The following is a 115,343-nucleotide window of genomic DNA, read 5'->3' as shown; positions in this document are numbered from 1 at the left end:
CCGCGGGCCGAAGCCCTGGCCGGGGCAGCAGGTGCCGACGGGCTCGGGGCGGTCGTCCCAGCGCGCGCACAGGGCCGCGGGATCTTCGATGTTGGGCAGCGGCTGGCCCTCGGCGGCGCGCTCGTCGGCGTAGTAGCCGCGGCCGCCGGGGTTGTCGGGGAAGGCGACGGCGAGGCCGTCCCACTCGAAGCTGCCGCCGAAGCTGCGCTCGAGGGTCAGCGGCATGACGCGGAACGGCTCGGGCGCGCTCGGGACCAGGCCGCGCGGGCCTCGCTTCCACACGCGATCGCCGAACACGGTCAGGCGGCTGCGGAAGGCGGCGCCGACCCGCAGGTCGAGGTCGACGCGCGGGACGGGCCGGGCCGAGCGGGCGGCGCCGAACACCAGCAGGTCGATCCCGCCGCGGTAGAACAGCTCGTCGCCCGGCAGCGGGCCCTGCGGGCTGTCCCATGGGGCAGGTGAAATCTCCCACGCCTGCTCGCGGGCGACGCGGAGGCGGTCGCCGACGATGTCGTAGGTGATCCGCACCGCGACGGAGCCGAACAGCCGGCGCTCGTCGATGCCGCCGCGGAACAGGCGGGCGTGGTACGGCGAGCGGTTGTCGAGCTTCACGGGCGCCTCTAGCAGTTGACGAGCACGCGCTCGCCGTCGATCCGGACGTCGTCGTTGGCCTCGACCCGGACGTCGCCGAGCTCGGCGGTGATCGTCTGCACGCGCGCGGTGCTGCGGAGGTCGCCGGCGGCGATGAGCTCGAGGTCGCCGCCGGTCGACAGCGACAGCGCCTCCTCGGAGCGCAGGGTCAGCTTCTTGGCGTCGAGCACCAGCTCACCGGCGGCCTTGAGGGTCAGGCCGGCGCCCTCGAAGCGCAGCACCGGGCCGGTCTCGCGGACCTCGATCGCCAGCACGACCTTGCCGTCGCGGCCGAACAGCTCGAGGGTGTCGACGGCCGGGTCGCGGCGCAGCTCGACGCGGTGCTGACCGACGAGTTCGAGGGCGGTGGCCGGCGCGTCGTGTTCCTCGGGCATGCGGTGATGCTTCCACAGAAACGACTGCGGGGGCGGCGGCGCAGCGAGGGCCGCACGCGCGCGCGGGCGCTCGTCAGCGCGCGCACTCGAAGTGGGTGACCTGGCCGCGCACGACCGCGACGCGGTGGACGATCGGCGCGGCGGGCTCGTCGGGGTTGAAGACGCGCACCTCGTGCTCGCCGGGCGCGAGGGTGAGCACCATCTCCGAGCCGGGCATGCAGCTGCCGCCGCCGACGTCGCAGCGCTGGGTGCAGCGCAGGGCGAGCGAGCCCTGAGTACGCGAGGTGAGGATGGAGGCGCTCAGGCCGACGAGGATCAGGACGCCGACGACGAGGGCGAGGGTGGGGGCGCTGGCGCCACGTCGCGGCTGCGCGTCGACCGGCGCGGCGGCGCGCGCGGGGCCGCTGGGGCGCACGATCCACGGGCCGAAGAGGAAGCAGAGGACGGCGGCGCCGATCAGCCACCAGCTGGGCCCGGTGGCGACCGTGACGCTGTCGCCAGAGCCCTGCAGGAAGGCGTGCAGGGCGTCGTAGTCGGCGCGCGCAGAGGCCTCGTCGGTGACGCCGAGCGCGAGCTCGCGGCCGCTGGCGTCGATCAGCACGGTGACGCCGCGTGTGCCGGCCCGGCCCGCGTGGGTGTCGAAGCGGTGATCGACGATCGCGTCGAGCGGAATCTCCCGGGTGCGCTCGAAGCCGAGGAGCCCGGCGGCATAACTGCAACTGCCGCGCGCGCGCTCGCAGCGGAGCTCGTTGCGGTCGAGGCCGGCGAGCAGCAAAAACCCGCCGACGAACACGACGACGAGGATGCCGAGGATCTGCTGGCCGCGCGGGGAGAGAGCCATGCGGGCGATGGTACGCGAGCCGCCGGCGCAGGCGAAGCAGGCGCGCGAGCGAGCGGAGCGGGCGGGTGAGGGGATGAGCTGGCCCGATGGACAGGTCACCGGCCTCGCTTCACGGCTTCAGGGCGCGCGGGGCGAGACGAACGGCGCGGGCGACGACGCAGACCCAGCTGCTGCTCGGGCGATCTCGGCGCCGACCGACTAGGACGCTCCGAGGACCACGGCTCAGGCCGGTGGGCGCGTACAGGCGAATCGGGCTGGTTTTTCGGACAGGCTGTCCGAAGGGGCAGGCCCGAGCGACCTGCCCCTCGGGACAGGCTCTAGCGCCGGGCGATGACGCCGGCGAAGAAGAAGTCGAGCGGGACGCCCTCGTCCTCGCGGAAGCCGTCCTCGAGGTGCGAGCCGAACAGCTCGATCATCGCGTCCTTGATCTCGCCCTCGAGCGCGGACAGGGCCGGGTGGGTGATGTAGCCGGTGTCGAGCAGCCAGCGGGTGGCGTCGACGCCGGACTTGAACCACAGGCGAAAGTTGTGCTGCCAGCAGGTGTCGATGACGAGGCCGCCGCGGCCGAGCAGGTCGAGCACCGGATCGATCTCGCGGGGCGTCGGCGGCTCGGCGACGGTGTCGAGCTCGAGGTGCTCGGCGAACTTCTGGTAGGTGGCCATCGCCTGCGGGGCGCTGGTGGCGAGGCTGGTCAGGATGCCGACGCGGCCGCCGGGGCGGACGAGGCGGCCCATCGCCGGCAGCACGCGCGGCCAGTCGAGGTAGGCGAGGGCGAACCGCATCGACACGACGTCGAACGAGTGAGCGGGCGCGTCGGCGATGAAGTCCTCGGCCTTCGAGCGCACGGGCAGCAGGTGCAGGCCCTCCTCGGCGGCGCGCTCGACGGCGAGGCGCAGCATGTTCTCCGAGGGGTCGACGGCGACGGTCTCGCCGGGAGCGATGAGCCGCATCATCGGCAAGGTGGCGGCGCCGCTGCCACACGCGAGGTCGACCAGGCGCTCGCCGCGGCGGAGGTGCAGGTCGCGCGTGAGCCGGTCGTTCGGCGTCTTGACGTTGGGGCTCCAGAGGTCGTCGTAAAACTCGGCGACGCGGTCGTACGTCGACTGGAAGTAATGATCGAGGCTCTGCACGCGCCGCAGCGATACACCGAAGCCGACCCCCGTGCAACGTTCGTGGAGGCTGTGCAGCCGCGGATCCTGAAGCTCTGTGCAGGTGCGCAACGGCTCGCGCAGTCACCCCTGCAGGGCCCCCAGCGGCCGCGACAGAACTAAAACATCGGCGACAGAAGTACGACGCGCCGTGTCACCGGGCCGTGCTTCAGGCGGCCTCGGAGATGTCCCGCGGGAGCGAGCCGCGGCACACCAGCACCTCGGCCGGCGGGAAGTTGGGCACGACGATCTGCCGCCGCTGCTCGGCGAAGTAGCGGCCGAGGTATTGGCCGAGGTGAAACTGCGAGAAGCCCCGCGAGGTGCTGTAGACGATCACGTGCGCGTGCAGGTAGCCGTACTGCACGAACACGCCGCCGGGCGCGAGCACCCGCGCGACGCTGTCGAGGATCGCGTCGCGCAGGTCGGGCGGCAGCAGGCTCATGCCGAGGCACGAGACGATCGCGTCGACCGGACCGGCGTGCCCGGCGGCCGCGAGGTGGGTGCCGAGGTCGGCCGCGCTGCCGTGGATGGCGACGAGCCGCGGGTCGGGCAGGCGCCGCGCGGTCGCCTCGAGCAAGGGGCCGTCGATCTCGACCCCGTACAGGCGGGCGTCCGGCCGCATGGCCGCGAGCAGCTTCTCGGTGACGGTGCCGGTGCCGGTGCCGAGCTCGATGACGCTGCGGGCCCGACCGAGGTCGGCGCCCTGGACCAGCGCGTCGACGAGGAACCGCGAGCTCGGCACGAAGGAGGCGGTCTGGTCCCAGTCACGCCAGCCGTTGAGGAAGAAGTGCCAGGCGGCCCGCATCCGATCGATCGAGGAGGTCACAGGGCGGCGATTGTAACCGGCCGCAGCCGTTTGTCACGGCGAGGCGGAGCTGCCCTGCGCGTGCGCAGCCGCCTACGCATGCGACCCCCGATCCCGGCGGCAGAGGCGCGTCAGTTGTGGACCTCGTAGACCTCGCCGCACTCGCTGACGCGTGGGCCCTGACGGTTCTCGACCGGGCTCGTGCGCGGCTTCAGGGGCCGCAAGTTGGGCGGCAGCTCGAGCTCGGGCCAGATCTCCATCATCGCCTCGACGACGCCCGGATCGAACTGACTTCCGCCTAGCTTGCTGACCTTCTCCGCGGCGATCCGCGGCTCCATGCCGGCGCGGTAGATGCGGTCGGAGACCATCGCGTCCCAGCAGTCGGCGACGCTGACGACGCGCACGCTCGGCGGGATGTCGTCGCCGCGCAGACGGTCGGGGTAGCCGGTGCCGTCCCAGCGCTCGTGGTGGTGCAGGGCGAAGCGCCGCAGCTCGGCGAGCTCGGGCGACTTCTCGAGGATCTTGCCGCCGAGCACGGTGTGCTGGCGGATGACCTCGATCTCCTCGAGGGTCAGCGCGCCGGGCTTGTTGAGCACCTTGTCGGGGATGCCGATCTTGCCGACGTCGTGTAACAGAGCGCCGAGCTCGATGGTCCGCAGGAGCGGCCGCGCGAGCTTCATGTGCTCGGCGATCCGCACCGCGAAGTAGCTGACGCGCTCGGAGTGGCCGCCGGTGTAGAAGTCCTTGGCGTCGATGGCGGCGACCAGAGTGCGCACGGTGTCGATGAAGAAGCCGTGGACGCGGGTCTCGAGCGAGCTGCTCTTGGTCGCCAGCTCTTCGTTGAGGCGGGTGAGGTACGACTCGTAGTGCTGGGCCCGCAGCAGGTTGCCGACGCGGGCCTTGAGCTCCTCGGGGAGGAAGGGCTTGACGAGGTAGTCGCTGGCGCCGCGCCGGAGGCCGCGCACGCGGTCGCGGCCGTCGGCGCGGGCGGTCAGCAGCAGCACCGGCACGCGCTCGAAGTCGGGGTCCTTGCGCAGCTGCTCGACCAGCTGGAAGCCCGAGAGCTTGGGCATCATGACGTCGGAGATGACGAGCGCGGGCCGGACTTCGCGGACTTTCTGCAGGCCCTCCTCGCCGTTGGTGGCGGTGTAGACGTCGTGCTGCGGCGCGAGCAGGCGCTCGATGACGCGGACGATCTCGGGGTGGTCGTCGATGACGAGGATCCGGCTGCGCTCGCCGCGAGCGGCCAGCAGGTGCTCGCCGAGCAGCGGGACGGCGCCGGGGAACGACAGGTCCGCGGTCGGCATCGTCGCGTCGAGCAGCTCGACCCGCTCGATCGCCGGCAGACGCTCGATCCGCGTCATGCTCATGGCCGGCATGGCGAGGATGTCCTCGGGGACAGGAATGGCCAGCATCGACTCGCCCGGGGCCGGCTGCGCCGGGGCCATGCCGACCAGCTCGGTCGGATCGAGCGGCCGGCTCGGCAGCTCGACGGTCATGGTGGTGCCGCGCCCGGGGCTGCTGTCGACCACGACCTCGCCGTCGTGGCGGTTGACGATCGTCTTGACCAGCGCGAGGCCGATGCCCGTGCCCTCGAAGGCGCGCGTCGAGGTGGCGTCGCCCTGGAAGAACGGGGTGAACAGCTTGGCCTTGACGGTGTCGTTCATGCCGATGCCGGTGTCGCTCACCGACAGGCGCACGCGCTCGCCGTCGACGCCGACGCCGACGCTGACGCGACCCCCGGCCGGGGTGAACTTGATCGCGTTGCTGATCAGGTTGCGGGCGACCTTGCCGAGCTCGCGCCCGCTGCCGAGGACGACCACCGGCTCGGGCGGCGGGTCCCACTGCAGGACCAGCTTGCGCTGGCGCGCGGTGCTGCCGAACGCCTTGACTTGCTCGTCGACGACGGTCCGCAGGTCGACCGGTTCGCGCGCGAGCGGCTGGTCGCGCGCGCCGTACTTCGAGTAGTCGAGGAGGTCGTTGATGAGGTCGTAGAGCTGCCGCGTGGCGGTGTGCATGTCCTCGAACACCTGCCGGACCTCGCCGCGCGCGTTGCCGGCGAGCAGGCCCTCGAGCGGGGTGAGGATGCAGGTCAGCGGGGTCCGCAGCTCGTGCGACATGTTGTCGAGGAACTGGCTCTTGGCCCGGTAGGCCTCCTCGATCTCGCGGTTCTTCTCCGAGACCTCCTGGTAGCTGTGGGTGATGCGCTCGTAGACGCTGCGCAGCTCCTCGTTGGTCTGCAGCTGGGCGAACGCTGCGTCGAACAGGCGCCGGCGCAGGCGGCGGTTGAAGTAGGCGCCGACGGTGACGGTGGTGGCGGTCGAGATCAGGAAGATGCTGTTGGCGGCGAACACCGACCAGTCCCACTGCGCCAGCGGCACCGGGTCGAGCGCGATCAGCAGGCCGACGAAGGTGAGGTAAACGGCGGTGGAGGTGACGAGGACGTGCAGCGGGCCGATCGGGACGAACACGCCGACGGCGATCAGCGTGAGGGTGATGCCGGCGTAGTAGTGGCTCTTGTGGCCGAGGTTGAGCGCGCTCATCAGGCCCATGAAGGAGCCGATGAGGTACATCGCCAGGGCGCACACGCTCTCGACGTAGCGCTGGAACCGCGGCCGCTGGCTGAACTTGAGCAGGGCGACCATCACCAGCGCGAGCGCCAGGCGCATGGCGAAGAACTTGGCGACCAGGGCCGGGTCGTCGAGGCTGATGATGTCGAGGACGCCGAAGCCCAGCATCAAGGCGATGCCGAGGTAGGTGACGCGGCGGTAGCCGGCCGCGACGTCCTCCCGCACGCGCGCGGCGAAGCCCTCGTCGCGCGACAAGGTGCTCTCGCTGACGGTGGGGAGGTCGCTCCTGCTCATCGATGGCCCACGGCGATGATCGCCTGCGGCGGGTCGCCGAAGGCGGTGACGGTCTCGACGCGGCGGAAGCCGGCGCGCTCGACCATCATGGTCAGCTCCTCGCGGGAGAAGAAGGCGAACTGGCCCTCCTCGGCGAGGATCGAGAGGAACGCGGCGCTGCTGAGGAAGGCCCGCACGTCGCGCAGGAAGGTCCCGCGGTCGACGCCCGGCGGCAGGGGCATGTTCGGGTCGCTCTGCAGCCGGTGCAGCAGGTTCTGGTAGATCCGGCTCATGTCGAAGTCGGGCTGCATGGTCGACACGACGATCCGCCCGCCCGGCCGGACCACGCGGTGGAGCTCGCGCAGGACCTCGATCGGGTTGCTCAGGTAGCTGAGCACCAGGCTGCAGGCGACGCGGTCGAAGGTGGCGTCGCCGAACGGCAGGCGCTCGACCTGATCGCCTGGCCGAATGGACAGGCGCGCGAGCTGCAACTCGTCGACCGCCGGCGCCTGACCGCGCTCGAACCGCGGCCGCGCGTCGCGGACGAGGTCCTGCGGGCCGAGCCGCCCGCGCAGCCAGCGGGTCATGCGGTTGAAGTCGAGGGCGACGTCCTGCTCGTCCGCCGGCAACGCGGCGGCGAGGTACGCGAGGTCCTGCTTGTCGAGCTCCCGCCCGCGCAAGACGTCGTGCAGCCGCCAGTCCTCCGCCGCCTTCCACATGTCGATCGAGTAGCCCGTGAGACCCTTGATGATGCCCCTTAGCGCGTCGTAGCCGTAGAGCTCCCCGGCGAGGAAGCGCCGGAGGGTCCGCACCGGGCTGATGTCGATGTTGACGCAGTGCCGCGCGACCTCGGGCAGCGCGAGCCCGCGCTCGTCCGCCAGGGCGCGGAGCTTGCGCTCGGCCTCGTCGAGGGCGCCGGGCACGAAGTCGACGAGGTTCAGCCGCGCGCACGGCGGCCGTCCGCGGGCGCCGCGGCGGCGCAGCAGCCGGGCGGAGAGGTTGCCGGTGCCGCAGCCGAGGTCGCAGACGACGTGCTCGGGCCGGACGTCGAGCAGCTCGAGCTCGCGCTCGATGAACTCGTTGTACTCGTCGCAGGCGTTGAGGACGTCGTAGGCGAGCTTCGAGCTGCTGTCGCCGAGCAGGTACTCCTGCCAGTAGCGGCGCCGATCGGGCAGCGGGCTCTTGGGGACGCGCCGCCACTCGGCGTTGCGGGCCCGCACGAGTTCGCGCGGGTCGGGCGTGATCGGGTCGATGTCCTCGCGGAAGAGGAAGCGCCAGATCTGCCGCACCGCGGTGTGGAACAGGGTCAGCGCCTCGACGCTGGACAGCGGCATGTGGCCGCAGTCGAGCTCGACGAGCTCGCGCGAGCCGGGGGCGGCGACGGCCATGAACTCGCGGATCGTGGCCGGGTCGATCCACGCGTCGAAGCGGCCGAGCAGCCAGGTGACGGGGATCGGGATCTCGGCGATCTCGCGCTTGGCGTCGGCCATGAAGGCGAGGCCCTCGCGCAAGAGATCGGCGCAGAAGTGGTCGATGTCGCCGGTGACGCCGAGGATGTTGGCGATTCCGCTGAGCTTGCCGCTGGCGTGCTGCGACACGTAGTCGATGCCGCCGGAGGCGTTGCGGATGACCTCCTGGGCCGCGGGGGCGCCGTTGATGCCGAGCCAGTAGTGAACGCGCTTGCCTTTGTCGTGCCACACCGCGCGGCGACCGACGACGCCCTGCAGGCTGAACGAGACCAGCACGACCTGGGTCGGGGAGAAGATCGGGTTGTCGTAGACGTAGTCGAGGGTGGCCTGGATGTCGTCGACGGCCTGCGACAGCGACATGCGCATGGCCTCGCGCCCGTGCTCGCGACAGTCGGGGTCCTTGTAGCTCTCGCCGAGGTTGCGCACGCCGTCGAAGCGCAGCACGACGACGTCCTGGCGCCGGCGGGCGAAGTTCTCGACCAGAGTGAGCGCGAGGCCGGAGGTCGACTCCTTGCGCTTCGAGTGGGCCGGCGGGATGATGATCACCGGCGCGAGCAGCTTGCGCCCGTCGCCGCGCGGGGTGGTGTTGAGGATGGCGACGATGTCCTCGCGCCGCCGGTTGGGGTAGCGCACCACCTCGACGCCGCCGGCGCCCGGCCCGGTCGGCGCGGGGGCCTTGCGCGGGATGAGCCGGCCGATCAAGAGGCCCATCTTCTCGACGAAGCCGAGCGACTTCTTCTCGGAGGCGCCGCGCGGGCGCACGCCCTTGGTGAAGGCCTCGTCGGCGATGCCGAAGTCGAGGCCGACCCGCAGGTACTCGACGGCGCCGGCGTCGCCCTGGACCGCGGTGACGTGCATGACCTGGCCGGTCTTGCGGGTCTCGCCGTCGCCGTTGGCGCCGCTGACGACGACCTCGCGCAGCGGGGTGCCGGGCAGCAGCAGGGCCTCGTCGGGCCGCATCCTGAAGGCGAGGCCGGTGGCCGAGATGTCGAGCACCTCGCGCCGCAGCTTCTTGCCCGGAGGATACGGCAGCGGGATCGAGACGAACATCTCCTGCGGGCCGGGCGAGCGCCGCTGCGAGCGCCGCAGCTCGAAGCGGGTGAGGTTGGCCGGCACCTCGAGCGTGACGCGGGCGCCGCTGCGGTCGAGCACCTGCGAGTGCGCGTGGGCGTTGAATGTGCCGCGCGTCAAGGTGATGTGGACGTGATCGCCGACGGCCGGCAAGCGCGCCGCGGCGTCCCGCAGCTGCACGAACATCGCGGCGCCGCTGACCTGAAACAGCTGCAAGTCGACGAGCTCGCCGACGTCGCGCTGAAACAACAGGCCGGGCACGGGGCCCTCGGCGATCATGTCGCGCAAGGTGTTGGCGACCGAGGCGACGCCGCTCACGACCTGCACGTTGCGCGGGTCTACGTGTCGCGGGCTGTCCTCCATGATCTCGGCGATCTCCGCCAGCAGCCGCCCGAGGACGTAACGGTGGATCTGCTCAGACGCGGCCTCGCTGAGGTCCAGAAACTGCAGGCCGACCCCGAGGCCATGCGGCGACAGTGCGGCTACGCGGACGACACGCGCGGACACGTCGACGGCCTGGTCGCTGCCGAGCAGCGCGACCGACAGGAGCAATTGACTGGGCAAGTGCGCGTGCTGGTCGGGCAACGCGACGAAGGCCCCGCCGTCGGAGACGTTCAACACCCGACCGCTGCCGACGTTGGCGACGGTGCACACGAGCGTGCATGCCACCCGAGGGTAGACGCGGCGATCTCCGGGACGGCCGTAAGGTTGTACGTTCACGCGCCCATCCTACCGAAGCCCGACCCGCCAGCCCGAGGCCGCGGACCCGAGATCGTACAACGACGCGCCGCGCCGTCCATCGCGCGCCCTCGCCCGCGTCAGCGGCCCATCAGCCGCCGCCAGTCGTCGCGCGAGCGGATCCGCAAGTAGCGGTTGGTCTTCCGTTGCGTACCCAGCGGGCTCGTGGGGGTCGGGCCGTAGTTGTGGCCCGGGTAAAGGACGACGTCGTCGCTCAGCGCGGCCAGCGGCCCGGTGAGGCTCTCGTACATCTGCTGCGCGTCGCCGCCCGGGAGGTCGACGCGACCGCAGCCGTCGACGAACAGAGTGTCGCCGGCGACGAGGCGATCGCGGACGAAGAAGCACTGACTCCCGGGGGTGTGACCAGGTGTGTGGATGAACGTGATCTCGACGTCGCCGAGCGCGAGCCGATCGCCGCCCTCGCGCCGCACGAGGTCGCCTTCGCTGACTCCGGTGACTTGCTTGAGCCCGTCGGCCTCGAGCTTGTGGACGTGGATCCGGGCGTCGACGCGGCCGATGAGCTCGGCGACGCCGCCGGGGACGCGGAACCCCATCATCCCGCCGCCGCAATGATCGGGGTGATAGTGAGTGACGAGCGCACCGACGATCTTCATGTCGTCGGCCTCGGCCAGGCGCACCAATGCGTCGGTGTCCCACGCGGGGTCGACGACCACGCAGGTCCGCGTGCTGCGGCTGCCGATGAAGTAGATGAAGTTGGCCATCGGCCCGATCGGCACTTGACGGAAGTACAGGTCGGAAGGCTCGCTCATGGCCGCGAAGATAGCCCGGGACGCGGTTTTACGCGATCGGGGTCGCATTTTTCCCAGGCCCGGCGAATTTCGTGCGGCGCGCGGACCCCTATGGCATACAATCGGCCGCAACGAAGAGGCCCCCCCATGCTCCGTACCCTCGCCGTCATCGCTCTATCGTCTGCCGCCCTGTCCGCCGTCGCCTGCAAGAAGGACAGCTCCAAGAGCCCCGGAGGCTGCGAGTCGGGCTATGTGCTGTCCGAGGGGAACATCTGCGTGCTGCAGAACATCGTCGACTACAATCAATGCGTCACCAACGCGGCGGCGCGCGAGAGCATCAATGTCGGCTTGACGAAGGAGATCCTCGGTCGACTGCAGCTCCAGTGGGTGGGTCCCAACATCGGTCAGTCGGCCGAGGCGCGCGGGCGGGCCGCCAAGTTCATCGAGCTCAACCCCGGCTCGTGCCGCGAGCTCGAGGTCGTGTGGGGCTGCTACGGGGTCGCCAACAAGGTCCAGGAGGCCGCGACCGAGCCGCCGATCTGTACGCCCTCGACCGGCTCGGCCGCTCCGGCCGCCGCTGCCGCGGGCTCGACGCCTCCGGCCGCCGCTGCGCCCGCCGAGCCGGCGCCCGCGCCGAAGTGAACCGCCGCGCGGCGGTGCGACCGGTCACTGTTTGATCTGCCAGCAGGGCCGAGGCGGTCGTGACGACCGCTTCGGCCCTTCGCGCGTCCGGCGGCGTGCGCTTCCCCGATCACCGCGGTCGGACCGAGCCGCGCCGGGCGCCGCTCACCGGAGCGCCAGATCGATCAGCAGACCGAGCAGGAACAGCAGGCCGAAGCGGCGGTTGTAGCGGAAGGCGTAGGCGACCAGATAGGTCGGCCAGATGTGCTTCGGGAACCCGGGCGGGCAGGTCTCGGGCCGCGGGCGGGCGAACACTGCGGCGGTGTCGCGCAGCAGCGGCGCTGCGGCGAGCACGATCAGCAGCGGCCAGCCGAGCGCGCCGCGCCACACCAGCGCGACCACTGCGAGCAGCTGCAGGGCGAGCATGACGGTGACGCAGCGCCGCGCGAGCGGCTCGCCGAGCAGCACCGGCAAGGTGAAGATGCCCTTGGCGCGGTCGGCGGGCAGCTTGTCGGTGTGCTTGCCGAACAGCACTGCGGTCGGGCCGAGCGCGTAGGCGCTGCCGATCAGCGCGGCGTCCCAGCTCCACTGGCCGGCCGTGCAGAGGTAGGTGCCGCCGACCATCAGCGGACCCCACACCAGCAGCACGGTCGGCTCGCCGAGGCCGATGTGTTTCAAAGGCCAGGTGTAGAACAGCACGAAGAAGACGCCGGCGAGCATGAGGCCGAGCGCGGTGGTGCCGGTCGCGGCGATCAGCCACGCGCCGGCGGCGAGGGCGACCGCGCCGGTGATCGCGGTGTAGCGCAGCACGTCGCGCACGCTCATGAGGCCGTGCTCGAGCGGCTGGGGGCCGTACTGGGCGCGGAAGTAGTTGCCCTTGTCGACGCCCTGCAAGTGATCGGTGAGGTCGTTGACGAGGTTGTTGGTGGCGTGCGCGAACACCAGGCCGATCAGGCAGGCGAGGAAGTTCAGGCCGGAGAAGTGACCGTCGCGCGCGGCCAGGATCCCGCCGATTCCAGCGGACACGATCGTCATGACGAACACGGCCGCTCGCGTGGCGACGAGCCAGCGACTCACGACGTCGAGGCGGTCCCACTCGTCCTTGCTGAGCCGCGGGATGATCTGCAGCGCCCGAAACCACATGCGCAGGTCGAACATGCGCGAAGCTTGCCGAACCCGCGGGCCGGGTGCGAGCGCCGAAGCAGGCGCCGCGAGCGCCAGGGTCGTGCGCGGGGCCACGTACCCCCGTGGGCGCGAGCGCGGGCCGCGCGGCCGGGAAGTCGCCCGCGGCCCGGTGAGCCTCTACACTGCTCGGCATGCCCATGTCTCAGCTTTGGCCGCGTATGGCCTGGCTCCCCGCGCTCGCGCTCGCGGTCGGCTGCCAGGACAACTACGAGATGGTGACCGCTGCCCTCAACACTGTGTCGGAGTCGTCGCCTGTCACGGGGACCGAGACCGACGCGACCGGCGCGACGGGCACGGAATCGACGACCGCCGACGTGCCGACGACGACGGCGGTGCCGACCACGAGCTCCGAGGGCAGCATGAGCGACAGCAACTCGGGGACCACCGAGGCGACGACGTCGACCACCGCGACGAGCGAGACGACCGGCTGGGATCCGACGGCGACCACCGGGCCGCCGGCGACCTGCGACGCCCCCGACGACTGCACGGGGATGGGCGAGGGCGACCTCTCGACCTTCGTCCTGCCGTTCTTCCGCGGCGAGGTCTGCTACGCCGACAAGCTGCGCCCCGGCGACGGCCTGCCGATCAGCTGGAACCCCTGCGTCCACCCCTGCATCGACCCGCAGAAGAGCGGCTGGCGCTATCTGGTCCGCTGCTCGGGCGGCGTGGGCTGCGAGATCGCGTTCCTGCAGTACTACCGCGAGGCCACCGGCACCGGCTGCCCGAGCGACGTGTTCGCCAAGTTCAACCAGGCCGGCTGCAAGTACCTCGGCCCGCACTACGGCCTCAGCGAGGGCCTCAAGAGCTTCGGCTACCCCGACGACAAGCTGCTGGTCCCGTTCATCACCAACGAGGACGCGACGGCCGTCAACGCGCTCGAGCCCGCGGCCGACGTGTGGACGCGCATCGACGGGCACACGCAGTCGCCCGACCGCTACATCCCGCTGTCGGTCAGCGCGGACAACCCGGCCCCGCCGACGCAGTGCGGCCCGGGCGTGCCCGGTTGCACGTGCAAGGAGATCGGGTTCTAGGCGGAGAAGCGGGGGCTCACCTGTCCTGGCGGACAGGTGAGCTGCGCGGTTCATGTCGCGTCGCTGCTGGCGACACGCCATGAACCGCATGTCTTGAAGGACATGTGAAATCGACGGCGACCTGTCTCGCGGGACAGGCGGCCCGCGCTCGCGTCAGTGCGCGTGGCCGTGGCCGTGCGAGTGGCCGTGGCCGTGGCCGTGCGGGCGCAGCTGCGCGAGCTGCTCGTCGAACAGCGGGCAGCGCCGCTGCGCGCACGGGCCGGGGTCGTCGATCTGCAGGGTGGTGTGGACGACGCCGAGGTGCTCGCGCAGGACGTGCTCGGCGCGGGCCAGCAGGTCGCCGGGGGCCACACCTGGCTCCGGGACCAGGTGAGCGGTGAGCACCGGCGCGCCGCCGATGCTCCACAGGTGGAGCTCGTGGATCTCCGACAGCCCGGCGAGGCCGCGCAGCTCGGCCTCGACGCGCTCCTGCGGGAGGTGGGTCGGGGCGAAGTCGAGGAGGGCGCGGGTGGCGTCGCGCAGCACGCCCCAGGCGCTGAAGAGGACGAGGACGGCGATGCCGAGGCTGAGGATCGAGTCGGCCGAGTGGATCGCCCAGGTGGAGGCGAGCACGGCGGCGACGATGGCCCCGAGCGAGCCAAGGGCGTCGGCCAGCATGTGGATGAGCGCGCCGCGGATGTTGAGGTTGTCGCCGCCGCTGCGCGCGAGGTACCAGGCCGAGGCGAGGTTGACGACGAGGCCGGCGACGCCGACCACGAGCACGGGCTCGGGCTCGAAGTGGGTGTCGCCGGTGCTGAGGCGACCGATCGCGCTGTGGACGATCAGGGCACAGGCGAACGCGAGGAACAGGGCGTTGGCGAAGGCGCCGAGGGCCTCGGCGCGGGCGAAGCCGTAGGTGCGGCCCTGCACGGCCGGGCGCAGGGCGAACTCGGAGGCGAGCAGGGCGAGCCCCAGGGCGGCGACGTCGCTGACCATGTGCGCGGCGTCGGAGAGGAGGGCCAGCGAGCCGCTGATGAACGCGATGACCGTCTCGAGCCCGAGGAACGCGAAGTTGAGGGCGAGAGCGACGCGCAGGGCGCGTCGGGCGCGTTCTCGCGGGGCCCGCGAGTGGGTGTGGGTACCCATGGATCTGGCATCGGGCCGAAGCGCCGCGATGTCAAGCGAACGCGGGCAGAGGCGCGCACAGCGACCAAAAAGCCGCGGCCCCGAGGGCCGTCCCGCGCGCGGCGGGGAGGTCGTCGGGGCCGCACGTGCCGTGCGCGGCGAGAAGTTCTACCTCATGACCTGGGACATGGAAGGCTCACTGGATTCACCGCCGAGGTACCGGTCGCATCGCGCACGGAACCTTGATCGTCGAGGTTGGCCCAGCCCGTCGCGATGCGACCGGTACCTCGGCGATCAGTGAATCCTGGAACAGCCTTCCTTGTGACGAATGACGTGCAGAACGCTCGGGCGGCGCAACGCCGCCCCGGTGCAGAGCACCGAGCTAGACCTGACCTCCTTCGCACACGCGCAGCACGAGGAGGACGATACCAGAAAAAGCGACGGCCGAGGAGCTGTTCGCGCCTCGGCCGTCCGTGCATCGTTGACCTGTCGTGGAGGATCTACCTCAAGACCTGGGACATGGAAGGCTCACTGAACTCGCCGTCCGTAGCCCATACGGGCCGCGCACGGAACCACGATTGGCGAGGTTGTACCAGCCCGTCGCGGCCCGTATGGGCTACGGACGATCAGCGACGTTCTGGAATAGCCTTCCTTGTGATGGATGGTGGGGAAGACGCTCGGGCGGCGCAACGCCGCCCCGCTGCAGAGCAGCGAGCTAGACCTGTCCTCCTGTGACTGGGCCGCGAAGCACGAACTGGTTCCTACCACAGGGCCGCGGGGCTTGGGAAGAACCCCTTTTCGCGCGGCCCGTGCACATGCAATCAGGTCAATCCGGGTAGGCGCGGATCCGGACCTCGAGGCGGCGGAAGCCGGCGATGCCGCCGAAGCTCGCGCCGATCTGCACGACTTCGACGGTCTCGAGCATGTCGGGGAACTTGACCGACGGCGGCGGGAGCTTCTTGAGCGCGTCGGCGAACGCCTCGTCGAACGAGAGCTTGTTCGAGTAGCCGATCGCCTCGCGGTAGCGGACGGCGATGTCGCCGAGGATCCCCGCCTTCTCGCTGGCGGTCAGCGGCCGCGTCTCGAGCGGGGCCGAGTTCTCCTGCGCCGGGGGGTTGGTGTCGAAGCCGGACGGCGGGGGCGGCGGGATCGGGGCGTTGGTGTCGCCGTCGCTGTCGGGGAGGGTGACCTCGACGTCGCCGCCGCTGAGGCTGAGGACGATGTCGACGAGGTCGTCGCGCGTGAACTCGACGTTGACGTCGTCGAGGCCCTCTTTGTGGCGCACGCGGATGACGTCGGGCGGGCGGCCGATGCTGAAGATCTCGCCGTAGCGGAACGGCGTGGCCTTGGGCGGGGCGTCGGCGGCGGTGGGCCGGGCGCGATGCGTGAGCGCGAAGGTCGGGACGGCTTCGCCGGCCTGGTGGCCGATGTCGATCTCGTATTCGGTCGACGGCAGCTCGCCCTCGGCGACGATCAAGAGCTGACTGTGAGAATAAAACGCGTGAAGGTTGGTGCGGGTGGCGTACTCGCGTTGTTCAGTCATGACTCTGGGGTCCCCGACTCCGACAGGATAACAGACCGGCCCCGGGAAAACTCCCTGCGCGATCTCGCTTCGCAAAACTGGCGCGGCGACCCGGTCACGGCGCCTCGCCGGCGCAGTCGGCGGTGGCGCACAGGCGGATCGCGTCGGCGCCGACGCGGAAGGCTGCCGTGGTGATGCCGTCGAGGTCGCTGCCGGCGAGGCCGTGGCGGACCTCGACCCGCGCGATGCCCTCGGTCGTGGGGCGCAGCTTCCAGGTGTTGCTCGCGGTCTCGCCTGCAGCGACCTCGGCGGTCCAGGCGGCGGGGCCCGCGAGCTCGAAACAGTCGGGGCGCAGCTCGACGGCGACGGCGCCGACGCTGCCGCTACCGCCGCCGCGCAACTCGGCCGAGATCTCGAGCGCCGATCCCTCGCGCACCTCGTAGCGGAGCGTCAGCTCGACCGTCGCCTCGGCTCGCTGGATCTGCGCGCTGCCGGCCAGCACGCGCGGACCCGGCGGCGGTGCCGGGCTGTGGGCGCATCCGAGGACCAGCAGGACGAGGAGGGCGACGAGGCGGACCGACACGCGGGGACAGTAGCGTGGTTGGAGTCAGATGTCCGAAAAGACAGCCTCGACGACGAGGCTGCGAGGCGCGAATTCGAGCGGCCGCGTTCGCGGTGCGAGATCGTCGAGGACGAGGGTTCGCAGCCGCGATCGAGATGCAGTCGTCGTGCGATCAGAACCACCGGACCGCGACGGCGTTGCAGGCTGGCGATGTCCAAGTCGCGTCCGTCCTCGCAGGTCCCGTTCGTGTTCACGATGTTCGCGTTGCTCGTCACGAGCGGATGTACCGGCAAGGGCGAGCCCAGGCGCGAGGCGTCGGCGTCCAGCGAGCCGGCGAAGGCCGAGGCGAAGGTAGAAGCGAAGGTAGAAGCGAAGGCGGAGGCGGCGGTGCCTGGAGGTCTGGGTTGGGTGATGACCTCGGGGTCGGTGAAGCTCGAGGTGTTGCCGCAATTCGAGGTCCTCGATCGGCGCAATGGCACGCTCGATGTCCATCTGTTGCTGCGGTTGCGTGGCGAGGGCGAGGTCGTCGGCGAGCGGCCGCCGCTCGACCTCGCGGTGGTGCTCGACCGCTCGGGCAGCATGGCCGGTGAGAAGCTGCTGGCGGTCAAGCAGGCGACGCTCGATCTGCTGAAGGAGTTGAAGCCGCACGATCGATTGACGCTGATCGCCTACGACAGCGAGGTCGAGGTGTTGACCGAGCGCGTGGTCGCTGACGAGGCGGGCCTCGCGGCCGCGCGCAAGGCGGTGCTGGCGATCACCGACCGAGGCGGCACCGCCCTCGGTCCGGCGCTCTTCCGCGGGTTCGAGGTGTTCGATCCGAAGACGCGCAAGGAGAGCGAGCTGCGCCACCTGATGCTGCTGTCGGACGGCCAGGCCAACGAGGGCGAGAAGGACCCGCTGGTGCTCGGGCAGCGCGCGCGCGAGAACTTCGGCCACGGGGTCAGCGTGTCGACGCTCGGGGTGGGGCTCGACTACAACGAGGAGCTGATGACGCGGCTCGCCGACCAGGGCGGCGGGCGCTATCACTTCATCCAGGGGACCGACGCGATCTCGCGGGTGTTGTCGGACGAGTTCGCCGGGCTGGTGGCGACCGTGGCCTCGGGGATCGAGGTGACGATGCAGATGGCGCCGGGGGTGCAGGTGCGCCAGGTCTACGGCTACTCGTGGCAGGAGACGCCGCAGGGCGCGTCGATCTTGGTCGGCTCGCTGGCGGCCCAGCAGGTGCGCGAGATCGTGGTCAAGCTGCAGGTGAACTTCGGGACAGGCGCGACGGGACAGCTCGCGCTCGGGACGATCGATCTCAAGGCCAAGGACCAGACCCAGCAGGGCCGGCCGGTCGACGGCAAGCTGGCGCTGTCGGCCCCGACCAGCGCCGACGCCGAGGAGGTCCGCCGGTCGGAGCGCACCGAGGTGACGGTCCGCGTGGCCGAGGTCGAGAGCGCGGCGCAGATGCAGGCCGCCGCGGTCGCGGTCGACAGCGGCGACTACGACAAGGCGCGCAAGGTGCTGAAGGACAGCGTGGTCGCGCTCGAGCAGCAGCAGAAGGTGACGCCGAGCCCGAAGCTGAGCAAGCAGATCGAGGAGCTCAAGGAGGCCGAGTCGGGGCTCGACATGGCCAGGCAGAGCGCGGAGCAGGCCAAGATCTACGGCAAGAAGTCGAAGGCGAAGGCGTACAAGCTCGGCAAGTGAGGCGCGGGCGCCGGGTGATTCGTTGCCGACCCGGCGCTGCGAGGGCGCCGGGCGCTAGAACACGCGGTTATAGCCGTTGAGCGCGGCGACCCGGTAGGCCTCGGCCATGGTCGGATAGTTGAAGGTGGTGTTGATGAAGTAGCGCAGGTTGTTGGCCTCGCCGCTCTGGGCCATGATCGCCTGGCCGATGTGGATGATCTCGGCGGCCTGATCGCCGAAGCAGTGGACGCCGAGGATCTGCAGGGTCTCGCGGTGGAACAGCAGCTTGAGCACGCCGACGCGGATGCCGGTGATCTGGGCGCGGGCGAGGTTGCGGAACAGGGCGTGGCCGACCTCGTAGGGCACGCCTTCCTGGGTCAGCTCGCGCTCGGTGCGGCCGACCGAGCTGATCTCCGGGTCGGTGTAGATGCCGGTCGGGATGTCCTTGACGAGGCGGGCGTCGCACTCGCCGTGGAGCAGGTGGGTCATGGCGAAGCGGCCCTGATCGTAGGCGGCGGAGGCGAGGCTCGGGACGCCGACGACGTCGCCGACGGCGTAGATGTGCGGGTGGACGCGCGTGCGATAGACGTCGTCGACCTCGATCTGGCCGCGGCTGTTGGGCTGGATGCCGATCGCCTCGAGGCCCATGTCCTGGGTGTTGCCGGTGCGCCCGTTGGCCCACAGCAGGATGTCGGAGCGCAGCTTCTTGCCCGACTTGAGGTGGACGACGACGCCGTCGGGCTGGGGCTCGATGCGCTCGTAGATCTCGTTGTGGCGGATCAGCACGCCCTGATCGCGCAGGTGGTACGACAGGGCGTCGATGATCTCGTCGTCGAGGAAGGCGAGCAGCTTGTCGCGGTTGTTGACGAGGTTGACCTTCATCTCGAGGCCGCGGAAGATCGAGGCGTACTCGCAGCCGACGACGCCGGCGCCGTAGATGGTGATCGACTGCGGGGCGCGCTCGCGGCCGTGGTGGCCGAGGCCGAGGATGGTGTCGCTGTCGAAGATCCGCGGGTGCGAGAAGTCGACGTCCGGCGGCCGGTAGGGGCGCGAGCCGGTGGCGATGACGATGCCGCCGGCGCGCAGGCGCGGGCGCGCGCCGCCGGGCTCCTCGACCTCGATCGTGTGCGGGTCGGCGAAGCGCGCCTGGCCGGTGAAGACCTCGACGTGGTTGCGGTGGTAGAAGCTGCGCCGCAGCTCGACCTGGCTGTCGATGATGCGCCGCGCGCCGGTGAGGAGCTGGGGGAACGTGACGACGTGGCCGGCGACGAGGTCGGCGAACAGCGGGTTCTGGCGCACGCTCTTCAGCGTCCGCACGGCCTCGCGCAGGGCCTTGCTGGGGATCGTGCCGAGGTGTGTGCAGGCCCCGCCCACGGCGCGGTGGCGCTCGACGAGGGCGACGCGTCGGCCGGCCTTGGCGGCGAGCATGGCGGCCCCCTCGCCGCCGGGGCCGGAGCCGAGGACGACGACGTCGAATTCGAGGCCGCTCGGCCGGACGGGGACGGAACCAGATGGCGAAGAGGACAGGTTGGGCTCGGCGGTCACGCGGGCTCCTCGGGCGCGCAAAGCTTACCAGGCCGCGACGCGCGTGCAGCCGCGAGCGGCAGAGACGGCGTCGCAGCGGTCGGACGTCGGCCCGCTCGTGCACGTCGGGCTCCAAGCGCGTGCGAGAGCGCGTCACGCACGAGCGAGGCTGGGTCGCGCGTCACTCGCTCGAGTCGAGGCGAGCGTGGGCGTCGCTCAGGAGGGCGGGATGTGCTCGGGCACCCAGCGCATGCCCATGCCAGCCGGCAGCTTGAGCTCGAGCTCGCGGTCGAGCACGATCGCGCTGATCTTCTGACCGTCGACGATCGTGCCGTTGAGGCTGGCAGTGTCGACGGCCCAGATGTCGCCCTCGTCGAGCAGCAGCACCAGGTGGACGCGCGACAGGCTGTGGCTGGCGCCGGCGAGCTGGCAGCGCTCGTAGCGGCCGATCAGCATGCCGCGCTCGAGGTCCTCGGCGCACACGCGGTGGGCGATCTGGGTGTTCTCGGCCGAGAGCAGGATGGTGCCGACGATCCGCCCGCCGGCGCCGGGCTTGGCGCGCAAGTGCTGGGCGGCCGGGAGCAGCGTCATGTACGTGTGCCGCCTCGCCCGACCCGCGGGCTGCGGGCGCCGCTGCTCGCGATTGGCGCGCTCGGGGATCCGGTGATCGAGGTAGACGCGCTCGGGGAAGGACTGCCAGGTGGCGTCAGCGCTGCTCTCCCAGCGGCTCGGGGCCAGCGTGCCGGTCGGGAACAGGAACAGCTGGTAGCCGAGCAAGTGGACGAACAGCGGGCCCTCGGCGAGGACCGACTTGCACACCTGGCCGTCCTCGGTGCGGAAGGTGTTCGACGAGTCGAGGTCGATGAGGCGCACGCGCGCCTCGCCGAGGCCCTGCTGGCTGACGCGCACGAGCGCGTGCCGCAGCGAGACGTCCTCGTCGTGGAGGGTGAGGCCGCAGCACTCGTGGCGACCGATGACGCCGAAGGCGCCCTGCTCGCTGAGGATCGGCAGGTGGACGTAGGCGGCGATCTTGCCGTCCTCCCGCGCGGCGACGCAGAGCAGGCCGTCCTTGTCGAAGGCGGCGTAGATCGGGTGAAGCTCGCGAAACATCGCCTTGAAGGTCGCGGCGAACGAGGTCCGCGGCTCGACCGGCGCGGCCAAGATGCGGGTCGCGCGGCTCCGCTTGTCGTCGTCTCCGTCTCCGTGAGCCTCGGCCATCCCGATGATGATAGCCGGGGCGATCGACGGCGGCGCGGGCGAATTTGCGCGCGCGCGTGCGTTCGCCGGCGCGGCGCAGTAGGGTGGTGTCGTGAGCCGGGGGCAGGAAGACATCGCCGAACGCTGGCGGCGCGAGGCCGTGCGCCGCGCGGCAGCGCTGTTCGGGCTCGCCTGCGCGGCCCTGCCGGTGCTCGACCAGTGCGAACAGCACAGCGTGATCGAGCAGATCGCCGCCGGGCTCCAGGCTGGCGCCCTGCCAGGCGTGCCGGCCTCGGGCTGGCTGTGGATCGGGTACTTCGCGGCGGTCGCGGCGGCCGCGGCCGCTCTGCTGGCGCGACGACCCTCACGCGCTCGCTGGCGCTTGTTCGCGGCCTGCGCCGGGCTCCATGTCTGTTACGCGATCGCGACCGGGCTGCGCCTCGCGGTGCTGGTGACGCTCGGCCTGTTCGCGTGGAGCTTCGTGGCGCTGCAGGCCGCCGAGGTGCTGGAGCGCGAGTGAAGGGGCGTCGCCAGGTGAACGACAGGACATGTTGTCGAGAGCATGTCCAGTGGGACATGCCCCCGAGGGCATGTCCTTCGAGCCAACCGTCAGTCGACCACGGAGGCCATCGGCGTCGGCTGGCGCGGGCCCTGGACGGTGCCTTCGGGGACGGCGAAGCCCAGCGATTCGACCAGGGCGCGGTCGTAGCCGCCCTCGACCCAGAAGCGGACCACGGCGGGCGGCGGGGTCAGGCCGAGCGCGGCGATCTGGCGCGGGTCGACGCCGAGGCCGACGAACTCGCCCTGGGCGCTGACCCATGCCGGATAGCCCTCGCCGGTGGTCTCGCCGGCGAAGCGAGCGGCGGCCAGGTCGCGCAGGCGTCGGCACACGTAGTCGCGCGGGAGGACTGCCAGCCAGAAGGCGCCGCCGCGCTGCAGGCGGGCGCGGGCGACGTCGCAGGCGTCGGCCTCGAACTCCGGGACGTCGGCGGGCAGGACCAGGGGGATGAACGGGGCGGCGGGGTCGGCGCGGAGGATGTCGAGCGCGACCTTGCTGTAAGAACAGGTGCCGATGACGAAGACGCGACCGACACCGGGGCGCAGCCAGCGGGCTGGATCGAGCAGCCAGGCGGCCGCGACGGCGACGAGGAGGCCGGCGGCCAGACCGGCGAGGAGAGGGCGATGGCGGCGCAACGAGCTCACAATGCGGCCATCCACTCGAGCTGCTCGAGCAGATCTTGCTGCAGATCCAGGCTCTGGCGGATCTGCGGGTCCGCCGGGTCGAGCCGGCGCAGCGCGGTGAGGTTGTCCGTGACGAGCTCGATCTCCGAGCGCAGGCTCGTCTGCCACTCGTCCTTGGTGCCGTGCATCGGCAGGCGGATGTCGCCGGCCTGGAACGCGTGATAGCGGGTGCGACCGTCAGGCAGCGGCGTGGGCCGGTCGAGCCAGGCGTTGCGGGCGATGCAGTCGGCGTAGGCGTGGCAGTCATCGGTGGCCTCGTCGCCGAGGGTGGGCCGGGCGTAGACGACGTGGCCGTCGCCGGGGCTCTGGCGCTCGACGACGACGCTGATGTCGGCCTTGCACATGGCCTCCATCTGCGCGAGGTGGCGGGCGCTGCAGTGCTCCTTGGCCATGGCGAACGGGCTGGCGCCGCCGTGGCGCATCTTCCACGTCTGGGTCGGGATCCACTTCGGGTCGGCCTCGGCCAGGCGGTCGAGGTCTTCGGGCGCGGCGGCGGCGGCGCGGACGGCCTCGAGGTCGACGTCGCCGAGGACCCAGGCGTCCCCGTCGCGCCGGGCGCCCTTGTTGGCGGCGTCGTAGTCCCGCGGCTGGACGCCGGCGATCTGTAGATAGGAGCCGTAGCCGGGCCCGGCCGAACGCGTGGCCGCGGAGGCCGTCGCCCCGCCGCGGAGGCCGCCGACGCGCTCGCTCGCCGCGTAGGAGAGCAGGGCACAGACGGCGGCGAGGCCGGCGAGGGTGAAGACCAGCTTCCTTGGGGACATTCCGAACCGCCGCTTCCGTGCTCGTTGTTCGGGGATCAGGGGGTCAGGCCGGCCTCGCCGGTGGCGGCCGGCGTGGGGGCTTTCTTGCCGCACGGCTGGCCGCCATTGAGACACTTGTAACCGGTGGCGTAGCAGCCCCACCAACCCTTGCTGGAGGTCGTCGCGCAGAACGCCGGGCCGCCCCAGGGATCCCACTTGCAGATGAGGCAGTTGCCGAACCAGCCGGCCGAGGGCTCGACGGGCTGCGACAACACGCCGGTGCCGAGAGCCAGGCTAAGGGAGAAACCCAAGGCGAATTTGGCGGTGCTGGTCATGGGTGGCCGACGGGGTATCTGGTCCGTGGGGTGCCTGGTGAGGGCATGGAGGGGATCGGCCCGAAGGGCCAGCGGCCCGTAAGGGCTAACGGTTGACGCGACCGGTCTCGATGCACCGGAGTGGGGCCGTCCACGCTTCAATGACCCTAGAGCAACGTCGACGCTAACGCTCGCGGTAGCGAGTTGCAATCATGCTCAGATGTATAGTGGCGGGTCAAGATTGATTGTACAAGCATGGAACGCGGCCGATCGCGGGCCCCCGGCGGGCGACCCGGGCCCGGCCGAGAAACATTTGTGAGGCTCGATACAATCACGGCAGTTGTGCCATTTTCGCCGACAGGCCGAATGCAGCGAACAATACCGTAGGACCCCCCGATTGGGCGGCCTCATGCGTCGACGCGGGCGCCGCCCGGGGCCTGGCGCACGTTCCTGTATGCGCAGACAGACGTTGTTTCGCGGGCGGAGCCCCAGCGCGGGCGGCGGTCGATGCATCTGCAACGACGGCGAATTATACCGCCGCGGCCGCGAGAGATCGCGCGGCGGGTGGTGCGAGGCCGGCCGGCCACACCGCCGGAGTGCGCCCTTCACGCAGGTCGGGCCTGCTAGCCTCAGGCCATGACGCGCAAGGAGTTGATCGAGACGATCCGCCGCCAGCTCGACGAGAGCGGCGGTCCGGAGCTGTCCGTGGGGGCGACGGGCAAGGTGGTCGACGCGGTGTTCGCCGCGGTGGCCGAGAGCCTGCGGCGGGAGGGGCGCTACGTTCACCCGAATTTCGGTTCGTTCTCGGTCCACGTGACCCAGGCGCGGCCCGGGCGCAACCCGAAGACGGGGGAGGCGATCGAGATCCCCCGCAGCGAGACGGTCCGGTTCAAGCCGGCGCGCGAGCTCAAGGCGGCGCTGGAGGCCTAAACAGTCCCGGAGGGCAGGTTCTTCAGGACATGTTCTTTGAGCAAGTAGCCGAAGCCGGCGTTGCGTAGGCGGACCAGCAGCGCCGGGACCTCGACGCCGAGGGACTCGGCCGTGCGCGCGAGGTCCCAGTGGTGCTGCGCCAGCTTCTCGAGCAGATAGGCGCGCCGGACCTGGGCCGCCGACAGGCGGAAGGTCTTGCAGTACTCGAGCTCGCCGCTGTCGCGCACGATGGCCTCGCCGATGTGGTTGTCCTCGTCGGGCCGCAGCGCCGACATGAAGCGGCGCAGGCGGAACGGGCCGGTCCGGTGGACCGTCTTCCAGCGCAGAGTCTCGCGCAACACGCCCGCGGCCATGTCGGCGGTGAAGGCGGTCCAGTCGGCGCGGGCGCGGGCGACTGCGGCGCGCAGGCCGGCGAGGTCGGAGATCTCGGCCTCGCGCACGGCGACGCGGTGGGCCGGGACGTCGTCGTAGAGGATCGCGTACTGGTAGACGAGCTCGCCGAAGAAGTCGCGCACGAGGCTGCGGTGCAGCGCGCGGTAGTCGTCGGGGTGGGGGAACACGACCATCGCCGCCAGGGCGTCGGCGACGAACACGAGGGCGCCGACCTGGCGCTCGTGGATCTCGAACATCCGCACGGCGTCCTCGAGGCCGTGGACGTAGCTGCCGAGCACGGCGCGCTCGCGCCGCGGCGACAGGCCGTGGCTCAGCGCCTGTCGGCTGTACTCGCTCCAGGCGACGTCGGGGCCGCCGAAGTGCAGCGACAAGAAGCCCTCCATCGCCAGGTGCAGCGGCAGGAACCGCAGCGCGCCCGGCTCTTCCTGGCGGACCATGCGGTGGAGCACGCGCACGCCGCCGACCTCGCGCAGGCCGAGCTGCTTGTCGGTCAAGGCCGCGCCGCGGGCGGCCACGGCGGTGCCGTCGCTCGACCAGCGCAGGACGTAGGCGTGCGGGATGTACGAGCAATAGGCGACCGTCGGGGCGTCGGCCTGGCCGCGCAGGCCGACGGCGTGGGGGCGCCGGTCCTTGAACTCGAGTGTCCCGAGGCGCAGGTCCTCACGGACATGTTCTTTGAGCAAGGGGACGAGGCGCACCGCGCCGAACGCCTGCGCCGGGGCGACCTGCAGGCCGCGCAGGCCGAGGCCCTCGCTGGTGTCGTCGAACTTCACGCGCCCTCCTCCAGCGGCGCGACTTCGGCCCGGCGCAGGAACACGTCGACGCGGCGGGCCAGGTAGTCCTCGAGCTCGCCCAGGGAGAGGTCGCCGGCGGCGAAGCGGGCGAACGCCAGCGCGGTCGGCAGGTCCTCGGCGTCGCGCAGGCCGAGGGTCGGGACGCCAGGGCCGAGGCGCCGCGGGCCCAGCTCGGGGGCATCGAAGACGGGGTTGATGTGGACGATGGTGGTGCGGCCCTCGGGGTCGAGGCGGGCCTTGAACACGCGGCAGACCTCGCCGGCGCCGCCGGTGGGGTCGTTGTCGAAGCCGTCGGAGACGACGACGACGAGCTCGGGCCGGGCCTCGAGCGCGTCCAGCAAGGGACCGGTGAGGTCGGTCTGGCCGCGCGGGCCGGCCAGCAGCGGGTCGCCTTCGGCAGGTGTCCAAAAGGACATGTACTCGGCGCTCGCGGCCCGCAGCAAGGCGTCGATCCCGAGCGCGACCGCCAGCGAGCGGCGCGGCTTGTCCGGCGAGCCGGTGGTCGAGTAGGAGCGGTCGAGGACGGCGGCGACGCGGCCGAGCGCGAGCGGGGCCTCGCGCAGGCAGCGACGCGCGGCGCCGTCGAGGGCGGCCTGCAGCTCGGCCCGTCGCTCGCGTCGCTCGGCGGAGGGTAAGGAGAGCAGATAGATCGCCACGCGCGTGAGGCCGGCGCGCGCGAGGTCGATCGCCAGCTCCTTCACGCCCTCGCGCGCGGCGGTGTTCTGCAGGCGCAACCGCTCGAGCGCGGTCAGGCGCGGGGCGATCTTCCGCAGGAACACGGCCCGGTCGATGTTGCGGCGGGCCGCCATGCCCTCGGCGACGGTGAACGGCAGCTCGTACATCGCCTCGTCGCTGAAGTGGGCCTGGCGGAAGGTCTCGAGCAGCGGGGTGGCGTAGCGGCGCTGCTTCCAGCCCTTGAACAAAAAACCGCCGAGCTCGCCGGGCAGGCGCAGGTGGGTGTGCAAGATCAGGTCGCGCAGCTTGTCGCGGTACTTGATGGCGTCGAATTGCAGATCTGGCCGCGAGGACAGGAAGTCGCGGACGATGGCGCGCAGCCGGCGGTTGTTGACGCCGCGGGCGCGCACGGCCAGGAGCGCGCGGTAGGCCCGCGGGGCCGGCAGGGAGCGCAGGGCGGCGACCACCAGCCGGCCCTCGTCGCGCCGCTCGCCCGGCCCCAGGTGGCGCGAGCTGGCCAGCAGCTCGGTGACTATCCGGGCGCGGTTGAAGTGGTTGACGCCGGCGGCGAGGGTGCGGGCGTAGAGCCGGCGGTAGTTGCCGCGGATGTAGTCGTGGAGGAACTCGATCGAGACGGTCTGCGCGTGGCCGTCGCTGTAGAACTCCCGCTGGCCGGTGCAGCAGAAGCAGGCGTTGAGGAACACGACCAGGTCCTCGCAGGTGACCCGCGCGGCGGCGGCGTGACGGGTCTCGGCGGACATGGTCATCGGGACAGGTAAGCCGCCCGGGGAAGGAGTGCTCGACTGCTTAGCGCAGCTCCAGATGCCGAATTCGGAAGTCGAACGGAAGTCCCGCGGGCGGCCCGTCGAGCCTACCACGCGGCCATGCGCGGCGTGGCGACGGACGGGTGCTCACGGGCGCGCAGGGCCTCGCGGGCGCTCGCGGGCGCTCGACCTCAGCGGCGGCGCACGAAGTAGGTGCGCATGTTGCCGCGCCCCTTGAGCGCGACCTCGCCGCGCTCCTCGATCTCGTAGCGATTCGGGTCGATCAGCGCGTGGGTCGACTGGCTGATCTGCAGGTGCATCGGCTGGCTGGTGGTCTCCATCCGGCTGGCGATGTTGACCGTGTCGCCGTACAGGCAAAACCGCGGCATCTTGGTGCCGACCACGCCGGCGACCACGGGGCCCGAGTTGACGCCGATCCGGATCTGCAGCGGCGCGCCGGTCGGCAGGGCCATGCCATCGACGGCCTCGAGCATGTCGAGGCCGACGTCGCAGATCGCGTCGGCGTGGCGCGGGTTGGGGTCGGGCACGCCGCCGGCGATGACGTAGCAGTCGCCCACGGTCTCGATCTTGTAGACGGGGTGGCGCTCGATCAGCGCGTCGAAGCGGGTGTAGAGCCGGCCGAGCAGCTCGAACACCTCGAGGGGCGAGTGGTCGCTGGCCGCCCGCGTGTAGTCGACGATGTCGCAGAACAGGACCGTGACCTGCGGATAGTGATCGCCGACGACGCTGCGGCCCTCGCGGAGGGTGTTGGCGACGCTCTGCGGCAGCATGCTGTAGAGCAGGTCGTCGCTGCGCCGCTTCTCGTCGGCGAGCGCGGCGGCGGCGCTCTCGGCCAGGAGGCGCGCGTCCTCCAGCTGGCGCTGCAGGGCGCGCAGCGAGACGTGGGTGGCGACGCGGGCGAGCAGCTCCTCGAGGTGGAACGGCTTGGTGACGTAGTCGACGCCGCCGACCTCGAAGGCGCGGATCTTGTCGAGCACCTCGTCGCGGGCGCTCATGAAGATGACGGGGACGTCGCGGGTGTCGGCCTGGGCCTTGAGCTGCTGGCAGACCTCGTAGCCGGTCATACCCGGCATGTTGATATCGAGGAGCACGAGGTCCGGCGCGGCCGCGGCCGCGGCCTGCAGCGCCTGCGGGCCCGAGGTCACTGGCCGCACCTTGTAGCCCTGGGCGGCCAGCATCTCGGTCAAGATCCGGAGGTTCACGAGGGTGTCGTCGACGACCAGGATGTCGCCGCGCACGGGCTGATAGGACTTCTCGCTCATGGGCCACCTCCGGCGGCTTGTAACGCGTGCCGGGTCAGGTCGATAATCGCGGCGTAGTTGTACTGTTCGAGCATGTCCGAAAGGACAGTGGCGGCCTGCGGCGCCTGGGCGCGGACGAAGTCGATCATGCGCGCGATGGTGAACACGTCGGCCTGCAGGCAGGCCTGCTCGAGCGCCGACAGCCACGGCGACGGCAGCCCGTGCAGCGCGGTCGCGTCGACGCGAGCGATCGACGGGGCGTCGTCGTAGACATAGGTGACGCCGAGCCGCTCGCCGAGCTTGTCGAACACTTGATGCAGCTGCAACGGCTTGCGCAGGAAGTCGTCGCAGCCGGCCGCGCGTGCGGTCGCCTCGTCGGCTTCGAAGGCGCTCGCCGTGAGGGCGACGACCACCGTCTCGGCGCCCCACGGGCTCTGCTTGATCTGCTGCGTGGCCTCGATGCCGCTGACTCCGGGCATGCGCATGTCCATCCACACGAGGTGCGGACGCCAAGTCTCGCACAAGTGGATGGCCTCGCGCCCGTCGGCGGCCTCGCGAACCTCGAATCCGACCCGCGAGAGCGCCTGCACCAGCAATTGCCGGCTCTGCCAGCGATCCTCGGCGACGAGGATCCGCGGCGCCTCCTGGCCAGCGACGAGGCCGAGGATCTTGCGCGCCGACCGCCGCGGATCGTCGGCGCCGCGCCCGAGACCCACCGGCAAGGTGAGGGTGAGCTGGTCTGGCGCGACGTGGTACTCGCCGCCCAGCTGGTTGGCGATGGCGACCGCCAGCTCGGGGCCGCGACCGGGCTCGTCGGTCTGCAAACCGGCGTCAGTGCGGACGAACGAGCGCAGACGCAGGTCGGCGAGGTCGATGCCGGGGGCGCGGATGTCGAAGCGCAGCACGCCGGTGCCCGGCGCGGCCCCCGGCTCCATGCGCACACGGACGACGATGAGGTCGCGGCGCGGGACCTCGAGCACGTTGCCGAGCAGGAGCAGGAGCAAGTGACGCAGGCGGACCTGGTCGGTGCGGACGCGCCGCGGGAGATCGGTCGCGCGATCGATGCGCAGGGCGACCTCGGCGCCGGCGGCTCGTAGACACAACATGTCCGCGAGGTCATCCAGCAAGTAGTGCAGGTCGAAGCCGACCTGGCCGGCGCCCTCGTCGGTGCCGCCGGTGAGCTCGTCGATCAGCGCGAGCAGCTGCTCGCCGCTGCGGTGAATGACCTCGATGTGGGCCCGCTGCTCGGCGCTCAGCAGGACGTCCTCGCGGAGCAGGTGCGAGAACCCGAGGATGGCGTTCAGCGGGGTGCGCAGCTCGTGCCCGAGATCGGAGAGGATCGCGGTGCGCGTGCGCAAGGCGGCGTGGAGCCGCGCCTCGACCCGCTCGAGGGCCGCGAGCGCGGCGGGGGTTTCTTCGCGCTCGGTGAACTCCCCGACGTAGTAGCGGAGGGCGGCGATCTCGTCGTTGAGCGCGAGGGGATCGTCGGCGTCGTTCACGGATCTCCTGCGGTCCGAGTATGCCCGAACCGGCCCGCGTGGGGCGGTCTTTCAAGGGCTTCAGACCCCGTTCCGCGCCGGCGGAGGAGGACCTGCAGGGCGCGTCGCGGCGTGGACGCCGAGATCCCCACGCCGGCCACATGGCGCGAGGAGGCCCGCTCTCGGGGCGAAGAGCGGCCGTGCGCGCGGGCGCCGCTTGACCCGCCGTCGCGTCGAGGGCGATCGTGCGCGCCATGTCGGATCCCGTCATCGTCGTCACCGGCGCCACCGGTTTCCTCGGGCGTGAGCTCGTCCATCACCTGCTCGCCACGGAGCCGACGACGCGCCTGGCGCTGCTCGTGCGCGGTCGCGACGAGGCGCAGGCGAAGGCGCGCGGCGCCGAGGTGCTGCGCGACCGGCTGTCCGGCGAGGCGCTGGCCGCGGCCGAGCGGCGGGTCGAGATCGTGCGGGCCGACCTCGAGCGCGACAACCTCGGGCTCGACCCCGCGACCTACGCGGGGCTGGCAGGCCGGGCGACTGGGATTATCCACGGGGCGGCGTCGGTCAGCTTCTCGCTGCCGCTCGAGCAGGCGCGGGCGATCAACGTCGAGGGCACGAGCCGCGTGCTCGACCTGGCCAGGGCGGCCGAGTGCTCGTTCGACTACATCGGCACCGCCTACGTGGCGGGCGACCGCAGCGGCACCGCGCTCGAGACGGAGCTCGACATAGGCCAGCCGTTCCACAACACCTACGAGCAGACCAAGCTCGAGTCGGAGAAGCTGGTGCGCGCGCGCGCCGGGGAGCAGCGGGTGACGATCTATCGCCCGAGCATCATCGTCGGCGACTCGCGCACGGGCCGGACGTCGAGCTTCAAGGTGCTCTACTGGCCGCTCAAGATCTTCGCCCGCGGCTTCCGCTGGGCGCCCGGCCGACCGGACGCGGTGATGGACGTGGTGCCGTCCGACTTCGTGGTCCAGGCGGTGTGTCACCTGCGCAAGCAGACAGGTCCTTCGGGACAGGCGTACCACCTGTGCGCCGGCCCCGAGCGCGCGGCCACGCTCGAGCAGCTGAGCACGGCGGCGAGCCAGTTCTTCGGCTGCAAGCCGGCGGTGTTCGTGAAGCCGGGCCTGTTCGTGCGCGCGCGGCCGTTCATCGACCGGTTCACGTTCGGCCGCCTGAAGCGGATCCTGACCACCGGGCGGGTCTACACGCCGTACCTGTCGCTGCAGCTGTGGTTCGACACGTCGCACACGCGGGCGGCCCTGGCGGGCACCGACATCGCCGCGCCGGGGGTCGAGGCGTTCTTCCTCAATCAGCTCCGCTTCGCCCGCGACACCGACTTCGGCAAGAAGCTGGCGCACCCGGACGCGTGACGCGAGCGCGAGCGAGCAGGCGCTAGACCGTGACGCGGCGGTGGTAGGCCGCCCATTCGAGCGCGATCAGCAGGACCGCGGCGAGCAGCAGCAGGGCCCACAGCGGCTCGTCGCGCACGGGCACGGGCGCGGCCGCGTCGCCGGCGAGGGCGCCCTGCGGCAGCTCGCCGAGGCGATCGTGAAGATCGGAGGCAGCGACGCTGGCTTGATTGACTGCCACCAACACCTCGGCCCCGGCAGCCGCGCCGTCGACGGCGCGCACGCGGTAGATGCCGGGCTGCATGGCGCGCAGGCGGAACACGCCGGTGGCGTCGACGGGCACGGTCGTCGGGACTTCGGCGGGCTCGGGGCCGCGGACCTCGACCTGAGTCAGCTCTTGCGCGCCGAGGCCGATCTCGGCGGCGGCGACGGGACGGCTGGGACCGACCGGCACGCTGGCGACGAAGCCGGGGCGGGCCTGCTCGAAGTAGCTGATGATGTTGGCGACGAGGATCGGGAAGGCTGTCCGCAGGGGCAGGTCGGTCTGGCGCGGATCGAAGCCGAGCGCCAGCACTGCCCGCGGCCGCCGACCGTCGCCGCCGAGCTCGTGGCGCAGGACCACCAGCGGCTCGCCGAGGCTGCGCACCAGCACCGTGTCGCCCGGCTCGGTGGCGAAGCGGGTGCCGCGGCGGAGGTTCACGTCCTTGAGGACGACGCCGTCGAGCAGCGGGTGCTCGCGGTGCTGCTCGGTGAGGAAGGGGCGGGCGAGCTCGCCGGCGCCGTGGATCGGGGCGGCGTCGGGGGCGACCCGCGCGGGGTCGAAGATCACGAGGTCGCCGGGCGGCAGCGGGTCGGGCAGCGGGCGATCGCCGACGTCGATGATGACGAGGTCGGCCTCGGCCAGCGACGGGTGCGAGGTGGCCTCGGATGGGCCGAGCCCGGTGAGCTGGATGTGCTCCTGCAAGGTGAGCAGGGCGGCCTCGAGGAACAGGTCGCTGCCGTCAGTGACGAGCACGACCTTGAACGGCGGCAGCGGCGGGACCACGGCGTAGGCGCGGTCGTCGTCGGGCGGGCCGAGCAGCTGCGGATCGGCGCCTGGCTCGAGGGACAGGTTGGCGACGAGCCGGGTGCGCGCGGCGTCGAGCTCGCGCAGGACCTCGCGCCGCCGCTCGCCGGGGCCGAGCTGCACTGCCTGCCGCCCGACCACGAGGCCGTCGGCCTGGACCTCGAGCACGGCGCTGGCCGGGCCGTCGCCGAGGTTGTGGACCTCGGCCAGGACCTCGATGCGCTCGCGGTCGCCGGGGTAGCGGCGGGCGGCGAAGGCGACCAGCGCGAGGTTGTCGGCCGGGCCGCCGGCGCGCGCGACCTGGCACGGGATCGCGGCGGCCTCGGGGCTGTCGGAAGAGACATGTCCCGAGATGCAGGCGGCGAGGGCGTCGCCGGCGCCCTCGTCGAGGGCGCCGTCGGTGAGGACGAGGATCCGCCCGCCGGCCTGACCGGCCAGGGCGGCGCGGGCGAGCGCGAGGGCGCGGCCGAGGTCGGCCTCGGCGGGGCCGGGGACGATGTCGTCGAGGGCGCGCAGCAGCGGCGCGGCGTCGCGGCCGAGCGGGCCCGGGACCTCGACCTCGGCGCCGGCGGCGATGACGAGGGCGCGATCGGTCGGCCCGAGGCCGACGATCTCGGCGCGGGCGCGGCGGAGCAGGACGTCGAGGCGCGTGAGCCCCGGCTCGCCCGCGGCCGGCGCGGCAACGCTGGCCGAGCGGTCGATCACGATCGCCACGGTCTGCGGGTCACGCAGCCAGCTCTCGGGCCGCGGATCGCCGAGCGCGGCGCACAGGAGCGCGAGCAGGACCAGCTGCAGCAGCCAGCTCAGCAGCCGCCGCAGCTTCTTCCACAGCCTCCGCGTGTCGCTCTCGCGCGTGACCTGCTGCCACAGCGCGGCGAACGGGACCACGACCTGGCGCCGGCGCATGCGAAGCAGGTACAGCGCAGTGATCGCGGCGGCCCCGGCGGCGAACACCGGGAGTATTTCGGGCCATGTCCATCCGGACAGGGTCATCGGAGCAGGCCTCCGACCCGGAACATGCGCAGGACGAGCTCGTCGAACGGGACGCTGGTCTCGGCGCGGAAGTAGGGGATCCCGCGGCTGCGACAGCTGGTGGCGAGGGCCTGGCAGAACTTCTCGTGGGCGTCGGCGTAGGCGCGCAGGGCCGCGGGGCTGAGGGTGACCTCGCGGGCGTCGCCGCCCTCGACGTCGAGGAGGGTGACGTCGCCGCGCAAACCGCTGAGCTCGGGGTGGGCCTCGCGCGGGTCGATGACCTGGATCGCCACCGGCTCGTGCTTGCGGAAGCGCAGCAGGTTGAGGCCGTCGAAGGCGCCCTGCAGGTCGTAGAAGTCGCTGAGGACGACGGTCAGGCCGGGCTGTGTGCTCTCGGCGGCGAGCCGGCCGCAGGCGGCGCGCATGTCGGTCGGGCCGCCGCGCGGGGCGGTGCGCAGGAAGTCGAAGACGCGGAAGATCCGCCCCTTGCCGCGCACCGCCGGCAAGGTGGTGTGCAGCTTGCGGCTCATGCACGTGAGGCCGACGCGGTCGAGGTTGGCGAGGCCGACGTAGGCCAGCGCGGCCGCGACCTGCTGGGCGTAGCGCAGCTTGCTGCCGCCCGAGGTCGACATCGAGTCGCTGATGTCGACGGCGATCCGGATCGGCAGGTCCTCGTCCTCCTCATAGAGGCGGACGAGGGTCTGCTCGAGGCGCATGAGCACGCCCCAGTCGAGGTTGCGGATGTCGTCGCCGGGGCTGTACTCGCGGTGGTCCGCGAACTCGAGGCCGCTGCCGACCTTGCGCGTCTTGCGTTCGGCGCGCTGCTTGCCGCGGAACAGTCGGCGCGCGATCACCTGCAGCAGCTCGAGCTTGGCCAGGAAGGCCTCGCCGAACAGCTCGTCGTCGGCGGCGGCGGGGGCGGCGGGCCGCTCGGGCTGCGGGCTCTCGCTGCGCTTCCAGAAGGCCAAGCGATCAGCTCCGCGACCGGTCGGCGTCGGCGGGGACGCTGGTGAGCACCTGGCCGATGACCTTGTCGATGGCGATGCCCTCGGCCTCGCCCTCGAAGTTGAGGATCACGCGGTGACGCAGGGCCGAGGGCGCGACGGCCCGGACGTCGTCGATCGACGGCGACTTGCGGCCGTCCATGACGCAGCGGATCCGGGCGGCCAGCAGCACCGCCTGGGCGCCGCGCGGGCTGCCGCCGAAGCGGACGTAGCGCTTGACGAGATCGGTGGCGCGGGCGTCGTCGGGGTGGGTGGCCCGCAGCACGCGCACGACGTACTCGGCGACGCTGGGGACGACCGGGACTGCGCGCACGAAGCGGCGCATCTCGAGCAGCGTGGGGCCGTCGAGCACCGGCCGCGCCGCGGCGCTCTTGGTGCCGGTGGTGCGATCGAGGATCGCCAGCAGCTCGCGCTCGCCGGGGAAGGGGACGTCGATCTTGAAGAGGAAGCGGTCGAGCTGGGCCTCGGGCAGCGGATAGGTGCCCTCCATCTCGAGCGGGTTCTGGGTGGCGAGGACGAGGAACGGTTCGGGCAGCGGGCGCGTCTTGCCGGCCGCGGTGACCTGGGCCTCGGCCATCGCCTCGAGCAGCGCCGACTGGGTCTTCGGGGTGGCGCGGTTGATCTCGTCGGCGAGGACGATGTGGTTGAAGATCGGCCCCGGCTGGAACGCCAGCTCGCGGCCACCGCCCGGACGGTCGACCAGCACCGAGGTGCCGACGATGTCGGCCGGCATGAGATCCGGGGTGAACTGGATGCGGGCGAAGGACAGGTCGACCGCGGCCGCGAGGGTCCGGATCATCAGCGTCTTGCCGAGACCCGGGACGCCTTCGAGGAGGCCGTGTCCGCCGGCGAGGAGGCAGGTGATGATGCCCCGGAGCACGTCGTCCTGGCCGACGATGACGGTCTGGACCTCGCGCAGGAGGTCGGCAAGGCGGTGCTGCAGGGCTTCGAGGTGCGCTTGCGTGTCGGCGATCGTCATGCGAGGGCCGGGAGAGCATACACGGCCGCCGGCCGCAGAGCCCGACGCGTCGCACTTCGGGGCGCAAAAGCGCTCGCACCGCCACGTGGCCGCGGACAGGTGCGCGTGAGGACGCTCGTGCCGGCGGCGCGAAACCCGACGCCGCGGGTGTGGCTATCGTTCGCCCCAGAGACGAAGGCCGCATGCGCTACGAAGGCAAGATCTTCCGCCCGCCGTCCGAGGCCGATGCGTACATCCTGCAGGCGACGATCGGGTGCTCGTGGAACCGCTGCACCTACTGCGACATGTACAGCGACAAGGTCTACCGCGAGCGCGAGACCGACGCGTGCCTCGAGGACCTGCGCACGGCCGCGGCGATCGCCAAGAACCGCGTCGACAAGGTGTTCGTCGGCGACGGTGACGCGCTCGGGATGCCGACCGATCGCTGGCTGGCGATCCTCAAGGCCGCGGACGCCGGGTTCCCGCGCCTGCGCCGGGTGTCGTGCTACGCGACCGCGATCAACATCCTCAAGAAGACGCCCGACGAGCTGGCGGCGCTGCGCGCGGCCGGGCTGTCGCGGCTCTACATCGGGCCCGAGTCGGGCGACGACGCGACCCTGAAGCGGATCGCCAAGGGCTCGACCTTCGCCGAGCACGTGGCCGCGGCCGAGCGCGCGCGCGCGGCGGGGATCGAGCTCAGCGTGATCGTGCTGCTCGGGATCGCCGGCACCGAGCGCGCCTGCGAGCACGCGTCCGCGACCGCCCGCCTGATCACCGCGATGGACCCGGCGTTCGCGTCGGCGCTGACGACCACGGTGGTGCCGAAGACGCCGCTGCACACGCTGCAGACCCGCGGCCGCTTCGCGCTGCCGTCGGTGGTCGAGATGCTCCGCGAGCTGCGGATCATCGTCGACGAAGCCCGCCCCACCGACGCGCTGTTCCGCACCAACCACGCGTCGAACTACCTGGCCATCGGCGGCCGCCTGCCGCGCGACCGCGCGACGATCCTGGCGACCATCGACAGCGCGATCGCGGGCGAGGTGACGCTGCGCCCCGAGTGGGCCCGCGGGCTGTAGCGCCGGGCCCATCGGGGACATGCTCCCGAGAGCATGTCCGAAAGAGAATGTGCAAAAGGACATGCTCTTCGGAGCATGTCCTTCAGGGCTGGGACGGCGGCACGAAGGCGCTGTCGCTCGCGCCGGCGACCGAAATTCGGTGAGCGGGCGAGCGCCGGGCCGTCAGTCGGCCAGGCAGAGCGTCGGCTCCATCGGATCGGCGCCCTTGCCGGCGGCGCAGGAGATCGTGCACGGGTCGCCCGTGCAGTCGACGGCCGCGGTGAGCTTGACGGTGCGGCCGTGGCCCGGCGGCTCCATCACGAACTCGAGCGGGGAGGTGACGAGGCTGGTGCCCTTCTGGTCGAGCGCGTCGATGTAGACGCGGTCGAGGTCGTCGCCGGCGATCTGGCGATCGGGGTCGATGATGGCGTTGTAGCCCATGACGGACGCCTCCTCGGGGTCGCAGTCGAAGTCGTAGGTCAGCAGCTCGCTCAGGCCTTCCTTCTCGTAGGTGGCGACGCGGAAGTTGGTGACCGGGACGTCGCTGCACATGCCGAAGCCGCCGTTGAGCAGCCAGCGCACCAGGATCTTGGCCGGGGTCGGCGACATCGTCACCACGTCGGCGGTGTTCTCGGCGCCGGAGGTGACCTCGGCGATGTCGGCCGGATCGTTGTCGAAGTTGTCGGTGACGATGACCTTCTCGGCGTCGACACCGCTGACCTTGACGTTGTAGCGGCCGGCGATGAGGCCCGTGAACTCGGCCTGGCCATCCTCGCAGTCGACGATCTCCTGATCGATCAGGTCGCCCGCGGCGCCGCTGGCGGAGTACTTGTAGAGCTCGACGGTGACGTCGGTGACGGCGAGGACGCTGCAGTCGACGTTCGCGCCGATCTTGAACGGGACGATGAGAGAGCCGGGCGGGTCGTCGCCCCCACAGGCGGGCGCTGCGACGAGGGCGGTGAGGGCGAGGGTGCTGACGAGGAGACGAGTGCGCATGGGAAGGTTCTCAGGGTACGAGCGTGGGCGCAGGGACGCCGGCCGACCGACCTGTGTTCACGGCCGGCTCGCCCCACCCGCGGCATGGTACCGACCCACGCCGGCGTGACAACAAATCCGTCCGGCTCGCCCTGCGAAGGCCGCCGCGCGTGCGCCTAGTCGCGGATGTAGCGGTGCGCGACCGCCCGCACGTTACGATCGCTCAAGACGTGAAACACCCGGAGACGCTTGAGCGCGACCGGGGACAGCTGCCCCAGCGGGACGTAGACGATCTTCTTGTCCATGCGCTGCGCGAGCTGGCGCAACGCCGGGCGCGGCGGCGTGGCCGCCACGTAGACGACCAGGCGCTCGGCCGAGTAGTCGAGCGCGGCCCGTAACAACACCTCGGCCTTGGTGCGAGCCTCTCCGAAGTGCGGGTCTTCCCACACCCCGAACATCTGCCCGGGCGGGCGATTGAGGAGGAACCCGCCGTAGAGCGCGCGGCCGATGCCGGGGCCGACGAGCTGCGCGAACGGGTCGCTGGCGTACAGCGCCATGTCGCCCTCGTCCTCGTGCTCGCCCTGCCAGGTCATGTGCCAGCTGAACTTCGGCTCGGCCTCGTCGTCGTCCTCGGGCACCAGCGGCTCGTCGTCGAAGATCACCACGACCGCGCCCGGCTTGCCGCGCACGAGCTGCTCGATGCGGACGTAGATCTTGCCCTGATGCCAGTTCCGCACGGTCTCGCGGACGTCGACGCCGTCGAACAGGCTGGTCGAGAAGGGCGCGACCTGAGTGTGCGCGTCGGACAGCACGCGCTCGGTGCGCTTGCGCAGGAACGCGCCGTAGTGCTCGAGCGCGAGGTCCTCCGGCGGATACGAGCAGATGCTGTCGCCGCTGAAACGTTCGGCCCACTCGCCCTTGCGCCGCTCCTTCTCTCGCGGCCGCACGATCTTCATCAGCCGACGCCGCCGCTGCATGAGCTTCGGGTGGAAGTGGATCGTGCGCACGCGGTCGTGGAGGTCGCGCAGCGAGAGGTCGAGCGGCGGCAGCTCGGGCCGCACCGCCTGCCACGGATAAGCCGTCGCGACCTCCCAGACCTCCTGGGCGTAGGTGTCGTCGACGAAGCCGCGCGCGGCGACCACGAGCTGGTAGAGGTCGGGCGCGATCGCCCCTTCCTCGAGCGCGTAGGCGTGGGCGTAGCGCAGCAGGCGGAGGATCGCGCCGGGCCGGAGATCGCCGCCGGTGCGCTCGCGGTAGCGCGTCCGCGCCTGCTGGCAGATCGCCAACAACAGGCCGGTGCGCCCGGTGACCCGCGGCCGCTCGTCGTGCGGATCGGGCGGCGAGGGCGTGCGGAACGGGTCCTGGATCGGAGCCTGGCGCGCCCGCGTGAACAGGTCGAGCACCGCGCCGGCGCTCGCCGGGCTCAGCGCCGAGGGCGGGGCGCTGCCGCGGCTGCGCTCGTACGCGGCCTGAAGGAAGGCCGGCTCGCCGAGCACCTCGGCGCTGGACTGTTCGGACAGGTGCCAAAGGACATGTCCTTCGCGCCTGGTGAGCCGACGCAGCGGGGCCGGCGGCGCGGCGCCCTCGGCCAGCAGCGGGCCGAGGCGAGCGACCAGGCCGCGCGCGTGGTGCAGCCCGCAGACGACCAGGACGGCGGCGTCGGGCAGGTTCTGACGCAGCGCGAGAGCTGCGACCGAGCCGGCCATGAAGTCCTCGCGCGGGTCGTCGGCGGCGGCGCGCGGGCTGCACGAAGCGGCGGCGAGGGCGGCGCGCAGCCAGGCGGCGGCGCCGACCGACTCGGCGCTGGCGACGTCGGGCAAGTGATCGCGGGCCGACGGATAGTCGGCGACCTCGCGATCGACGAGGTGAAAGGGGATCCCGAGCTCGGTCGCGCGCCGCACCGCTTCGATCAGCGGATCCGCGGGCTCGACCACCAGGTACTGCGGGCGCCCGTGCTGGGCCTCGTTCGGGACCTCGAGCGCGCTGAGCAGCGGCAGGCGAGCGATCGCGCGGGCGAGCGGCTCGCCGATGCCCGCCGGCAGCTCGACCGCGATCGCGGCCGGGCTGAATTTTTCGATTGCGCGGCGGACCATCTGCGCGCACTCGAGCCGGCCGTGCAGCACCGGCAGGACGACGACGCCGGGCAGGATCATGTCGAGCTCGGCCAGCTCGTCGCGCGAGAGGCTGAGCGGGTCCGGCCAGGCCGGGCGGTAGGTCGCGGCGGCGTCGTCGAACATGGCCGAAAGTTCAGGTCAGGGCTGCTCGACCGGGACCTCGCCGGGGAGGTACTCGAGCGCGTCGTCGCCGAGGATCATGGAGGTGGCCTGGCGCACGTGCTTCTTCACGTCGAGGCCGCCGCGGTCGCTGGCGCCGAGCTTGAGCGCGTAGCGGGCGATGTTGATGCCGTCGCGGACCGTGAACGGCTGGTCGTCCTCGTGCGCTCGCTGGAGGAACACGGCGAGGTAGTGGAGGATCCGCGGGCTGGCGAACGGCAGGTTGGCCTGCAGGATCGCGGTCTCCTCGTCGCGCTCGGGGAAGTCGATGACGATCTGCGGCTGCAGTCGGCTCTGGATGTACTCGGGGATGTCGAACGTGCTGGCGTCGTCGTTCATCGTCGCGCAGAAGCGGAAGTCGCGGTGCGCGTGGATCTTGACGCCGGCGACCACCGACTCGACGTAGCGGCGGCGATCGAGCAGCGGCGCGAGCGAGGCCCAGCTGCGCTCGCTCATGCGGTTGCCCTCGTCGAGGACGCACACGCCGCCCTTGATCATCGCGCTGACCAGCGGGCTGGCGGTGTAGCGCAGCTTCTGGCCGTCGGTGATGACCGGCGTGACGAGCAGGTCCTCGGGCCGTGTGTCCATGGTCGCCTGGAACACATAGAGCGGGATGTCGAGGGCGCGCGCGGCGGCCGACGCCAAAGTCGTCTTGCCAACGCCGGGCTTGCCGACTAAACGTGGCGACAGCGCGTGATCTTGTTCGTCCAACACGGCCCACGCGGCCAGCAGCTGGCGCTTCAACTCTTGCCGGCCGACCCACTGCCAGCGCATCTCGTCGGGCGGAGTGAGGCGCAGTTCGACGCCCTGGATGACGACGCTCTCCATCGTGCGTGCCGGTATATCAGGCGTCGGGCCGGCCCCGCGAGGACCTCGCAAGTTTGTGGCGCTCGAGCGCCCCGCGTGAGACTTTTGTCCCTGAAGGGCCCTGGAGGGTGAATCTGGCGCCCCCGCCGCGGTCTAAGGCCGCCGCGCGGGCCCCCGGGCCTGTTCGAGCACAGGAGCGCTGAATGCGAACCAGCCAACTTCTTCCTCACGGGCGCCTGCCGCGGGCGCTGACCGCTCTGGCCCTGTGGATGGGGCTCGTGACGGTCCCCACTGCGGCGGCCTCCCCGGTCCTTCTCGACCCGCCCGAGGCGGGCACCCCCGAGGAGGAGGAAGAGGAAGACTCCCCAGCGGTCATCGCGCCCGAGCCGGCGCCTTCGCCGGAGCCGCCGGTCGCGGCCAAGTCGAAGTCGGCCAAGACGAGCAAGAAGCCGACGAAGTCCGCTTCGGTGAAAAAGCCCAAGGGCGACCCGCGCTGCGGCGGCAAGACGCCGATCTGGGAGCACGAGGTAAAACCTGGCGAGACCCTCGGGCGCATCGCCGGCCAGTACGGCGTGCGGATGAGCGACATCATCAAGCTCAATCCGAAGCTGAAGAGGGATCCGGACGACATCAAGCCGAAACAAAAAATTTCGGTCTGCCCTGACCCCGAGGTCCCGCCGCACCTCGAAGAGGAGGGCAGCTACACGGTCAAGTCGGGCGACTCGCTGAGTGTGATCGCCGAGAAGCATCACATGAAGGTCGGCGAGCTGATCGCGCTGCAGAAGGGCTCGCTGCGCAAGCGGCTCGACAAGGATCCGAAGAGCCTGCAGCCCGGCGACGAGCTGACGATCATGATCGACCGCGGCATCATCGCCGCGTTCGCGCCGACAAAGGATGAGGATCGCGGCGTGCTGCGCATCGGCATCCCGCTGGATCCGGGCAAGCACTATTACATCAAGCGCCCGAATCTGGCCTTCGGGACAGGCGCGACGATCAAGGCGATCAAGTTTGCGATCTCGAAGTACGCGATGCTCAAGGGCATCAAGGGCGGGCCGCAGGTCCACGTCGGCGACATCAGCGCGCGCGGCGGGGGGCCGCTCAAGGGCCACAAGTCGCACCAGAAGGGCGTCGACGTCGACGTCGGCCTGGTGCTCAAGGGGGCGGACGCCGGCGAGGTCCGGTTCCTCTCGGGCAACGCCGACAACCTCGACGTCGCGCGCACCTGGGCGCTCATCAAGTCCTTCGTCGACACCAAGGAGGTCCGCGCGATCTTCCTCGACTACGGGCTGCAGAAGGTCCTCTACGAGCACGCCAAGAAGAAGGGCGTGTCCGAGGCCAAGCTCGACGAGCTGTTCCAGTACCCGCGCGGCAAGGGCCGCGGCTACGGCATCATCCGCCACTGGAAGGGTCACCGCGACCACTTCCACGTCCGCTTCCACCGCTGAGCGGGGGCGTGAAGGCATGTCTCGTGGGGCATGCCCGCGGGGACAGGTCCGAAGGGGCATGTCTTTCGGGACCTGCCCGGACGGTCAGAAGACCATGAAGCCGACGAACGGCCCGAGCTGCAGCAGCGGGATGCCGCCGAACACGGCGGTCAGGCGGGCCTGGCCGCCGATCACGCCCTTGACCCGATTCGCCGGGTTGGTGAACACGTAGCCGAGGCGGCCCTCGCCCTCGACGCCGGCCACCTCCGTCAGGGCGAACATGACGCCGCCGCCCATCGAATAGAACAGACGCTGGCTCTGGCCGCCGTAGCCCATCGCAGTGAAGTGGTGGCGATGGACGAAGATACCCTCGTAGTTCATGGGCGAGAGGCCGAAGGTTGGCATGTCCGCGTAGCCGACCGAGAGCGTGAGCTGATAGCCGAGCGCGGTGTTCCAGTCGAAGGTGCGCGCCCAGTTCTTGCGCGGGCGCAAGTTGGTGCCGAGGAAGAAGGTGAAGTCCCCGGAGGGGATCGGCGAGAAGATGTTGAAGCTCAGGCCGTAGAGGTTGGCGAACACGAGCTTGCGGTGCGTGACCGACTCGGGGGCCTTCGCGGGTCCCTCGGCGGCGACGGGCGGCGGGGTCGTGGCGGGCGGCGGGTAACTCGGGTTCGACGGGGTGCCGTACGGTTGAGCGGTCGGGTAAGGCTGGGCCGGCTGCGGCGGAGTCGGCTGCGCGTAGGGCTGCGCGGGCGCAGGGGCGGGCGCGGGCGCGGCAGGCGGGGATGCTTCTGTAGCGACAGGGGCGGGCGTCGCCGGGGCGGGCTGAGACGGGGGCGCTGCGGCGGGGGGCGGCGTCGGCACGGGCACGGGCGCGGCCGGTTGCTGGAGAGCGAACGACAGGAGAGCGACGAGCGAATGCGGCATGGGGGATGTCCGAAGGTTAATGTTGACCTGTCCGGAAGGCCAGGTAAGTCGGGAGCCGACGGCCGCGGCGCGGGCTGGCGCCCCGTTCATCGCCACGGCCGGTCGTGAGCTCGCGCGCGACCGGCGGGGCGACGCGCAGCGTCGAGGTCGACCCGAAACCCGGCGGTGCGGGCCGGTCGGACGCGACGGCGACGATCTGCGCGGCGGAGGCCAAGAGCATGCGAGGACCGACGACCCGCCGATGTTTGCAGACGACGTGATCCGGCTCAAGCCGGGGCGCCGGCAAAGCCGCTAAGGTGCCGCGCCATGGCGACCACGCTGCGCACCGTCCCCCCCGAGCCCCCTCCGCCGCCCACCGTCCTGCCGTGCAGCGACCCGGCCACCGGCGAACGCTTCGGCGAGGCGACTGTGATGGACAGGGACGCGGTCGTGGCGGTGGTCCAGCGCGCCCGCGCGGCCCAGGCGGCGTGGGCGAAGACGTCGTGGGCCGAGCGCCGGGCTGTCCTTTCGGACATCTTGCGCTACGTCGTTCAGCATCAGGAGGAGATCTGTCGCCTGGCGGTGCGCGATTCCGGGAAGACGATGGTGGACGCGGCGATGGGAGAGATCTTCCCCGTCTGCGAGAAGCTCCGCTACACGATCGCGCACGGCGAGGCCGACCTCCGCGCCGAGCGGCGACCGTCGGGGTTGTTGCCGCACAAGGCCGCGCGCGTCGAGTACCTGCCGCTCGGGGTCATCGGCGTGATCGCGCCGTGGAACTTCCCGTTCCACAACTTCTTTTGCCCGACGATCCCGGCGCTCTTCGCCGGCAACGCGGTGGTGGTCAAGGTCAGCGAGCTGGCGACCTGGTCGTCGCTGCGCTACGTCGAGATCTTCGCCGAGGTGCTGCGGCGCCGCGGCCACAGCCCCGACCTCGTGCAGATCGTCACCGGCTACGGCGAGACGGGCTCGGCGCTCGTGACCTCCGGCGTCGAGAAGATCTTCTTCACCGGCTCGCCGCAGAACGGCCGCAAGGTGATGGCGGCGGCCGCAGAGACGCTCACGCCGGTGGTCCTCGAGCTCGGCGGCAAGGACCCGATGATCATCTGCGACGACGCCGATCTCGAGCAGGCCGTCAGCACCGCCACGTTCGGGGTGTTCAACGCCTGCGGGCAGATGTGCGTCGGCGCCGAGCGGCTGTACGTGTTCGCCGGCATCTACGACGCGTTCGTGCACGAGGTGGTGGCGCGGGCGAAGGCGCTGCGCCAGGGTCCGCCGCTGCAGGGCGAGGTCGACGTCGGCGCGATGACGATGCCGCGCCAGCTCCAGATCGTCCAGGAGCTGGTCGACGACGCCGTCGCCAAGGGGGCGCGGGTCCTGTGCGGCGGCAAGCCGCGGACCGACCTGCCGGGCAACTACTACCCGCCGACCGTGCTGGTCGACGTCGACCACACCATGCGGATCACCCGCGAGGAGCAGTTCGGCCCCGTCATGGTGATCTTGAAGGTGAACTCGGAGGCCGAGGCGGTGCGCCTGGCCAACGATTGCCCGTACGGCCTCGGATCGTCGGTGTTCACGCGCGATCCGGCCCGCGGCGAGCGGCTGGCCCGCGCGATCGCGGCCGGTATGACCACCGTCAACGACTTCGGCCTCGCCTACATGATCCAGTCGCTGCCGTTCGGTGGCCTCAAGATCTCGGGGTTCGGGCGCATCAACGGCCGCGAGGGCCTGCGCGCCTGCTGCAACGAGAAGGCGATCGTCACCGACCGCCTCCCGGTGCGACAAGGGATGGCGCTGTACCCCGTACGGCCTGCGACGCTCGAGCTGGTGACGGGCGCGGTGCGGGCGATCTACGGCGCCGGGATCGGCAAGAAGGCGCGCGGGGCGCTCCAGATCGCCCGTTCGTTGCTGTCGCTGGCACGCGGGCAGCGGTCGACCGAATCGTCGTAAAGCTCGCGCGCCGACGAGCGGCGCGCACCTGTCTTGATGGACAGGCAGCGCGCAAGCGTCGTGCGAATCCGAACCCGGTCGGGCGGCTTGGCAGAGTGACGTGCCGTATGGCACCATTCACACCCCGCCCGGCTGGCCCATGGACGAGTTCATCGCCGCGATCGTCAGCTTCCCCACCGTGGTGTTCACGGTCGCTTTGTTGGTCGTCGCGGGTTACTGGCTGCTCGCGCTGCTCGGCGGGGTGGGCAGCGACATGCTCGACGCGGCGGCCGGCAAGATCGACGGGGCCGTCGATGCGATGGCGGGCAAGGTCGACGGGGCCATCGACGCGATGGCCGGCAAGGTCGACGGGGCGGTGGATGGCGCCACGGGCAAGCTGGAGGCCGTCGGCGGCAAGGTCGAGGGCGCCGCGGGCGGCCTCAGCCTGCTGGCCGCGATCGGCTTCGGCAAGGCGCCGGCGACGGTGGTCATCAGCATGCTCGTGTTGTTCGCGTGGGCGCTGTCGACATTCGCCACGCTGATGCTCCGGGACTACGGCGTCGCCGCGATGGGCGTCCACGTCGGCATCGCTTTCGGCGCCGTGGTGGTCGCCGGCATGCTGACGGGGCTCATCGCCGGCGCGCTCGGCGAGGCGTTCAAGCGCCACCGGCCGATCGGTCGTGGCGAGCTGGTCGGCAAGCTGGCGACGATCACCACCGGCCGCGTCGACGAGCGCTTCGGCCAGGCCAACCTGCACGAAGACGGCGCCAACCTGATCGTCGACGTCCGCTGCGCCACCCCCAACGCGCTGGTCAGGCACACGCGCGTGGTGCTGGTGAGCTACGACGGCGCGGCTCACTATTACATGGTCGAGCCGTTCGAATCGAAGGACAGTATCGCCCGCCCGTAACACGGCGGCGCGCGTGAGAGGGACGCTAATCGCATGAATCCGACTCTGATCCTGATCGCAATCGTCGCCGGCGCGATCCTCTTTTTCGGCCTCATTATCGCGTTCGTCGTCACGCGATTCCTGCGCCAGGTCGACCAGGGCAAGGCGATCATCATCAATACGTGGGGCAAGGGCGCCCAGGTCGCGTTCTCCGGCGTGGTCGTCTATCCGATCATCAACCGCGCCGAGATGATGGACATCTCGGTCAAGACGATCGACATCGACCGCCGCGGCAAGGAGGGCCTGATCTGCAAGGACAACATCCGCGCCGACATCAAGGTCACGTTCTTCGTCCGCGTCAACAAGACCCCCGAGGACGTGCTGAAGGTCGCGCAGTCGATCGGCTGCGCCCGCGCGTCCGACCAGTCGACCCTCGACGAGCTGTTCTCGGCCAAGTTCTCCGAGGCGCTCAAGACCGTCGGCAAGCGGCTCGACTTCGAGGAGCTCTACACCAAGCGCGAGCAGTTCAAAGACGAGCTGATCGAGGTCATCGGCCGCGACCTCAACGGCTACATCCTCGACGACGCGGCGATCGACTTCCTCGAGCAGACGCCGATGTCGTCGCTCGACCCGCACAACATCCTCGACGCCCAGGGTATCCGCAAGATCACCGAGATCACGGCGGGCCAGAACGTGCGCACCAACGAGCTGCGGCAGAAGGAGCGCATGGACGTGGGCTCGCAGAACCTCGCCTCCGACGAGGCGGTGTTCCGCTACGAGCAGCAGCGCGCCGACGCCGAGGCGAAGAAGCACAAGGAGATCGCGATGTCGCAGGCCCGCGAGCAGAACGAGGCGATGCGGGTCGCCAGCGAGGAGCACAAGAAGACGACGCTGGTCCAGCAGGCCAACGAGGCCGAGATCGGCAAGTCCGACCAGGACAAGCAGCGCGCGATCCTCATCGCCGAGAAGGCCAAGGAGCGCGAGGTCCAGGTCGAGACGGAGCGGGTCGAGAAGGCCCGCGCGACCGAGGCGATCGCGCGCGAGCGGGCGGTCGAGCTGCTGCGCATCGAGAAGGAGAAGGCGCTGGAGGTCGAGCGCAAGGCGATCGCCGACGTGGTCCGCGAGCGCGTGTCGGTCGAGAAGGGCGTGGCCGAGGAGGAGGAGCGCACCAAGGACGTGCGCGTGCTGGCCGACGCCAACCGCGTCAAGGAGTCGCGCGTCATCAAGGCCGAGGGCGAGGCCCAGGAGCGCCTGGTCAAGGACGTGAAGAACGCCCAGGCCTCCGAGGAAGTGGCCAAGCACGAGGCCAAGAAGCAGCTCATCCTGGCCGAGGCCGCGCTCGAGTCGGCCGACAAGCAGGCGAAGGCGAAGATCCGCGAGGCCGAGGGCCTTCAGGCCCAGGAGGCCGCGCAGGGGCTGGCCAGCGTGCGCGTGAAGGAGGCCGACGCGGTCGCCACCGAGAAGCTCGGGATGGCCAAGGTCCGCGTGCAGGAGGCCGAGGCCGGGGCGATCGAGAAGCGCGGCATGGCGGAGAACACGGTCGCGCGCGAGCGCTTCGCGGTCGAGGCCAGCGGCGAGGAGCAGAAAGGCCTGGCGCAGGTCAAGGTCAAGGAGGCCGACGCGGCGGCGGTCGAGAAGCAGGGCGCCGCCCAGGCGGTCGCGCAGGAGCGCCAGGGCGTGGCCCAGGCGACGGCGATCCGCGAGAAGCTGCTGGCCGAGGCGACCGGCCTGGCCGAGAAGGGCAAGGCGATGCAGAACTTCGCCGGCGAGCCGCGCGCGCACGAGGAGTTTCGCCTCCAGCTCGAGCGCGACCGCGACGTCCAGCTGGCCCAGATCGCCGCCCAGAAGACCATCGCCGAGGCCCAGGCCCGCGTGCTGGCGACGGCGCTCGAGCACGCCAAGATCAACATCGTCGGCGGCGACGGCCAGTTCTTCGACAAGTTCGTGCGCGCGGTCGGCACCGCGCAGTCGATCGACGGCACCATCGATCACAGCGACACGCTCAAGAAGCTGCTCGGCGACTACCTCGACGGCAAGAAGAGCCTGCCCGACGACCTCAAGCAGGTGCTGTCGGGCGTGTCGGCCGACGACCTGCAGAAGTTGACGCTGTCGGCGTTCCTGGCCGACCTGCTGCGCAACGCCGACGGCCCGACGAAGAAGAAGATCCAGGCGCTGGCGGAGAAGGCCAGGGATCTCGGGATCCAGTAAGCCGGGGCCGCCATGGCAGAGGCGAAGGACAAGCCGCAGGACGGCGGCGAGGCGCTCGAGAGCGGCGGTTACGAGGTCATTCGCGCCCGCCTGGTCGCGCAGGGCAAGGCCCTGGCCGAGAAGACCGGCGCGCTCAACGAGCGGCGCAAGCAGGCGTTCGGCGGCAGCGAGCTGCAGGTGGTCGCCAACGAGCGCGTGCGCACCGAGCACGCGTGCGTCCCGGCCGACATCGTGCAGTCCGGCGGCCACCTGCTGCTCGGCTACAACGTGTTCTTCGGCATGAAGAAGGAGGTCGCGGTCGAGGACGTGTTCTCGATCCAGACCTTCGACGGCGGCGCACCCGAGGGCCAGGCGATGCAGCCCGCCACGCTCGACAAGGTGCCCGGGCTCCTCGACGGCGAGCAGTTCGTCAAGGACTTCACGGACATCTACAAGTACTACAAAGACACGCGGCTGCAGCGGCTGAAGGCGACGGACACCAAGCTGTTCGCGGTGTTCCAGATCGGCGCGGCGACCACCGACGTCAAGGTGCTGCACTGGAACGTGCTGCCGCGCGGCGGGGTCCGCTACGTCGACACCCGCGGCGACCGCGAGCTGCCGAAGCCGGCCTCGCACGACTTCGAGTGGACCGCGACGACGCGTGAGGACCAGGTCGCGGGCCCGCACCCGCACGTGTCGATCAAGGATCTGGTGTTCGTGGAGACCGTCGGCGGCGACCTGACGATCAAGGTCGAGAACAACACCAAGGACGGCCTCGGCATCTACCGCGAGCCGGTCGAGGACGCCAACCAGGCGCTCGACGACGCCAAGTTCTTCTACGCGATCGTCGGCCCGCTGGTGCTGCTGAACATCCTGCCGTACCGCGAGCAGAAGCCGCGCTTCTTCGTCTACAACACGCGGCTCAAGTCGGTCGCGCGCATCGACGCGATCGGCCAGAGCTGCATGCAGCTGCCCGAGGGCCACGGGGTGGTGTTCCCGGGCGGCTACTACCTGACGACGGGCGACACCAAGCAGTTCGGCGGCGAGTCCGGGGCCTTCGAGTTCGAGCGCCGCATCGACGCGCCCAACGGCGAAGACGTGCTCTACGTGTTCTACCGCCGCGATCAGGGCCGGTACGTGCTGTTCCCGTACAACCTGATCCGCAAGGAGATGGCCAACCCGATCCAGTGCAACGGGTACAGCCTGTTCCGCGACGGCAAGCTGGTGGTGTTCCGCGCGCAGAGCGAGGAGCAGGCCCAGCTCCACCCGATGCAGGTGTGGCAGACGCCGTTCATGACGGCGGAGTTCGCGGCCGCGGCACCGACGGACGGCTCGTACCTGGCCAAGGTCGGCAACGCCGAGCTGGTGCGCGGGATCAGCGAGGCCTTCAGCGTCGCGCGCCTGATCGAGAACAGCGACCCGCGGCGCGAGACCTACGAGGACCTGATCGCGCAAGCGCAGCGGCTGGTCGACAACTACTACTGGCTCGGCAACGCGGAGGTCGGCGACCTCGCCACCGACGTCAAGACGATCCGCCAGACCGGCGAGCTCATCATCGACGAGTTCGAGAAGGTCGTGGCGATCCGCAAGCGCGCCCGCGAGGCGCTGCAGGACGCGCAGACCAAGCAGACCGCGCTGGTCAAGACGCTGCGGCCGGGCGACTGGAAGAGCGCCGAGCAGTACATGCAGGCGCTGACGGCACTGCGCAACCAGCGGGGCGCGGTCATCACCCTCCGCGAGGTGCGGTCGATCGACCTGCCGGCGCTCGACGTGCTCGAGAAGCAGCTGGTCGAGGAGTTCGACCGCATCAGCAAGGCGTGCGTCGAGTTCCTGGTCAAGGGCGAGGCGCTGATCCCGGTCGGCAAGCGGCTCGACGAGGTGCTGGCGAAGCTCGAGAAGGTCGACAACGCGGCGCAGCTGCAGCCGATCGAGCAGGACATCCAGGCGATCGGCGACGGCCTCAACGTGCTGGCCGAGGTGGTCAGCGGGCTGCAGGTCGGCGACGCGGTGGCGCGGACGAAGATCCTCGAGGACATCTCGACGGTGTTCGCCCACCAGGGCCGGGTGCGGGCGACGTTCCAGAGCGTCCGCAAGCAGCTGCTCACGTCCGAGGGCAAGGCCGAGTTCGCGGCCCAGTTCAAGCTGTTCGCCCAGACGGTGTCGTCGGGCCTGGCGCTGTGCGACACGCCGGAGAAGTGCGACGAGCAGCTGGCGAAGCTGCTCGTGCAGCTCGAGGAGCTGGCCGGGCGGTTCTCCGAGTTCGACGAGTTCCTCGGCGAGATCGCCGGCAAGCGGGAAGAGGTCCACGACGCGTTCCAGGCCCGCAAGCAGACGCTGCTCGACGAGCGCCAGGCGCGGGTGCAGAACCTCGTCGCCGCGGCCGAGCGGATCCTCGAGGGCGTCGGCCGGCGCGCGCAGACCTTCAAGACCGCCGACGAGCTCAACGCCTACTTCGCGGCCGACGCGATGGTGCTCAAGGCCAAGGAGCTGGTCGAGCGCCTCATGGGGCTGGGCGCGTCGGTCAAGGCCGACGAGATCGCGACCAAGATCACCGCGGCCCGCCAGGACGCGCTGCGGGCCCTGCGAGACCGCCTCGAGCTGTTCGAGGAGGGCGCGCAGATCGTCAAGTTCGGCACGTTCCGCTTCACCGTCAACACGCAGGTGCTCGACCTGACGCTGGTGGCGCGCGGCGACACGATGGCGATCCACCTCGGCGGCACCGACTTCTACGAGACCGTCGAGGACCCGGAGTTCGCCAAGACGAAGGACTTCTGGTCGCAGCAGATCGTGTCGGAGACCGGACAGGTCTACCGCGGCGAGTACCTGGCGGCCTCGGTGCTGTTCGCGGCCGAGCGCGGCGAGCAGGGGCTGACGATCGACAAGCTGCACGCGGCCGGGCGCGAGGCCGGCGGGCTGGTCGACCTGGTCCGCAAGTTCGCGGCCGAGCGCTACGACGAGGGCTACGAGCGCGGCCTTCACGACTCCGACGCGGCGCTGATCCTCGACAAGCTGCTGACGATGTACGCGACGGCGGGGCTGCTCCGCGTGTCGCCGAGCCCGCGCGCGCTGGCCTGCCTGTTCTGGGCGTGGTTCGACCGCAACGAGCTCAAGGCGGTGTGGCATCGACGGGCCCAGAGCGCCGGGCGGCTGCGCGCGGTATTCGGTCACGGGGCCGCGATCGACGCTCTGGCCGGCGAGCTGGCCAAGGCGATCGGCGAGTGGGCGCAGCAGACGGGGCTGTCCTTCGGGACAGTTGATTTCCACCCTGCAGGGGCTTACCTCGCCGAGGAGCTGATCGACGAGCGGCCGCGCTTCGTCACCAGCGCGGCGGCGCAGACGCTGTGGCAGGAGCTGCTGAACGCGCTCGAGGCCGGCAGCAAGCGGCGCGCGCTCGACGACGATCTGCGCGCGCTCGAGGGGCGGCTGCGCGAGCGCTTCGAGCTGGTGAAGGCGTGGCTCGAGGCGTTCGCGGCGGCGCTGCCGGAGCAGGCCAAGGGGGCGACTGCGCTGGTCGAGGCGGCCGCGCTGGCGCTGACCGACCGCAAGCTCGACCGCGAGGTCCAGTCCGCGCTCGAGAGCACCCAGGTCACCGGTCTCTTGGGACAGCACCCGCGGATCCGCGAGCGCACGCTCGAGCTGCGGCTCGACGAGTTCCTCGGCCGCCTCGGCGAGTTCGCCCGCGTGCGCGTGCCGGGCTTCCGCGAGTTCCGCCGCCTGCGTCAGCAGCTCATCGACCGCGAGCGCAAGCGGCTGCGGCTCGAAGAGTTCATGCCCAAGGTGCTGACCTCGTTCGTGCGCAACAAGCTGGTCAGCGAGGTCTACCTGCCGCTGGTCGGCGCCAACATGGCCAAGCAGCTCGGTGCGGCCGGCGACCAGAAGCGCACCGATCGGATGGGCATGCTGCTGCTCATCTCGCCGCCCGGCTACGGCAAGACGACGCTCATGGAGTACGTCGCCAACCGCCTCGGCCTGGTGTTCATGAAGATCAACGGGCCGGCGCTCGGCCACGAGGTGGTGTCGATCGACCCGGCCGAGGCGCCCAACGCGACCGCGGCGCAGGAGGTCGAGAAGGTCAACCTGGCGCTCGAGATGGGCAACAACGTGATGCTCTACCTCGACGACATCCAGCACACCAACCCCGAGTTCCTGCAGAAGTTCATCTCGCTGTGCGACGCGCAGCGCCGCATCGAGGGCGTGTGGCGCGGCCGCTCGCGCACCTACGACCTGCGCGGCAAGAAGTTCTGTGTGGTGATGGCGGGCAACCCGTACACGGAGTCGGGCGCGGCGTTCAAGATCCCCGACATGCTGGCGAACCGCGCCGACACCTACAACCTCGGCGACATCCTCGGCGGCAACCTCGAGGCGTTCTCGCTCAGCTACATCGAGAACACGCTGACCTCCAACCGCACGCTGGCGCCGCTGGCGACCCGCGAGCAGGCCGACGTGTACCGATTCATCAAGATGGCGCGCGGCGAGGAGGTCGCGACCGCCGACTTCTCGTACGGCTACGCCGGCGCCGAGGTGCAGGAGATCGTCGGCGTCATCAAGCACCTGTTCCGCGTGCAGGAGGTGCTGCTGCGCGTGAACAAGGAGTACATCGCGTCGGCGGCGATGGACGACAAGTTCCGCACCGAGCCGGCGTTCAAGCTGCAGGGCAGCTACCGCAACATGAACAAGCTGGCCGAGAAGGTCGCGGCGGCGATGACGGGCGAGGAGGTCGATCGTCTGGTCGACGACCACTACGCCGGCGAGGCCCAGACGCTCACGGTGGCGGCCGAGCAGAACCTGCTCAAGCTGGCCGAGATGCGCGGCCGCCTGCAAGGCGAGCGGGCCGAGCGGTGGGCGATGATCAAGCGCGAGTTCCAGCGCGTGCGCAGCCTGGGCGGCGCGGCCGACGATCCTGCGGTGCGCGTGGCCGGGCAGCTGTCGGTGCTCGCCGAGCGCGTCGAGCAGGTCAAGGACTCGCTGCTGCTGGCGGCCGAGCGCGAGGCGGCGAACGGCAAGGAGCTGCAGCAGGCGCAGATGGCCCAGCAGGCCCGCCTGGTCGAGCTGATGGCGCAGGCGCAGGCGCAGGCGCAGCAGAAGGCGCCGGAGCCGGAGAAGAAGCTGAACACCTTGCCGATGCCGAACATGGCGCCGCCGACGACAGGCGGGCTCGACTGGGCGCGGCCGATCGTCGCGCGGATCGCCAGCGCGCTCGAGGGCCTCAACCAGGCCACGCTCAAGGTCGACGTGCACAACGAGCCGCCGCCGGGGGTGCAGGAGCTGCTGGCGCAGCAGGTGGCGATCGTCGAGCGCACTTTGGTGCCGCTGGTGCGCGCGGCCACGGGCAACCTGCAGGACGTGCGCGGGCTGCAGGACCGCGTCGATCAGATGCTCGGGATGCTGCAAGAGATCGACGAGATCCTCAAAGGCAAGTACCTGCGCTGAGCCGCGGCGAGCGGCCGCGCGAGGCATCGCGCGCGAGGCCACACCGTGTCTCCAGGCGGTAGAGCGGCGCGGCGCGGCGAGTTGTGGCACGCTCGGGAGGTGCTGCGGCGACGCGAGATCCTGGGGGCGACGATCGGGGCGGCGATCGGAGCGATGTTGCCGGCGCGAGCGCGCGCGGGGAAAAAAGCAGTGCGGGTGGCGCTGTACAAGGCCGGCGGGGTCCATCCGGCGGCCTTCGCGGCGGCCAAGCAGCTGCTCGAGGGGCGCGAGGGTTTTCGTCTGCGCGTGACTGTCCCCGCGGACATCCGCGGCGGGTCGCTCGCCGACGAGGACGTCGTGGTGTTCATGGGCGGCAGCGGCTCGACCCAGGGGCGCAACCTCGGCGACGTCGGCAAGCAGCAGGTGAAGGACTTCGTGGCCGGCGGCGGCGGCTACGTCGGCGTGTGCGCCGGGGCGTACATGGCGCTGCAGGGCGAGGACCAGTTCCACAAGCTGCGGATCGTCGCGGGGCGCAACCTGACCGGTGATTTCTGGCAGCGTGGGATCGCCGGCCTCGATGTGTCGGCGCCCGGGCGCGAGCCGTTCAAACTGTTCTACGCCAACGGGCCCATCTTCACCCCCGTCGCCGTCGAGGGGCTGGCGCCCTACGTGCCGCTGGCCGCGTTCGTCGGTGAAATTTATAACATGTCCAAGGGAACAGGTCCCGGAGAGATGCCGGGCACGCCGGCGATCACTGCGTCGCAGTTCGGCAAGGGGCGCGTGCTGTTGTTCTCGCCCAACCCGATCCTCGGCGGACGCGGGGTCGTGCAGGAAGACCTGATGTTGAGCGGCCTGCGCTGGGTGGCGACGGCAGGGGACGTCGCGCCGGAGGTCCGCTTCTCCGACGTGTTCGGCGGCTGAGGCCGGTTCGTAAGCGCTCGTCGGCGGGCGCATGTCAGCTGTCTGAAAAGACAGCTGTGCGGACGCGGCGCCGCTGTGGGACATCGGCGCACCGAAATTCATGGATGTCCCGAGGGACAGGTTTTGCCCGCGAGGTTGGAGCGGACCCTGAGGAGTCTGTCCAAGCGGGTCGGAGACAAATCCTCATGACTCGTACAGGTGTTTCTGCTGTCGCCGTGGCGCTCGCGCTCGCGCCGCTGTCGGCCAGCGCGGCCGACTTCGCCGCCGGCTCGCTGGTGATCCCGATGGACACCGATTACCAGGACCTGGGCATGTTGCGCGCGTACGGGCTCGTGTACGAGCTGCTGCGCCAGGGCGTGCCGGTCCACTGGGCGATCAAGGCCGGCAAGGGCCACGCCGAGGCCGACTTCACCGCTTCGGCGACGGACGTGGCCAGCGGGGCGGCGATCGACGGCCACGGTTACCGCGGCGGGCCGTGGGTGATCGACGCGGCCGACGCCGCGGGCGCGCTGCCGATCGTCGAGGCGTGGCAGCAGGACAACCCCGACGTGGCGGTCCACGAGGCGAGCGAGGGCTTCTCCAGCGACGTCGCGGCGACGCTGGTGGTGGCGCCGACGATCGCGATGATGGCCGACGGCAACCAGAAGATCGCGCGCAAGTACATGATGGCGGCGGGGATCCCCGACTCGGTCGGCGACTACGGCTGGCCGGACACCAGTCCCGACATGCTCGACCCGTCCGAGCTCTCGGGCCCGACCCAGGACAACCTGCGCGACGGGGCGCTGTTCGACGCCGAGGGCGACCCGGTCTACTGCCAGTTCATGTCGATGCACTGGGGGGTGAAGGACGCGCAGGAGAACCCGCAGGTGGTGGCGGAGATGCGCGAGTTCCTGACCCACCCGACGCACCTGTTCGCGGAGTGTCAGGCGGTCAACGCGTTCGAGAACCTGGCCGAGCACGGGCACTTCTTGACGCCGAGCGGGTTCCTCATCGGCGACCAGCCGGACATGTACGAGTACTACGAGACCGACACGCCGTTCGGTCAGATCGACGGGCCGTTCCAGTCGGTCGGCGGCAGCGAGCCGGCGTACAGCCTGCCGGAGGGCGACAGCTACAAGGGCAGCGATATCGTCATGATCACCGAGGCGGGCACGCCGATCGGGACCAATGACGTGTGGATGACGGGCTTCGTCGACGGCATCTGTCCGGGCCTCGTGCTCGGGACGGGGTTGACTGCGGCGTGCCTGACTGCGGGCAAGGTCAGCTACCTCGGCGGTCACGAGTACGACGTCGACCTGCCGATCTCGCAGAACCCGACCACGCAGGGGACGCGGCTGTTCCTCAATTCGCTGTTCGAGGCGCCGTGCGCGACGGCGGAGGGGTTGCCGCAGATCTCGGTCACCAAGTCTGCGCCGGCGCAGTCGGATGTCCCGGAGGTCACGTTCGACATCTCGTTCGTCAACATGGGGGTGATGCCGGCGCTCGACGCGGTGCTGACCGACACGCTGCCGGCCGGGGTGACGTTCGTGTCGGCGACCGACGACGGCAGCCACGTCGACGGAGTGGTGACGTGGCAGCTCGGCAACCTCGGCGAGGGGGAGGGCAAGACGGTCAGCGTGACGGTCGAGCTCGGCGCGCCGGGGGTGTACGAGAACAGTGCGCGACTGCAGTACCGCGCCGGCGTCAATACTCTGGTGGCAGACTCGAACGCGACGATGACTGCCTATGGGGTCGAACCGACGACCGACAGCGGCACGGGGATGTCCGAGTCCTCCGGCACCGGCGACAGCGCGAGCGACAGCGGCGGGCCGACGACCACGGCCACGACCGCGCCGGCCACCGGCGGCGGCGAGGTCACGGGCCCGCTGACCGGCGGCAATGGCAGCAGCGGCGAGTCCAGCGACACCGCGGGCGAGACCGGCGGGCAGACGGGCGGCGAGGGCTGCGGCTGCCGCAATGACATGTCCGGAGGGGCAGGCTCGGCCGCGCTGCTCGGCCTGCTGGCGTTGCTGCGGCGACGCCGGCGCTGAGCTGGCGTGATTTCGGGACATGTCCGGAGGGACATGCCCCGAGAAAGCGCGAAGAGCTCCGCGACTCAGGTCGCGGAGCTCTTCAGGTGCGGCGGGGCCTCAGATCTTGATCGTGCCGCTGAGGACCGAGTTGAAGCGCTTGAGGAGGCCGGCCGGGTCCGGGACCTGACCCTCGGCGAGGGCGGCCTGATCGTAGAGCAGCTCGACGTAGGTGCCGAGGCGCTCGTCGCTCGGGGCATCGCGCGCCAGCTTGTCGACGGCCTGGACGAACGGATGCTCGGGGTTGAGCTCGAGGATCCGCTGGCGCGTCGGCACGTCCTGGCGAGCCATCTTGAGGATCCGCTCCATGTTGCGCGACAGGCCGCCGCTGTCGTCGACGAGGCAGGCGGCGCTCTCGCGCAGGCGCTTCGACACGCGCACGTCCTTGACCTTGTCGGTCAGCAGCTGCTTCGACTTGTCGACGGCGGCCGCGATCGCCCCGGCGTCGTGCTTGTGCTGGTCGTCCTCGGGGATGTCGAGGTCGCCCTGGGTGACGCTGATGAGCTTCTTGCCCTTGTACTCGGACAGGTCCTGCACGACCCACTCGTCGATCGGGTCGGCCATGTAGAGGACCTGGTAGCCACGCGCGCGGCAGGCCTCGAGGTGCGGACTGCGGGCCACCGTGGCCAGCGACTCGCCGGTGATGTAGTAGATCGCCGGCTGCCCCTCGGGCATCGCCTCGACGTACTGCGCCAGCGAGACCGGCTTGTCGTCCGCGGAGGTGCGGTAGCGCAGCAGCTCGACGAGGTCGTCGTGGTGCGTGCTGTCGGTGTGGATGCCCTCCTTGAGGACGGCGCCGTAGTTGTCCCAGATCTTCTCGTAGGTCTCGGGCTTGTCCTTGGCGATGCCCTCGAGCAGCTTGAGCACCTTGCGGGTGAGCTGGCGACGGATCGACGTGAGCGAGTTGTGCTCCTGCAGCATCTCGCGCGAGACGTTGAGCGGCAGGTCCTCGGAGTCGACGAGGCCGCGGACGAAGCGGAGGTAGCCGGGCAGCAGCTTGTCGCAGCTCTCCATCACGACGACGCGGCGGGCGTACAGCTGCAGGGCCTTGCGGTCCTCCTGGAACAGGTCGGCCGGCGGCTTGCCCGGGATGTAGAGCAGGGCGACGAACTGGATCGGCGCGTCGGCGTGGAGGTGGAGGTGGCCGAGCGGCTCGTCGCCGGGCAGCACGAAGCCGCCCATGACGTGCTTGTAGAACTCGTTGTAGTCGGCGTCGGTGAGCTCGCGGGCGGGACGCATCCAGAAGGCGGTGGCGTCGTTGACCTGCTTGCCGTCGACCTCGGTGGCGCCCTTGTCGTCGACGACCTTCAGCAGGATCGGGTGGACGACGTAGTTGCTGTAGCGCTTGATGATGCCCTCGATCTTCCAGCGATCGAGGAACTCCTTGGCGTCGGCCTTGAGGTGCAGCTCGATGGTGGTGCCGCGGGTGGTCCGCTCGCCGGGGCCGACGCTGAAGGTGCCGTCGCCGGTGCTGCTCCAGTGCACGGGCTCGGCGCCCTCTGCGGCGCTGAGGCTGGTGACGTCGATGCGGTCGGCGACCATGAAGGCGCTGTAGAAGCCGACGCCGAACTGACCGATGAGGTTGAGGTCGGGCTTCTGGCCGCTCTCCTGCTGGGCGCGCGCCTTCTCCAAGAACTTCAGGGTGCCCGAGTGGGCGATCGTGCCGAGGTTCAGCGCGATCTCGTCGCGCGTCATGCCGACGCCGGTGTCCTCGATCGTGAGGACGCCGCGCCCATGATCGGCGGTGACCTTGACCTGCGGCTTCTCGTGGCGGTCGCGCAGGTTGGTGTCGGTGAGGCCCTGGAAGCGTGCCTTGTCGAGCGCGTCGGAGGCGTTCGAGACGAGCTCGCGGAGGAAGATCTCGCGGTTGGTGTACAGCGAGTTGGTGACGAGGCGGAGCAGCGCGCTGACTTCGGCCTTGAACTCGTGCTTCTCTTCGCGGCTAGTGGTCACGGGGCACCTTCGGCAAAAACGAATCGGAGGGTTGTCGCAGGCCGCCGGCACGCGCGCCAGCGGACTCGTCGCAGGCGCCACCGGGTCGGCGTCGGGCGTGAAGGTAAACCCACCCCCAGGTGCGTCAAGTGGCGCCGGCGAGGTTGGCGGCGAGCATCGAGAGGGGCGCGCACGATCGCGGCGCGCGGCGAACCAATGACGCATCGCGCGTGCGCGCCGAGGGGCGCACGCGCGATGCGTGGTCGGGGATCGATCAGCCGAGCAGGCTGCTCAGCTTGGGCGCGGCGACGTTGGCCAGGCGGCGGTGCCACAGCTGGGCGCCCACGAACTCGTCGGCGCGCGTGATGTGATCGGTGAGCCGCGCGGTGACCTTGAAGCCGAGCTCGCTGTAGACCTGATTGCTCAGCGTCCAGTCGGCGGCGCACAGCGCGAACACGCTGGCGGTCTCCTGCTTGTGAAGCTCGTCGAGCAGCGCCTTCACGCAGTACTCGAGCACCGGCAGCTCGATGTCCTTCACCGGCGGCGTGAGCATGTCGACCTTGGCGTGGCCGAACGAGCTGTCGGTCTCGGCGCCGACCCAGTACTCTTTTTTGCCGGTCTTGGCGTGGATCGCCAGGTCGGGGTTGAAGACGCCGCGGCGGAACGGGGCGTAGAGCGCGTCCTGGCCGACGCCGCGGACGATGTCCTGCAGCAGCACGGGGTCGCGGATGAAGTCGACGGTCAGGCCGCGCGGCTTGGGCACGGACTTGAGGTCCTTGTCCTTGCCCTCCTTGCCCGGCAACGCCAGCGGCGCGCCCATCTTCGGCGCTCCGCCCTGAATCGGCTCACCGTCCTCGGTGTAGACGCGACTCATGATGTAAGCGTCGGCGGTGCGGAAATAACCCGGGATCGCGCCCTCGCGCGAGAAGCCGACGCTGCGCCAGCTCTTCGAGTCTTGCTTCTCGACCACCGTGAAGACCTTGCGCAGACCCTCGGCCCGCGCGATCCGGTCGAAGAAGTCGCGCTTCTGCTGATAGTTGCCGACGCGGTAGTCGAACACGCGGAGGTTGTGGTGCCGGCGGTTCAGCAGGAAACAGAAGTCGATGTCGCCCTTGCGGTAGTAGATCTCTTCGACCGGCTCGTCGGTCCCGGAAGAGATCTGGGCGGCTGGCTGGCTGGACATGCGTGCTCCTCAGGCGCAAAGAAGGCCCGGAGGGCCAGAAATCCGAGCCAGACCGCGAATGCGACAGAACGTCGTTCGAGGGCTGGTCAGAGGGTGAATCGAGGGGAACACTGGGCGGGGAGGGGGTGTGCGCCGATGGCGCGCCCGCGAGAAAAAAGGGGGTGCCCGGGGGCGCCGGGCGACGCCCGGTCCTGCGCGGGAACCCGCGCCGGGGAGCGTTTTTTCCCGCGAATATCGGGATACAGGTACCACCCCAAAATGTTGATGTCAAAGCCGAGCCGAAGGTAGATTGCCGCAAAGGCAAGAGTTTTCGCTCACTTGGTAGCGCCCGGCAAAGGACTCCTGGAGTGTCGCGCAGAAGTCGAAGTAACGATGTTCTAGGGCTTGCGCTGACGGTGGCCGGAGTGCTGGGCGCCGCCGGGTGCCAGTGGACCGAGGCGACCGAGGCGCCGAATACCCAGGATGCGGGTTGCGCCAAGGACACCGACTGCAAAGGCGACCGAATCTGCGAGGCCGGGGTCTGCGTGGCCCCCAGACCGCCCGAGGCGGCTGTATCTGCAACGTCGCGGCCGCCGGCGCCGGCGACCGGCAAGTGGGCCCGCGGCGGCCCCGGCCACGCCGGCTCGACGAAGGGCAAGGGGCCGACGCAGGAGCCGAAAGAGCTGTGGGACCGCGATCTCGGGGCCGTGCTGTTCGCCTCGCCCGCGCTCGGCAAGGTCGGCGGTGAGGCCGCCGCCCTGGTGGGGACGCACGCCGGCCGCTTCGTCGGCGTGGCGCTGGGCGGTTCACGCGCCGGCGAGATCGTGCTCGACGTGACGCTCGGCGGGATGGTCTGGGCGACGGCCGCGGTCGCTGGCAACCGCGCCTACGTCGGCGCCGACGACGACACGCTCTACGCGATCGACCTCGACAAGCAGGCGATCGCGTGGACCCTCAAGCTCGGCAACTGCGACGGGGCGCGCGTGCCGGGCCCCGAAGGCGCGCGCTGCGACGCCGACGGCGGTCCGACGATCGCGCCCGACGGCGATCTCATCCTCGGCGCCGACGGGGTCTACCGCATCAGTCCCGAAGGACAGATCCGCTGGCACTACCCGGCCGACGCGTCGATCCAGGCCAAGCACGTGTTCGCGGCCCCGCTCGTGGCGGGCGACGGCACGATCTACGTCGGCGGACAGGACGGATTGTTCCTGTCCCTCAGCGCAGACGGCGCGATGCAGTGGACGTACTCGATCCGGGCCGACGTCGACGGCGGCCCGGCGCTCGGCGACAACGGGGCGATCTACGTCGGCGCCGACGACGGCCGCGTCCACGCGCTGCGCACCGACGGCAGCCTGCGCTGGAGCTTCGTGGCGCAGAAGGACATCCGCTCGGCGATCGCTCTCGGCGAGGCGGGGGCGGTCTACGCGACGTCGTTCGACGGCAACCTGTACGCGCTGTCCGCGGGCGGCGACGTGAAGTGGGTGCTGCCGACCGGCGGCAAGATTCACGCGACGCCGGTCGTCGACGCCGCCGGCAACATCTTCTTCGGCAGCCAGGACGAGCGGCTCTACGCGGTGTCGCCGCGCGGCAAGGTGTTGTGGACCCTCGAGCTCGGCGCCGACATCGACTCGTCGGTCGCGATCACGGACGACGGCACGCTCGTCGTCGGCTGCGACGACGGTCACCTGCGAGCCTTCCGTTAGGCCGCGGCGGCCTTCGGGCGTGCTCGCGCGCGCGTGCGTTTGCCGCGCTTCGTCGCGGGTTGCGCGGGGGGAATTGGGTCGGCATCTTCACGCGCGTGAGTAAAGAAGAGACAAAGGGGGCCGCGGCCGCGAAGCTGGTCGTCAACCCCGGAGGCTTCGGCTTCGCCGAGCGCCTCGATGGTGAAGGTACTGTTTTCATTCCGCGCGTCCGCATGGGCGGCGCGCTGGACGGCGACGAGGTGGAGGTCCACAGCTGGCCGTCCGAGAAGGGCTTCGAGGGCGAGATCGTGCGGATCGTGCGCCGCGGTCGCACGCGCCTGACCGGGCAGGTGCGCCGGATCGGCCGCGTCCGCGTGCTCGAGTGCGACGACCCGCGCGTGCTGCTGCGGCCGGACGTCGAGGACGATACGCCTGTCCCCGAGGACATCGTGGTGGTCGCCGCGATCACGCGCTACCCGTTCGACAACCGCGACGGCGGGGTGGTCCGGATCGAGCGACTGCTGGGCCCGCCGAACACGCTGGCGACCGAGCAGGCGAAGATCCTGCTCGAGTACAACATCGACCCGGAGTTCGCGTCCGATGTGCTGGCCGAGGCCGAGGCGGTGCCGGAGACGGTGCAGCCGGAGGACCTGGCGAACCGCGCCGACCTGCGCGGGCTCGAGTTCATGACGATCGATCCGGTCGACGCCCGCGACTTCGACGACGCGGTGTGCGTCGAGGCGATCGCCGGCGAGGGCTCGCACGGGGCGGTGCGCGTGCACGTGGCCGTGGCCGACGTGTCGCACTACGTCCGCGAGGGCACGGCGATCGACCGCGAAGCGGCCTGGCGCTGCTTCTCGTGCTACCTGCCCAACCGGTCGATCCCGATGCTGCCGCGGGCCCTGTCGTCGCACATGTGCTCGCTGGTGCCCGAGCAGGACCGCCTGGCGATGGTGGCGAGCTTCCGCCTCGAGGCCGACGGCGAGATCGACGAGCTGGTGCTGCGCGCGGCGGTCATCCACAGCCGCAAGCGCCTGACCTACGAGGAGGTCGCGGCGGTGCTGTCCGATGAGACAGGTACGCAGGCGACCCAGCCACCGGAGGTCTGCTCGCGGATCGCGGCGCTGCGGGCGGCGGCCGACCAACTGCGCGCGCGCCGGCTGCGGCGCGGGGCGATCGAGCTCAACGTGCCGGAGATCAAGGTGCTGCTCGACCAGGACGACCCCGAGCGCATCCGCGACATCGTGCCGACGCGGGCCAGCGCCGAGCTGGCGCGGGCGTACAACCTGATCGAGGAGCTGATGCTGGCCGCCAACGAGGCGGTCGGGCGGGTGGCGGTGGGGGCCAAGCTGCCGCTGGTCTACCGGATCCACGCGCCGCCCGACCCGGCGCGGCTCGAGCAGCTGGCGACGGTGGCCGAGGCGCTGGGCGCCAAGGCCGACCCGGAGAAGCTGACCACGCCGCGCGGGGCGCAGAAGTTCCTCAACCGCACCCAGAACCACCCGCGTCGCGCGGCGCTGCACATGTTCATGCTGCGGGCGATGGCGCAGGCGCAGTACAGCGTCGACAACGTCGGCCACTTCGCGCTGGCCAGCGACGCCTACGCGCACTTCACGTCGCCGATCCGGCGCTACCCGGACCTGATCGTGCACCGCGTGCTCAAGGCCCACCTGGCGAAGATCGGCGGGCTGCCGGGGCCGGAGCCGGTGCCGGCGATGCCGCAGCGCGAGCAGACGGCCGAGCAGTCGGTCCGCAGCAGCCTGCGCGAGCGCGCGGTCGCCGACGCCGAGCGCGACAGCAAGTCGCTGTTCGCGGCGCTGTTCCTGCGCGACCGCGTGGGCGACCGCTTCGAGGCGACGGTGTCCGGCATCGGCGCGCCCGGGGTGTTCGTGCAGGTCGACCGGCCGTTCGTCGACGGGCTGGTGCGCCTCGGCAACCTCGAGCGCGACCGCGGCGAGGTGTTCCAGCTCGACACCTCCGGGGTCAAGCTGGTCGGCCAGCGCTCCGGCTTCACCCTGACGGTCGGCGACCGCCTGGTGGTCGAGGTGATCGACAGCAGCGTGCAGCGGCGCAAGATCGAGTTCGCGTTCGTGATGCGCCTGTCCGAAGGGACAGGCAAGCACGAGCGCTGATCGGAGCGCGCCTGTCCGCAGGGACAGGCGCGTCGGGGCTCAGCGCAGGCGGTCGAGGACGCCGTAAAGCGCGTCGAGGTTGGCGCGGCCGAGCTTGCGGCAGCGCTCGGGCGACCAGCCGACCAGCTCGTGCGGCGAGTCGGCGGTGTCCTTGAACGGCTGCTCGAGCGTCATCGACAGGCAACCGAAGCGGTCGGCGATGAACGTGGTGCACATCGTCATGTTGGCGGTGCCCGGGGCCACCGCGTCGTAGCCGTACTCGAGCTGGAAGTCGGGGCTGCTGCGCATCAGCAGGCGCTCGTACTCCTCCTGCAGGTCGAGCACGCGCTGGGTGACGGAGGCGACGCCGTCGGGGCCGGCGATGAAGTTGTAGGGCAGGGCCTCGTCGCCGTGGACGTCGAGGCAGAAGTCGACGCCGGTCTGCTCCATCCGCTTGCGGACGTAGTAGATCTCGGGGCTGCGCTCGCGCGTGGGCTCCAGCCACTCGCGGTTGAGGTTGGCGCCGGTGGCGTTGGTGCGCAGGTTGCCGCGGAAGGACCCGTCGGGGTTCATGTTGGGGACGCAGTAGAAGACGGCCTTCGTCAGCAGAAGACGGGCGACCGGGTCTTCGTCGTCGAGCAGGCGCTCGAGCAGGCCCTCCATGAACCACTCGGCCATGGTCTCGCCGGGGTGCTGGCGGGCGACGATCCAGCACACGCGCTTGCCGGGCGCGGGCTCGCCGATGACGAGGAGGTCGAGGTCGCGGCCGTCGACGGTGGCGCCGAGCAGCTCGTGGCGGCACTGCGGCGAGGTCTGGCAGGCGGCGACGAGGTCCTGGTGGCGCTCGTGCGAGTAGGGCGCGAAGTAGGCGTACCAGACGCTGTCGTGATCGGGGGTGTGGCGGATCGTGAGGCGCTCGCCGTCGTAGTCGGTCGGCACGCGGAACCACTGCTCGCGATCGTACGAGGCGACTGCGCGGTAGTCCTTCCAGCCCGGCGGGTAGCTGCTGGTGCCCGCGTTGTCGATGTGCAGGACGAGCGGGGTGTCACGCACGCCCGAGGCGCGGAAGTAGAACCACTGGAAGAAGTCGGAGTTGTTGTCGCGGCGGATCTCGAGGTGGGCGTCGCCAGGGTCGGCGATGTCGCGGACGAGGATGTTGCCGCCGTCGAAATTGCTGGTGATCTTCATCGTTCCGCGCGAAGTGTCCGGCGCATCGGCGGCCCGCGCAAGTTCGGGCGCGTGATGAATGGTTAACGCAAAACGCCGAGGTCTCGCGGACCTCGGCGCTGCATTCACGCGGATGCGTGCGAGCTCAGAGCTTCTTCAATGCGAGGTCGAGCTGGCCGACACAGTGGTTGTAGGCGCTGCCCGAGTCGAGGCACTGGTTGAACTGCTTCTCGATGAGCTGGACGGGCTTGCTGGCGGGCTTGTTGCCGCCCTGGTTGGGGTCGCCGCCTTCGCCGCCCCACTCGCCGCCTTCCTCGCCGGGGGAGCCGCCGGTGGTCTCGCCGCCGCCGCCTTCCTCACCGCCCCATTCGGACTGGCCGCCCTCCTCGCCGGGCGTCGGACCCTCGCCGCCGCCTTCTTCGCCGCCCCACTCGGACTGGCCTTCCTCGCCGCCGCCTTCTTCGCCGGGCAGCGGGCCTTCGCCGCCACCTTCTTCACCGCCCCATTCGGCGTTGCCCTCGGCGCCACCCTCTTCACCAGGGTTGGGGCCTTCGCCGCCGCCTTCCTCGCCGCCCCATTCGGCCTGGCCTTCCTCGCCGCCGCCTTCTTCACCGGGGTTGGGGCCTTCGCCGCCGCCCTCTTCCTCGCCGCCCCATTCGGCCTGGCCTTCCTCGCCGCCGCCTTCTTCACCGGGGTTGGGGCCTTCGCCGCCGCCCTCTTCCTCGCCGCCCCACTCGGCCTGGCCTTCCTCGCCGCCCTCTTCGCCGGGCAGGCCGGTCTCGCCCTGCTCGCCGCCCTCGCCGCCTTCCTCCCAGCCGCCAGTGCCGGGATCGCTGGGGCCGCTGCCGCCTTCTTCGCCGTGGCCGCCTTCCTCGACGCCGCCTTCTTCGACGCCGCCTTCCTCGTGGCCGCCTTCCTCACCGGGGCCGCCTTCTTCGCCGCCTTCACCCTTTTCGTCGCCGTCCTCGTAGCCGTCGATATCGAGCTTCGAGATGCCACAGCCGGGGAGCACCAGCGGCGCAGCGATCAGTGAGAGGAGCGGGAGGTTACGAAGCCAGCGGAGAGCATTGCGTTGCATGGAGTACCGTGACGAAAAAAGAACAGTTAAGTGCGTCGATGGATCCGAGCCGAACGATTTTATGCTGCCCGACACTGTCAGACTCGGCAAGGGGGGACGTCGGAATTGAGAGGGATGGCCCGCCGGCCGGTGACCGAGACCGCGCGTGTTGGTTGACTGTGTTCCGCGTCGCATCACGACACGGGTGTCACCGGTCGGACGCGGTACAGTGCCGGCGGAGGAACGCATGGCAACAGGTCACGCGCACGATCACAGCCACCGGGCCCACAAGGGGCGCATCTGGACCTACCTGATCTTCGCCACTGGCCTGGTGTTGGTGGCGGTCCTGGCCAACCTGGCGCTGAGCAACCCGCAGATGGCCTCCCAGGGTATCGACGCCATCGCCGGGCTGCCGGCGTGGGCCTTCCCCGCGATCACGGGCGCGGTCGGGCTGCTCATCTTCTATATCGGGCTGAAGATCGAGACCGATTGGCCGGAGCGCCTGGGGGCGCTGCTCGTGGCTGCATCGATCGCGGGCGGCGAGTTCCTGCTCGGCTGGCAGAACTTCGAGCTCGGGGGGCTCAAGGTCGTGCCCTATGTGATCCCGGTCGTCGCGTGCCTCGTGTTGATGATGGTCGCCAACGTGAAGAGCCGCTGAGAGCTGCGCAGGACGCGCGATCTCGCCGCCGGACTGCCCGCATTGCAGCGACCGGCGGGAGATCGCTCCCGGGCGGGGGCGCCTGTCCTCAGATGTTCTCTAGGACAGGCGCTTCAGGACATGTTCAAGCGGGCAGGACGCCCAGCTTCTTGCCCACGGCCGAGAAGGCCGCGATCGCGCGCTCGACGTGCTCCGGCTGGTGGCCGGCCGACAGTTGGACGCGGATCCGGGCCTGGTCCTTGGGCACGACCGGGTAGGAGAAGCCGATCACGTAGATGCCCTCTTCGAGCATCTGGGCCGCGAATTCGCCGGCCAGGCGGGCGTCGCCGAGCATGACGGGGACGATCGGGTGGACGCCGGGCTTGATGGCGAAGCCGGCGGCGGTCATGCCGGCGCGGAAGCGGCGGGTGTTGGCGGCCAGGCGGTCGCGCAGCTCGGAGCTGCCGGTCAAGAGGTTCATGACGGCGAGCGAGGCGGCGACGATCGAGGGCGCGAGCGAGTTGCTGAACAGGTACGGCCGCGAGCGGTTGCGCAGGAGGGCCACGATCTCCTTGCTGGCCGCGACGAACCCGCCCGAGGCGCCGCCGAGGGCCTTGCCGAGGGTGCTGGTGATGATGTCGACGCGGCCGAAGGCGCCGCCGTGCTCGTGGCTGCCGCGGCCGGTCGGGCCGACGAAGCCGGTGGCGTGGCTGTCGTCGACCATCACCATGGCGTCGTACTTCTCGGCGAGGTCGCAGATCTGGTTCACGCGGGCGATGTTGCCGTCCATGCTGAACACGCCGTCGGTGGCGACGAGGCGCAGGCGCGCCGACTGGGTGTCCTTGAGGATGGTCTCGAGCTCCTCGAGGTTGTCGTTGGCGTAGCGGTGGCGCTGCGCCTTGCACAGGCGGACGCCGTCGATGATCGAGGCGTGGTTGAGGGCGTCGGAGATGATCGCGTCCTCGGGCCCGAGCAGGGTCTCGAACAGGCCGCCGTTGGCGTCGAAGCACGACGAGTAGAGGATCGCGTCCTCGGTGCCGACGAACCCGGAGAGGCGCTGCTCGAGCTCCTTGTGGCGGTCCTGGGTGCCGCAGATGAAGCGGACCGAGGACATGCCGTAGCCGCGCTCGTCGAGGGCCTCGCGGGCGGCGGCGATCACCGCCGGATGGCTCGACAGGCCGAGGTAGTTGTTGGCGCAGAAGTTGAGGACCGTGCGCCCGTTCACCGTGATCTCGGCGCCCTGCGGCGAGGCGATCACGCGCTCGTGCTTGGTGAGGCCGGCGCCGTCGATCTCGGCGAGGATGGCGGCGTAGTGGTCGCGGGCTTTGCTGTACATGAGGACAGGTCCTTCGGGGCAGGCGGGGAGAGGTTCACTTGCCGGCGCGGGCGGCCAGCGCGGCGAGCTTGGGGGTGAGGTCGTCGCTCATCCTGGCCAGGTCCCAGGCCGGGCGCCAGTCCCAGTCGCGGCGGGCGCAGGTGTCGTCGAGCGCGCGCGGCCACGAGTCGAGGATGGCCTGGCGCGCCGGGTCGGGCTTGAAGGTGATGCGGGCCCCGGGCACGACGCGAGCGACCTCGTCCGCGATCTCATGCGCAGTCGGCGAGAAGGCGGCGATGTTGTAGATGCAGCGGCCGAGGCGCTCGCGCGGGGCCAGCGACAGCTCGACCAGAGCGCGCAGGGCGTCGGGCATGTACATCAGCGGGATCTGGCTGTCGGGGCGGCAGAACGCCTCGTAGCCGCCGGTGCGCAGCGACTCGTAGTACATCAGCGGGGCGTAGTCGCTGGTGCCGCCGCCCGGCAGCACGGCCGACAGCAGGCCGGGGAAACGGACGCCGCGGAAGTCGAGGCCGTGGCGGCGGCTGTAGTACTCGCCGAGCAGCTCGCCGGCGACCTTGGTGACGCCGTACATGGTGGTCGGGCGCAGCGAGACGTCGTCGCCGACGAGCGGCGGCAGGCCGGGCCCGAACACGGCGATCGTGCTGGTGAAGATCACCTGGCGCACGCTGAACTTGCGCGCGGCCTCGAGGACGTGCAGCGTGCCGTCCTGATTGACGGCGTAGGTGCGCAGCGGGTCGCGCTCGCCGGTGGCGCTGAGGATCGCGGCCAGGTGGTAGACGACGTCAGGGCGCAGCTCGGCGACGAGCGCGTCGACCTGGTCGGCCCGGGTGACGTCGAGGCTGGACCACGGCAGGCCGGGGCCGGCGTCGCCGCTCGGCGGGGCGAGGTCGCTGGCGAACACCTGGTCGCCGCGGGCCCGCAGCGCCTGCAGGAGATCGAGGCCGACCTGTCCGCCGGCGCCGGTGACGAGGACCTTGCGGCCCGGAGTAGTGTGGGGGCCGACTGGGCCGTGGGATGCTGACATGAGGGGACTGGCCGAGCTCCGCGCGCATGGTGGCAAATCGCAGAGCGCGGCCGCAAGCGGGGCGGGTCCACGGACCCCCTGGCGAATCTCACACGTCGCGGACCCGCCGCCGCCGCTCGCGAGCGCGGACCGGTGTCGCCGATCGGTGCAGGCGGCTGCACACCGGCTGTCTTTTGAGACATGTGAGGGCGCGAGCGCGCGTGGGTGCGACGGCCATGGGTGTTGGCTCGCCGGCCTGCCGGACGCGCGGTCAGGCGGCCGGTGTTCCCGTCGTCCATGTCGGGCCGATGGCGACGCTGCGCCGGGTTGCCGCGTTCGCTAGCTGCCCCGGGGGAGGTCGGGCGGGTGCCAGGCTCTGCCGCAACACGATCGGGGTCGATGCGTGAGGGGCAGCGCACGGGGCTGTCCATGCAGGACAACTGTCGGGCGAGACGAGCGATTGCAAGATCCCCGGGCGGCGTGTCGGCGGATCCGGGGGCGCGCGGGATGCGAGGGAGGGCGGACTGTGGGATTCGTGGCGGAGCTGTCGCGAACGCAGTGTGACGAGATGTCCTCGGGGACATGTTTTATAAAAAGTTCAGGCGACGGCGGTCGGGCCGAGGAGGGTGCGGAGGACGGGTTCGATCACTGCGGCGAAGGTCTCGCGGTGGTGGGCGCGGCGGGCCCTGGGGCGCAGGAGGCCCCAACCCGGGGCGGCAGGGCGCTCGTCGTCGGGTGGGAGGTCGGTGGCCAGCTCGGCGCGCAGCTCGGCGACGGTGCCGAGGGCGACGAGGCGGACCGCGGGGCCGTGGCTGGCGAGCAGCCAGCGGAGGGTGCGCCAGGCGAGCGCGGCGTGGCGGGTCTCGTCGCTTGCGATGTCGGCGAGGCGGGCGGCGAGGACCGGGTGTGCGGCCAGCTCGGCGCACAGCTGGGCCTCGGCGGCGCCGAGGGTCTCGCCGACGCAGCCGTCGCGCACGAGGGCCTCGACGATGTCCTCGAGGACATGTCGCAAGGGGAAGCCGTCGAGCGCGAGCGGGCCGGGGCCGAGGGGACGGCCGGACCACAGGCTGGCGAGCGACCAGGCGAAGCGGGCGTGCTCGATCTCGTCGAGCGCCGCGCGCTGGGCCTCGGCGAGCAAGTCGGGCGGGGCGCCGAGCGTCATGAGGTCGAGGGTGACTGCGGCGAAGCTGGCGACCGAGGCGTGCTCGAGCGCGGCGACGGCGGCCCAGTGACTGGCGATCGCGGCCTGCACTGCGGAGGGTAGGTCGCTCGGCAGATCGATCTCGGTCAGCCAGTCGGCGCGCGCGACCGCGGGGGCCGTGCGCGCGGTGCCGGCGACGACGAGCGGACGGCCGATCGCGCAGGCCTCGTAGCGGCAGCGCCAGTGGCCCGCGTCGGGGTCGTAGGCGCAGTCCTGGTCGGTCTCGCAGTCGCCGTCGCGCAGGCAGGTGTCGGCGGGGCTCCGGCAGGCGAGGAACGACTCGAGCCTGCAGCCGTCGAACCATGAGGAGAAGCTGCAGCTGCCTTCGGGACAATCGTCGTCGGTGCGGCAGAGAGCGGGGACGCAGCGCGAGTGATCGTCGGCGAAGGCGTGGTCGCAGACGCACGCCTCGTCGCTGCGGCAGTCGGCGTCGGTGCTGCAGCTGTAATCGCAGACGCAGCTGGGTCCGAAGCCGAGGTTCTGGGCGACGCAGCGGCCGTAGGCGCCGTCATCGCAGTCGGCGTCGGCGTCGCAGCGCGGCTTGAGCGGACGCGCGAGGTCCTCAGGTGAGCAGGCGTCGAACGCGAACGAGGGGTCGCAGGCGTCGCGGGCGGACGCGGCCGCGAGCTCGCGCGCGTGGGGGGGCGGGGCGGCGGAGGTCGAGGGGCTGCTGCAACCGGCAGAGGCGCCGAGGCCGAGCGCGACGAACAGGCGGCGGCGGAGCGCGAACAGGGACGCGGGCATGGCGGTCGCTCTGGATCGCGGTCGCGGCGCGGTGATCGACGCGGCGCGGCGTGGTCGGCAGCGCAGTGTCGGCGATGTGCAGGGTGATTTGAGTCGACCGCGGCGCGGGCGGCGGACGAGTCGGCGGTGAATGGAGGGTCGGCGCCGTCGCGGTGACGCGGCGGGTATGGCGGACGCCGCTGGCTCGCCGACGCCGATTCACTCGCCCGCCTGATTGACAAGGGTGTAGACGCCGGTGCTGGTCAGGAGGGCGAGGTCGATGCGGTCGTCGCCGCCGAGCCGGCCGACCTGCACGTCGATGCCGGTGCCGGAGAAGTTGCGCGAGGGGCCCGAGACGATCTTGCCGTCGGCGTAGGTGAAGATCTGCAGGGCCGCGGGGGCGAGGGCGACGATGTTGTCGACGTCGTCGGTGTTGATGCGCGCGCCCAGCAGTCGCAGCATGCCGGGCTCGGCGTCGACGGTGTCGCTCGACTTCTCGAACTGGCCGCCGCCCTTGTTGTCGAACACCTGCAGGGTGTTGCCGACCGGATCGCTGTAGACGACGTTGGGCCATGGCGGGAGCCCGAACTCGCCGAGGGCGATGGCGCCGGCGTTGCTGGCGTTGCTGGTGAAGGGGCCGAGGTCCGCGCCCTCGAAGCCGAGCTTGACGGAGAAGCCTCGGTTCGGGCCGAGGTCGATCGAGTAAGCGAGATCGACCTCGCCGTCCGCGTCGACGTCGCCGGCTGCGACGTGGCGCGGCGGGAAGCCGGGGTTGACCGTGTTGGGCTGGGTGAAGCCGAAGCCGTTGGCGAGGACGTAGTAGATCCGCTGGTTGGCCTCGTCGGGTATGACGAGGTCCGGCAGCTCGTCGCCGTCGATGTGGGCGACGATCGCAGCATCCAGATCGCCGAGCTGGGGGAGCTCGATCGGCGGCTCGCCGGCGCCGAGGAGCGCGAGGCTGACGAAGCCGCCGGCGTGCGTGGTGAGCAGGTCGGGGACGTCGTCGTGGTCCCAGTCGGCGATGAACAGGCGCGCGGGCGCCTCGGCGATCGCCACCGGCTCGCCCTCGACGAAGACAGCGTCGCCCTGGTTGAGCCAGACGCGGACGCACGCCTGTCCGATCGAGCAGGTCGAGAAGCCGAGCGCGAGGTCGTCGTCGCCGTCGCCGTCGAGGTCGCCGACGGCGAAGGCGGTGGCGCCCTCGGTGCCCGCGACGGGTTGATCCCACGGGCGAAACAGTCGGCGGCAGTTGTCCTCGCAGTCGTCGCCCGCGATCTGGTTGCCGTCGTCGCACTGCTCGCCGGGCTCCTGCTCGCCGTTGCCGCAGACGGGCGAGTCGTCGGTGGTGCCGGGCGATTCGCCGGTCTCGGCGGGGCCGCTGCTGGCGGCGTGGCCGGTGCTGGTGCTCGCGTCGCCGGAGGACGCGGGGTCCAGGCTCGCGTCGCTGGTCGCGTCGTCGCTGTCACCGGCGAGGAACAGCGGGTTCGGCATGGAACACGCGCTCGCGCCGGCGACGAGCGCGAGCAGGCCCGCGATCCGACAGTCCACCATGATCGCAGGTTATGTCAGCGGCCTCGCGTTCGTCCACGCGAGGCCGCGGAGCGCGGGATTGCCCGCAGTCTGCGATCTCAGGGGGCGACGTGATGCAGGAGGAAGGCCAGGGTGTCGGCCTCGCGGGCGATGGTCTGATGCAGCAGGTCGGCGCCGCCGTGACCGGCGTTCGACTCGATGCGCAGCCACGCCGGGCGCTTGCTGGCGTGCTGGATCTGGGCGGTGAACTTGCGAGCGTGCATGGGGTCCACGCGATCGTCGCTGTCGGCTGCGAGCATCAGCATCGCGGGGTATCGCGTCCCCACCGTCACATGATGGTATGGCGAGTACGGATAGATGTAGGCGAAATCGCGCGGGTCTTCGGGGTCGCCGTATTCGGGGATCCACGTCTTGCCGGCCCCGAATTGGGTGTACCGGACCATGTCGAGCAGGGGCACCGCGCAGGCGGCCGCGCGCGCGAGCTCGGGGTGCTGGACCATGGTGGCGCCGACGAGGAGTCCGCCGTTGCTGCCGCCCATGATGGCGAGGCGCTCGTGGCGGGTGTAGCCGCGTTCGACGAGCGCCCGCGCGGCCGCGGCGAAGTCGTCGAACACGTTCTGCTTGTGCTCGCGCATGCCGTCGCGGTGCCAGTCCTCGCCGTACTCGCCGCCGCCGCGCAGGTTGGGCACCGCGAACACGCCGCCGTGCTCGAGCCAGACGACTGCGCGGGCCGAGAAGCCGGGGGTCATACTGACGGAGAAGCCGCCGTAGCCGGTGAGGAGGGCGGGGGCGTCGGCCGACAGCGGGAGGTCGCGACGCCGCACGACGAACATGGAGATCGGCGTGCCGTCCTTCGAGGGGTAGCGGATCTGTTCGACGACGAAGCGGCTGGTGTCGACCGGCAGATCGATGCGCTGCCACAGGCGGGTGGCGCCGGTAGCGATCGAGGTCTCGAAGATCTGGCTCGGCTCGGTGAAGGACGAGAAGCTGAAGTAGGCCCGATCCTCGTCGGGGTTGCCGACGAGGCCGCTGGCGCTGCCGAGGCCGGGGAGGGGCAGCTCGCGGACGAAGCTGCCGTCGAGGCCGCGCACGACCACGGCGCTGTGAGCGTCGCGCAAGTAGGCGAGCACGAGCCGCTCGCCGACGACCTGCAGGCCCTCGAGGGTGGCGTCGGTCTCCGGCACGAGCAGCTTCCAGTCCTCGCGCGCGGGGTTCCTCGGGTCGACCTCGAACACGCGGTAGCGCGGGGCGCCCTCGTTGGTGTGGACGTAGAAGCGGTCGCGCCAGGCGGTCACGTCGTAGATGGCGCGCCGGCCGACGATCAGCGGCTTGAACTCGGTGTCGCCGGCGTGGAGGTCGCGCAGATAGACGTCGCTGCTGGTCCAGCCGTGCTGGTGGTGCAGGAACAGCCACCGCCCGTCGCGCGACAGGCCGACGCCGACGAAGCGCGAGGGGTCGCCGGTGGCCGGGGCGACGATGCTGTCCTTCGAGGCAGGTTCACCGACGCGGTGGAACCGGACCTCCGCGTGACCCGGCAGCTCCGACGGCGGGATGCTCGGGTCGGTCGGCAGCCACACGTAGTAGAAGCCGCTGCCGTCGGGGGTCCACGTCGGTGAGGCGTAGCGGGCGCCCTCGATGACGTCGGGCAGGTCGTGACCGGTCGAGAGGTCGCGCAGGTAGAGGGTCGAGGCGTCGGCGTTGTTGCGGCTGAGCTTGTAGGCGGCCAGGCGACCGGCGAAGTCGGGGAAGATGCCGTGGACCGCCACGCTGCCGTCGGGGCTCAGCTTGTTCGGGTCGATCAGGACCTCCTCGCGGCCCTGCTCGCCGCGGCGGAGGTAGTAGATCGGCTTCTGCACGCCCTTGTGGCGCCGGGTGTAGAAGTAGTTGCCGCCGCGGTGGTAGGGCGCGGACATGGCGTCGATGTCGAGCAGCTCGCCGAGGCGGGCGGCGATGGCGTCGCGTCGCGGCAGCTCGGCCAGCCGCTCGCGCGCGTAGTCGTCCTGCGCGGCCATCCACGCCTTGACCTCCGGATCGCTCTCGGCCTCGAGCCAGCGGTACGGGTCGGCGACGGGGGTGTCGTGGATGGTCTCGACGAGGTCCTGTCGGCGCGTGGCCGGCGGAGGGTCGTCGCAGGTCTCGCGCACGCCGGCGAGCGGCGGCGCGGGTGCGGACTCAGTGCAGGCGCCGAGGAGGGCGACGGTGACGGCGAACAGGGAGCTCCTGGCCATGCGCCGACGATAACATCAGCGCGACTCGGCGAAACAGGAGAGGTCGGCCCTGATCCGCGTGCGCTCGGCGAGGTAGCTGGCCGCCAGCTCGGTGGCCTGGACCTCGCTCAGCGCTTGACGGGCGATCGCCAGCAGCTCGGCTCTTTCGACCCGGAAGTGGTTCCGGACGGCGTCGGCCAGCGCGGCGAGCCGGACGGGCCACTTCTCGTCGCCGGCCGGCAGCAGCTCCAGGTCCGTGAGCGCGGCCCGGATCCGCTCGAGCTCCTCGAGGCCCTCGACGACCCAACTACGGGCGCGCTCGTCGTGGAGGAGGTGGCCGTAGAGGACTGCCTCCTTGGCCCGCGCGTGGGCGGTCAGCTCGCACACGAGCCGCGGCAACAGCCCGCGCGCCGCGGCTTCCTGGGCCGCCTGGAGCGTGGCGAGTTGCGCGCCGAAGGCCTCGTGGTCGCGCTCGAGGAGGTCCCAGATCGTCGGCTCCGACATCGTCGAGGGGTTATGTGGCCGATCGACGCCGGCACCAACGACATGAGGTCGCCGCGTCGCCTGGCGCGGAGCTGCGCGGCCGAGCGTCGGTGGCCGGATCGCGCCCGGCCGCGGCGGCGCGGGCGTCGCCGCGGTGCATGTCTTTGAGGGCATGTCCGATCGGGAATGTCATCAAGGCGGCGTTGATGCCGGCTCGTGCTCCGATCTCCGGTGGTGACCGTCACAGCGGCAGGTCGGTCGTGCGCCTCGACCGTGTGCGACGTTCGGCCGCGGAACACGGTGCATTCGCGTCGCTGCGGACCTTCACGGGTGAATGCTCGCGCCGTGGCGGGCGCCGATGCTGACGGGTTCTTGATGGCGCGCGAGCCGACCTCGTCCCACCTTCTGATCGCGCGGTTGTTCGCGCGACTGGCTGCGCCGACGAACGGGATGCTCGTGGCGGCGGCGGGAGAGGGCCTCGTATGCGAATGCGTAGAATGTTCGAGGTGGGGACGTGTGCCGCGCTCCTCGCGGCGTGCAACGGCGACCGCGCCGAGGTGTCGGTGAGCGACAGCGGCTTCGGCGTCGCGACCGAGACCACGCAACCATCGCCTTCGACGACGACGACCACCACCACCACCACGGGGATGGAATCGTCGCAGTCGAGCGGGGCGTGGACGACGTCGGAGGGCGATCCATCGAGCGGCGGCTCCGGCGGCTTCGGCACGACGGGCACCACGACCGGGACGTCGAGCACGAGCGAGCCGGCGGCGCCGTTCTGCGGCGACGGCCACGTCGATCCGGGCGAGGCGTGCGACGAGGGTGACAACAACGGCATCGGCATCGGCTGCGGCGCGGGCTGCGAGCTCGAGGTGTGCGGCGACGGGCTGCCGGGCCCCGGCGAGGAGTGCGACCTCGGCGGGCTCAACGGGCCGGAGGGCGGCTGCTCGGAGACGTGTCAGATCATGCCGTCGGCGTGCGGGACGCAGTCGGCGGAGCCGGTGCTGGTGCCGCGTCCGGTCGACATCATCATCGTGATCGACAACTCGGGCAGCATGGCGGCCGAGATCAAGGGCGTGCAGGACAACATCAACGACAACTTCGCCGAGATCATCGGCGAGAGCGGGCTCGACTACCGCGTCATCCTGATCTCGCGCTACGGCAAGTACACCTCGACGCAGGTGTGCATCGAGGCGCCGCTGTCCGGGATCCCCAAGGGCGGCTGCACCAATCCGCCGAGCCAGCCGATCAACAACGCCGGCAAGTTCTATCATTACAGCGTGGAGATCGACAGCACCGACTCGTGGTGCCGCCTGCTCGACACGTTCAACGGGGTGCAGCAGGACCTGTTCAAGTTCGCCCCGAAGGGCTGGCAGGCGTGGCTGCGCGACGACGCGTTCAAGATCATGATCGAGGTGTCGGACGACCGCGTCGTCTGCTCGCACGGCAACGATCACTACAACGACAACAACACGATCGCCGGCGGAGCCAACGCCGCCGACAAGTTCGACGCCAAGCTGCGCGAGCTGTCGCCGCTGCACTTCGGACCGACGCCCGAGACCCGCAACTACAGCTTCTACAGCATCGTCGGGCTGTCGTTCAACGATCCGCCGGATCAGCCGTACTCGGCGGAGGACCCGATCGTGACCACCAAGTGCCCGAGCGGGGTCAACGGCGGGATCGGCCACCAGAGCCTGTCGGTGGCCACCGGCGCGCTGCGCTTCCCGCTGTGCGACACGACCTCCTATGACGCGCTGTTCCAGGCGCTCGCCAGCGGGGTGATCGCGGACGCCACCATCGCGTGCGACTTCGCCATCCCCGCGCCGCCGGAGGGCAAGCAGCTCGACGAGGAGTCGGTACTGGTCAAGTTCACGCCGATGAACGCGATGGAGGCGGAGGTGTTCGAGCAGGTCGAGGACGCCGGCTCGTGCGCGCCGAAGTCGTTCTACCTCGACGACGGCAAGGTCGTGCTGTGCCCCGAGACCTGCGTCGCGGTGCAGAACGATAAGGAGGCCGAGATCGAGGTCGAGTTCAAGTGCGCGCCCATCGATCCCGGCTAGCGCGGCTTGCCTGGCCGCCCGGCCGCGAGTATGGTCTGCCCGTCATGCGCGCCACGATCCATTCGCGCTCCGTCCGCGCCCTCCGGGTGCGCGGCGGCGTGCTCGTCGGTCGCGGTTGAGCATCACCTGTCCTTCGCGCCATCCGGGTGCAGCTGGTCTCACGGCCCTCGCGGGGTCGCCGAGATCGAGGCCGCGCCGGCCCGGGTGGCGCGCTGCGTTCGCGACGGCGCGGCCGGACAGGCAGCCATGAAGACCACGCTCATCATCGAGATAAGGGCCGCCGAGGGCGGCGACGACGCCAAGTTGCTCGTGCACGAGCAGTTCGCGGTGTACCAGAAGCTGGCGGTGCGGGAGCACCTTTGACCTGGAAGTGATCGACGCGCGCCCCGGGTTCCTCTGCTTCAAGGCGATCGGCCGCGCGGCGCCGCGGTGGTTCGCCGACGAGGCGGGCGGCCACCGCTGGCAGCGCGTGCCGCCGACCGAGAAGCGCGGTCGGGTGCACTCGAGCACCGTGACCGTGGTGGTGCTCGAGCCGGCGTCGGCGGTGGCGGTGGAGATCCGTCCCGAGGACCTCGAGGAGGAGTTCTGCCGCGGCAGCGGCAAGGGCGGGCAGCACCGCAACAAGACGTCGACCGCGGTCCACCTGCGCCACAAGCCGAGCGGCCACCACGTGCGCGTCGACGGCGGCCGCAGCCAGAGCATCAACCGCGAGACCGCGCTGGAGCTGCTGCGCGCGCGGCTGTCGGCCGAGCAGCGCGAGGCGGCGCGGGCCGACCGCTGCGCCGCGCGCAAGGCTCAGGCCGGTAGCGGCATGCGCGGCGACAAGGTCCGGACGATCCAGGTCCAGGGCGACGTCGTCGTCGATCACCGGCGCGGCACGCGAATGACCTACCGCCGGTTCGCGCGCGGCCACCTCGAGGACCTCGACCCGAACGCGTCGTCGCGCGGCGAGTAAGAGAGGGCGCGCGTCGATGCGTCGGCGCGCGCGCCGGTTCCGACGAGCGGCGGCTCGCACGTCGCTCGCGCGTCCCTGCGCGGGCCGCGGCTCATTCCTTCTCGGGGTCCGGCGTGCCTTCGCGGAACGGGAGGTAGTCCTCGAGCTCGCGCATCTGCTCGTGGGCGGCGACCGTCTCCTCGGCGAGGTAGCGGTCGACCGCGGAGGCGAGTCCGGGGTGGCGGAACCAGTGGCTGCTGTGGGTGCGGGCCGGCGCGAAGCCCCGCAGCAGCTTGTGCTCGCCCTGGGCCCCGGCCTCGAAGCGCGGGGTCTTGCGGGCGATGCAGCGCTCGATGGCCGCGTAGTAGGCGGCCTCGAAGTGGAGGAACGGGACGTTCTCGTCGCAGCCCCAGTAGCGGCCGAACAGCGCCGCGTCGGTCTCGAAGTAGAGGGTGCCGGCGATGGTCCGACCGCCGCGGCGAGCGCGGGCCCACAGCATCTGCTCCGGCATGGCCTTGTGGACATGCTCGAAGAAACCTGTCTGAAGGTAGTCGAGGCCGCCGTAGGCGCGCACGGTGCAGCGGTAGTAGCGGTCGATGTCGGCCAGGTCGTCGGGGCCGAGGTCGGGGCCGCGGACCCACTCCAGCGCGTCGATGCCCTCGCGGGCCCGGGCGCGCTCCTTGCGGAGCTGCTTGCGCCGACGCGAGGTCATGGTGGCGAGGAAGGCCTCGAAGTCGGCGTAGCCCTCGTTGTGCCAGTGATACTGGTAGCTGGCGCGGCGCATGAAGCCGTGCGCGGCCAGCTCGTCGTGCTCGCGGGCCGTGGTGAACAACCAGTGGATCGACCAGCAGCGCTCGGCGTCCGCGACGTCGCGCACGCCGGCGACCAGGTGACGCACGATCTCGTCGCGCGCGACGTCGGGGGCGATCAGCATGCGGGGACCGGTGGCCGGGGTCATCGGCGCGGCGATCACCAGCTTGGGGTAGTAGCGCAGGCCGCCCTGCACGGCCGCCCGCGCCCACGCCCAGTCGAAGATGAACTCGCCGTAGCTGTGACGCTTGACGTACGTGGGCGCCGCACCGACCAGGCGCGGGGGTGACCCTGCGCCACCGGCGCCGTGCTGCTCCACCAGCACGTACACCGGCCGCCAACCCGCTTCGTCGCCGATCGACCCCGACAACTCGAGCGCCCGCAGGAACCCGTGCTTTAGAAAGGGGCAGCCCTCGTGAGCGAGCGCGTCCCAAGACGCGGCGTCGACGCTCGCCAGGCTTGTGACGCTGCGGGTCGTCAGATCCGGCACGTGACTCGTGTACGCTAGCACAGGTCTGCCTGCGGGCGGGGTGGAAAGCCCCGCCGCGAGGGCTACACTAGAGTGCCAGCAGCATGTCCAGCCGTGAGAAATCCAGCCCCAAGGGCAGTGTTGCGCTGAAGAGTCGCACGGAGCGCAAGACGCAGCGCCCACGGATGTACCGCGTCCTGCTCCACAACGACGACTACACGCCGATGGAGTTCGTCGTCCGCCTGTTGCAGACCGTGTTTCACAAGGGCGAAGCCGAGGCGACGGCGATCATGCTGCACGTGCATAACCACGGCGTGGGCGTCGCCGGCGTCTACACCCACGAGATCGCCGAGACGAAGGTCGCCCAGGTACACATGCTCGCGCGCCAACAAGAGTGCCCCTTGATGGCGTCGATGGAGCCCGAGGAAGACCCCGATGCTGAGCAATGAACTCAAGCAGACGATAAACCACGCCATCGCCGATACCCAGCGGCGGCGCCACGAGTACATCACGCTCGAGCACCTGCTGCTCGCGCTGCTCGACGACGCCAGCGCCCGCAAGGTGCTCCAGGCCTGTAGCGCCGACGTCGACAAGATGCGCGGCGAGCTCGAGGGCTTCATCGAGCAGAACGTCGAGCGCCTGCCCGACGAGGCCGAGGCCACGGTCCATCAGACGATCGGCGTCGGCCGCGTGTTGCAGCGCGCGATACTCCATGTGCAGGGCTCCGGCCGCACCGAGGTCACCGGCGCCAACCTCCTGATCGCCATCTTCGCCGAGAGCGAGAGCTTCGCCGCCTACGTGCTGCGCGAGCACGGGGTGACGCGCCGCGACGCGACCCTGTTCCTGTCGCACGGGATCGGCAAGGGCAGCAGCGAGCGCGCGCCGCAAGGCCGCCCGGCGCCGAACCCGGTCGGCGGCGAGGAGGACGACGACGAGCGCGTGGCGGGCGACCCGCTCGGCGCCTACTGCGTCGACCTCAGCGCCAAGGCGGCGGCGGGGAAGATCGAGCTGCTCATCGGCCGCACGCAGGAGATCCAGCGGGTGGTCCAGGTGCTGTGCCGCCGGCGCAAGAACAACCCGGTGCTGGTCGGCGAGCCCGGCGTCGGCAAGACGGCGGTGGTCGAGGGCCTGGCGCTGCGCGTCCACGAGGGCAAGGTGCCGGCGGCGCTGCTGGGGGCCAAGCTGTACGCGCTCGACATGGGCGCCGTCCTCGCCGGCACCAAATTCCGCGGCCAGTTCGAGGAGCGCCTCAAGGCGGTGATCGCCGCCCTGCAGAAGGACCCAGGCGCGATCCTCTTCATCGACGAGATCCACACCATCGTCGGCGCCGGCGCGACGTCCGGCGGGACGATGGACGCCAGCAACATGCTCAAGCCGGCGCTGGCGTCGGGCGAGCTGCGCTGCATCGGCGCCACCACCTACAAGGACTTCAAGCAGTCGTTCGAGCGCGACGCGGCCCTGGCGCGCCGGTTCCAGAAGGTGGAGATCTTGGAGCCCAGCGTCGAGGACACCATCGACATCCTCAAGGGCCTGCGTCCGGCCTACGAGGAGCACCACGCGGTGGCCTACAGCGACGAGGCGCTCGAACTGTGCGCCCGCCTGGCGCACAAGTACCTGCGCGACCGCCACCTGCCCGACTCGGCGATCGACGTGATGGACGAGACGGGCGCCGCGGTGCGCCTCGGCGCGCCGCCGCCTCCGCCGCCGTCCGCGAAGGCGCTGCAGGTCACGTTCAACCCGGGCCGCCCGGCCCCGTCGCCGCCGAAGATCCCGGTCGGCGCCAGCGACGTCGAGGCGGTCATCGCCCGCATGGCGCGGATCCCCCCGAAGTCGGTCTCGACCTCCGACCGCGAGGTGCTGCAGACGCTCCAGGCGGGCCTGCGCAACCTGGTCTTCGGGCAAGACGAGGCGGTGGCCACGGTCACGGCCGCGATCAAGCGCTCGCGCGCCGGCCTCGGCCGGGTCGACAAGCCGATCGGCAGCTTCCTGTTCGCCGGCCCCACCGGCGTCGGCAAGACCGAGCTCGCCAAGCAGCTCGCGGCCCAGCTGGCGGTCCCGCTGCTGCGCTTCGACATGAGCGAGTACATGGAGAAGCACAGCGTCAGCCGCCTGATCGGCGCGCCGCCCGGGTACGTCGGCTTCGACCAGGGCGGGCTGCTGACCGACGCGGTCAGCAAGAACCCGCACAGCGTGGTGATCCTCGACGAGATCGAGAAGGCCCACCCCGACCTGTTCGCGATCCTGCTGCAGGTGATGGACCACGCGACGCTGACCGACAACAACGGCCGCAAGACCGACTTCCGCAACGTGATCCTCATCATGACGAGCAACGCCGGCGCGACCGACATGACGACCCGCCAGGTCGGCTTCGCCGAGCGCGAGGACACCAAGGTCGGCGACCCCAAGGCGGCGCTCGAGCGCACGTTCAGCCCCGAGTTCCGCAACCGACTCGACCGCATCGTCGTGTTCAAGTCGCTGCCGCCGGAGGTCATCCTGCAGGTCGCCGACAAGATGCTGCGCGAGCTGCAGCTGCAGCTCGCCGACCGCAAGGTCACGTTCAGCTTCGCCGAGGCGGCCCGCGCGTGGGTCGCGCGCAAGGGCTACGACAAGCTGTACGGCGCGCGGCCGATGGCCCGCCTCCTCGACGAGGAGATCAAGGCCAAGCTGGTCGACGAGCTGCTGTTCGGCAAGCTCGAGCACGGCGGCCACGTGACCGTCGACGTCGGCGCCGACGACAAGCTGACGTTCCGCTTCGACGCCCCCGAGCCGGAGACGCCGCCGGCGCCGGCCAAACCCGAGACGCTGCTCAACTGAGCTGCGGCGGACCCGAGAGCGCACCTGGTCGATGGGCCAGGTGCGTTTTTCTTGGGTCGTCCGTGAACGGGCGGCACCGGGCCGAAGGGTGCGCGGAGCCGACGCGCGGCGCTCACTCCGGCCGGCGCGACGACCAGCCGAGCATGAGCGGCGGCACCGCGCCGCCGGCGGGGGCGTAGCGTCGACCTGGCTGTTCGACCAGGTCGGGCCAGATCTTGCATCCGTTGGCGTAGGGGTACTCGCGCACGACCTCGAGCACCAGGCCGGCTCGCAGCTGGGCGCCGAGGATGTCGGCGACGCCCCACGAGAACTCGTGGGTGGCGTGCGGGTTCTTGAACCCGACCTGGCCCTCGACGAAGCCGGACGGCGCCAGCGCGGTCCCGGAGGCCGCCACGTAGTCGCCGACGCCGGTCTCGCCGACGACGTGGGCGCCGCCGCTGTAGGGATAGAAGAGCTTGCCGTGCTCGTCGAACATCATCGCCAGCGGGTGGAACTCGAGGCCGACGAGTCGACCCCCGGGCCGCAGCACCCGCGCGATCGCGGCGAACAGCGCGTCGATGTCGGACATCCAGATCAGCGCGCCGTAGGTCATGAAGACGACGTCGAACTGGACCTCGCACGCGGGCAACCAGTCGTACAGGTCGCCGACGACGAAGCGCGCAGGGATGCCCGTCTCCTCGGCCAGCGTCTGGGCGGCGGCGATGGCAGTCGGGCTGATGTCGACGCCGGTGACGTCGGCGCCCAGCTGCGCCAGAGACAGGGTGTCCTGCCCGGCGTTGCACGGGGCGTGCAGCAGGCGCAGGCCGCTCAGCGGGCGCGCGCCGGACTTGAGAATGTCCTCCAGGACATGGCCCTCGGGACCTGTGCCGAGGAGCAGGTGGACCTCGTCGTCGAACAGGGTGGTGCCGCCGTCGCGGAGGAAGCCGGCCTCGTCGCGCTTGTGGCTGCTGTGCGCGGGGGTGGCGGCGTCCCAGGCGAGGCGGTTCTGCTGGTGGAGGTCGCGGCGGATCACGATGCGATCGGCATTACCATGACCTGTCGCGGCTCGTCCGCCGGGGCCTCGGGCAGCAGCTCGGTCAGCAGCTCGGCGTGGGGCAGGGGGCCGGGCAGGGCGATCAGGGGGCGGAAGCCGAGGCGGTCGTAGAGGCGGAGGGCCCAGGCGGCGCGGCAGAAGGCCACCAGCGACAGGTGGCTGCACTGGGGGTCGGCGCGGGCGGCCGCGAGCACCTGGTCGGCGAGCTGGCGGCCGCTGCCGCGGCCCTGGCGGTCGCGGCGGACGGCGATCTCCTCGAGGTGCATGTACGGGCCGCGCGGGTAGTAGCTGACGTAGCCGATCGCGTCGTCGCCGTCGCGCGCCAGCAGGATGGTGGTCTGGCCCAGCAAGGCGCGCATGTCGGTATCGCCGCGCGGGCGGATCGCCAGGCGCGAGAAGCCGGCCTCGTAATAGAGGTCGGTGGCCGAGCGCTCGATCACCTGCAATGCGGCCAGGTCGTGGGCGGTGGCGGGGCTGAGGACGAGCATCGGCAGCTTTTGACCTTACGCGACCCTCGCCGCGGTGCACAGCCGCTTGTGCCGACCCGGGCGGCGGGCTAGTGTCGCGCGCGCCGACGCGGACGCGCGCCGTCCCTGCGCCCGCGCCGCCGCGGGTGGATCTCGGCGATACGGTTGAACTCGCTGATGGCCGACATCACACCTCCGCGCGCGCCTCTGCTGCTCGTCGCTCTCGGCGCGGCCGTGATCAGCGTGACTGCGCTGTTCGTCAAGTGGATCGCGCTGGGGCCGGCGGCGATCGGCGCGTATCGCTGCGGCCTCGGGGCGGTGGCCCTGCTGCCGCTGGCGTGGCTGGCCTCGCGGACAGGTCCGAACAGACAGGCGAAGCGGCGCGGCTCGGCGGTCGCGTGGGCGGCGCTGGCGGGCGCTTGCTTCGCCGGCGACCTGTTCGTGTGGCACAAGAGCATCCTGTACTCCGGGACAGGTCTGGCGACGCTGCTGGCCAACACTCAGGTGTTCTGGGTCGCGCTGTTCTCGGCGCTGCTGCTCGGCGAGCGGCTGACGCGGCGGCTCGGGGTGTGCGCGCTGCTGGCTCTGGTCGGCACCGTGATGCTGGCGCTGCCGGGTCTCGAGCGCAGCCCGGTCCACCTGCAGGGCGTGCTGCTGGGCCTGCTGACGGGGGTGTTCTACGCCGGCTACTACCTGTCCTTGCGGACATCCCAGCGCGGCGAGCGGCCGCTCGGGGTCGCGGTGGCGCTGTTCGTGTCGAGCGCGACGGCGGCGGCGCTGCTGGTGGTGGCGGCGCTGGCGACGGACGAATCGCTGGCGGTGGCGAGCGCCGGAGACTTCGGCCTGCTCCTGCTGCTCGGGGTCGGCGCGCACGTGGGCGGGTGGGCGCTCATCTCGCGGGCCATGCCGCACGTGCCGGCGGCGAGCGGTTCGCTGTTGCTGCTGCTGCAACCGGTGCTCGCCACGCTGTGGGGCGTGCTGGTGTTCGCCGAGCCGTTCGGCGCGGTCGAGGCCGCTGGTACGGCGCTGTCGCTGGCAGCGATCTACGCGGCCAGCGTGTCGCGCTCGCCACCGCGTTAGGCTCACGCCCTCGCGGCCTTGACCGCCCTCTTCACGCGCGCTACGGCTGTGAAATGGGAGTCATCGTCATCGCCTGCTACCGTCCTCTCCCCGGTCGCGCCGAGGAGCTGCTCGAGCTGCTGCGCGGCCACGTGCCCACGCTGCGCGCCCAGGACCTCGCCACCGACCGCGAGCCGATCGTGATGCGCGCGATCGACGGCTCGATCCTCGAGGTGTTCGAGTGGGCCTCGGAGGACGCGGTCCGCCGCGCCCACGAGAACCCGGTGGTGCAGCAGCTGTGGGCCCAGTTCGAGGCGGTGTGCCAATGGATCGCGCCGTCCGAGGTGGCCGAGCTCGGCCGGCCGTTCTCGCACTTCCATCCGGTCGATCTGGCCTGAGGAGCAGGTCCTGAGCGCAAGGTCGCTCGAGACATGTCGGCAGGGACATGTCCCGAGGCGCCCGTCTCACTGGACCGTGAAGGTCGGCGAGGTGCCCGAGATCGGGGTGAAGGTGCCGAGCAGCGACTTGGCGTCGCCGTTGTAGACGATCCTGTAGGTGCCGGGGACGACGGCGTCGGGGAGCTTCCACTCGACGTCGACCTCGGAGGTCGGGCTCAGCGGGCCGCCGGTGCGGCGCCAGCGGAACCGCGTCTCGGGGTCCCAGTCGCGAGCGACGACCTTCCACGTGCCGCCGTCGTCGCGCTGGACCTCGAGGTAGCCGGTGCCAGTGCGCAGGTCGTTGCGAGGGTGCGCGCCGCGGAAGGTCACCTTGACCAGGTCGCCGGGTCCGGCGCTGGCCGGCGGGGGCGTGACGACGTCGCCGAACTTCTCGGAGAAGCACAGGATCGCGTCGAGCAGGGCGCACGGCGAGTCGGCGACGACGCCGGGGACGTTGAGGATCTGGTCGTCGCTGAGGTCGAGCGGGGTCGCCTTGTGCGGCGCCTGGACGCCGTCGCGCAGCGCCTCGGCGACCTGCGAGAACTCCTGCTGCCAGGCGGCCAGGGTCCACGGGCCGAACTGCGTGAAGGCGCCCTCGTAGTGCTGGATCGAGTACTCCTCGCGGGTGGTGACGTAGCTCGAGTAGCCGTTCGAGAGGCCGGCGATCACTGCCCGCGTGACACCGGTGTCCGCGAGCGTGGCGAGGACGGTGTTGCGCAGGCGGCGGCCGGAGATCGTGGTGACCTCGAACGGCGCGGGGAGGATGGCGAGGCCGCCGAGGCGCAGCACCTGGGCCGGCAAGATCGTCGGTGACCACGGATACGGGAGCATGCGCCCGACGGGCAGCAGGATGGTCTTCTCCTCGTGGCACGCCTGGTCCTCGGGCACGAGGGTGACCTTGGGCAGGTCGCCGTAGACGATGCCCTCTTCGATGAAGGCGACCGCGACGCCGTCCTCGGCGCCGGCGGCGATCGAGAAGCCGATCGCGGCGTGGCAGGTGGTGTGCTCGTCCTCGCCGGTGAACTCGGGGCCGACGGTGACGTTCTCCATGTCGACGAAGGCGAGCCGCCCGGCGGCCGGTCCGCGCAGGTGCTCGCCGGCCTCGTCGAACAGCTCGAGGGCGCGCTCGTACTGCCAGGTGCCGTGGACGACGGCGTTGCCGAGGTCGTCGCAGTCGGGGTCAGGGCTGTCGTCGCACGGGCGCACTACGGTGTTCTTCGGCTCGCCGACGATGACCTCGCTTGGCGAGACGTCGCCGGCGTCGCTCTGGGCGAAGGCGGCGACGAACGGGCTCGGCGCGGTGTAGTCGGCGCCGAAGTGCTTCTCCATGAAGTAGGAGGCGAGGCCCTTGTGATCGCCGCTGACGAGGCGGTTCTGGTTCGAGACGCTGGTGGCGTGGCTCGAGAACCAGGTGAGCATGCCGATCGGCTGGCCGTCGAGCTCGCCCTCGCCGGTGCGCTCAAATCGCAGCACGGTCATCGCAGTGTTGGTGTCGCGCATCATCTCGGCCTCGTGGGCGGCGCGCTCGGGATCGGGGTTCTCGGCGTAGGCCTGCGGGCTGCGGTTCCAGTTGGCGTCCTGCAGCGGGCCCTGGGCGATCTTGACGACGCCGTGATCGAGGCCGGCGTCGGCGGCGACGATCGCGTCGACGATGCCGGCGACGATGACCTCGAAGTTGTCGGGGTCGTAGCCGCCGACGGCCAGGTTGAACATGGTGTAGTGCGAGAAGCCGCCGAGACCCGAGTGCGTGTGCGTGGCCGAGAGCGCGATGTTGTCGAAGTCGTAGCGGTCGGCGCCGAGCTTCTCCTTGAGCCGCTTGACGACCTCGAGGTGGACGCCCTGGAACACCTGGCCGAGGTCGGCGCTGACGAAGGCGATCCGGGTGCCGCTACACGGGTGCTCGACGACGAAGGCGCGCGCCCACAGCCGCGTGCTGATGCCCTCGGCCTTCTGCTCCGGCATCGAGTAGCCCATCATCACCAGCTCGGCGGAGGGGCCGGTGATGTCGCGGATCGCCGCGCCGACGCGGTAATGCGGCGATTGGTCGCAGGTGACCTCGCCGCCGGTGGTGGTGTCGCCGCCGGTCGGCGAGGTGGCGGTGCCCGTCGAGGCGCTGTCGCTGTCGCTGCCGCCGCTGGTGGTCGGCGGAGTCGCGGTGTCGCTCTGGCTGTCCGAAGAGACAGTCGTGGAGGAGGTCGGCGCGGTCGTGGAGGTGCTGGTGTCGGTGGCCGATGCCCCGGTGGAGGTGCCAGTGTCGTCGCCGCAGGCGGCGAGCGCGAGGAAGGCGGGCAAGGCGAGGGCAGGACGACGCATCCCGCCATGGTACAGCGCGCCCGGGGCGGCGCCGAGTGAGGTCCCGCGGCCTCGGCCGACCTCAGGCCAGCTCGGGCCACGGGCTGGCCAGCTCGGGCAGCACGACGCCGCCCTTGCCGGCCTGGGCCCGCGCATAGGCGATGGCCTCGGACCATGTCCCGCAGACCAGATAAGGGCACGGCATCGGCCGGATCAGGAAGATCGCCGCCAGGGCGAAGCGAAAGCCGGTCGACTGGCTGATCATGGCGACGCCCATGCAGTAGCGGCGGGTAGACTCCTCGGTGTCCTTGATCCATTTGCCCATCCGATCGGTGTGCGCCGCACCGCGGGCGTAGCGGCGCATCCAGACGATGCTGACGTAGGGCTGTTGGCGGGCGTGGATCTCGGACATGCGGTCGATGTACTGCTCGACCTCGTCCAGACTCTGCTCGCCGTCGAACCGGGACAGGGCGAGCGGCACGTGCGAGAGGTCGAGGGTGATCGCCATGACGACTGCCCACATTGTACGCGGGAGGAGCCGGGCGCGCCCGCGATCGCGGCGGCTCGTGCAGTCGCAGCGGTGCGAATGTTTTGCCTCGCGCGAGCTCTGACGGACTTCCGTCCGCGGGGCGTGTGCTCGCGTCGGGGCTTTGAGGATGGTCCGGCGCAGGGTCCGTGGCAGCGTTCGCTCCAGCGCCGATGCGGACCGGAGTTGCGCCGCGCAGGCGACGCTGGGGCGTTGCCCGGGATCGCGGCGCGGTGTTCGGAGATCTGCGGAGGTGTTTTTCCCAATTGCCGCAGTCGCCGATGCGGAGGGGACGGGCATCGAGCTTGTCGATGGGACATGTCTTGAGAGACAGATGATGTGAGCGCCGCGCTCGCTGAGCTCTTCGGTGGATGAGGTCGAGCAGGGCCGGGTTCCGGCCGGCATGATGGGCGCGGGTTCGTCGGTGGCGGGCACCTACGCGACCTGACCGAACAGACAGCCGGCGAGGCCGCCGGGTGCGGTGGGCGCGGCGGCTCGCGGCGCGCTCACGTCGCGGCGCGCGAAGAAGGATGCAGCAGAGGTTCGTGGGGCTCTCCGGCGAGCTCGACCGTGGCGGCGCGGCCGGACGAGGAAAACGCCGCGGCCGCTGGCGCAACCGGGCGATGGCGTCCATGTACTCGGCGGAGGCCCGCGATGGAGAATTCGAGCTCATGCGTGCGAGGCGCAGACACGGTCTGCGCGCAAAATGTCGGGCAGCGCGAGCGCGCTGCCTCGCTGCTGGCAGGGGCCTGGATGGTCGCGTGGGGGCTGGTGCGGGCGCGCCGATGGCCGCTTTCGCTGGTCGTTGCGCTGGCCGGAGGCTCGTTGATGCGCCGCGGCGTGACCGGTCAGAGCGTGTTCTACCGGGCGATGCAGATCGACACCGAGCGCCGCGGCGCGCCGTATCCCGGCGTCGATCCAGGCCGCGCCGTGGTGGCCGAGGCGGCGGTGACGATCGAGCGGCCCGCCGGCGAGGTGTATTCGTTCTGGCGCCGCTTCCAGAACCTGCCGCAATTCATGGCCGACGTGAGCCGGGTGTCCCGGCTCGACCGCGGCGGCTGGAGCTGGCTGGCCGAGGGGCCGTTCGGACGACCCGTCGAGGTCGCGGTCGAGGTGACGCAGGACATCGAGCGTCAGCGGATCGCGTGGCGCTCGCGTGAGGGTGCCGCGCGGCCCTGCGAGGGCTGCGTGGAGTTCCGCGCGTCGGCGTCTGGCGGCACCGAGGTGTGGGTGCGGCTGTATCAGGAGCCGGTGGCCGGCGAGCTCGGGGCATGGGTCGCGCGCTTCATCGGTCGTGACCCCCAGCGCGCGCTGGGCCGCGACCTCGCGCGACTGAAGCAGATCCTCGAGTGGCGCAGCGATCGCGCGAGCGAGCAGACCGATGTCGGCGAGGGGACGGGCGAGTGGAAGTCCGAGGAGCCCGCGCTCGCGCAGTCGCGCCAGCGGGTCGACGAGGAGCGCCGCGCGTCGTTCCAGGACCGCGTCGACTTCGAGTCCGACGAGTCGTTCCCGGCCAGCGATCCGCCGGCACGGTACTGAAGTAGTGACTTCCCGGCCGGATGACGGCCGACTCGCCGAGGTCGAGACGCATGTTGCGTCTCGACCTTCGGCGTTCGTGGCTTCGTGCGCTGCGTCCGTGGACGGGTGTGATGCCTCGGAGCTGAGAGTGGAGGTAGTTGGTTTGTGTCCGAGAGGACATGGCTGAAAAGACATGATGGACGCGTGCGATGGGTGGGCTTGCGGACCCTTCGCCGTCCCGGATGGAGCCGCGCGAGGTCGAGCTTCCGCTATGCGACCGGTGCCTCGGCGGCGTCGTGGGCCGACTCGCCCATCGCGGTCCCGTGACAGTGCTCCTCGTACGCCCCCGCCTGGAGGCGAGCGAGACGGTGGTCGGTTCGGAACAGCGGTTTCTCGCGGACGGGATCATGGAGTCACCGGCCGCGTGCGGCAGGCCGGGCGCGGGGGCGCGCGCCGAAGTGCAGTGATTGAGCCGACCGGTCGGCGAGGGCCGACTCGGAGCTGTGATGATTGCGATGAGTCGCGAATTTTTGATGCACTGTGCTTGACAGGGCCGTCGCGTGACTGGTAGTGTTGCGGGCATTCATGAGGTAGGCGCCATGCGTTCCGTCCACGACATCCTTCCCTGCACGATCCCCCAGAATCCCACAGCCGAACCGATGATGCCGGCGGTGGAGCTCTCGGCGGGTCTTGCAGCCGATCGGCAGGCCGGTCGCGCGGGATGGCATGGACGCGGTTTCCAGCGCTTCCTCGCGAATCTGGCCTGAAGCGCCGCTGCTGCGCGGTCGCGTCCGAAAACGAGAACAAGCCCGAGGCATCGGTCGGCGTGCCGACCGCGCTCCGCCGTCGCGGTAGGGATGTTCGAAGCGCTCGACGAGTCGCCCGATTGTGGGTGACGCGGCGAATGCCATGACATGTCCGTTCGGGCATGTCGGCAATGCGTTCGGGCGAATGATCGGTCGCTGCGAATCGACGGATCGTCGGCGGGCTTCGGTCGTTCGCCGGCGCGGGTGCAGGGCGGTGCGGTGACGCATCGGACAATGGGGTCGTAGCTCAGTCGGGAGAGCGCCTGCTTCGCACGCAGGAGGTCGTCGGTTCGAGTCCGACCTTCTCCATCGAGACATCGTGTTTGTTCCGGGCTTGTAGCTCAGCCGGGAGAGCGCCGCGCTGGCAGCGCGGAGGTCGCGGGTTCGAACCCCGCCTTGTCCACTGAGGAGGTGAGTATGCGAACGATCGAGGCCAACTTGAACGACCGGACTCTGGATCATTGCATCCGGATCCCCTTGACCACGCATCGGCTCGGCGAGCTGTGCATCCGCGCGGGCGACCGCGTCCGTCTGACGGGCGAGGACATGGAGGTCGAGGCGAGGGTCGAGTTCCGCGCGAGCGAGGTGGTGGCCGTGCCGACGTGGAGCACGCTCATCTACGTCGATTGAGATCCACGCGGGTGAGAGACGAGCGGTGAGAGGGGGAGGAGAGCCATGCAGTCGCTGATCAAAAACCACTACGACACCTTGTGTACCCGCCCGGAGCGGGGCCCCGATTTCTACCTGGCGCGGCATCTTCGTCGGAGAGCGCTGCGCAAGGGTGACGGGCGTCTGGGCCGGTTCCGGGACATGAGCAAGTTCGTCAAGGCGTCCGTCGCCGACGTGATTCGAGGCCGGCTCGACCCGTGCTTCACGCGAGAGTTCCGCTTCTACGAGTGGAACGTGCTGATCTTCTGCGCGTACTGCAACGCGCGGTTGACCCGGCGCAGCGTGACGCGGGACCACGTGATCCCGCGCTCGCGCGGCGGGAGCAACGAGCCGGACAACCTGGTGCCGTGCTGCCGGCCGTGCAACGCGCGCAAGAGCAACAAGCCGCTGTGGAAGTTCTTGCTCGAGCGCGAGCTGCAGGTGGCGTGAATGAGCCGCGAGGGTGAGCGGGCGGAGGCGATGCTTCCGCCCGCTCTTGTTTTGATGATGAGGGAGCGCGTACGACCTTGGGGGTGGCGCGCTCGCGGGCGAAGGTTGCCGCGAGGCTCGGGCTGGGCGCGAGGGCTTCGCCGCGTTCAGGCCGCGCGGGCTTCCTCCTCCTCGGCCGGCGCGCCGGACGTGGGCACGGCGAGGTCGGTCATGGCGCGGGCCAGCAGGCCGTCGCGCTCGGTGGGGTGATTGCGCAGCCACTCGAGCGCGGCCGCGCGGCCCTGGCCGACCCGGATGTCGCCGAGCGAGAACCAGCTGCCCGCCTTGGTGACGATGTTGCGGCCCAGGGCCCAGTCGAGGATCTCGGCGTCACGGTCGATGCCGGTCCCGAACGCGATCTCGAACTGCGCCTCGGTAAAGGGCGGCGCGCACTTGTTCTTGACCACCTTGACGCGGCAGCGGTTGGCGACCGCGTCCTCGCCGTCGCGCACCGTGGCGATCCGGCGGATGTCGAGGCGGACGCTGGCGAAGTACTTGAGGGCGTTGCCGCCGGTGGTCGTCTCCGGAGAGCCGAAGGTGACGCCGATCTTGTGGCGCAGCTGGTTGATGAAGACGACGAGGGTGTTGGTGGTGAAGGCGATGCCCGCGATTTTCCTCATTGCCTGGCTCATGAGGCGGGCCTGCAGGCCGAGGTGCTGGTCGCCCATGTCGCCCTCGAGCTCGGCGCGCGGGATGAGGGCGGCGACGGAGTCGATGACGATGAGGCCCATGCCGCCGGTGCGCGCGAGGGTGTCGACGATGTCGAGCGCCTGCTCGCCGCAGTCGGGCTGCGAGATGAGCAGGTCCTCCAGGCGCACGCCGAGGCGCTGGGCATACTTGACGTCGAGCGCGTGCTCGGCGTCGATGAAGGCGCAGGCGAGCTTCTGCCGCTGGGCCTCGGCGATCGCGTGCAGCATGAGGGTCGTCTTGCCCGACGACTCGGGGCCGTAGATCTCGACGATGCGACCGCGCGGCAGGCCGCCGATGCCCAGGGCGCGATCGAGGTTGAGGGAGCCGGTCGACACGACCTCGAAGGACTGACGGTCGCCGGGGTCGCCGCCCAGAGCCATGATGGCGCCCTTGCCGAAGCGCTGGACGATGCTGTCGATGGCTTTCTGCAGGGTGACGCGGTGTTCGTGGACGACGAGGGGAGTGGCGGAATTTCGTTGGCTTGCCATGCCGCTCGTCCTTGCGGGCGACATGCCCACGCTCGCTCGCAAGAGTTGCGAGCACTTGAGGTCATGGCCTCCGGGACATGGCCCATCGGTTGGACAGTCGCGGGCGCCGCTGTCCCGCGGGCTGGCCGGGCTAATTTACGGTTTTTGTCCGTGGGTTGACGCGCCGGTTCTCGGGCGATCTTCGCGGCGACTTTCCTGAGCTGTCCGAAAGGTCTGGCGCGGATCGCGGTTGGTAGTTTCAGGTCGGGGATTGTCCCCGCAGGTCTCCGTCCGGTCCGCGGCCCCGGGTCAGTGCAAACCGCGGAGGAACCGTGTCTACCCGGGTCCCGGAGCCCCCAGAACGTCACTGGCAGGCGGCGTGCAGGCCGGCCGGGAAGGAGGTCGCGATGCCCAGGATTTCACCGCCTTTTCGCGTGTTCTTCGATTGTGTGCGACAACCGGACGGCCCTGTTGGGTGTTGCAACGCCCGAAGGGTGGGTTCCCAGCCGGGGCCCCGGTGTGCCATAAACGGCAGAGCCGAGGGCGAAGCCCTCGTGGTGAGTTGCCCGACCCCCCAGTTCCCCATCGCGTGAGCGACTCGACGCACAGCACTCGACCCACCACCTTGCGGTCCCCCACTCCGAGCACGCGCCCGGGTCGCGCGGCGTGTTCCGGTTTTCCCTCGAGGAGAGACGACAGATGAATCGCTTTTCAATCCGACTCGGAGCTGCCCTGGTCGCTGGGCTCGTAGCGACGCCCGCGCTCGCGGCTCAGCCGGCCGGCGACGCCGCGGCACCCGCAGCCGAGCCCGCGGCGACCCCGGCGCCGACGCCCGAAGGGCCCTCGGCGGGTGCTTCGATCTCGGCCGACACGTCGGGCGTGAAGACCGATGCCAAGGCGAGCGGCGGGGCGAGCGGGAAGAAGGCGAAGAAGTCGGGCGACAAGTGTCAGAACGACACCAGCGTCAAGTGGATCAGACGCTGTCGGCCCGAGCGCAACATGTTCGAGCTGGGCATCTTCGGCGGCATCTTCATGCCGGGCGGCTCGGCGCACGAGTTGTTCGACCCGGTCCGCCAGCTGCAGTCGCTGCAGTCGGGCGGCGAGGAGTTCTGGAAGCCGTACCGCAAGGTAGCGCCCGAGATCGGGGCCCGCTTCGCGTACTACCCGCTCAGCTTCCTCGGCGGTGAGATCGAGGGCGGCGTCATGCCGACTCACATCACCAACACCGATTCGCCGGACACGCGGGCGATCCTCTTCAACTTCCGCGCGCACGTGATCGGCCAGATCCCGTTCTGGCGCATCACTCCGTTCGTCCTCGTCGGCGGCGGCGCGATCGGGACGACCGGCGCGCTCGGCAACGACATCGACGAGTCGACGCACTACGGCGGCGGCGTCAAGTACTACATCTCGCATTACGCGATGCTGCGCCTCGACGTCCGCAACGTCGTCGCGGCCCGCCTCCGCGTCGACAACGGCGCGGTCATCTACCCCGAGGTGCTGCTCGGCCTGTCGCTGACGCTGAACCGCAAGAAGAAGGCGCCGGCGGCCGAGAAGGACAGCGACGGCGACGGCTTCCTCGACAACGCCGACTCCTGTCCGTTCGAGCCGGGCATCGCCCCCGACGGCTGTCCTGAGCGCGACCGCGACGGCGACGGCTTCATGGACAGCCAGGACGCGTGCCCGGATGTCCCCGGCGTTGCGCCCGACGGCTGCCCGCTCAAGGACCGCGACGGCGACGGCTTCCTCGACATCGTCGACAAGTGCCCCGACGATCCGGGCGTCGAGCCGGATGGCTGCCCGATCCCGGACACCGACGGCGACGGCATCCTCGATCCCGACGACAAGTGCCCGACGCAGCCGGAGACCCGCAACGGCTACCAGGACGAGGACGGCTGCCCGGACGAGATCCCGACGGCCCTCGCGAAGTTCACCGGCACGATCAAGGGCATCTACTTCGACCTCGACAAGGCGACCATCAAGCCGAAGTCGCGGCCGGTCCTCGACCGCGCGGTCGCGGTGCTCAAGGAGTTCCCGTCGATCCGCATCGAGATCTCGGGTCACACCGACAGCACCGGCTCGCCCGAGTACAACAAGACGCTCTCGGGCAAGCGCGCCGCGGCCGTCAAGGAGTACCTGGTCGAGCACGGCATCGACAACGCCCGCATCGAGTCGCGCGGCGCGGGTATGGACGAGCCGGTCGACACCAACAAGACCGCGGCCGGTCGCGCCAAGAACCGCCGCATCGAGTTCACGATCCTCGTGCAGTGATCGTGATCCGCCGGCCCTCGGTCGGCGGGGAGGAGAAGGCCGCCCCGAGCTCGCTCGCGGCGGCCTTCGCCGTTGTTCGGGCCGACGTCGCGGTGAGCGGGGCGGAGCGAGTCGTCCCGAGCACGCGACGCGACGCTGCTCGCGGACGCCGCTCGTCACAGCGCAGTGACACTGCGAGCGAGGCTCGCGGCCACGTGCGCGCGTCGAGCTGCGCTGCGGAGGTCTTCGCGTCGCTGCCGACCCGAGGGCAGCGACGCGCGCGGCGACGCAGAGAGCCTCGCTCGCGGCGCGGTGGCGCGCTCGTGCGGCAACTTGTCGCGTTGGCGACGCTTCGGTACGATTCGCGGCCCTGGCCCCCTCCGCGACAAGCTCCGCGGGCCGACAAGGAGTGCGAACATGACCCTGAAGACCGTCCTGAGAATCACCCGCAACGTCGGACTGTGCGCCGCGGTGGCGCTGGTCGCCTGCGACAGCGGCCAGAAGGCCGAGGAGAAGAAGGTCGAGGAGAAGAAGGTCGAGGCCAAGGCCGACGACGCGAAGGCGGCAGCGGACGCGAAGGCGGCAGCGGACGCGAAGGCAGCGGCGGACGCGAAGGCGGCCGAGGACGCGAAGGCAGCGGCGGACGCGAAGGCGGCCGAGGACGCGAAGGCGGCCGAGGGCACGCCGCCCGCAGGCGACGCGAAGGCGCCGGAGGGCGACGCGAAGGCTCCCGAGGGCGACGTGAAGGCGCCCGCGACCGACGCGAAGAAGACCGAGCCGAAGAAGACCGAGCCGAAGAAGGCGGAGGACACCTCGGCGAAGATCGACGCGAAGGCGATCTACGACGCCAAGTGCAAGGTCTGCCACGCGATCGACGGCAAGGGCGCCGAGGTGCAGAAGAAGAACAACATCCCGGACATGTCCGCGAAGGACTGGCAGGGCAAGCACAGCAAGGCCGCGGTGGTCAAGGCGATCGCCGACGGCGTCGACGGCACCAAGATGAAGGCGTTCAAGGAGAAGCTGTCGAAGGAAGAGATCGACGCGGTCGCCGCCTACGTCAAGAAGATGTAGTCGAGGCGCGCTCGGCATGGCGCTCGGGGCATGTCCCGGGCGCCATGTTCGCGAAGGCATGGTGATTCGGCCATGTCGCAGAGGACAGGCGATGGGACAATCGGCCCGCGCGATGACGCCGTCGCTGGATGAGAGCTCGGCGCTCAGGCGGTGATCCGCGGCAGGCGCAGGCTGAAGCGGACGCCGAGGCCGGCGTTGTCGGCGTCGATGCTGCCGCCGTGCTGGTCGGCGACGCGGGCGGCGATGGCCAGGCCGAGGCCGGTGCCCTGGGCGTCGCCGCTGTAAAAGGGCGTGAACAGCTGCTTGCGCTCGCTCTCGGTCAACGGCGGGCCGTCGTTGTCGAGGACGAGGAGGGCGTGATCGCCTTCGATGCGCGCGGCGATCCGCAGGCGCCCGGGACGCCCCGTCGAGGCGATCGCGCGCAGGGCGTTGACCGCGACGTGGAGGCCGAGGCTGGCCAGCTGATCGCGGTCGCCGCGGATGTCGACGGGCGCTTCGGGCAGGTCGAGCTCGACCTCGACGCGCTTGCCCCGGGCCTCGGCGACGCACAGCTCGGCGACCTGCTCGGCGACGCGACGCAGATCGAGGGCGACGAGCTCGCTCGGGCTCGGGCGGGCGAACGATAGGTAGCGCTCGGCGAGGCGCGAGAGGCGGCCGAGCTCGGCGACGTGGATGTCCCACATGTGCCGCTCCTCGGCGTCGGGCGGGATGAGCGGACCGACGACCTCGGCGGTGCCGGCGAGGGCGTGCAGGGGGTTCTTGATCTCGTGGGCGAGGCCCGCGACGACCTCGCCGAGGGCCGAGAGGCGACCGGCACGCACGAGCTCGCGGGTGAGCCGCTGCTGGTCGGCGAGGGCCCGCTGGAGCTCGCGCCGGCGGCTGCGTTCGCGGTCGGCCAAGAGGCCAGCGGTCGCGCCGACGAGGTTGTAGAGCAGCACCTCGAGCGCCTTGTCGACGCCGCCGCCGGGATCGTGGTGGTGCCCCGGCGACAGCGAGAAGGCGTGCGGCAGGTAGACCAGCGAGGACACTGCGGCCGCGAGCAAGCCGCCGCGCAGGCCGTGGTCGAAGGCGGCCAGCACGATCGGCAGATAGTACATGCGCCGCAGCACGTCGTGGGCCCAGTCGTGCTCCATGCCGGTGCCGTAGTGCAGGGCAGTGAACGCGGCGATCGGCAGCCACACGCGCACGAAGGCGCGCGGCGAGAGCATGGATGGCTCTTCGGGAATGTCGCTCAGGACATGTCCTGAAGTACCGAATCGATCGGGCATGTCCGATCGGTCGCGCGCCGCGGGGGGCGAATCGGGGGCGCGAGAGGTGGACGGGGTGCTCACGCGTTCTCGGTGTCCCCCGGGCCGGGCGGGGAAGTCAATATCCGGCGCGCCAGGCGGCGAGCGGGCGGCGCTCGGTGAGCGACCCGACGCGTGCGGCCGGCGGGACCCTTGAGGCCGCGGTGCGGGCGCGCAGGGCTGGTCCTCGCGGCCCTGCGAAACCGGCGGACTCCGGGCAGGCGCCAGGAGGACGAGGGGCGCTCGCGCGTCGACGGGCAAGCGCGCAGGAGGTCGCACGTGAGCGGCCGCGCGAGGGCGGGCGGTCCCCGGCGGGGTCGGCTAGGCTGCGGGCGACATGTCGGGAGAGGCGCTGCTCTTCATCGAGGACGACGACTCGGGCCGCGAGCTCGGGCTGTTCAACCTGCGCAAGGCTGGTTACGCGGTCGACGGGGCGCGCGACGGGGCCGAGGGGCTGCGGCGATTCGACCCCGAGCGGCACGCGGTGGTCATCACCGACGTCAAGATGCCGAACGTCGGCGGGCTCGAGGTGCTGCGGGAGATCCGCGCCCGCTCGCCCGAGACGCCGGTGCTGGTGATCACGGCCTACGGCGACGTCGATCTGGCGGTCGCGGCGATGAAGGCGGGCGCGTTCGACTTCATCGGCAAGCCGTTTCATCGCGAGCACCTGCTGCTCACGGTGGCCAAGGCGCTCGAGCGCGGGCGCATGCGGGCCGAGCTGCTCCGCCTGCAGCGCCAGGTCGCGGGGGTGGAGCGGCCGATCGTGGGTCACTCGCCGGCGATGGCGCGCGCGCTCGACCTCGCCGATCGCGTGGCCCGGGCCGCGGCGCCGGTGCTCGTGACCGGCGAGAGCGGGACGGGCAAGGAGCTCATCGCTCGCCGGGTCCACGCCCGCAGCCCGCGGCACGCGGGTCCGTTCGTGGCGGTCAATTGCGCGGCGATCCCGGCCGAGCTGCTCGAGTCGGAGCTGTTCGGCCACGTGCGCGGGGCCTTCAGCGGGGCCGTGCGCGATCGCCCGGGCCGGTTCCGTCAGGCCGACGGCGGCACGCTGTTCCTCGACGAGGTGGCCGAGCTGCCGGCGCCGCTGCAGGCCAAGCTGCTGCGCGTGCTGCAGGAGCGGGTGGTCGACGTGGTCGGCAGCGACGTGCCAGTGCCGGTCGACGTGCGCGTGATCGCGGCGACCAACCGCGACCCGGGCGATCTGCGCGGGGACCTGCTGTACCGCCTGCGGGTGGTGGAGATCGAGCTGCCGCCGCTGCGCGAGCGCGTGGAGGACATCCCGCAGCTGGTGCGCCACTTCGTGGCCCGCTTCGCCGGTGGGCGCGACGTCGAGATCCCGGAGGATGTGCTTGCGGACATGTCCTCGCGGACATGGCCCGGGAACGTGCGCGAGCTCGAGAACGCGTGCGAGCGGGCGGTGATCCTGTGCTCGGGCGAGGTGCTGCAGGTAGAGGACCTGCCGCCGCGGACGGCCGCGGCGCCGGCGGTGGCGGCCGGCGGCGACGAGTGGCTGCCGGCGCTGCCGGAGGACGGGCTGTCGCTGGTCGATCTCGAGAAGCGGGTGATCGAGCGCGTGCTGGCGCTGAAGCGCGGCAACATCACGCAGGCCGCCGCGTATCTGCGGGTGCCGCGGCACGTGCTGTCGTACCGGATGGAGAAGTACGGGCTGCGCCGCGGCAGTTAGGCGTCATGGACATGTCCGCGGTGACATGTCCTCGTGGACATGTGCGGCGTGGCTCGACGGGCGGGCGGCTGGCCCGAGCGCGCCCGGTCGGACCTGGCGTGAAAGGGTCGAGAGAACAGGTGTCCGTCCACGTGTTCGTGGCGATGGCCGCGCCGGGATCTCGACGCCTGCGTCGCTGCGCCGCGCGGTCGAGGCCGGCAGGGGGTCAGCGGAGAGTCGGTGATCACGAGCACGTGCGCGAGGCGTCGTGACCGCGAGAGGACGCGGCAGCGCGGGCGTGGGTGGTCGATTTGCTGCGGCGACGACGGTGACCCGCGACGCGTCGGCGCGAGGCTAGCTCACGGCGGTCCCGCACGCGCGACGGCATGCGCGCGAAATGCGCGAAGGCGCGCGGCGTGCTACGTTCCGCCGCATGAGCTCGATGATCATCGGGATCGCCGGCGGCAGCGGATCGGGCAAGACGACCGTGGCGCGCAAGATCGGCGACTCTCTTCCGCCCGAAGGCGTCACGATCATCGAGCACGACGCCTATTACCGCGACCGCGCCGACCTCTCGTACGAGGACCGCTGTCACATCAACTTCGACCACCCCGAGTCGCTCGAGACGGAACTGCTGGTCGAGCACATCATCGCGCTCAAGGCCGGGCGCCGCGTGGCGGTGCCGGCGTATGACTTCAAGACGCACCGCCGGCTGCCCGAGCCGCGGTGGGTCGAGTCGACGCCGGTGGTGATCGTCGAGGGCATCATGGTGCTGGTCGACCAGCGCCTGCGGACGGAGCTCGACATCAAGCTGTTCGTCGACACCGACCCCGACATCCGCATCTTCCGCCGGATCCGCCGCGACATCGAGCAGCGCGGGCGCACCTTCGAGGCCGTGCGCGAGCAGTACTATCGCCACGTGCGACCGATGCACCTGCAATTCGTCGAGCCGTCGAAGCGCCGCGCGGACCTCATCATCCCCGAGGGCGGCGACAACCGCGTCGCGCTCGACCTGGTGGTGTCGAAGCTGCGCAGCGTGATCGAGCAGAGCCGCCGCGACGCGCGATAATCGAGGCCGCGAGGCGCGAAAATCGACGCCAGGTGAACGCCGTTCGCCAGCAGAGCATCGGTCGACGGGGTCGTCGGCGCTGTGCCATCCTGCTCAGCCTTCATGGCGTCCTCTCGCAACAAGCGCTGGCTCGGTCTCGGTGTGCTCCTGTTGGCGGTCGGCTCGGCGACCGCGTTGGCGATCGTCAAGCCGTGGAAGAAGCCGCCGCCGGTGCAGTCGGAGCGGCTCGGCGCCAACCTCGAGCTGGCCGCGGGCGAGGTGCTGCTGACCACCGCGTCGGGCAGCGAGCGCCTGCTGTCGCGCACGCCGCTGCCGGAGACTGCCGAGCTGTCCACAGGGCCAGGTGCGCGCGCGCTGGTCCGCCTGAGCGACGGCTCGCGGGTGTTCCTGCGCGACGGCACGAAGGTGAAGATCGCCGGCGGCGTGGCCCTGCAGGCCGGTCAGATCTGGGTCGAGGCGCCGCCGCTCGAGGAGGGTCAGAAGGCGGTGGTCCACACCGTCGGCGACGCCGAGGTGTCGCTGTCGGCGGGCGGTGCGAGCCTGTCCTTCGAGTCAGGTGAGGCGCAGGTCTACGTCGCCGAGGGGCTGGCGATCGTCAGCGCGGCGGGCGGTCGCGCGGAGGTCGAGGCCGGCGAGCGAGCGACAGTGAAGGGCGGGGCGCCGACGGTCGAGCCGGTGGCGTTCTGGGACGACTGGACCGGCGGCATGGGCGATCGCGCGGGCGGAGGCCTCCGCGCGGGCGCGGGCTCGGGGGCGTTGTACGCGGTCGACCGCGCGGCGCCGCCGGGGACGCCGGCGCTGCCGCTGTCGATCCAGCGCCAGACGGTGCGGGTGGCCCTCGAGGACGAGATCGCCGAGACCCTGGTCGATCAGCGGTTCTTCAACCCGTCGGGCACGGCGGTCGAGGGCTGGTACTGGTTCACTGTCCCCGAGGATGCTCTTTTGGTCAGCTTCGCGCTCGAGACCAACGGGCAGCTGGTCGAGGGCGAGATCGTCGAGCGCAAGCAGGCGGCGGCGACCTACGAGGCGGCGGTGCGGCGCGACAACGATCCGGCGCTGCTCGAGTGGATCGACGCGCGCACGGTGCGGGCGCGCATCTACCCGGTGCCGCCGGCGGGCGAGCGGCGGGTGGTGCTGCGCTACCAGCAGCTCATGGTCGAGAGCGAGGGCAAGCGCCGCTACAGCTATCCGCTGGCGGCCCCGCGCGGGCGCGAGGCGGCCAGCATCGAGGAGTTCTCGCTCGAGGTGCAGCTGCGCCGCGGGCTCGAGCAGGACTACGAGCTGGCGACGCTCGGCGAGGCGCGGGTGTCGACCGACGGCCGGCAGGTGACGATGCGGCGCTCGGGTTACACGCCCCGCGCCGACTTCGAACTCGAGCTGACGCGCAAGTCCGACCGGACGCGGGTGCCGCTGCGGGCCAATCGCTTCAGCGCCGGCGGCGACCAGGCCAGCTACGTGATGGTCCGCTTCGCGCCCGACCTCGACATGGCCAAGCTGCCAGCGCCGCGCGGCGACGTGGTGGTGGTGGTCGACACCTCGGCGGCTGGCGATCCGTCGGAGCAGCAGACCAAGCTCGCGGTGGCAGAGGCGCTGCTGCGCAGCCTGTCGGCCGGCGACAAGTTCGCGGTGATGAGCGCCGACGTGGCGGCGAAGGTGCTGTACCCGGAGGAGGGCCTGGCCGAGGCGACGCCGGAGGCGATCAGCGCGGCGCTCGAGCGGGTGGCGGCCCACGCGGCCGGCGGCGCGACCGACCTCGGGGCGATCTTCGAGCAGGCGCTGGCGCGCGTGCACGGGCTCGAGCAACCGGCGGTGGTGTACGTCGGCGACGGCCTGGCGACGTCGGGCGAGCGCAGCGGCGAGGCGCTGGCGGAGCGGCTGCGGCGGTCGATGACGGGCTCGCGCGCGCGGCTCTACACCGTGGGCGTCGGCTCGGAGATCGATGCGGCGATGCTCGGTCGCCTGGCTCGCGTCGGCGGCGGCGAGGCGCTGCGGGTCGAGGGGCCCGAGCAGGCGGTGGTGCGCGCGCTCGAGCTGTCGGGCGCGCTCAAGACCCCGACGATCACCGACCTCGAGCTCGGCCTCGGCGAGGGCCTCGACGACGTGTTCATCAGCGCCGGCGGCAAGCTGTCGCGCGGGCAAGAGCTGGTGCTGCTGGCGCGCACGCACCACGACCTGCCCGACAAGGTCACGATCTCCGGCCGGCTCGGCGGCGAGGCCTTCACCAAGGAGTACCCGCTCGCGTACGTCGGCGGCTCGCTCGACCGCATGGTGCCCAAGCTGTGGGCCGCCGAATACATCGAGCGCCTGCTCGGCGACAGCCGCGGGCTCGAGGCGGTGCGCGGCAAGATCCTCGCGCTCGGGCTCGAGTACGGGCTCATGACCCCGTTCACCTCGTTCCTGGCGCTCGACAGCGAGGCGGCCTACGCCCAGCAGGGCATCCAGCGTCGCCGCCGTCAGCTCGGCGGGCTGCAGCTGATCGCCGATGCGACATGGCTCAAGGGGCAGGAACCAAAGAGCAGCACCGTCGTCGGCATGATCGCGGCCGCAGCGGCGGCGCCGTTCGGCTGCAACAGCGCGGGCGAGGCTGCTCCGGCGGTGCAAATGGAGGAGCGGGTCGCCAGTGGGCCGCCGCCGGTGTCGGCGAGCACGCCCGCCGACGCGCAGCAGGCCACGAAGGCGGAGCCGGCCCCTCCGCCCTCGGCGGCGCCGGTGGCCCCGGGCGGGGCGCTCGGCGGGCTCGGCAACGCGGCGCCGTCCGAACCCGTGAGCGAGGCCGAGAAGATGGCGCCCATGGAGGAGCCGCGGGTCGACGACGATCTCGCGGCCGCGCCCCCGCCCGCGGCGATCAAGGGGGCGTCACGCGGGGCGGGCGGCGGCAGGAAGGATCTGGCGAGCGCGAACAAGCCCGCGGATCTGCCCGACTTCGACCGCAAGTCGCCGATCACGAAGTCACCGCCGAAGACGCCGCAGCCGGTGATCTCGCCGGTGCCGCGCGGGCTCAAGTTGCCGTGCTCGGACGCGGCGGCGCGCAGCCTGGCCCACCGGCGGATCTTGTGGCAGAAACGGCTGGCTGACCGATCGGACATGTTCTCGGCGCTCAACGCCTACGAGGCGGCGGCCGGGAGCTGCGAGATCGGCGGGTGGAAAGATCAGCGGGTGTTCCTGCAGCTGCTGCACGAGCGCGCGGCGACCGAGGCCGACATCGGCCTGCTGCTCGGGCACTTCGCCGGCGAGCCCGACGCGCGCAACTACCTGGCGCGCGGGCTGCTGCGCCGGCTGGTCGATCAGGGGCTGATCGGCGCGGTCGAGCGGGCGATGTTCGGCGCGGGGGTCGACTGGAACGACCTCGACAGGCAGCTGCAGCTGGTGGTCGGCGCCGACGCGCCGACGCGCAAGCTGCAGATGGTGCAGGCGGCGCTGTTGCGCAGCCCGGGCGACCCGCAGGGCGAGCGGCGGCTGATCCAGCTGCTGAGCGAGCAGGGCAAGCTCGAGGAGGCGCTGGCCCGCGGCCGGTCGCTGCGCGAGCAAGGGTTGATGACGCCGGTGCTGGCGCAGCAGATCGGCGAGGTGTTCGTGGCCCACGAGCAGGTCGACGAGGCCCAGCGGATCTTCTCGGAGATCGTCGAGTTCGACGCCGACAACCCGCAGAGCCGCGCGCTGCTCGGCGACATCTTCCTGCGCCACGGGTGGTTCGAGCGGGCCTACCGGCAGTACGAGGATCTGGTGGCGATCCGGCCCGACGATCCGACGGCGTCGATCCGGCTCGCGCGGGCGGCGGCGGGCGCGGGGCGGGTCGACGAGGCGCTGCGGCTCTTGCGACAAGTGGCGGCCGGCGAGGGGCGCCCGGGGGCGGACGATCCGCGACGGTTCGCGCGTCTGCACGCGGCTGTGCTGCTGGCGCGCCTGCTCGCGGCGCCCGACGCGAAGATCCCCGAGGCCAGCGTGGCCCGCGAGCTCGGGCGCCTGCAGTTGTTCGCCGGCGCGTCGAGCTGGACCTTCCTCGTGTGGGACGACCTCGGCGTGCGCCTCGCGCTCACCGCCGATCCGTCGGCGCCGCTGGCGGGCGACGTCGCCGACGCCGGGATCACCGGGCTGTTCGCGGTCCAGGTGCCGGCCGGCGGGGGCCCGACGTTGCAGGTCCGACATCAGGGCCACACCCTCGGCAGGCCGGTGAGCTACGAAAGAATCACCGTCCACTTCGACGGCAAGGCGTTCAAGGTCGAGCGTGAGAGCGGCCGGATCGCCGCCGGAGACGCCGCAGCGGCCGCGGTGGCCGACGGCGGGTGAGCACGGTCGCACGCGGACGCGGACAGGACGGGCGGGGGGCCGTGGTATACCCCCGGTCCGCGGCGAACCGCGCCAACGGCCTATTTGGCCAGGACACCTCACGGAAAGCGACAGGGCGATGGCTGAAGCGATCAAAATGAACGACAAGGGCCTGCAGGTCCCCGACCAACCGATCATCCCGTTCATCGAGGGTGACGGCACTGGCGCCGACATCTGGGCCGCCTCGGTGCGCGTGTTCGATGCCGCGGTCGCGCGGGCCTACGGCGGCAAGCGCAGCATCGCCTGGCGCGAGGTGCTCGCCGGCGAGAAGGCGTTCAAGCAGACCGGCAACTGGCTGCCGCAAGAGACCCTCGACCTGTTCCGCGACTACCTCGTCGGCATCAAGGGCCCGCTGACCACGCCGGTCGGCGGCGGCATCCGCAGCCTCAACGTCGCGCTGCGCCAGATCCTCGACCTCTACACCTGCCTGCGCCCGGTCCGTTACTTCGCCGGCGTGCCCTCGCCGGTGAAGCGGCCCGAGGCGACCGACATGGTCATCTTCCGCGAGAACACCGAGGACATCTACGCGGGCATCGAATTCCAGCAGGGCACCGAAGAGAACGAGAAGTTCAAGAAGCTGTTCTCGGAGGCGTTCCCGGCCCTCTACAAGAAGGTCCGCTTCCCCGACACGGCGGGCTTCGGCGTCAAGCCGGTCTCGATCGAGGGCACCGAGCGCCTCGTCCGCGCGGCCATCAACCACGCCCTGCAGTACAAGCTGCCGAGCGTCACGCTGGTCCACAAGGGCAACATCATGAAGTTCACCGAGGGCGGCTTCCGCGACTGGGGCTACGCCCTCGCGCGCAAGGAGTACGGCGCGGTCGACCTCGACGGCGGGCCCTGGCAGATCATCCAGCGCGGCGATCACAAGCTCGTGATCAAGGACGCGATCGCCGACGCGTTCCTGCAGCAGATCCTGACCCGCCCCGACGAGTACTCGGTGGTCGCCACCCTCAACCTCAACGGCGACTACATCTCCGACGCGCTGGCGGCCCAGGTCGGCGGCATCGGCATCGCGCCGGGCGGCAACATCAACTACGTCAGCGGCCACGCCATCTTCGAGGCGACCCACGGCACCGCGCCGAAGTACGCCGGCCAGGACAAGGTCAACCCCGGCTCGGTCATCCTCTCGGGCGAGATGATGTTCCGTTACATGGGCTGGGACGAGGCGGCCGACCTGATCATCCTCGGGGTCGAGCGCGCGATCGCGGCCAAGACCGTGACCTACGACTTCCATCGCATGATGGAGGGCGCGACCCTGAAGAAGTGCAGCGAGTTCGGCGACGAGATCATCAAGCACATCCAGGACGCGCCGAAGTCGGCCGCCTGAGCCGCATCGCCGCGTGAAGCTTCGCCCCCGCGTGGCTCCGCACGGAGCGCCGCGGGGGCGAAGTCATTGGGTCGACTCGGAGGGCGTGCTGTCCTCGGGGACATGTCCGTTCGCGTCGTCACCCCGGCCTGTCGGCGGCTCGCAGCTCGCGCCGGCCTCGCGCGGGCCGTGGCTGGCGCGCGGGTGCGACTTGTGGCCGGCGCGGCTGCGGTGGCGCGCCTCCTCGATCGAGTGCGAGCGGCGGATGTCGCTCTCGTGCTTCGCGATCTCGGCCAGCTTGTGATAGTGGCGGTGGATGACGTCGAGCTCGGCCTCGGACAGGTTCTCGATGTCGATCAGGCGGTTGGACGCGCCCTCGAGGGCCGCCACGATCTCGTTGAGCTTGAGCTGCACCGCCAGCGACTCCTTGTTCTGGGCCCGCTGGATCAGGAACACCATCAAGAAGGTGACGACTGTGGTGCCGGTGTTGATGACGAGCTGCCAGGTGTCGGAGAAGGCGAACAGCGGGCCCGTCACCAGCCATACGACGATCGCCAGGACCGCCAGCGCGAACGCCCACGAGCTGCCCGACCAGCGGGTGATGTGACCCGAGGCGCGCTCGAGCGTGCGGCCGAGGCTGCTGCGCGGACGGTGCGGGTGGCTCACGCCCTGCGCCTCGCGATCTCTACGAGGAAGCGGCCCAGGTCCTCGGCCTGGCGGTCGCGGTCGTGATGCGCGAGGACGTGGGCGCGGGCGGCCTCGCCCATGCGCGCGCGGCCGTCGCGACCGAGCGCCGCGAACGCGCGCAGCTTGGCCAGCGCTTCGGCCGGGTCGCCGGGCGTGAAGGCCAGGCCGGCACCTGACCCTTCGACCAGGCGCTGGGCCTCGCCGCGCACGCCGAGGAGGATCGGCTGGCGCATCGCCATGGCCTCGAAGATCTTCGACGGCAGGTAGCGGGCGAAGGTCGGCTCGTCGCGCAGGATCACCGCGCTGACGTCGGCCGCGGCGATGAGGCCCGGGACGTCGCGCCGCGGCACGGAGGGCAGGATGTGGACGCGATGACCGACGCCGAGCGCGGCGACCTCGTCGACCAGCGCCGGCAGGCCGACGCCGTGGCCGACGACGACGACGTGGAAGTCGTCGCCCGGGCCGGCGAGCGCGGCGGCCCGCGCGAGCAGGCCGACGTCCTGGGCCATGCCGATGGTGCCGCAGTAGAGCAGCAGCAGCGCGTCTTCGGGGATCCCGAGCCGGGCCCGCAGCGGCGCGGGGGCGGCGTCGGCGGCGAACAGGGCGGTGTCGATGCCGTTCTTGACCACTGCGATGCGCTCGCGCGGCACGCCGCGGGCGACGAAGTGGTCGACGAAGCTGTCGGTGACCGAGACGACGCCGGCGGCGCCGCGGTAGAGCGTGGACTCGACGACCTCGAGGGCGCGCACGATCGGGTGCCCGGGCTTGAGCGCCCCGACGGCGACGATGCCGTCGGGCCACAGGTCGCGCACCTCGAGCACGAAGGGGACCCGGCGCAGGCGGGCCAGGGCCAGGCCGGCGACGCCGGTGAGGATCTGCGGCGAGGTGGCCAGTACGAGATCGACGGCGGGCAAGCGCGCCGCGCCGAGGGCGATCTGAGATGTCGGAAGGGACATGTACCCGAGGCCACGTTGCAGGACGCCGCGGCTGGCGGCCGGGAGCGTCGGCACGCGGTGGACGTCGATGCCGTCGATCCGCTCGCGGCGGTACTCGGCCGCGCGGTAGCCAGGGTAGATCTTGCCGTGCGGGTGGTTGGGCTGGCCGGTGACGACGTGTACTTCGTGGCCGGCCCGCACCAGCGCGCGCGAGAGCTCGTGGACGCGCGCCGCGGGGGCGTTGGATTCGGGCGGGAAGTAGTGCGAGAGGTAGGCGAGCCGCACGATCGCGCCGATGCTATCAGATCGACGAGCCCGACCGCGGGCGCGGGCTCGTGGCCCGGCGCGCAGGTCGGAATGCGTGGCGGTCGTCGAGCGACGGGGAGCGCCGGCGCGGGTAGCGACAGGGATGCGTGCAGCGAGCGCCGAATGCTTCGAGCTCGCGGGCGAACGGTCGGGCTGGCCGGAAGCGGGGGTGGCGAGCTGAACTTTGGGACAGGCCGCTTGCGTGCCTCGGCGAGCCAACTGGAGAGGCGACCGGGTAGGCGAGGCCAGGCGCGCTGGCGCGCGTCGGGACTGTACTCCAGAATGCCATCATGGTTGGCATGATGGGGACATTCTTCGCAGTTCGCTGAGAATTGATGAAATCTGGGCGTAATTTCCCAGTATCGCGCATATGGGGTGTCGAGGCCTCGACTGCCAACGATGTTGGCGTAGCAACCGAGTTGGCCAATCGTGTTGGCTGGAGCGCGGCGCGCCCGCGGCGATTTTCTCAACGAGATCAACGCGGCCACCCGCTTGCAACCGGGGGACGGCAAGAACGGAGTCCATCGCCATGAAGTCCCGCGCAGTCCTGTTTTCCCTCGTGTCCGTGGCCCTCAGCGCGTGTCTCGAGCACCCGGTGGTCGGGGTCGAGCTCTGCAAGACCGAGAACAACGAGATCCGGATCCCGCTCGACGAGGGCGGCGACGTCGACATCCTGTTCGTCATCGACAACTCGGGCTCGATGGCCGAGGAGCAGGCGCGGCTGGCCCGCAATTTCGAGGCGTTCGCCCGCCGGCTCGACGAGATGGGCGCCCACTACAGGATCGGCGTCACCACCACCGACAGCGGCAACCCGCGCTGCGAGGCGGCCGCGACCACGCCCGAGGGCGGCGACCTGGTGCTGCGCAGCTGCCTCGATCGCCTGGGCGAGGGCGCTTTCCAGTTCAACGACGTCGACGCGGCGTTCGCCTGCACCGACGTGTGCGGGCTGACGGGTGAGGCGCTGGCGATCACGCCGACCAGCACCGACCTCGACCCCGAGCGGCGGGCGCGGCCGTGGATCGAGAAGATCGACGACGTCAGCAACCTGCCCGCGGGGGTCGAGGTGGCCGACGCGTTCGCGTGCTTCGGGCCGCAGGGCATCAACGGCTGCGGCCACGAGCAGCCGCTGGAGTCGATGTACCTGGCGCTGAAGAAGGCGCTGGCGCCGAGCGAGGACCACTATGGGTTCATGCGCGACAACGCGTTGCTGTCGGTGGTGCTGGTGACCGACGAAACCGACTGCTCGTTCGAACCTGCCTTCAGGGACATCTTCATCGACGACAAGACGTTCTGGGAGGACCCGAGCGGGCCGACCCCGACCAGCGCGACCTGCTGGAACGCGGGCGTGCAGTGCAGCGGGCCGGGGCCGGTGTACGACGGGTGCGAGCCGGCGAACTACAGCATCGACGGCGAGCCCGGGGCGGCCGACGCCGACGCGGTGCTGCGGCCGCTCTCGCGCTACGTCGAGCTGTTGGCCAAGATCCGCGCCGACAAGCAGATCATCGACCCCAGCCGCGAGGTGCTGGTGTCGCTGATCGCCGGGGTGCCTGCGGGCTATGAGCGTGGCGAGGCCGACATCGTGTACGCGGAGGCCGAGGCCGGTTCGGTGCAGGACCTGAACTTCGGCATCGCCCCTGGCTGCGTCAACAACAGCGACGGCAGCGGCAGCACGGCGGTCCCGCCGGTGCGCGAGCGCGTGGTCGCGGAGGCGTTCGCGGGCGAGGATCGCAACCTCTACTCGATCTGCGAGGACGACTACACGCCGGCGCTCGAGGGCATCGCCAAGCAGATCGAGCGGGCGTTCCGGCCGGTGTGCGGGACGACGATGGTCGCGGACCGCGACCTCTCCACCGAGGCGCTCGACGCCGACTGCAAGATCCAGCAGCGCGTCGACGACAAAGTGATCGACCTGCCGCCGTGCCTGCCGGTCGGCGAGGAGGACTGGGAGGTGCCCGAGGGCAGCTCGGTGTGCACGATCGTCCTCACCGACCCGCGCGGCCTCACGCCGAGCAAGCGCGACGACATGTCGAAGATCAAGGACGCCGAGACCGGGGAGGAGGCGGTGCCGTGCGACAACGACGACACCAACGTCGAGTTCAAGCTGCGCCGCGCCGGGCCGCGCGTGCGCGGGGCGACCTATACCGCGACCTGCCTGCGCGACGCGGCCGAGGAGTGCTAGCGCCGCGGCCGGGGCTGACGGGCCTTCGCGGGCCGCGTCCGTTCGCGCCTTGCTGGCCTGTGCCAGGGCGCGCGAGGGCTGCTTGAATGCCGGTCATCACGCGAGCGAGGTCGGTGAACCTCGGGGGCGCCTTGTGAGTGAGGGCGAGCGGGAGCGGCGGCGTGGTATGCTGGCGAGGATGGTTTCAGCGGTCCGCCACGCCGCCGTGTGCCTGCGGTCATCGGAGAGCCGATGGCCGCGGCGCGCGACGGGCGAGCGCCGCGACGCAGGTGGAGTTCGATGATGAAACTCAAGAGCAGGTTTCTTGGGACATGTCTCCTGGTCGCTGCAGTCGCGTCGGCGCCCGACCGCGCGTCGGCGTGTTCGAGCGAGGTCCCCGAGCCGGGGCTCTCCGTCTGGGAGATCGGAAACCCGCCGGACAGGCTCTACACCGCCTCGGGCGGGGTCTTCTCGCTGTACGGCTACCTGTACGACGTGGAGCCCGCGGACGCCACGGCGCTGGTGGACGTCGCGCTGACGCTGGACGGCGAGGCGCAGGCGACCGAGGTCGAGGTGCTGCGCCTGAGCCCGACCCCCATCGCGGGCGAGCCTGGGTGGACGGTGGCGATCGTGGTGCGCCCGGTCGAGCCGCTGCAGGCGGGCGAGTACCAGGTGACCGTGGGCAACGTCGACGACGACGAGGCGACCTTCCCGCTGACAGTCGAGGCCGAGCCGGTGGCGGTTCCAGGGCCGCCGACGGCCCAGGTGATCAAACCGGAGGAGGTCACCGCGGGCTACGACGACCGGGTCTGCTGTGAGTCGCAGCTGACCAGCAGCTGCGGCGACACGGAGCGGTGCTCCTTCACCTCGATTTCCAAGGTCCCGGCCGTGTACGTCGAGCCGTCGTCGCTGCCGCCGGCGCAGGCGGGCAGCGCCCTGGTTTGGGTCCAGCGCCTCGACGCCGCGGGACAGCCGGACCCGGACAGGCGGTTCACGTACCCCGCGCGCCACGACGTCAGCTGGACGGTCGAGTTCGCGGCGGCGCAGGCGGAGTACTGCGTGGTGCTCGGCGTGACCAACCTGGTCGATGGGACATCCGTGTCGGGATCGCCGCAGTGCCTGTCGCGCGAGGAGGCCGGCGAGCCGTACGTGGAGAGCGACGAACCGACCGAGGAGGAGATCGAGTCCTGGGAGTGCGTGGGGCCGCTGGAGTACGACGACGGCACGCCGTTCGGCGAGGAGCCGCCGACGAAGAAGTCCGGCTGCCGGATCGGCGCAGATGGCCAGGCGTGGGCATGGTTGGCGGTCCTGGCCGCGCTGGGGCTGCGGCGACGTCGACGCTGATGCGGGCGCGGCACTTCGCCGCCGAGGTGTCGGTCGCGTCACGCGGGCTGGGCTGACTTCGTCGAGCTTCCTGGTCGGGCCGGGGTCGCGTCGGCGCTGACACGCGAGGTTCACTGCGTCGCGCGCCGTGGCATGGCGACGCGCCCCGGTTCGTACGGTGTGATTTGCCGCGCCGTCGTGTTCGTCGGCCCCGGGGCGCGGTCGCGTGACCCGGGGGACGGCGCGGGGTATCGTCGGCGGGCGTGACGTACTCCGAGCGCCCGTGGCAAGCCCCCGCCAGCCGTTCGGCGCGGCATGGGCGGGCAGGGCTCGCGCGTCAGCTGGGGCTGGGGCTGCGGGCGTTGCGGGCGCGGCAGTGGGCCCACTTCGTGCCGCTGCCGCTGGCCGGGGCGCCGCTCGGGGACATGCTCTCCGGGACATGTTCGATGGGACCTGTCCTCTGGGGCATCCTCGCGGGCGCGCTGTGTCTGGCCTGCGCCTACGGGCTGAACGCGCATGGCGACCGCGGCTCCGACGCGCCGGGCAAGAACCCGCTGGTCGGAGCCGAGGTGGGGAATGCGGCGCTGGTGCCGGCGCTGGCGTGCGGGGTCCTGGCGATGGTCGCGGCGGGCCACAGCGGCGGGCTCGGGGCGGCGGCGGTGAGCCTGACGACGGGGGCGCTGTACAGCGTGGGCCCGCGGCTCAAGCGGCTGCCGGGGGTCGGGACGCTGGCGAACGCGGCCATCTTCGCGCCGCTGCTGGCGCTGGTCGGGGCGCCGCGAGAACCTGGCTTTTGGGGCATGTCGCTGGTGTTCACGGCGCTGCTGCTGCAGAACCAGCTGGTCCACGAGCGGGCCGACGTCGGCGAGGATCGGCGCGCGGGCGCCTACACGACGGCGCAGTGGCTCGGGCACGCAGGCGTGGCCGCGGCCGGGCGCTGGCTGGCTGTGGGGGGCTCGCTGGCCGCGGCGGCGCTGCTCGGCCCGTGGCCGGCGCTGGGGGGAGCGACGGGGCTGGCCTTCGGGGCATGGCTGATCGGTCAGGCCGATCCAGCGCGGGCGCGGCGGCGACACCGGGCGCTGGCGCTGGCGACGGGGGCTGTGATCTACGCGCTGGCGCCGGGAGGTGCGGGGTGACGGTGCAGGGAGCGCGGGAGGTACGAGCGTCGGGAGGTCATGGGTACGGGGCGTCGGCCGCGGGAGGTGCGGGGTGACGGCGCTGGTGAAGGCGCGCGACCTGGTGCGGCTGGGGGTGGCGCGGGCGGTCGGGCGAGCGCTGCCGTTCAGCGTCACTTTCATCCTCACGCACCGGTGCAACTTTCGCTGCGAGTACTGCGAGATCCCCGAGCGCGCCGCCGAGGAGATGAGCGACGCCGAGTTCTGCGCGGCCATCGACGAGCTGCGGGCGGCCGGGATGGCGCGGGCCAGCTTCTCCGGCGGCGAGGTGCTGCTCCGCCGCGACGCGCCGCGCATCGTCGGCCACGCCAAGCGGGCCGGCTGCTTCACGTCGATGAACACCAACGGCTGGCGCACGGGCAATGTCTTGAGGGACATGTCGGGGCTCCTCGACATGGTGGTGCTGTCGCTCGACGGGCCGGAGCCGGTCCACGACCTGGTGCGCCGCCGGCCGGGCTCGTACGCGCGGGTGATCGCGGCGATCGAGCAGGCGCGCGGGCTCGGGATGTCGGTGGCGACGATCACTGTGGTGGGGCCGTGGAACGTCGCGCGGATCGAGGAGATCGCGGAGCTGGCGGGGTCGCTCGGGGTGTGGGCGTACTTTCAGCCGGCGCACGAGGAGTGCTTCGACGCCGAGGCCGGGCTGCACCCGGCCCTGACGCCGGCGGTGCTGGCCGAGGTTGCCGACCGGCTGGAGCGCCTGCGTGCGCGCGGGTTGCCGCTCGGAGCGTCACCTGGCTTTTTGCGCAGGTTGCGACGGGCGCCGCGCTTCCACGACTGCGCGGCCTGCCACGCCGGGCGCTACTTCGCCACGGTGATGCCGGAGGGCTGGGTGGTGCCGTGCCACCTGACCTCGGGGACAGGCAAGTACCTGAACGGCCGCGAGGTCGGGTTCGCCCGCGCGTTCTTCGAGATGCCGCACCCGCAGGCCGGAGACGGCTGCGCGATCAGCCCGTACGTCGAGACGGACCTGATCTTCCGCCTCGACCCGCGGGCGATCGCGGCGGCGCTGCGCCGCGGGGACGGGGCGCCCGGGCGCGCAGGTGGATGACCTGTCCTTCAGGGCATGTGGCGGGCGGTCTCAGCGTCGAACACGGCCTCGCCGGCGCGGGTCATGCGAAAGTACAGGTCGTCGTCGGTGTCGAGGCGGCCGTCCTGGCCGCGCGAGCGCAGCTCGAGCAGCCATTCGCCGTCCAGCGGGCGGAGCACGAGGGGGCGCTGCCAGGGGTCGAGCGGCTCCAGGCGGCCGCGGCGGCCCGGGACGCGCAGCTCGGTCAGCGGATCGCCCTGAGCCAGGCTGGCCTGTAGACCGTCGAGGTCGAGGTGCGCCTGCTGTTCGAGCAGCGCGGCCGAAGTCTGCAGCTCGTCGCGCGCGGAGTCGAGGCAGGCGTATCCGCGGCAGCCGGGGCCGAGCATGTGGCGCACTGCGCAGGTGACGGCGAACAGGAAGACGAGCAGGCTGAGGCCGTCGAGGACGGGGCGGACGAGGCGCTGGGACACCGGGGACACCTGCGGCGTTCGGTTGCAGCGGGCGTGCCAGCGAGAAATCGCGGTTTTAGGGGCGCAGGCCGGGGTGCCCAGCGACAATTTGGCGCGCGAGCGGGCGAGAGCGCGACGGGGCTGTCACATGTCGCAATTCCCGGGGGCGGCCGCCGACAGCGGCTCGCACGAGGGGCCGCATCATCACGAGTGGCGCGGCCGGCGGCGAGGATGTCTCTTCGGACAGGCTCGTGGAAGCGGCGCGCTCGCAGGCGCGGGGGCGGCGCTTGTGAGCTGTCTTGGATCGCGAGGGCGCCGCGTCGTCACGAGCGATGCGAGGGGGGCGAAGATGGCCCGTCGGACAGGCCCACGCACTCGCAGACCGCGGCGAGTTGCATCTGTCCTTTCGGACAGGAGAGCTCGAGGCTCACTCGTAGGCGGCGCGGTTGGCGGAGAAGACGAACCTTGCGCCTGGCTTTTCGGACAGGCTCCAGATCCGGTCGCCGGCGAGCATCACTGCCTTGGGCGTGTCGATCCAGCCGTGGGGGACGCCGGGGCCGGCGGCGGGGACGACGTGGAGCGCGCCGGTATCGCCGGGCGGGGTGCTGCTCGACAGATAGAAGGTGCCCTCGCTGCGGGTGATGCCTTCGATCTGGCTCTCGCCGGTGTAGGCGGCCGAGCTGGCCCAGGTGATGACGGAGGGCAGGCGGCCGGTGACCGGGTCGATCGGCCAGGTGAAGACGCGGCCGTCGATGGCGCTGTCGCAGGCGGAGACGCCGTCGCAGAACTCGCCGACGACCAGCTCCGGCGGGCTCGTGCTGCGATCGAGGGCGACGGTGGAGAAGCGCGGGGCGCAGCCGGACGCGGGCTTGTAGGCGCCGACCTGCATGGCCACGTAGGAGTAGAGGCCGCCGTAGTAGTCGTTGACCTGGGAGTCGTAGCCGACCTTGTCGACGCCGGCGTTGACCGCGAGCAGGCGCGACATGTCGAACACCCGCAGGCCCTGGGTCGGGTCGGCGAGGTAGAGGGTGTCGCCGTACCAGGCGATGCTGCCGGCGCGGATCGGGACCGGCTTGAAGTCGACCGGGTCGCCGGGCACGGGCTCGACCAGCAGGATGTGGCGCAGGCTGAAGTCGGGCGCGCCGGTGAGGTCGACCAGGCTGACGCGCACGCCCTTGTCGAAGGAGAGCATCGCGAGCTCCTTGGCGAACCACCAGCCGATCAGGACGACCTCGCGGCCCTCCAGCCGGCCGTCGTCGTAGGCGTCGGCGCTGCCGCTGAGGCCTTGCGGGACCCACCAGGCCTTGTTGAAGTCCTCGTCGTCCCAGCGGAACGCCAGCTCGAGCGCCTCGACGTCGCCGGGCACGGTCGGCGCGGGCTCGGCGACGTTGTTCAGGTCGGCCAGGATCTCGGCGATCGTGCGGGTCGGCAGCGTCTCGGCGAGGGCGTCGGCGAGCGGGCCGAGGTTGTCCCACTCGGGGGCGCGCGTGAGCGCGAAGTTGCAGCGGTCGAGCGGCTCGAGGCCGCTGCCGGGCGCGCCGCTCGGGCCCTCGGGGCAGATCGGCGTCTCGTCCTTGCACGGGTCGACGACGGGCTCGCCGGTGGTCGAGGTGTCGTCGGTGGTCGAGGTGTCGCCCGTGGAGGTCGTCGGCACGACCGGCTCGGTGGTGCCGGTGGTCGAGGTCGACGTCGTCTCGTCGCCGGTGGTGGTGGTGGTCGGCGGGACGGCGGTGGCGCCGGTGGTCGTGCTGGTGCTGGTGTCGTCGCCGGTGACGGTCGCGGTGAGCTGCGGGGGGTCGTCGGAGAAGCAGGCGGCGCTCGTGAGGGCCAGGAGCAGCAGGCAGCGGGACATCCCGCAAAGCCATAGCACCGTGATTCGACGTGCGCACCGGCCGACGCGCCGGCTTCGGGATGCGAGATCGCTCAGACGGGGCTCGCCAGCGCCAGATCGACGGAGAACGCGGCCGCGCCGGCGTTCGTGAGCAGCAGCGGGATCCGCAGCCACGCCTGCGAGGGGGCGCACACCTCCGGGTCGCCGCCGCACAGCACCGCGTCGACGCGCACGAGGAGCTCGCTGCGGACCTCCGATGTGGGGAGTTCGGCGACCGCGAGATCGAGCTCCACGGACATGTCGGATCGGCCCTGTCCCGAAAGCGTGATGCGCTCGGCGGTTGTGACCAGATCGGAGCGGCGCGAGACCTCGAGCGCGAGCCGCTGCGGGGCGCCGTCGTTGAACTTCCAGCCCGCGGGCGCGAGCAGGCGCAGACGGCCCGTCACGCGGCCGGGCGCGAGCGCGGGGGCCTGCTCCAGCACGAGGTCGAACCAGCGCGTGGCGGCGGCGGCGGCGAGCGGCGGCGGCGGCTCGTCGCTCGGAGTCGGCACCGGCGGCGCGCCGCGGACCTCCAGCTCGCCCTTGAAGCTGCCATCGGCGGCGAGGCGGACCAGGCGATGGTGGCCGGTGTCGGCGACGAGGAGGTCGCCGTTCGCCAGGACCGCGAGGCCGCCGGGCTCGCGCAGGGACTCGTGAGCTGTCCCGAGAGACAGAGTCGAGACGAGGCCGGCGCGGCGGTCGAGGCGGCGCAGACGGTCGTTGAAGGTGTCGGCGACGAGGAGGTCGCCGTCCGCGGCGACTGCGACCGCGAGCGGGTGCTGCAGCCGCGCGGCCGCGAACGGG

At 71.0% G+C, this 115,343-nt stretch carries 87 protein-coding genes and 2 tRNA genes (2 of these 89 only partly in view); 39 read left to right on the top strand and 50 right to left on the bottom strand.

Features of this window, described 5'->3' with window-relative positions; translation table 11 throughout:
* From OV090_RS05430 to OV090_RS05395, 8 genes are all read right to left on the bottom strand, one after another.
* Positions 1-612: the 5' portion of a DUF2169 domain-containing protein gene (locus tag OV090_RS05430; RefSeq protein ID WP_267702403.1), read on the bottom strand. The gene continues 348 nt to the left of window position 1, outside the view; 612 of the gene's 960 nt are visible here — the first part of the coding sequence; the start codon lies at positions 610-612; its stop codon lies off the left edge, out of view.
* A gap of 8 nt (positions 613-620) precedes the next feature.
* On the bottom strand, positions 621-1,025 hold the full coding sequence (locus OV090_RS05425; protein ID WP_267702402.1) for a hypothetical protein: 405 nt from the start codon (positions 1,023-1,025) through the stop codon (positions 621-623).
* 73 nt (positions 1,026-1,098) lie between these two features.
* Positions 1,099-1,866, bottom strand: a complete 768-nt coding sequence (locus OV090_RS05420) for a hypothetical protein (protein ID WP_267702401.1) — start codon at positions 1,864-1,866, stop codon at positions 1,099-1,101.
* 317 nt (positions 1,867-2,183) lie between these two features.
* Positions 2,184-2,996, bottom strand: coding sequence for a methyltransferase domain-containing protein (locus OV090_RS05415; RefSeq protein ID WP_267702400.1), 813 nt, complete (start codon positions 2,994-2,996; stop codon positions 2,184-2,186).
* Between the two features lie 187 nt (positions 2,997-3,183).
* Positions 3,184-3,840, bottom strand: a complete 657-nt coding sequence (locus tag OV090_RS05410; protein ID WP_267702399.1) for an L-histidine N(alpha)-methyltransferase — start codon at positions 3,838-3,840, stop codon at positions 3,184-3,186.
* A gap of 110 nt (positions 3,841-3,950) precedes the next feature.
* Positions 3,951-6,683 carry an HD domain-containing phosphohydrolase gene (locus tag OV090_RS05405; protein ID WP_267702398.1) on the bottom strand — a complete coding sequence of 911 codons (2,733 nt, stop codon included), beginning with the start codon at positions 6,681-6,683 and terminating at the stop codon, positions 3,951-3,953.
* The gene (locus OV090_RS50490) at positions 6,680-9,922 is read right to left on the bottom strand and encodes a PilZ domain-containing protein (RefSeq protein WP_267702397.1); all 3,243 of its coding nucleotides are present in this window, start codon (positions 9,920-9,922) and stop codon (positions 6,680-6,682) included. The genes OV090_RS05405 and OV090_RS50490 overlap by 4 nt, the downstream gene beginning before the upstream one ends.
* Before the next feature lie 98 nt (positions 9,923-10,020).
* Positions 10,021-10,710 (bottom strand): MBL fold metallo-hydrolase, encoded by a 690-nt coding sequence (locus tag OV090_RS05395; protein WP_267702396.1) that lies wholly within the window; start codon positions 10,708-10,710, stop codon positions 10,021-10,023.
* Positions 10,711-10,836: 126 nt separating this feature from the next.
* Here OV090_RS05395 and OV090_RS05390 point away from each other — a divergent pair, with 126 nt between their 5' ends.
* Positions 10,837-11,331, top strand: a complete 495-nt coding sequence (locus tag OV090_RS05390) for a hypothetical protein (protein WP_267702395.1) — start codon at positions 10,837-10,839, stop codon at positions 11,329-11,331.
* A gap of 144 nt (positions 11,332-11,475) precedes the next feature.
* Here OV090_RS05390 and OV090_RS05385 read toward each other — a convergent pair whose 3' ends face one another.
* Positions 11,476-12,468 (bottom strand): prenyltransferase, encoded by a 993-nt coding sequence (locus OV090_RS05385; RefSeq protein ID WP_267702394.1) that lies wholly within the window; start codon positions 12,466-12,468, stop codon positions 11,476-11,478.
* Positions 12,469-12,653: 185 nt separating this feature from the next.
* On the opposite strand from OV090_RS05385, the gene OV090_RS05380 reads away from it, so the two are divergent.
* Entirely contained in the window at positions 12,654-13,526 is an 873-nt protein-coding gene (locus OV090_RS05380) for a hypothetical protein (RefSeq protein ID WP_267702393.1), read from the top strand.
* Between the two features lie 153 nt (positions 13,527-13,679).
* Here OV090_RS05380 and OV090_RS05375 read toward each other — a convergent pair whose 3' ends face one another.
* The 3 genes from OV090_RS05375 to OV090_RS05365 all read right to left on the bottom strand — a co-directional run bounded on the left by OV090_RS05375 (position 13,680) and on the right by OV090_RS05365 (position 16,735).
* Entirely contained in the window at positions 13,680-14,651 is a 972-nt protein-coding gene (locus tag OV090_RS05375; RefSeq protein ID WP_267702392.1) for a cation diffusion facilitator family transporter, read from the bottom strand.
* 805 nt (positions 14,652-15,456) lie between these two features.
* Entirely contained in the window at positions 15,457-16,173 is a 717-nt protein-coding gene (locus tag OV090_RS05370; RefSeq protein WP_267702391.1) for a hypothetical protein, read from the bottom strand.
* A gap of 94 nt (positions 16,174-16,267) precedes the next feature.
* The gene (locus OV090_RS05365; protein WP_267702390.1) at positions 16,268-16,735 is read right to left on the bottom strand and encodes a hypothetical protein; all 468 of its coding nucleotides are present in this window, start codon (positions 16,733-16,735) and stop codon (positions 16,268-16,270) included.
* A gap of 189 nt (positions 16,736-16,924) precedes the next feature.
* Here OV090_RS05365 and OV090_RS05360 point away from each other — a divergent pair, with 189 nt between their 5' ends.
* Positions 16,925-18,403, top strand: a complete 1,479-nt coding sequence (locus tag OV090_RS05360) for a VWA domain-containing protein (protein WP_267702389.1) — start codon at positions 16,925-16,927, stop codon at positions 18,401-18,403.
* Positions 18,404-18,457: 54 nt separating this feature from the next.
* On the opposite strand, the gene sthA is transcribed toward OV090_RS05360, so the two are convergent.
* A complete protein-coding gene (gene sthA / locus OV090_RS05355) occupies positions 18,458-19,909 on the bottom strand; it encodes a Si-specific NAD(P)(+) transhydrogenase (RefSeq protein ID WP_346660383.1) in 1,452 nt (483 codons plus the stop codon).
* A gap of 213 nt (positions 19,910-20,122) precedes the next feature.
* The gene (locus OV090_RS05350; RefSeq protein WP_267702387.1) at positions 20,123-21,124 is read right to left on the bottom strand and encodes an FHA domain-containing protein; all 1,002 of its coding nucleotides are present in this window, start codon (positions 21,122-21,124) and stop codon (positions 20,123-20,125) included.
* Between the two features lie 91 nt (positions 21,125-21,215).
* Here OV090_RS05350 and OV090_RS05345 point away from each other — a divergent pair, with 91 nt between their 5' ends.
* Positions 21,216-21,623 carry a hypothetical protein gene (locus tag OV090_RS05345; protein WP_267702386.1) on the top strand — a complete coding sequence of 136 codons (408 nt, stop codon included), beginning with the start codon at positions 21,216-21,218 and terminating at the stop codon, positions 21,621-21,623.
* An 89-nt stretch (positions 21,624-21,712) separates the two neighbouring features.
* Here OV090_RS05345 and OV090_RS05340 read toward each other — a convergent pair whose 3' ends face one another.
* The 3 genes from OV090_RS05340 to OV090_RS05330 are packed head-to-tail and all read right to left on the bottom strand — an operon-like array spanning position 21,713 to position 23,396.
* The gene (locus OV090_RS05340; protein WP_267702385.1) at positions 21,713-22,297 is read right to left on the bottom strand and encodes a hypothetical protein; all 585 of its coding nucleotides are present in this window, start codon (positions 22,295-22,297) and stop codon (positions 21,713-21,715) included.
* 5 nt (positions 22,298-22,302) lie between these two features.
* Positions 22,303-23,106, bottom strand: a complete 804-nt coding sequence (locus OV090_RS05335) for a hypothetical protein (RefSeq protein WP_267702384.1) — start codon at positions 23,104-23,106, stop codon at positions 22,303-22,305.
* Between the two features lie 35 nt (positions 23,107-23,141).
* Positions 23,142-23,396, bottom strand: coding sequence for a hypothetical protein (locus OV090_RS05330; RefSeq protein ID WP_267702383.1), 255 nt, complete (start codon positions 23,394-23,396; stop codon positions 23,142-23,144).
* Positions 23,397-24,035: 639 nt separating this feature from the next.
* Here OV090_RS05330 and OV090_RS05325 point away from each other — a divergent pair.
* Complete coding sequence (locus OV090_RS05325; protein WP_267702382.1) at positions 24,036-24,329, top strand: HU family DNA-binding protein; 294 nt, start codon at positions 24,036-24,038, stop codon at positions 24,327-24,329.
* Here OV090_RS05325 and OV090_RS05320 read toward each other — a convergent pair.
* From OV090_RS05320 to OV090_RS05305, 4 genes are all read right to left on the bottom strand, one after another.
* Positions 24,326-25,495, bottom strand: coding sequence for a hypothetical protein (locus OV090_RS05320; protein ID WP_267702381.1), 1,170 nt, complete (start codon positions 25,493-25,495; stop codon positions 24,326-24,328). The two genes, OV090_RS05325 and OV090_RS05320, sit on opposite strands and share 4 nt — an antisense overlap.
* A complete protein-coding gene (locus OV090_RS05315) occupies positions 25,492-26,952 on the bottom strand; it encodes a hypothetical protein (RefSeq protein WP_267702380.1) in 1,461 nt (486 codons plus the stop codon). The genes OV090_RS05320 and OV090_RS05315 overlap by 4 nt, the downstream gene beginning before the upstream one ends.
* Before the next feature lie 194 nt (positions 26,953-27,146).
* Entirely contained in the window at positions 27,147-28,238 is a 1,092-nt protein-coding gene (locus OV090_RS05310; protein WP_267702379.1) for an adenylate/guanylate cyclase domain-containing protein, read from the bottom strand.
* Positions 28,235-29,716 (bottom strand): hybrid sensor histidine kinase/response regulator, encoded by a 1,482-nt coding sequence (locus OV090_RS05305; RefSeq protein ID WP_267702378.1) that lies wholly within the window; start codon positions 29,714-29,716, stop codon positions 28,235-28,237. Before OV090_RS05305 ends, OV090_RS05310 begins: the two co-directional genes overlap by 4 nt.
* Before the next feature lie 233 nt (positions 29,717-29,949).
* Between OV090_RS05305 and OV090_RS05300 the strand changes: the two genes are divergently transcribed.
* A complete protein-coding gene (locus OV090_RS05300; protein WP_267702377.1) occupies positions 29,950-31,068 on the top strand; it encodes an SDR family oxidoreductase in 1,119 nt (372 codons plus the stop codon).
* 22 nt (positions 31,069-31,090) lie between these two features.
* Here OV090_RS05300 and OV090_RS05295 read toward each other — a convergent pair whose 3' ends face one another.
* Genes OV090_RS05295 through OV090_RS05285 form a run of 3 tightly spaced genes read right to left on the bottom strand, consistent with a single transcriptional unit; the run spans position 31,091 to position 35,068 of the window.
* A complete protein-coding gene (locus OV090_RS05295; protein WP_267702376.1) occupies positions 31,091-33,106 on the bottom strand; it encodes a VWA domain-containing protein in 2,016 nt (671 codons plus the stop codon).
* Positions 33,103-34,053 carry a DUF58 domain-containing protein gene (locus OV090_RS05290; RefSeq protein WP_267702375.1) on the bottom strand — a complete coding sequence of 317 codons (951 nt, stop codon included), beginning with the start codon at positions 34,051-34,053 and terminating at the stop codon, positions 33,103-33,105. The genes OV090_RS05295 and OV090_RS05290 overlap by 4 nt, the downstream gene beginning before the upstream one ends.
* Before the next feature lie 4 nt (positions 34,054-34,057).
* On the bottom strand, positions 34,058-35,068 hold the full coding sequence (locus tag OV090_RS05285; RefSeq protein ID WP_267702374.1) for a MoxR family ATPase: 1,011 nt from the start codon (positions 35,066-35,068) through the stop codon (positions 34,058-34,060).
* 182 nt (positions 35,069-35,250) lie between these two features.
* Between OV090_RS05285 and OV090_RS05280 the strand changes: the two genes are divergently transcribed.
* Complete coding sequence (locus OV090_RS05280; protein ID WP_267702373.1) at positions 35,251-36,123, top strand: radical SAM protein; 873 nt, start codon at positions 35,251-35,253, stop codon at positions 36,121-36,123.
* Between the two features lie 162 nt (positions 36,124-36,285).
* On the opposite strand, the gene OV090_RS05275 is transcribed toward OV090_RS05280, so the two are convergent.
* The 3 genes from OV090_RS05275 to OV090_RS05265 form a co-directional block, all read right to left on the bottom strand.
* Positions 36,286-37,098, bottom strand: coding sequence for a hypothetical protein (locus tag OV090_RS05275; protein WP_267702372.1), 813 nt, complete (start codon positions 37,096-37,098; stop codon positions 36,286-36,288).
* 155 nt (positions 37,099-37,253) lie between these two features.
* Entirely contained in the window at positions 37,254-39,314 is a 2,061-nt protein-coding gene (locus OV090_RS05270; protein ID WP_267702371.1) for a hypothetical protein, read from the bottom strand.
* 15 nt (positions 39,315-39,329) lie between these two features.
* Positions 39,330-40,178 (bottom strand): MoxR family ATPase, encoded by an 849-nt coding sequence (locus tag OV090_RS05265; RefSeq protein WP_267702370.1) that lies wholly within the window; start codon positions 40,176-40,178, stop codon positions 39,330-39,332.
* Between the two features lie 182 nt (positions 40,179-40,360).
* Here OV090_RS05265 and OV090_RS05260 point away from each other — a divergent pair, with 182 nt between their 5' ends.
* Entirely contained in the window at positions 40,361-41,602 is a 1,242-nt protein-coding gene (locus OV090_RS05260; RefSeq protein WP_267702369.1) for a penicillin-insensitive murein endopeptidase, read from the top strand.
* 84 nt (positions 41,603-41,686) lie between these two features.
* Here the strand turns inward: OV090_RS05260 and OV090_RS05255 are convergent, their stop codons facing one another.
* A complete protein-coding gene (locus tag OV090_RS05255) occupies positions 41,687-42,505 on the bottom strand; it encodes a hypothetical protein (RefSeq protein ID WP_267702368.1) in 819 nt (272 codons plus the stop codon).
* A 306-nt stretch (positions 42,506-42,811) separates the two neighbouring features.
* Between OV090_RS05255 and OV090_RS05250 the strand changes: the two genes are divergently transcribed.
* The 6 genes from OV090_RS05250 to OV090_RS50485 all read left to right on the top strand — a co-directional run bounded on the left by OV090_RS05250 (position 42,812) and on the right by OV090_RS50485 (position 55,849).
* Positions 42,812-44,434, top strand: a complete 1,623-nt coding sequence (locus OV090_RS05250; protein WP_267702367.1) for an aldehyde dehydrogenase family protein — start codon at positions 42,812-42,814, stop codon at positions 44,432-44,434.
* Positions 44,435-44,534: 100 nt separating this feature from the next.
* Positions 44,535-45,323 (top strand): hypothetical protein, encoded by a 789-nt coding sequence (locus OV090_RS05245; protein ID WP_267702366.1) that lies wholly within the window; start codon positions 44,535-44,537, stop codon positions 45,321-45,323.
* Between the two features lie 33 nt (positions 45,324-45,356).
* Complete coding sequence (locus OV090_RS05240; protein WP_267702365.1) at positions 45,357-47,510, top strand: hypothetical protein; 2,154 nt, start codon at positions 45,357-45,359, stop codon at positions 47,508-47,510.
* Positions 47,511-47,522: 12 nt separating this feature from the next.
* Positions 47,523-52,919, top strand: a complete 5,397-nt coding sequence (locus tag OV090_RS05235; RefSeq protein WP_267702364.1) for a DNA repair ATPase — start codon at positions 47,523-47,525, stop codon at positions 52,917-52,919.
* Positions 52,920-53,018: 99 nt separating this feature from the next.
* Complete coding sequence (locus tag OV090_RS05230; protein ID WP_267702363.1) at positions 53,019-53,819, top strand: BPL-N domain-containing protein; 801 nt, start codon at positions 53,019-53,021, stop codon at positions 53,817-53,819.
* Positions 53,820-54,034: 215 nt separating this feature from the next.
* The gene (locus OV090_RS50485; RefSeq protein WP_267702362.1) at positions 54,035-55,849 is read left to right on the top strand and encodes a DUF11 domain-containing protein; all 1,815 of its coding nucleotides are present in this window, start codon (positions 54,035-54,037) and stop codon (positions 55,847-55,849) included.
* Positions 55,850-55,948: 99 nt separating this feature from the next.
* Here the strand turns inward: OV090_RS50485 and htpG are convergent, their stop codons facing one another.
* Complete coding sequence (htpG, locus tag OV090_RS05220; protein ID WP_267702361.1) at positions 55,949-57,841, bottom strand: molecular chaperone HtpG; 1,893 nt, start codon at positions 57,839-57,841, stop codon at positions 55,949-55,951.
* A gap of 253 nt (positions 57,842-58,094) precedes the next feature.
* Complete coding sequence (locus OV090_RS05215) at positions 58,095-59,003, bottom strand: hypothetical protein (protein ID WP_267702360.1); 909 nt, start codon at positions 59,001-59,003, stop codon at positions 58,095-58,097.
* 395 nt (positions 59,004-59,398) lie between these two features.
* On the opposite strand from OV090_RS05215, the gene OV090_RS05210 reads away from it, so the two are divergent.
* Together OV090_RS05210 and OV090_RS05205 are read left to right on the top strand one after the other, a co-directional pair.
* Positions 59,399-60,685 carry a PQQ-binding-like beta-propeller repeat protein gene (locus OV090_RS05210; RefSeq protein WP_267702359.1) on the top strand — a complete coding sequence of 429 codons (1,287 nt, stop codon included), beginning with the start codon at positions 59,399-59,401 and terminating at the stop codon, positions 60,683-60,685.
* 95 nt (positions 60,686-60,780) lie between these two features.
* Positions 60,781-62,796 carry a VacB/RNase II family 3'-5' exoribonuclease gene (locus tag OV090_RS05205; RefSeq protein WP_267702358.1) on the top strand — a complete coding sequence of 672 codons (2,016 nt, stop codon included), beginning with the start codon at positions 60,781-60,783 and terminating at the stop codon, positions 62,794-62,796.
* Positions 62,797-62,835: 39 nt separating this feature from the next.
* On the opposite strand, the gene OV090_RS05200 is transcribed toward OV090_RS05205, so the two are convergent.
* Positions 62,836-63,963 (bottom strand): M14-type cytosolic carboxypeptidase, encoded by a 1,128-nt coding sequence (locus OV090_RS05200; protein WP_267702357.1) that lies wholly within the window; start codon positions 63,961-63,963, stop codon positions 62,836-62,838.
* A 124-nt stretch (positions 63,964-64,087) separates the two neighbouring features.
* The gene (locus OV090_RS05195; RefSeq protein WP_267702356.1) at positions 64,088-65,095 is read right to left on the bottom strand and encodes a hypothetical protein; all 1,008 of its coding nucleotides are present in this window, start codon (positions 65,093-65,095) and stop codon (positions 64,088-64,090) included.
* A gap of 151 nt (positions 65,096-65,246) precedes the next feature.
* Here OV090_RS05195 and OV090_RS05190 point away from each other — a divergent pair, with 151 nt between their 5' ends.
* Positions 65,247-65,657, top strand: coding sequence for a hypothetical protein (locus OV090_RS05190; protein ID WP_267702355.1), 411 nt, complete (start codon positions 65,247-65,249; stop codon positions 65,655-65,657).
* A gap of 124 nt (positions 65,658-65,781) precedes the next feature.
* Here the strand turns inward: OV090_RS05190 and kbl are convergent, their stop codons facing one another.
* From kbl to OV090_RS05160, 6 genes are all read right to left on the bottom strand, one after another.
* On the bottom strand, positions 65,782-66,972 hold the full coding sequence (gene kbl / locus OV090_RS05185) for a glycine C-acetyltransferase (RefSeq protein WP_267702354.1): 1,191 nt from the start codon (positions 66,970-66,972) through the stop codon (positions 65,782-65,784).
* Positions 66,973-67,006: 34 nt separating this feature from the next.
* A complete protein-coding gene (locus OV090_RS05180; RefSeq protein ID WP_267702353.1) occupies positions 67,007-67,996 on the bottom strand; it encodes an NAD-dependent epimerase/dehydratase family protein in 990 nt (329 codons plus the stop codon).
* Positions 67,997-68,573: 577 nt separating this feature from the next.
* Positions 68,574-69,920, bottom strand: coding sequence for a ferritin-like domain-containing protein (locus OV090_RS05175; protein ID WP_267702352.1), 1,347 nt, complete (start codon positions 69,918-69,920; stop codon positions 68,574-68,576).
* Positions 69,921-70,118: 198 nt separating this feature from the next.
* Positions 70,119-71,450 (bottom strand): FG-GAP-like repeat-containing protein, encoded by a 1,332-nt coding sequence (locus OV090_RS05170; RefSeq protein WP_267702351.1) that lies wholly within the window; start codon positions 71,448-71,450, stop codon positions 70,119-70,121.
* A gap of 77 nt (positions 71,451-71,527) precedes the next feature.
* Complete coding sequence (locus OV090_RS05165) at positions 71,528-73,657, bottom strand: prolyl oligopeptidase family serine peptidase (RefSeq protein WP_267702350.1); 2,130 nt, start codon at positions 73,655-73,657, stop codon at positions 71,528-71,530.
* A gap of 15 nt (positions 73,658-73,672) precedes the next feature.
* Positions 73,673-74,140, bottom strand: coding sequence for a hemerythrin domain-containing protein (locus OV090_RS05160; protein ID WP_267702349.1), 468 nt, complete (start codon positions 74,138-74,140; stop codon positions 73,673-73,675).
* A 485-nt stretch (positions 74,141-74,625) separates the two neighbouring features.
* Here OV090_RS05160 and OV090_RS05155 point away from each other — a divergent pair, with 485 nt between their 5' ends.
* Positions 74,626-76,179 carry a hypothetical protein gene (locus OV090_RS05155; RefSeq protein WP_267702348.1) on the top strand — a complete coding sequence of 518 codons (1,554 nt, stop codon included), beginning with the start codon at positions 74,626-74,628 and terminating at the stop codon, positions 76,177-76,179.
* 370 nt (positions 76,180-76,549) lie between these two features.
* Entirely contained in the window at positions 76,550-77,134 is a 585-nt protein-coding gene (locus OV090_RS05150; RefSeq protein WP_267702347.1) for a peptide chain release factor-like protein, read from the top strand.
* 91 nt (positions 77,135-77,225) lie between these two features.
* On the opposite strand, the gene OV090_RS05145 is transcribed toward OV090_RS05150, so the two are convergent.
* Entirely contained in the window at positions 77,226-78,413 is a 1,188-nt protein-coding gene (locus tag OV090_RS05145) for a peptidogalycan biosysnthesis protein (protein ID WP_267702346.1), read from the bottom strand.
* A gap of 83 nt (positions 78,414-78,496) precedes the next feature.
* Here OV090_RS05145 and clpS point away from each other — a divergent pair, with 83 nt between their 5' ends.
* Positions 78,497-78,841: an ATP-dependent Clp protease adapter ClpS gene (gene clpS / locus OV090_RS05140; RefSeq protein ID WP_267702345.1), complete on the top strand. Its 345-nt coding sequence runs from the start codon at positions 78,497-78,499 to the stop codon at positions 78,839-78,841.
* Complete coding sequence (gene clpA, locus OV090_RS05135; protein ID WP_267702344.1) at positions 78,828-81,206, top strand: ATP-dependent Clp protease ATP-binding subunit ClpA; 2,379 nt, start codon at positions 78,828-78,830, stop codon at positions 81,204-81,206. The genes clpS and clpA overlap by 14 nt, the downstream gene beginning before the upstream one ends.
* Positions 81,207-81,318: 112 nt before the next feature.
* Here clpA and OV090_RS05130 read toward each other — a convergent pair whose 3' ends face one another.
* Together OV090_RS05130 and OV090_RS05125 are read right to left on the bottom strand one after the other, a co-directional pair.
* Positions 81,319-82,218, bottom strand: a complete 900-nt coding sequence (locus tag OV090_RS05130; protein ID WP_267702343.1) for a class I SAM-dependent methyltransferase — start codon at positions 82,216-82,218, stop codon at positions 81,319-81,321.
* Complete coding sequence (locus OV090_RS05125) at positions 82,215-82,727, bottom strand: GNAT family N-acetyltransferase (protein ID WP_267702342.1); 513 nt, start codon at positions 82,725-82,727, stop codon at positions 82,215-82,217. Before OV090_RS05125 ends, OV090_RS05130 begins: the two co-directional genes overlap by 4 nt.
* Before the next feature lie 156 nt (positions 82,728-82,883).
* Here OV090_RS05125 and OV090_RS05120 point away from each other — a divergent pair, with 156 nt between their 5' ends.
* Both OV090_RS05120 and OV090_RS05115 read left to right on the top strand, forming a co-directional pair.
* A complete protein-coding gene (locus tag OV090_RS05120; RefSeq protein ID WP_267702341.1) occupies positions 82,884-83,786 on the top strand; it encodes a DMT family transporter in 903 nt (300 codons plus the stop codon).
* A 53-nt stretch (positions 83,787-83,839) separates the two neighbouring features.
* The gene (locus tag OV090_RS05115; protein ID WP_267702340.1) at positions 83,840-84,163 is read left to right on the top strand and encodes a hypothetical protein; all 324 of its coding nucleotides are present in this window, start codon (positions 83,840-83,842) and stop codon (positions 84,161-84,163) included.
* A gap of 66 nt (positions 84,164-84,229) precedes the next feature.
* Here OV090_RS05115 and OV090_RS05110 read toward each other — a convergent pair whose 3' ends face one another.
* The gene (locus OV090_RS05110) at positions 84,230-86,515 is read right to left on the bottom strand and encodes a neutral/alkaline ceramidase (protein WP_267702339.1); all 2,286 of its coding nucleotides are present in this window, start codon (positions 86,513-86,515) and stop codon (positions 84,230-84,232) included.
* Between the two features lie 61 nt (positions 86,516-86,576).
* Positions 86,577-87,002, bottom strand: coding sequence for a hypothetical protein (locus tag OV090_RS05105; protein ID WP_267702338.1), 426 nt, complete (start codon positions 87,000-87,002; stop codon positions 86,577-86,579).
* Positions 87,003-87,674: 672 nt separating this feature from the next.
* Here OV090_RS05105 and OV090_RS05100 point away from each other — a divergent pair.
* From OV090_RS05100 to OV090_RS05075, 6 genes are all read left to right on the top strand, one after another.
* Positions 87,675-88,559, top strand: a complete 885-nt coding sequence (locus tag OV090_RS05100) for an SRPBCC family protein (RefSeq protein ID WP_267702337.1) — start codon at positions 87,675-87,677, stop codon at positions 88,557-88,559.
* A gap of 578 nt (positions 88,560-89,137) precedes the next feature.
* Positions 89,138-89,305, top strand: a complete 168-nt coding sequence (locus tag OV090_RS05095) for a hypothetical protein (protein ID WP_267702336.1) — start codon at positions 89,138-89,140, stop codon at positions 89,303-89,305.
* A gap of 275 nt (positions 89,306-89,580) precedes the next feature.
* Positions 89,581-89,653, top strand: a tRNA-Ala gene (locus OV090_RS05090).
* A gap of 21 nt (positions 89,654-89,674) precedes the next feature.
* Positions 89,675-89,747: transfer RNA gene (locus OV090_RS05085), tRNA-Ala, on the top strand.
* A gap of 14 nt (positions 89,748-89,761) precedes the next feature.
* Positions 89,762-89,974, top strand: a complete 213-nt coding sequence (locus OV090_RS05080) for a hypothetical protein (protein WP_267702335.1) — start codon at positions 89,762-89,764, stop codon at positions 89,972-89,974.
* A gap of 45 nt (positions 89,975-90,019) precedes the next feature.
* Positions 90,020-90,442, top strand: a complete 423-nt coding sequence (locus tag OV090_RS05075) for an HNH endonuclease (RefSeq protein ID WP_267702334.1) — start codon at positions 90,020-90,022, stop codon at positions 90,440-90,442.
* Positions 90,443-90,588: 146 nt separating this feature from the next.
* Here OV090_RS05075 and recA read toward each other — a convergent pair whose 3' ends face one another.
* Positions 90,589-91,659: a recombinase RecA gene (gene recA, locus OV090_RS05070; RefSeq protein ID WP_267702333.1), complete on the bottom strand. Its 1,071-nt coding sequence runs from the start codon at positions 91,657-91,659 to the stop codon at positions 90,589-90,591.
* Positions 91,660-92,517: 858 nt separating this feature from the next.
* Between recA and OV090_RS50480 the strand changes: the two genes are divergently transcribed.
* On the top strand, positions 92,518-93,906 hold the full coding sequence (locus OV090_RS50480; RefSeq protein WP_267702332.1) for an OmpA family protein: 1,389 nt from the start codon (positions 92,518-92,520) through the stop codon (positions 93,904-93,906).
* Between the two features lie 396 nt (positions 93,907-94,302).
* Positions 94,303-94,956 (top strand): cytochrome c, encoded by a 654-nt coding sequence (locus OV090_RS05060; protein ID WP_267702331.1) that lies wholly within the window; start codon positions 94,303-94,305, stop codon positions 94,954-94,956.
* Positions 94,957-95,099: 143 nt separating this feature from the next.
* On the opposite strand, the gene OV090_RS05055 is transcribed toward OV090_RS05060, so the two are convergent.
* The gene (locus OV090_RS05055; RefSeq protein WP_267702330.1) at positions 95,100-96,224 is read right to left on the bottom strand and encodes an ATP-binding protein; all 1,125 of its coding nucleotides are present in this window, start codon (positions 96,222-96,224) and stop codon (positions 95,100-95,102) included.
* 355 nt (positions 96,225-96,579) lie between these two features.
* Between OV090_RS05055 and OV090_RS05050 the strand changes: the two genes are divergently transcribed.
* The 4 genes from OV090_RS05050 to icd all read left to right on the top strand — a co-directional run bounded on the left by OV090_RS05050 (position 96,580) and on the right by icd (position 104,627).
* Complete coding sequence (locus tag OV090_RS05050) at positions 96,580-97,926, top strand: sigma-54 dependent transcriptional regulator (protein WP_267702329.1); 1,347 nt, start codon at positions 96,580-96,582, stop codon at positions 97,924-97,926.
* 412 nt (positions 97,927-98,338) lie between these two features.
* Positions 98,339-98,974: a uridine kinase gene (udk, locus tag OV090_RS05045; RefSeq protein WP_267702328.1), complete on the top strand. Its 636-nt coding sequence runs from the start codon at positions 98,339-98,341 to the stop codon at positions 98,972-98,974.
* 102 nt (positions 98,975-99,076) lie between these two features.
* Positions 99,077-103,261, top strand: a complete 4,185-nt coding sequence (locus OV090_RS05040; protein WP_267702327.1) for a VIT domain-containing protein — start codon at positions 99,077-99,079, stop codon at positions 103,259-103,261.
* Between the two features lie 118 nt (positions 103,262-103,379).
* Entirely contained in the window at positions 103,380-104,627 is a 1,248-nt protein-coding gene (gene icd, locus OV090_RS05035; protein ID WP_267702326.1) for an NADP-dependent isocitrate dehydrogenase, read from the top strand.
* 63 nt (positions 104,628-104,690) lie between these two features.
* On the opposite strand, the gene OV090_RS05030 is transcribed toward icd, so the two are convergent.
* Both OV090_RS05030 and OV090_RS05025 read right to left on the bottom strand, forming a co-directional pair.
* The gene (locus OV090_RS05030) at positions 104,691-105,272 is read right to left on the bottom strand and encodes a low affinity iron permease family protein (RefSeq protein WP_267702325.1); all 582 of its coding nucleotides are present in this window, start codon (positions 105,270-105,272) and stop codon (positions 104,691-104,693) included.
* Entirely contained in the window at positions 105,269-106,513 is a 1,245-nt protein-coding gene (locus OV090_RS05025; RefSeq protein ID WP_267702324.1) for a glycosyltransferase family 4 protein, read from the bottom strand. Before OV090_RS05025 ends, OV090_RS05030 begins: the two co-directional genes overlap by 4 nt.
* A 550-nt stretch (positions 106,514-107,063) precedes the next feature.
* Here OV090_RS05025 and OV090_RS05020 point away from each other — a divergent pair.
* From OV090_RS05020 to OV090_RS05005, 4 genes are all read left to right on the top strand, one after another.
* The gene (locus OV090_RS05020) at positions 107,064-108,713 is read left to right on the top strand and encodes a vWA domain-containing protein (RefSeq protein ID WP_267702323.1); all 1,650 of its coding nucleotides are present in this window, start codon (positions 107,064-107,066) and stop codon (positions 108,711-108,713) included.
* A 282-nt stretch (positions 108,714-108,995) separates the two neighbouring features.
* Positions 108,996-110,036, top strand: a complete 1,041-nt coding sequence (locus tag OV090_RS05015) for a hypothetical protein (RefSeq protein ID WP_267702322.1) — start codon at positions 108,996-108,998, stop codon at positions 110,034-110,036.
* 242 nt (positions 110,037-110,278) lie between these two features.
* Complete coding sequence (locus OV090_RS05010; protein ID WP_267702321.1) at positions 110,279-111,151, top strand: UbiA family prenyltransferase; 873 nt, start codon at positions 110,279-110,281, stop codon at positions 111,149-111,151.
* 73 nt (positions 111,152-111,224) lie between these two features.
* Entirely contained in the window at positions 111,225-112,241 is a 1,017-nt protein-coding gene (locus OV090_RS05005; protein WP_267702320.1) for a radical SAM protein, read from the top strand.
* Positions 112,242-112,249: 8 nt separating this feature from the next.
* Here the strand turns inward: OV090_RS05005 and OV090_RS05000 are convergent, their stop codons facing one another.
* From OV090_RS05000 to OV090_RS04990, 3 genes are all read right to left on the bottom strand, one after another.
* Positions 112,250-112,690 (bottom strand): hypothetical protein, encoded by a 441-nt coding sequence (locus tag OV090_RS05000; RefSeq protein ID WP_267702319.1) that lies wholly within the window; start codon positions 112,688-112,690, stop codon positions 112,250-112,252.
* A 406-nt stretch (positions 112,691-113,096) separates the two neighbouring features.
* Positions 113,097-114,521 carry a hypothetical protein gene (locus OV090_RS04995; RefSeq protein WP_267702318.1) on the bottom strand — a complete coding sequence of 475 codons (1,425 nt, stop codon included), beginning with the start codon at positions 114,519-114,521 and terminating at the stop codon, positions 113,097-113,099.
* 71 nt (positions 114,522-114,592) lie between these two features.
* Positions 114,593-115,343 carry the 3' portion of a thioredoxin-like domain-containing protein gene (locus tag OV090_RS04990; protein ID WP_267702317.1) on the bottom strand. The gene runs 1,172 nt beyond the window's last position, so 751 of the gene's 1,923 nt are visible here — the last part of the coding sequence; the start codon falls outside the window, past its right edge — the gene reads right to left on this strand; the stop codon is at positions 114,593-114,595.

The sequence above is a fragment of the Nannocystis sp. RBIL2 genome (assembly GCF_026626745.1).
Classification (GTDB): Bacteria; Myxococcota_A; Polyangia; order Nannocystales; family Nannocystaceae; genus Nannocystis.
This window is presented reverse-complemented; position numbering and strand designations above follow the sequence as displayed.

Coding starts and splice junctions, on each gene's coding strand:
- OV090_RS05200 (WP_267702357.1), bottom strand. CDS start 63,963: ATGAAGATCACCAGCAATTTCGACGGCGGCAACATCCTCGTCCGCGAC.
- OV090_RS05080 (WP_267702335.1), top strand. CDS start 89,762: ATGCGAACGATCGAGGCCAACTTGAACGACCGGACTCTGGATCATTGC.
- OV090_RS05060 (WP_267702331.1), top strand. CDS start 94,303: ATGACCCTGAAGACCGTCCTGAGAATCACCCGCAACGTCGGACTGTGC.
- OV090_RS05315 (WP_267702380.1), bottom strand. CDS start 26,952: ATGTCCGCCGAGACCCGTCACGCCGCCGCCGCGCGGGTCACCTGCGAG.
- OV090_RS05040 (WP_267702327.1), top strand. CDS start 99,077: ATGGCGTCCTCTCGCAACAAGCGCTGGCTCGGTCTCGGTGTGCTCCTG.
- OV090_RS05380 (WP_267702393.1), top strand. CDS start 12,654: ATGGCCTGGCTCCCCGCGCTCGCGCTCGCGGTCGGCTGCCAGGACAAC.
- clpA (WP_267702344.1), top strand. CDS start 78,828: ATGCTGAGCAATGAACTCAAGCAGACGATAAACCACGCCATCGCCGAT.
- OV090_RS05250 (WP_267702367.1), top strand. CDS start 42,812: ATGGCGACCACGCTGCGCACCGTCCCCCCCGAGCCCCCTCCGCCGCCC.
- OV090_RS05270 (WP_267702371.1), bottom strand. CDS start 39,314: ATGTTCGACGACGCCGCCGCGACCTACCGCCCGGCCTGGCCGGACCCG.
- OV090_RS05165 (WP_267702350.1), bottom strand. CDS start 73,657: ATGGCCAGGAGCTCCCTGTTCGCCGTCACCGTCGCCCTCCTCGGCGCC.
- OV090_RS04995 (WP_267702318.1), bottom strand. CDS start 114,521: ATGTCCCGCTGCCTGCTGCTCCTGGCCCTCACGAGCGCCGCCTGCTTC.
- OV090_RS05055 (WP_267702330.1), bottom strand. CDS start 96,224: ATGCCCGATCGATTCGGTACTTCAGGACATGTCCTGAGCGACATTCCC.
- OV090_RS05285 (WP_267702374.1), bottom strand. CDS start 35,068: ATGACGATCGCCGACACGCAAGCGCACCTCGAAGCCCTGCAGCACCGC.
- OV090_RS05420 (WP_267702401.1), bottom strand. CDS start 1,866: ATGGCTCTCTCCCCGCGCGGCCAGCAGATCCTCGGCATCCTCGTCGTC.
- OV090_RS05095 (WP_267702336.1), top strand. CDS start 89,138: ATGCGTTCCGTCCACGACATCCTTCCCTGCACGATCCCCCAGAATCCC.
- OV090_RS05105 (WP_267702338.1), bottom strand. CDS start 87,002: ATGGCGATCACCCTCGACCTCTCGCACGTGCCGCTCGCCCTGTCCCGG.
- OV090_RS05325 (WP_267702382.1), top strand. CDS start 24,036: ATGACGCGCAAGGAGTTGATCGAGACGATCCGCCGCCAGCTCGACGAG.
- OV090_RS05255 (WP_267702368.1), bottom strand. CDS start 42,505: ATGCCGCATTCGCTCGTCGCTCTCCTGTCGTTCGCTCTCCAGCAACCG.
- OV090_RS05110 (WP_267702339.1), bottom strand. CDS start 86,515: ATGCGTCGTCCTGCCCTCGCCTTGCCCGCCTTCCTCGCGCTCGCCGCC.
- OV090_RS05260 (WP_267702369.1), top strand. CDS start 40,361: ATGCGAACCAGCCAACTTCTTCCTCACGGGCGCCTGCCGCGGGCGCTG.
- OV090_RS05015 (WP_267702322.1), top strand. CDS start 108,996: ATGAAACTCAAGAGCAGGTTTCTTGGGACATGTCTCCTGGTCGCTGCA.
- OV090_RS05170 (WP_267702351.1), bottom strand. CDS start 71,450: ATGGTGGACTGTCGGATCGCGGGCCTGCTCGCGCTCGTCGCCGGCGCG.
- OV090_RS05280 (WP_267702373.1), top strand. CDS start 35,251: ATGCGCTACGAAGGCAAGATCTTCCGCCCGCCGTCCGAGGCCGATGCG.
- kbl (WP_267702354.1), bottom strand. CDS start 66,972: ATGTACAGCAAAGCCCGCGACCACTACGCCGCCATCCTCGCCGAGATC.
- OV090_RS05115 (WP_267702340.1), top strand. CDS start 83,840: ATGGGAGTCATCGTCATCGCCTGCTACCGTCCTCTCCCCGGTCGCGCC.
- OV090_RS05180 (WP_267702353.1), bottom strand. CDS start 67,996: ATGTCAGCATCCCACGGCCCAGTCGGCCCCCACACTACTCCGGGCCGC.
- OV090_RS05120 (WP_267702341.1), top strand. CDS start 82,884: ATGGCCGACATCACACCTCCGCGCGCGCCTCTGCTGCTCGTCGCTCTC.
- OV090_RS05050 (WP_267702329.1), top strand. CDS start 96,580: ATGTCGGGAGAGGCGCTGCTCTTCATCGAGGACGACGACTCGGGCCGC.
- recA (WP_267702333.1), bottom strand. CDS start 91,659: ATGGCAAGCCAACGAAATTCCGCCACTCCCCTCGTCGTCCACGAACAC.
- icd (WP_267702326.1), top strand. CDS start 103,380: ATGGCTGAAGCGATCAAAATGAACGACAAGGGCCTGCAGGTCCCCGAC.
- OV090_RS05405 (WP_267702398.1), bottom strand. CDS start 6,683: ATGAGCAGGAGCGACCTCCCCACCGTCAGCGAGAGCACCTTGTCGCGC.
- OV090_RS05360 (WP_267702389.1), top strand. CDS start 16,925: ATGTCCAAGTCGCGTCCGTCCTCGCAGGTCCCGTTCGTGTTCACGATG.
- OV090_RS05350 (WP_267702387.1), bottom strand. CDS start 21,124: ATGGCCGAGGCTCACGGAGACGGAGACGACGACAAGCGGAGCCGCGCG.
- OV090_RS05190 (WP_267702355.1), top strand. CDS start 65,247: ATGGCAACAGGTCACGCGCACGATCACAGCCACCGGGCCCACAAGGGG.
- OV090_RS05020 (WP_267702323.1), top strand. CDS start 107,064: ATGAAGTCCCGCGCAGTCCTGTTTTCCCTCGTGTCCGTGGCCCTCAGC.
- OV090_RS05385 (WP_267702394.1), bottom strand. CDS start 12,468: ATGTTCGACCTGCGCATGTGGTTTCGGGCGCTGCAGATCATCCCGCGG.
- OV090_RS05300 (WP_267702377.1), top strand. CDS start 29,950: ATGTCGGATCCCGTCATCGTCGTCACCGGCGCCACCGGTTTCCTCGGG.
- OV090_RS05240 (WP_267702365.1), top strand. CDS start 45,357: ATGAATCCGACTCTGATCCTGATCGCAATCGTCGCCGGCGCGATCCTC.
- OV090_RS05160 (WP_267702349.1), bottom strand. CDS start 74,140: ATGTCGGAGCCGACGATCTGGGACCTCCTCGAGCGCGACCACGAGGCC.
- udk (WP_267702328.1), top strand. CDS start 98,339: ATGAGCTCGATGATCATCGGGATCGCCGGCGGCAGCGGATCGGGCAAG.
- OV090_RS05295 (WP_267702376.1), bottom strand. CDS start 33,106: ATGACCCTGTCCGGATGGACATGGCCCGAAATACTCCCGGTGTTCGCC.
- OV090_RS05075 (WP_267702334.1), top strand. CDS start 90,020: ATGCAGTCGCTGATCAAAAACCACTACGACACCTTGTGTACCCGCCCG.
- OV090_RS05390 (WP_267702395.1), top strand. CDS start 10,837: ATGCTCCGTACCCTCGCCGTCATCGCTCTATCGTCTGCCGCCCTGTCC.
- OV090_RS05370 (WP_267702391.1), bottom strand. CDS start 16,173: ATGACTGAACAACGCGAGTACGCCACCCGCACCAACCTTCACGCGTTT.
- OV090_RS05275 (WP_267702372.1), bottom strand. CDS start 37,098: ATGCGCACTCGTCTCCTCGTCAGCACCCTCGCCCTCACCGCCCTCGTC.
- OV090_RS05265 (WP_267702370.1), bottom strand. CDS start 40,178: ATGGAGAGCGTCGTCATCCAGGGCGTCGAACTGCGCCTCACTCCGCCC.
- OV090_RS05235 (WP_267702364.1), top strand. CDS start 47,523: ATGGCAGAGGCGAAGGACAAGCCGCAGGACGGCGGCGAGGCGCTCGAG.
- OV090_RS05335 (WP_267702384.1), bottom strand. CDS start 23,106: ATGTCCCCAAGGAAGCTGGTCTTCACCCTCGCCGGCCTCGCCGCCGTC.
- clpS (WP_267702345.1), top strand. CDS start 78,497: ATGTCCAGCCGTGAGAAATCCAGCCCCAAGGGCAGTGTTGCGCTGAAG.
- OV090_RS05310 (WP_267702379.1), bottom strand. CDS start 28,238: ATGAGCGAGAAGTCCTATCAGCCCGTGCGCGGCGACATCCTGGTCGTC.
- OV090_RS05100 (WP_267702337.1), top strand. CDS start 87,675: ATGGAGAATTCGAGCTCATGCGTGCGAGGCGCAGACACGGTCTGCGCG.
- OV090_RS05425 (WP_267702402.1), bottom strand. CDS start 1,025: ATGCCCGAGGAACACGACGCGCCGGCCACCGCCCTCGAACTCGTCGGT.
- OV090_RS05175 (WP_267702352.1), bottom strand. CDS start 69,920: ATGCCCGCGTCCCTGTTCGCGCTCCGCCGCCGCCTGTTCGTCGCGCTC.
- OV090_RS05215 (WP_267702360.1), bottom strand. CDS start 59,003: ATGTCCAGCCAGCCAGCCGCCCAGATCTCTTCCGGGACCGACGAGCCG.
- OV090_RS05125 (WP_267702342.1), bottom strand. CDS start 82,727: ATGCTCGTCCTCAGCCCCGCCACCGCCCACGACCTGGCCGCATTGCAG.
- OV090_RS05375 (WP_267702392.1), bottom strand. CDS start 14,651: ATGGGTACCCACACCCACTCGCGGGCCCCGCGAGAACGCGCCCGACGC.
- OV090_RS05395 (WP_267702396.1), bottom strand. CDS start 10,710: ATGAGCGAGCCTTCCGACCTGTACTTCCGTCAAGTGCCGATCGGGCCG.